Origin of the sequence: Micromonospora sp. WMMD1219 (genome assembly GCF_049315215.1) — a bacterium.
GTDB classification, from domain to species: domain Bacteria; phylum Actinomycetota; class Actinomycetes; order Mycobacteriales; family Micromonosporaceae; genus Micromonospora; species Micromonospora tulbaghiae.
Genome location: NZ_CP186057.1, coordinates 3,289,915 through 3,400,825, shown reverse-complemented (window position 1 = coordinate 3,400,825; position 110,911 = coordinate 3,289,915). Strand labels below are relative to the sequence as shown.

The following is a 110,911-nucleotide window of genomic DNA, read 5'->3' as shown; positions in this document are numbered from 1 at the left end:
GCTGGTCAACCTGATGAACACCACGCCCGACGGTGACTACCAGACCTACAAGGCGGAGTCCGGGGCGTACGTGCGGGAGCACTTCTTCGGCCGCGACCCGCGGACCCGCAAGATGGTCGAGGGTCTGACCGACGACGAGATCTGGAACCTCAAGCGGGGTGGCCACGACTACCGCAAGCTCTACGCGGCCTACAAGGCGGCCACGGAGCACACCGGCCAGCCCACGGTGATCCTCGCCAAGACGATCAAGGGCTGGACGCTCGGCTCGCACTTCGAGGGCCGCAACGCCACGCACCAGATGAAGAAGCTGACGCTGGAGGACCTGAAGCTCTTCCGCGACCGCCTCTACCTGGACATTCCGGACAAGTCTCTGGAGGAGAACCCGTACCTCCCGCCGTACTACACCCCGGGTGAGAAGTCGGACGAGATCACGTACCTGAAGGACCGGCGTCAGCAGCTCGGCGGCTACCTGCCGACGCGCAGCACCGCGCGCAAGACGCTGGCCATCCCGGGCACCGAGCGGTTCTCCGACGTCAAGCGCGGGTCGGGCAAGCAGAAGGTCGCCACCACGATGGCCTTCGTCCGCCTGCTCAAGGACATCATGAAGGACAAGGAGTTCGGCAAGCGCTGGGTGCCGATCATCCCGGACGAGGCCCGCACCTTCGGTATGGACTCGCTCTTCCCGACCCAGAAGATCTACTCGCCGCACGGCCAGCGCTACACCTCGGTGGACCGGGAGCTGTTCCTGTCCTACAAGGAGTCGACCACCGGCCAGATCCTGCACGAGGGGATCAACGAGGCCGGGTCGGTGGCCTCGTTCACGGCGGCGGGCACGGCGTACGCCACCCACGGCGAGCCGATGATCCCGCTGTACATCTTCTACTCGATGTTCGGCTTCCAGCGCACCGGCGACGGGTTCTGGGCGGCGGCGGACCAGATGGCGCGGGGCTTCGTGCTCGGCGCGACCGCCGGCCGGACCACGCTCAACGGTGAGGGCCTCCAGCACGAGGACGGCCACTCGCTGCTGCTCGCCGCCACCAACCCGGCGGTGGTCGCGTACGACGCGGCGTTCGCATACGAGCTGGCGCACATCGTGGAGAACGGCCTGCACCGGATGTACGGGGAGGCGCAGGAGAACATCTTCTACTACCTCACCGTCTACAACGAGCCGATCTTCCAGCCGGCCGAGCCGGAGGGGGTGGACGTCGAGGGCATCGTCAACGGCATCTACCGCTACTCCCCCGCGCCGCAGGTCGGCGACGACGCGCCGAAGGCGAACATCCTCGCCTCCGGCACCGGCATGCAGTGGGCGCTCAAGGCCCAGCAGCTGCTCGCCGAGGACTGGGGCGTCTCCGCCGACGTGTGGTCGGTGACGTCCTGGACGGAGCTGCGCCGCGACGCGGTCCAGTGCGAGGAGCACAACCTGCTCAACCCGGGCGAGGAGCCGCGGGTGCCGTACATCGCGCGGAAGCTGGCCGACGCCGACGGGCCGAAGGTCGCGGTCAGCGACTGGATGCGCGCGGTACCGGACCTGATCGCCCGCTGGGTACCCGGCGACTACACCTCGCTCGGCACGGACGGCTTCGGCATGTCGGACACCCGGCACGCGCTGCGCCGCCACTTCCACGTGGACGCCGAGTCGGTCGCGGTCGCGACGCTGCGCCAGCTCGCGCTGCGCGGCGTGGTGCCGGCCCACGTGCCGGCCGACGCCGCCCGCAAGTACGCGCTGGACGACGTCAACGCCGCCCCGGTCGGCGAGACCGGCGGCGACAGCTAGTACCCGTCACGCGAGAAGGGCCCGGCGCCAGGCGCGCCGGGCCCTTCTCGTCCCCCGATGCGACGACGGCCCGGCGTCCCTGGCGGGAACGCCGGGCCGTCACCATCGCGGGCGACGCCGGGACGGGCTCGGTCAGCCGACGGCGGCCAGGTCGGTCAGCCGGGCCAGCGAGTCCTCCAGGTCGGCGCCGACCCGGCGCAGGCCGAGCCGGAGCAGGGCCGCCTTGACGGGTCCGGCGGGCCACCGCACGACGATCAGGCGTACGACGGTGCCGCCGTCCTCCTCGTCCGGGGTCAGCTGGACGTAGATCTCGGTGCGTGCCTCGGCGCGGGCGCCGGCGCCCTTCGCGCGTTCGCGCCAGCCGATCAGGGTCGGCTCCTGGAAGGCGATCACCTCGGCCTCGTGCGCGGCGCCGCGTCCAGCCTGGACGAGTTGCCGCCGCCCGAATCCCTCCCCGGACAGGACCTCGGCCGCGCGGACTCCCGCCAGCCAGGCCGGCAGCTGCTCGGCGCGCTGCACGACATCCCAGACCACATCTACCGGCGCCGCCACGTGCGCGCTTCGTTCCACGAGGATCATGAGTATCTTTCCCCCACTTAAATCACATCCGCGATATTCGGCACTCTATGTGTAAATCGGACTTAAGCGGACGGGTTCGGAAAAGACACGCCGAACCGCCTTGCGCTACCCAGTCATCTCGGCCTATGGCGCAGCGGTCCGCGGAGCCCTAGAGTCGCGAGCACGCTTCACGTTCTGGAGGGTGACTTGACGACCGCGCCGATGCCCGAGTTCCCCGCCGGCTTCCGCTGGGGGGTCTCCACCTCCGCGTACCAGATCGAGGGTGCGACCACAGTCGACGGCCGCGGCCCGTCCATCTGGGACACGTTCGCCCACGACCCGGGCCGGATCGCCGACGGCAGCACCGGCGACCATGCGTGCGACCACTACCACAGGTACGCCGAGGACACCGCCCTGCTGGCCGGGCTGGGGGTGTCCGCGTACCGGTTCTCGATCGCCTGGCCCCGGATCCAGCCGGCCGGAACCGGCCCGGCCAACGCCGCCGGGCTGGACTTCTACGACCGGCTGGTGGACGGCCTGCTCGACGCCGGCGTGGATCCGGTCGCCACGCTGTTCCACTGGGACCTGCCGCAGGCGCTGGAGGACGCCGGCGGCTGGCTGAACCGGGACACCGCCGCCCGCTTCGCCGAGTACGCCGACCTGACCGCGGCCCGCCTCGGCGACCGGGTGAAGCTCTGGATCACGCTCAACGAGCCGTTCATCCACATGAGCCTCGGCCACGGCACGGGCGAGCACGCCCCCGCCCGCACGCTGCTGTTCGACGCCTTTCCGGTGGCCCACCACCAGCTCCTCGGGCACGGCCTCGCGGTCGCCGCGCTGCGCGCCCGCACCACGTCCCCGGTGGCGATCGCCAACAACTACTCCCCGGTGCGCCTGGCCGGCGACACCGACGCGGACCGGGCCGCCGCCGCGGCGTACGACGCGCTGCACAACCGGCTGTTCACCGAGCCGCTGCTCGGACGCGGCTACCCGGACGCGCTCGGCCCCGAACCGGGCGTGGTGCGCGACGGCGATCTGGACGTCATCGCCGCGCCGATCGACGTCCTCGGCGTCAACTACTACAACCCGACGGGCATCCGGGCGCCGGAGGCGGACTCGCCGCTGCCGTTCGAGATCGTGCCGCTGGACGGCTACCCGCGCACCGCGTTCGACTGGCCGGTGGCCCCGGACGGGCTGCGCGAACTGCTGCTCCAGCTGCACGAGCGGTACGGCGGCGCGCTGCCGCCGATCCAGGTCACCGAGAGCGGCTGCGCGTACGACGACGCGCCGGACGCCGACGGCCGGGTGCACGACCCGGAGCGGATCGGGTACCTGGACGGGCACATCCGCGCGGTGCACCAGGCGATGGCCGAGGGCGTGCCGGTCACCGGGTACTTCGTCTGGTCGCTGCTGGACAACTGGGAGTGGGCCGAGGGCTTCACCAAGCGGTTCGGCCTGGTGCACGTCGACTTCGACACGCAGCGGCGCACGCCGAAGTCGTCGTACACATGGTTCCGGGACCTGGTCCGGCGATGACCACCGTCAACCCGACGCCGGCCTCGCTGCCGGCGGCGCTCGCCGAGCCGACCGTCCCGGTGCGGCGCGGCTGGATCGCGCTGATCTTCGCGGCCAACCTGGGCGTCTGGATGGCGTTCTTCACCCCGATCCAGGTGCTGCTGCCGCAGCAGGTGGAACGGATCGCCCCGGCCGACAAGGAGGCCATGCTGGCGGTGGTCACCGGCATCGGCGCGCTCGCCGCGGTGCTGGCGAACCCGCTCGCCGGGGCGCTGTCCGACCGCACCTCGCTGCGGCTGGCCAACCGGCACTTCGGCCGCCGGCACGTGTGGACCGCGCTCGGTGCGGTGGTCGGCGCGCTCGCCCTGGTGCTGCTGGCCCGGCAGAACACCATCGCCGGGGTGGCGGTGGCCTGGGTGGCCGCGCAGGTCTGCTTCAACGCGATGCTCGCCAGCCTCACCGCCGCCATCCCGGACCGGGTGCCGGTGGCGCAGCGCGGCGGCGTGTCCGGCTGGGTGGGCATCCCGCAGGCGCTGGGCCTGGTGCTCGGCGCGGTGCTGGTCACCGCCGTGGTCACCGGCAACACCGCCGGCTACGCCGCGATCGCGCTCGCCGTGCTGCTGCTGTCGCTGCCGTTCGCGCTGCTGACCCAGGACGACCACCTGCCCCGGGAGCACCGCTCCCCACTGCGGCTGCGCTCGCTGTTCGCCTCGATGTGGATCAGCCCGCGCCGCCACCCCGACTTCGCCTGGGCATGGTTCACCCGGTTCCTGGTGCAGACCGGCAACGCGCTGGGCACGCTCTACCTGCTCTACTTCCTCACCGACGGGGTGCGGGTGGCCGACCCCGAGGGCTCCCTGCTGGTGCTGATCCTGCTCTACACGGTCGGCATGATGCTCACCGCCGTGGTGGCCGGACGGATGTCCGACCGCTCCGGCCGGCGCAAGGTCTTCGTGATCGCCTCCGGGCTGATCATGGCGGTGGCGGCGGTGCTGCTCGCGGTGGCGCCGACCTGGCCCATGGCGATCGTCGCGGCGCTGCTGCTCGGCGCCGGGTACGGCGTCTACCTGTCGGTGGACGCCGCGCTGATCACCCAGGTGCTGCCCGCGGCCACCGACCGGGCCAAGGACCTCGGCGTGATCAACATCGCCAACTCGGCGCCGCAGGTGCTCGGGCCGGCGCTGTCCGCGCCGATCGTCGTGCACCTCGGCGGCTACCCGGCGCTGTACGCGGTCACCGCGGCGGTCACCCTGCTCGGCAGCGCCCTGGTCGTGAAGATCAAATCGGTGCCCTGACCCGGCCCCCTGCCGGAAACCCGTCGCGGTCCGCCGTAGGCTGGGGGGCGTGACGGTACGTGTACGCTTCGCCCCTTCCCCGACCGGTATGTTCCACGTCGGCGGCGCCCGCTCGGCGCTGCAGAACTGGATCTTCGCCAAGCAGCAGGGCGGGGTGTTCGTGCTGCGCATCGAGGACACCGACGCGGCACGTAACCGGCCCGAGTGGACCGAGGGCATCCTCTCCGCGCTCGACTGGATCGGCATCGCCCGGGGCAGCTACGAGGGCCCGTACTTCCAGTCCTCGTACGCGGGCGAGCACCGGGCCGCCGCGCAGCGGCTGTACGAGGGCGGCCGGGCCTACTACTGCGACTGCACCCGCGAGGACGTGCAGGCGCGTACCGGCCCGCAGCAGCGCGGCTACGACGGTTTCTGTCGCGACCGCGGCCTGGAGCCGGGTGAGGGCCGCGCACTGCGCTTCCGTACGCCGGACGAGGGCGAGACCGTGGTGGTCGACCTGGTGCGCGGCGAGCCGACGTTCGAGAACAAGCTGATCGAGGACTTCGTCATCGCCCGCGGTGACGGCTCCCCGGTGTTCCTGCTGGCGAACGTGGTCGACGACATGTCGATGGGGATCACCCACGTGATCCGCGCCGAGGAGCACCTGCCGAACACCCCGAAGCAGCAGCTGCTGTGGGACGCACTGGGCGTCAAGCCGCCGGTCTGGGCGCACGTGCCGGTGGTGGTGAACGAGAAGCGGCAGAAGCTGTCCAAGCGGCGGGACAAGGTCGCGCTGGAGGCGTACCGGGACGAGGGCTACCTCGCCGACGCGATGCGCAACTACCTGATGCTGCTGGGCTGGGCTCCGTCGGGCGACCGGGAGATCGTGCCCTGGTCGGTGATCGAGGAGGAGTTCCGGCTGGACGAGGTCAACCCGTCCCCGGCGTTCTTCGACGAGAAGAAGCTGCGCGCGTTCAACGGCGACTACATCCGGGCGCTGCCGGTGGCGGACTTCGTCGAGGCGTGCCGGCCGTGGCTCACCGGCACCGGGACCATCGCCCCGCCGCCGTGGCAGCCCGACGAGTTCGACCCGGCCGCGTTCGCGGCGGTGGCCCCGCTGGCGCAGACCCGGATCGCGGTGCTCAGCGAGATCGTGCCGAACGTCGACTTCCTGTTCCTGGCCGACCCGCTGATCGACGAGGCGGCCTGGGCGAAGGCGATGAAGGAGGGCGCCGCCGACCTGCTGGACGCCGCGATCGTCGCGTTCGAGGCGCTGGAGTCCTGGGACGCCGAGTCGCTCAAGGCCACGCTGGAGGCGGTCGGCGCGGAGCGCGGGCTGAAGCTGGGCAAGGCGCAGGCGCCGGTACGCGTCGCGGTCACCGGGCGCACCGTCGGCCTGCCGCTGTTCGAGTCGCTGGAGGTGCTCGGCCGCGACCGTACGCTGACCCGGCTGCGCGCCGCCCGCGTACGCCTGGTCTGAGCGGTCAGCGGCGGGCGGCCCGGCGGCGCAGCAGCAGTCCGCCGCCGAGCGCGGCCAGCACCACCACGGCCCCGGCCGCCCACAGCCAGCCCGTACCCCCGTCGTCGTCCGCCCCGACGGCGGCCGGGGTCGGGCTCGGCGCCGCGCTGGTGGGCAGAGCGGTGGAAGGCGCGGGGGCGGCGCTGGTGGGCGGTGCGCTCGCCGACGGCGACTCCGCCGGGGTGCCGGTGGTCAGCGTGAACCGGATCTCCCCCTTGACCGGATGGCCGTCGTCGGAGGCCAGCCGGTAGGTCACGATGTAGAGGCCGGCCGCGCCCGGCCGGAACGGCACCGTCACGCGCTTGCCGGCGAAGGTCGGCGCGCCGCCGGTCGCGGCCACGTTGTCCGGGCCGGTGACGGTGACCTCGGTGGTGTCCTCCTTCGGCGTGGCGAGGAACCGCAGCTCGATCCGCTCCGGTGCGGCGGCCAGCCGGGCCCCGTCGCGCGGATCGCTGCCGGTCAGCGAGTTGTGCGCGGCGGCCGGCGTGGCCGGCAGCAGCGCGGACGCCGCGACCACCCCGAGCACCACCGCCCAGGTACGCGCCACACGGGCGACCCTGCCCCCCATGGTTCCCTCCGTCCGGGTAGGATCCGGCCGATGATCATCGACCGTTCATTGGTCGGTCTCAGCTCGCAGATAGTTCCAAATACTCTTCCACCAGCTGCAACCGAGCGCCGTTCTGCGGAGTCTTGTGGTGGACACCGGTCCAGTGTGACCTGCAGCGGAAGCCAGCCATCGAACGGGGCGAGGAGGCGGCGATGATCCGAAGGGTGAGACGGCTGCTGGTCGCCGTGACCGGGGGCGTGGCGGCCCTGGCGTGCGCGCTGGCCCTGACCGGCACGGCGGCGGCCCAGGCGGCGCCCAAGCCGAAGCCGGCACCGACCGGCGTCGACATCAGCGGTGAGCGGCTGGACCCGCCGCTGAAGCTGCGCACCGACACCAGCCCCAACGAGGTCAACCTGGTGATCGACCAGGTCAGGTGGCTGGGCACGACCGGCCAGCTGCGCGGCCCGGCCGCGAAGGATCTCGGTCCGAAGTACACGGTGGTGGTGCTCGCCGCCGCCGGTCCGCAGCGCACCTACGACCTGTTCCCGCTGGCCAAGGGCGGTCCCCGGATCTACCGGCCGGGCAAGCAGCCGGACCTGAGCAGCACCCGGGCCGGCTGGTTCTTCGGGCGGCTCAACATGCCCGAGACGCTGCGCTCGGTCGGCGTGCCGATGCCGGCCCAGTTCGACACGCTCGCCGGCGGCATCGGCGGCGGCGAGCGGGTGCTTCCGGAGGAGGCGCTCGACCCGGTGCAGAACATCGACACCGCGCTCGGCGAACTCCAGCGGCTGCTGCTGCTCAACGTGGGCATCGTGCTGGTCATCACCGCCGGGCTGGCCGGCATCGCGCTGCTGGTCCGCCGCCGCACCCGCTGAGCCGCGTCGGGCGGCGCGTCAGCACCAGCGGCGCGGCGGGCGCTCCCGGCGGACGGTGCGGTTGCGCGGGCGTACCGCGCCGTGACGGTGGGCGCCCGCCCAGCCCGCCAGACCGCTGCGGCAACTCCGGTCGACCGGTTCCTCGTCGGCCGGGTGCGCCGGCTCCGCCGCCGCCCGCTGCCGGGGCACACCCGGCTCGTCCTCGGCGCGCTCCGGCACCCGGCCGGCCGGCTGCTCGCCCTGCTGGTTCAGGCACGGCCGGCGCGGGTGTGTGGCAGTCGCCGGCTGGTCGTGGCCGCGCCGGCAGGCCTCACCCTGGGCGCAACCGTGCTCGGCCTCCCCCTGCGCCATCCCGGCCCCCCTCACGCGTCGCCCTCGCCCGCCCGGCCGGAGTCTGGCCCGGCGTGCCCTGACACCGTACTGGCCCGCCCGAACAAGATCGTCAGCGCGTACCGGTGGAGATCGTCGCGCGGCGGCGACCGCGTCACCTCGAAGTGGATCCGCTGGTCACGCCGTGTCAGGCTGGTGCGGTGAGCGAACCGGGCGGAACGGAGACGTCGGCGACGCTGCGCCGCATCGAACGGGCGGCGGGCGGGCTGGCCACCGCCAGCGTGGCCCGGATGGACGAGACGCTGCCGTGGTTCCGTGAGCTGCCCGCCGACCAGCGCTCCTGGGTCATGCTCGTCGCCCAGGCCGGCGTGCGCTCGCTGGTGCAGTGGCTGCGCCAGGGCGGCGGCGCGACCGACCGCACCCAGGAGGTGTCGGACGAGGTCTTCGCCGCCGCGCCGCAGGCGCTGGCCCGCTCGATCAGCCTCCAGCAGACGGTGGCGCTGATCAAGGTGACCATCGACGTGGTCGAGGAGCAGGTGTCGGAGCTGGCCGTGCCGGGCGAGGAGCAGTCGCTGCGCGAGGCGGTGCTGCGCTTCTCCCGGGAGATCGCGTTCGCCGCCGCGCGGGTCTACGCCCGGGCCGCCGAGAGCCGCGGCTCCTGGGACGCCCGGTTGCAGGCGCTGCTGGTCGACGCGCTGCTGCGGGGCGACTCCCCGGACGTGCTGGCCAGCCGGGCCGCCGCGCTGGGCTGGACGGACGCGCCGCCGGTGGCGGTGGCGGTGGGCCGCTCCCCCGGTGGCGAGGTGGCCGCCGTGCTGCACACCGTCTACCGGCAGGCCCGGCGCATCGGCGTCGAGGTGATCGGCGGCGTGCACGGCGACCGCCTGGTCATCGTGCTGGGCGGGGCGGCCGATCCGGTGGCGGCCACGGAGAAGCTGCGTACCGCCTTCGGCGAGGGACCGGTGGTGGTCGGCCCCGCGGTGCCCAGCCTGGACGAGGCCACCGAGTCGGCGCGGGCGGCACTGGCCGGGTTCCGGGCCGCGCCGGCCTGGCCGACCGCGCCGTGCCCGGTCGCCGCCGACGAGCTGCTCCCGGAACGCGCGCTGGCCGGCGACACCGAGGCCCGCCGCCGGTTGCGCCACGACGTGTACGCGGCGCTGGCCCGCTCCGGCGGCGAGCTGCTGGAGACGCTCGACGCGTTCTTCGCCGCCGGCGGCACGCTGGAGAGCGCGGCGCGGGCGCTGTTCGTGCACCCGAACACCGTGCGCTACCGGCTGAAGCGGATCGCCGAGGTGACCGGCTTCTCGCCGCTGGCCCCCCGCGACGCGTTCGCGTTGCAGGTCGCGCTGACGGTGGGACGCCTCGACCCGGTGGTCCCGACGGCCTCCGACCGGCGATGACCGACGACGATCTTTGTAGGTTTCCTCTAAAGGTTCTAGTGCGGTTTCGTGCCGTACGTTACAGCGCGGCACGCCGGTATCCGTCAGAGTCGTACACGTGCTCGCCGTACTCTCTCCCGGACAGGGTTCCCAGAAGCCCGGCTTCCTCGCGCCGTGGCTCGACCTCCCCGGCGCCGAGGCGCGTCTGCGCTGGTGGTCGGCGCTGGCCGGGGTGGATCTGATCCACCTGGGCACCCGGGCGGACGCGGACGAGATCAAGGACACCGCCCGTACCCAGCCGCTGCTGGTCGCCGCCGCGCTGCTCGCCGCCGAGCACCTGCCCATGCACGACGTCGGGCTGGTGGCCGGGCACAGCGTCGGTGAGCTGGGCGCCGCCGCGCTGGCCGGGGTGCTGCCGGCCGAGTCCGCCGTGACGCTCGCCGGCGTACGCGGGCGGGAGATGGCCGCCGCCTGCGCGCTGGAGCCGACCGGGATGGCCGCCGTGCTCGGCGGTGACCCGGACGAGGTGATCGCCGCGCTCACGGCGCACGGGCTGCACCCGGCCAACCGCAACGGGGCCGGTCAGATCGTGGCCGCCGGCGCGGTCGACGCGCTGGACAAGCTGGCCGCCGAGCCGCCGGCCCGGACCCGGGTCATCCGGCTCCAGGTGGCGGGCGCGTTCCACACGCCGTACATGGCGCCCGCCGAGACCGCCCTCGCCGCGGTGGCCGCCGGTGTCCCGGCCTCCGCCCCGGCCCGGATCCTGCTGTCCAACCTCGACGGCACACCGGCCGGGCACGGCCCGGAGACGGTACGGCGGCTGGTCCGGCAGGTGACCGCGCCGGTCCGCTGGGACCTGTGCATGCGGACGCTGGCCGACCTCGGCGTCACCGGCGTGATCGAGTTGCCGCCGGCCGGCACCCTCGCCGGGCTGGTCAAGCGGGAGCTCAAGGGCGAGGGCGCACCCGAGATCGTCACCCTGAACACCCCGGCCGACCTGCCCGCCGCGCGCCGCCTGATCGCCCGGCACGGCGGCCCCGCCGCCCGCCCGGCCGCGCCGTCGTTCCGGGTGGTCGTCTCCCCCGCCGCGGGCCGCCTCGACCGGTCCGCCGCACCGGCCGAGGGCGCCGAGGTACGCGCCGGACAGGTCCTCGGCCACGTCGCCACCGGCCGGGGGCCGGTCGAGGTGACCGCGCACGACAACGGGCCGCTCGTCGAGTGGCTCGCACACCACGACGACCCGGTCGCACCGGGCCAGCCCCTCGTCCGCATCGGAGGAACGCACTAAATGGCCGGCAGCCGGATCGTCGCGATGGGGCACTACCAGCCCTCCCGCGTCGTCACGAACGACGAGATCGCCCAGATGGTCGACACGAACGACGAGTGGATCCGGGACCGGGTCGGCATCGTCACCCGGCGGATCGCGGGCGACGAGACGGTGGCCGACATGGCCACCGCCGCCGCCGGCAAGGCGCTCGCCAACTCCGGCCTCACCGCCGCCGACATCGACCTGGTCGTGGTGGCCACCTGCTCGTCGGTGGACCGCAGCCCCAACGTGGCCTGCCGGGTCGCGGCCAAGCTGGGCATCAACGCGCCCGGGGCCTTCGACCTCAACACCGCCTGCTCCGGTTTCGCGTACGCGCTGGGCACCGTGGACCACGCGATCCGGGCCGGCGCGGCGCGCAACGCGATCGTCGTCGGCGCGGAGAAGCTCTCCGACTTCACCGACTGGACCGACCGCTCGACCTGCATCATCTTCGCCGACGGTGCCGGGGCCGCGGTGGTCACCGCGACCGCCGACGACGAGCCGGCCGGAATCGGGCCGGTGGTCTGGGGTTCCGCGCCGGAGAAGAGCGACGCGGTCCGGATCGAGGGCTGGCAGCCGTACATCACGCAGGAGGGGCAGTCGGTGTTCCGCTGGGCCACCACCGCGATCGCCCCGCTCGCGCTGCAGGCCTGCGAGCGCGCCGGGGTGGACCCGTCGGAGCTGGCCGCGTTCGTGCCGCACCAGGCCAACGCCCGGATCATCGACGGCATCGCCAAGCGGCTGAACATCCCGGACGCGATCATCGCCAAGGACATCGTCGAGTCCGGCAACACGTCGGCGGCGAGCATCCCGCTGGCCCTGTCGAAGCTGGTCGAGCGGCGCGAGGTGCCCTCGGGCGCCCCGGTGCTGCTGTTCGGCTTCGGCGGCGGCCTGACCTACGCCGGTCAGGTCGTGCGCTGCCCCTGAGACCCCCTCGGGCGCGAACGCGCCGAGGTGTGTGACCGGCGACGCCGGTGACACGTGACCCCCGATGAGAGGAACCAACCGCAATGACCCGTGACGAGATCACCGCCGGCCTCGCCGAGATCCTCGAAGAGGTTGCCGGGGTGAACCCGGACGACGTGGCCGAGGGGAAGTCCTTCACCGACGACCTCGACGTCGACTCGCTCTCCATGGTCGAGGTCGTGGTGGCGGCCGAGGAGAAGTTCGGCGTCAAGATCCCGGACAACGAGGTGCAGAACCTCAAGACCGTCGGGGACGCGGTCAGCTACATCGAGGCGCAGTCCTGATCATGAGTCGTCCCGACGTCGTCGTCACCGGGCTCGGCGCGACGACCCCGCTCGGCGGGGACGTCGCGTCGACCTGGGACGCCATGCTCGCCGGCCGCTCCGGGGTGAGTGCGCTCACCCAGGAGTGGGCCGCGCAACTGCCCGTCCGGATCGCCGCCGAGCTGGCGGTCGACCCGTCCGAGGTGCTGGACCGGGTGAAGCTGCGCCGGCTGGACCGCTCGGAGGCGATCGCCATCATCGCCGCCAAGCAGGCGTGGGCCGACGCCGGTCTGGACGAGGCCGGGCCGGACCCGGAGCGGCTGGCGGTCAGCGTCGGCTCGGGCATCGGCGGCGCCACCACCCTGCTCGCCCAGGACGACATCCTGGAGGCCTCCGGACCGCGGCGGGTCTCCCCGCACACCATCCCGATGCTGATGCCGAACGGCCCGGCCGCCTGGGTCGGCCTGGAGCTGGGCGCCAAGGCCGGCGTGCACACGGTGGCCAGCGCCTGCGCGACCGGCGCGGAGGCGATCGCGCTGGGACTGGACATCATCCGCGCCGGCCGGGCCGACGTGGTGGTGGCCGGCGGCACCGAGGCGGTCATCCACCCGCTGCCGATCGCCGGCTTCAGCTCGATGCGGGCCATGTCGACCCGCAACGACGAGCCGGAGCGGGCCTCCCGGCCGTGGGACTCCGGCCGCGACGGCTTCGTGCTCGGTGAGGGCGCGGGCGTGGTGATCCTGGAGCGCGCCGACCACGCCGCCGCCCGGGGCGCCCGGGTGTACGCGCGCCTGGCCGGCGCGGGCATCACCTCGGACGCGTACGACATCGTGCAGCCGCACGCCGAGGGTGAGGGCGCCATCCGCGCCATCGCCCGGGCGGTCGCCGACGCGGACGTGGCCCGTACCGACATCGTGCACGTCAACGCGCACGCCACCTCTACCCCGGTCGGGGACATGCTGGAGATCGGCGCGCTGCGTCAGGCGGTCGGCGACCACCCGGTGCTCACCGCCACGAAGTCGATGACCGGGCACCTGCTCGGCGCGGCCGGCGCGCTGGAGTCGATCGCCACCATCCTGGCCATCCGGGACGGCGTCATCCCGCCGACGATCAACCTGGACGACCCGGACGAGGGCCTGACCCTGGACGTGGCCGCGCACAAGGCGCGTCACATGGAGATCCCGGCGGCGCTGAACAACGCGTTCGGCTTCGGCGGGCACAACGTGGCGCTGGTCTTCACCCGCCCCTGAGCGGACGCGCGGAAGGGCCCCTTCTCCGTTCGAGAAGGGGCCCTTCCTTGCATCTCAGCCGCGGTTGCGGGGGTGCTGCCGGGCGGTCCGCTCGTTGCCCCGCCGGTAGTTGCCGGTCCACCGGGCCATGGCCAGCTGCGGGTCGTCCTCGACCTCGGCCAGGAACTGCGCGGCCCGGCCGCCGCGCAACGTGGCGGCGACCCGGCCGTGATGCGTGACGACCACCGTGCCGTCGGCGCGCTCGACGTAGCGGAAACCCTGTGCTGCCTCTCCCATGCGCGCCACCCTGCCAGCCGGGACCGCCCGGACGCACCCGGGTTTCGGCGCGGCCGGGCGAGCGGCCGGGTCAGGTGCGGCAGGTGGTGGCCGGCAGGCCGGAGACCGGCACCGGGGAGCGCCCGGCCGGGCGGGCCTTGCCGGCGAGCACCGCCGCGAGCCCGGTCATCGACGCGCGGGTGGACGAGTAGGTCGCCATCAGCGTCGGGGACTTCGCCCCGGACAGCACGTACGGCGTGTCCATGGCCACCGTCACGGCGGCGTCGGCGCGCAGGTCCTTCGCACCGTCGCCGTACCCGACCAGGTGCACCACAGTCCCGCCGGAGGGCACCACCTTGACCCCGGCCTTGGTGAGCGCCTCGGTCAGCAGCTTGCGGGTGCGCTCCCGGCCGCCGGAGGAGGTGACGCTCACCGGTCCGCTCACCGCGCCGCCGCACTTGCCGCGCAGCACCGTCACGGCGGCGGTGGCCAGGTCGTCGGCGGCCTTGCGGTGTGCGGCGCCGTCGAGCGTGGACAGCGCGGGCGCGTCCCGCCCGGCCAGCCGGAACTTCATGGTCAGCACCCGGGTGACCGCCTCGACCAGGCGGGCGCGGGGCAGCGAGCCGTCCTTGAGCGCGGCGCGCAGCCCGTCGTACGCCTGCTTGACGTTCGGGGTCATCAGGATGAGGTCGTTGCCGGCGTTGAGCGCGCGCACCGCGGCCTCGCCCGGCGACCACTTCTTCGCCGGGGCCATGTTCATCCCGTCGGTGATCACCACGCCCTGGAAGCCCATCTGGCCGCGCAGCACGTCGGTGAGCAGCTTGCGGGAGAACGTCGCGGGGGTGCCCGGGTCGACGGCCTTGACGTCCAGGTGGGCCGACATCACCGCCATGGCCCCGGCCCCGATCCCGGCCCGGAACGGCGGGAACGCGAGGCGGTCCAGTTCGGCGCGGGACTGCTTGATCACCGGCAGTTCGGTGTGCGAGTCCTCGGCGCTCAGGCCGTGCCCGGGGAAGTGCTTCACCGCGGCGCCGACGCCCTCCGCCTGAAGGCCGCGTACCGCCCCGGCCACCTGCGGGGACGCGGTCGCCGGGTCGGCGCCGAAGGACCGGGAGCCGATCACGGTGCTGCGGGCCGCCAGCACGTCGGCGACCGGGGCGAAGTCGAGGTTGATGCCCATCGCGGCCAGCTCGGCCCCGGCGGCACGCCAGGCGGCCTCGGTCAGCGCCGGGTTCCCGGCGGCGCCGGCGGCGAGCGGGCTGGGCAGCAGCGTCACCCCGTCGGTGATCCGGGTGACCACGCCGTACTCCTGGTCGGTGCCGATCAGGAAGGGCGCGGCGCCGGCGGGCAGCTTGCCGGCGGCGGCGCGCAGCCCGTCGGTGAGCGCGCGGACCTGCTTCGGGTTGTCCACGTTCGTGGTGGCCTGGTTGCCCGAGGTGGGGTCGTCGGCGCTGAAGCCGACCAGGATCACGCCGCCGAGCCGGTACTTCGCCACCATCTCGGCGGGGGTGTCGACCCCGGCGAGCGCCCGGTTCCCGGCCGCCGACCCGGCCGAGACCTCGGTGGCCGAGCTGCCGTACGCGTACGGCATCAGCACCTGCCCGACCAGGTCCTCGTCGCTCAGCGTGCCGACGAGCGCGGCCGCCCGGGCGGCCGGATCGGCGGCCGGCGACTCACTCGGCGCGGGCGCGGCCGACGGCGGCGCCGGGCTCGTCGGCGCAGGCCGGGGCCGGTCCGGCCCGTCCGAGCACCCGGAGACGAGCAGCGCGGTCAGTGCGGCGAGCGCGACGGCGGAGCGCCGCGGGGAAATCGACACGCGGCCCACCGTATCGGGGCAACTCGGCCCCCGTCACCCGACCCGGGTGAGCAGCGTCACCGGCGCGCCGTCTCCGGCGTACCGGTAGGGCTCCAGCTCGGCGTCCCAGGCGGTGCCGAGCGCCTTGTCCAGGGCGTGGGCCAGTGCCTCCGGGCTGCGTGCGGCGGCCATCAGGCTGCGGAGCCGGTCCTCGCCGAGCTGGATGTCGCCGGCCGCGCCGACCGCGGCGCGGAACAGGCCGCGGCCCGGTACGTACATGAAGCGCTCGCCGTCGACGCCGGGACTGGGTTCCTCGGTGACCTCGAAACGGATCATGGGCCACTGCCGGAGGGCAGCGGCCAGCTCCGCGCCGGTCCCCGGGCTGCCGGTCCAGCCGCACTCGGCGCGACGGGCGCCCGGATCGGCGGGCTGCGCCGTCCAGTGCAGGTTGACCGGCGCGGCGAGGACGCGCGCGATCGCCCACTCGACGTGCGAGCACACGGCGAGCGGGGTCGAGTGGACGTATACGACGCCACGCGTTGGCACGGTGACCTCCCGGTGAGCCGAGGTGCGTCTTCCCCTACGACCTCGTCGTACCGAGTGGTACCTGGCACACATGATGACCCGTGTGACTGGTGGTGCGCCAGCGAATCGGAAAATTCGCCGGTCCGCCGGGGCGGGAAATACCCGGGTGGTGGACCCGGTTATGCCCTCTGACGCCGCGACGACCAGCCAGGTGTCGTGGTCGTGTACAGTTCTCTGGGCGGTTCTCTGTGCCGCCGTACATCTTCGCGGGCCGGCGCCCACCCGGGCGTCACTCGCACAGCCCCCGGACGGCCTTCCGTCCCCACCGTACGTCTGCAAGGAGTACCTCCGTGGCGAGCAACACCTCTAAGACCGCGCGCGCGTCCGTCCGGGCCGGCCAGGCTGGCCAGGGTGGCGCCCTCAGCGTGCTGGGCGAGTTCAAGTACCTGATCCCGCTCAACGGCGGCAAGCACGCCTACGTGCGCAACCTGACCAACGGCAAGACCGCGCACCTGCGCACCGACTCCGACGCCTTCGTCGAGGAGATCCGGGTGCTGGCCGCCGCCGGCCACGCCGCCAAGATCCGCGCCGAGATCAACGGCCTGGCCGCGTCCTACCCGGACCACGGCTGGGACGCCACCGAGAAGCGCCTGGTCGAGGCCGGCGTCTTCGAGGGCTGAGCACCCTCACCCGCACCACCGCGACCGCCCGCCGGGATCACCCCGGCGGGCGGTTTCGCGTCTCCTCCCGCGGCAGCAGCGTGACCTCGCCCGTGGCCAGGTCGTAGAGCGCGCCCTCCACCGCCAGCTCGCCGGCCTCCACCGGCCCGGCCAGGCGGTCGTCGGCGCGCAACGCGGCCACGGTGCGCCGGACGTGGCGGCGGATCGCCAGCGGGTGCGCGTCCGGGTCGTCCACCCCGACGTCGGTGACCGCCGGGGCGATCCGGTCCACCACGTACGCCAGGTCCCCGCCGGGGCGGCGCCCGGTGCGCAGCGCCTCGACCGTCGAGCCGACCGCGCCGCAGCGCTCGTGGCCCAGCACCATCACCAGGCGTACGCCGAGCTGCTCCACCACGTACTCGATCGAGCCCCGCACGGCCCGGTCCAGCACGTGCCCGCCGGTGCGGATCACGCAGATCGAACCGAACGTCTGGTCGAAGATCGCCTCCAACGGCACGCGGGAGTCGATGCAGCCCAGCACCACCGCGTACGGCTGCTGGTCGCCGGAGGCCACCGCCGCGGCGGCGGTGACGTCGTGCCCGTGCACCGGCTGCCCGCTGACGAAGCGCCGGTTGCCGGCGAGCAGCTCGGCCAGCGCGGCGCGGGGAGTGCGGGCGGTGGACGGCATGCCTCCCAGCCTGGTCACCGATCCGACGCCGTGGGGCCGGACCGGAATCTTCTCTCCGGGCCGGTTGCCGTGGTCTCATGGCGGGTAACGCCGGTGTCACCGCCGGGTCATCCGGTGGACACACACCGGTGGGCCCGGGAGGTGGACGATGCCGGACCTGGAACTGCGGCTCCCCGACGACGTACGCCTGCACGTCAGCGTCACCGGGCCGGTCGACGCCGAGGTCACCGCCGTCCTGCTGCACGGCTGGACGCTGGACGGGCGCAGCTGGCACCGCCAGGTCACGGAGCTGCGGCAGCGCTTCGGCGGTCGGGTCCGGGTGGTCACCTACGACGCGCGCGGGCACGGCCGGTCGAGCTGCCTGGCGCTGCGCGACGCCACCCTCGCCCAGCTCGGTGACGACCTCGCGGCGGTGGTCGACGAGATCGTCCCGGCCGGTCCGGTCGTCCTGGTCGGGCACTCGATGGGCGGCATGACCGTGATGGAGTACGCCCACCGCCACCCCGACCGGTTCGCCGCCCGTACCGCGGGCCTGGTCTTCGTCTCCACCACCGCCGAGGGGCACACGCACACCGCGTACGGTCTCTCCCCCCGGATCACCCGGCTGATCCGCCTGGCCGAGACCACGGGCGCCGGGGTGCTGGCCCGCTGCGGCGGCTGGCGGCCCCCGCACGCGCTGCTGCGCGCGCTGCGCCCGAGCATCCGCTGGATGCTGTTCGGCGACCGCTGCGACCCGGCGGACATCCGGCTGGTCACCTCGGCGGTGGCCCGGGCCACGCTGCGCTCGATCGGCGGTTTCCGCGCCTCGATCGGCGCCCAGCACCGGCTGGAGACACTCGCCGCGCTCGGCGGGCTGCCGGCCGCCGCGCTGGTCGGGGACCGGGACCGGCTCACCCCGCCGCCCTGCGCCGAGTCGATCGCGGCGGCGCTGCCCACCACGGAGCTGACCGTCTGCCCGGGCGCCGGGCACATGCTCATGATGGAGCGCCCCGACGCGGTGAACGCCGCCCTCTCCGGCGTGCTGGACCGGGTGCTGGCGGCCCGCCCCGCGACTCGCCTCTGAGCGTTCCCCACCTCCGGGCGGCACCGACGTACGCCACGTGCGCGGCATGCCCCGGCGTGCCGGTTGCCGGCGGCCCGTACCCTCATTCAGCCCGTCGTGCCCTCCGAACACAGGAGCATCCGCGTTGACCGACCAGACCACGCTGGACCGGGAGATCGCCGCCGAGCAGCGCCACCTCGACCGGGTGTACGCCCGGCTGGCCGAACTGCGCCGGTCCGCGGCCGAGGCCGAGCGGGAGGGCTACCGGCTGGCCCGGGTCGGCAACTTCGGCGCGCTGGTCGAGCGGGACGCGATGGTCTTCCACGCCGCCCAGCGCCGGCACGTGCTGGACGCCGAGCACGAGGGACTGGTGTTCGGCCGGCTGGACCTGCGGACCGGGCAGGTGCTGCACGTCGGCCGCCTCGGTGTGCGGGGCGTGGACGCGGAGACGCTGGTGGTGGACTGGCGGGCGCCCGCCGCCGCCGCTTTCTACCAGGCCACGCCCGCCGAGCCGCGCGGCGTGGTGCGCCGGCGCACGATCCAGTCCGCCTCGGAGAAGGTCACCCGGATCGAGGACGACCTGCTGGACCCGGAGGCCGCGCCGCCGGACATGGCGGTGGTCGGTGACGGGGCGCTGCTGGCCACGCTGTCCCGGGCCACCGGCCGGGGCATGCGGGACATCGTCGCCACCATCCAGCGCGAGCAGGACGAGGCGATCCGCTCCCCCGGCAACGGCGTCACGATCGTCTCCGGCGGCCCGGGCACCGGCAAGACGGCGGTGGCGCTGCACCGGGCCGCGTACCTGCTCTACTCCGACCGGGCCCGGTACGCCGGCGGCGGCATCCTGGTGGTCGGCCCGTCCGGCGTGTTCGTCGAGTACATCGCCTCGGTGCTGCCCTCGCTGGGCGAGGAGACCGCCACGCTGCACTCGCTCGGCTCGCTGTTCCCCGGCCTGTCCGCGTCCCGGACCGACCCGCCGGACGTGGCGGCGGTGAAGGGGTCGCTGCGGATGCGCCGGGTGCTGGAACGCGCGGTACGCGACGCGGTGCCGGACTCCCCCGCCGAGCTGCGCCTGCTCTACCGGGGCGAGCTGCTGCGCCTGGAGCGCCCCGCGCTGGACGCGATCCGGGACCGGACGCTGGCCCGGGGCGCGCGCCGCAACGAGGTGCGCCGGGCGGCGTTCGACGCGGTGCTCGCCGCGCTCTACGCGCAGGCCCGCACGCTGCGTGTGGGCCGGTTGCCGGAGCAGCCCGCGTTCGAGGACGAGATCATCGAGCGGCCGGAGTTCCGCGAGTTCCTCAAGGCGTGGTGGCCCCGGCTGCACCCGCGGCACGTGCTGGACTGGCTGGCCCGCCCGGACCGGCTGCGCCGCTACGCCGGGGGGATCCTGTCCTCGGCGGAGATCCGGTTGCTCGGCGACGCGTACCGGAGCCTCGCGACCGAGGGGCTGACGGTGGCCGACATCGCGCTGCTGGACGAGCTGGACGCGCTGCTCGGCAAGCCGGTGCAGCGGGCCCGGCCCAAGCGCGACCCGTACCAGCTCGCCGGTGGCGTGCGCGAGCTGAGCACGTACGCCGACCGGCAGCGCGCCGCCCGCGCGGCGGCGCGGGAGCGTCCGGACGACTACCGCGACTACGCGCACGTGGTGGTGGACGAGTCGCAGGACGTCTCGCCGATGCAGTGGCGGATGGTCGGCCGGCGCGGGCGGCTGGCGTCCTGGACGGTGGTCGGTGACCCGGCGCAGACCGCCTGGACCGGCGACCCGCAGGAGCTGGACCGGGCCCGTGACCAGGCGCTGGGCCGGCGCAAGCGGCACCGCTACGAGCTGACCACCAACTACCGCAACTCGGCGGAGATCTTCGCGGTGGCGGCGGCGGAGATCCGCCGCCTCTACCCGGACCTGCCGCTGCCCGCCGCGGTGCGGTCCACGGGTGTGCCGCCGGTCGAGCGCACGGTGCCCGCCGCCGACCTGCCGGCGGCCACCGTCGAGGCGGCCGAGGCGCTGCTCGCGCAGGTGGAGGGCACCGTCGGCGTGATCACGCCGGTGCCGCGCCGGGACGAGGTGGCGGGCTGGCTGGGCGGGCTCGGCGCGGGCCGCCTCCAGGTCGTCACCAGCCTTCAGGCCAAGGGCATGGAGTACGACGGCGTGGTGCTGGTGGCGCCGGGTGAGATCCGGGCCGATCCCGGCTCGGGCGTCCGCACGCTCTACGTGGCGCTGTCCCGGGCGACCCAGCGCCTCACCACACTCGACCCGGTGGGGTGACCGGCCCCGCCGCCACCCACAGTTCACTTGCATACATAGCGATGTGAACATACATTGGGCCGGGCCGGTACGCGGCAGGGAGGGTGTTGGCGTGGGCGCAGGTCATGACCACAGCGGTGCGGTGGCCAACGCGGCACACCGCCACCGGGGCCGCCTCTGGGCCGCGTTCGCGCTGCTCGCCGCCCTGATGGTGGTCGAGGCGGTGGCCGCCTTCACCACCGGCTCGCTGGCGCTGCTCTCCGACGCCGGGCACATGTTCACCGACGTCCTCGGCATCGGCATGGCCCTCGCGGCGATCACCGCCACCCGCCGGGCCGGCACCGACCCGCAGCGCACGTTCGGGCTCTACCGGCTGGAGGTGCTCGCCGCCCTCGCCAACGCCGTGCTGCTCGGCGCCGTCGCCATCTACGTCCTGGTCGAGGCGGTACGCCGCTTCGGCGAGCCGCCGGAGGTGCTGGCCGGCCCGATGCTGGTGGTGGCGGTGCTCGGCCTGCTCGCCAACATCGTCGCGTTCGCGCTGCTGCGCGCCGGGTCGAAGGAGAGCATCAACCTGCGCGGGGCGTACCTGGAGGTGCTCGGCGACCTGCTCGGCTCGCTCGGCGTGATCGCCGCCGCCCTGGTCATCGCGGTGACCGACTGGTGGTGGGCGGACCCGCTGGTCGCCGTCGGGATCGGCCTGTTCATCCTGCCGCGTACCTGGCGGCTCGGCCGGGCCGCGCTGCGCATCCTGGTGCAGGCCGCGCCGGAACACCTCCAGGTGACCGCCGTGCACGACCGGCTGGCCGCCGTACCCGGCGTGGCCGAGGTGCACGACCTGCACGTCTGGACGCTCACCTCGGGCATGGAGGTGGCCTCGGCGCACCTGACCACCGACCCGGGCGTGGACCCGGCCGGCGTGCTGGCCGCCGCGCGGGCCGCCCTGCACGAGGACTTCTCCATCGATCACGCCACGTTGCAGGTCGAACCCGGAGCGTCGGCTGGAGTGTGCGGACAGACCGAGTGGTGATTAGGACACACTTAAATCACTGTGGCTAATGTAGTCTTATGCCGGTTTTGCCCCGCCTAGTGGCACTGCTCCACGGAGCCGTGCCCGGGCAGCGCCGGTAGTCTCGGTCGCGGCCGCACCCGCGGGCGCCACCGGCCCCGGTGGGGCGGCCGTCGCCTAATCGTCCGCAGGGACGAGCCGGGGAACCACGTACGTGGGGTGCATCCGCGTCAGCGGTAGGGATCTTCCGTCCCGAACCCGTCAGCTAACCCGGTCGGCGCTGACGGAAGGACGTGTGAATGCCCCCAGTGGCACCTGTACGACGGACGGCCGCCCGGTTGGCGGCCCTGCTCGTCGCGACGCTGACCCTCGGCGTCGCGACCGTTCCGGCCTCCCCCGCCTCGGCGGCGCCAGCGACCGGCCTGCTCGCCGCCGCGCCCGGCGACGACGAGGGCGGCACGCCCGAACTGCGCGCCCAGCTCGACGCGGCCAGCAAGGGCTGGCTGGAGGCGAAGGCCGCGCTCAACCGGTCGGTGAACCGGCAGAAGCAACTCAACGAACAACTCAAGACGGTCGGCGCCGAACTGGCCGTCCGGGACGCCAAGGTCGGCGAGATCGCCGCCGTGGCGTACCGCAACGGCCGCCTGGGCACCGCCGGGGCGCTGCTCGGCAGCAGCAGCCCGGAGGGCTTCATGGACCGGGCCGCCGCGCTGGAGCAGGTCGCCGCGCACGAGGACCGTACGCTGCGCGACCTGATCGCGACCCGTGACGAGGCCACCCGCACCCGCACCGAGCTCGACGGCGAGATCCGCGAGCAGCGCAAGCAGGTGGCGGTGATGGGCAAGCGCAAGGAGCAGGCCGAGCGTGCCCTCGAGGTGGCGAACGACCGGGCCTCGCGCAGCAGCAGCGGCGGTGGCAGCGTCCAGGGCACCTCCAGCAAGAACGCGAAGCCCGCGCCGCGCAACTCGGACGGCTCCTGGCCGTCGGAGTCGTGCAGCGTCAACGACCCGACCCCGGCGAACGGCTGCATCACCCCACGCACGCTGCACGCGCTGCAACAGGCCAAGGCGGCGGGCTTCACCCGGTACGTCTCCTGCCACCGGCCCAGCGGCTCGGGTGAGCACCCGAAGGGGCGCGCCTGCGACTTCGCCGCGCAGAAGAGCGGCTTCGGCGGCGTGGCCACCGGCGGCGACCGGACGTACGGCAACAACCTGGCCGCGTACTTCGTGCGCAACGCCGACCCGCTCGCCGTGCTCTACGTGATCTGGTTCAAGCAGATCTGGCTGCCCAGCAGCGGGTGGAAGTCGTACAGCGGCGGCAACGGCGACCCGTCCAGCGACCACACCAACCACGTGCACCTGTCGGTGTACTGAGCGCACCCTGGAGGGCGGCCGGATCAGGTCGGCCGGCCCTCCAGGGTCGCTCCGAGACGCGCCGCCAGGCCCAGGTGAGCCGCCCGGGCCTGGCGGAACGCGTACCCGAACAGCGGTGCCGGTGCGGTGAGCGTGATCTCCACGTCGATGCGTACCGTGCCGTCGGGCTCGTCGCGCAGGCGGGTGTGGTTGCGGACCGTCGTGGCGGGCTGCTGCCGCGCCACGGTGACGACCTCGTCCTCGCCGGCGATCAACACGTCCGCCTGGTACGTGACCGGGAAGTGCAGCGGGCCGAGTTGCAGCCGGTCGGTGATCGCGTAGCTGGCCAGCGCGCCCGGCCGGGCCGGCAGCTTCCGGACCCGGACGATCAGCGGATGCAGCTCGCCCTGGCGACTCAGGTCACCCAGTAGCGCCACCGCCTCGGCCCGGGTGCACCGGGCCTGCACGGTGTAGCTGAAGCTGTCGCTGCTCTGCAAGCGGGCCCCCTCGCCGTCGTGCGTCGCGACGATCGTCCCGTACCGACGCCGGACTGGCAACGGGTAGAAGGTCCCCTGGCAGCAGGGGGTGTGAACGGCGCTCAGGCGCCGGGCAGCACCTCGGGGGTGTCGTCGGCGAACCACGGCTCGGGCGCGCCGAACAGGCCGAGCAGGCCGGTCACCCAGAGCTGCCGGTGCACGAACCGGCTCGGCTCGGTGACCACCAGCTTGACGCCGCTGACCTCGCAGGTCTGGAAGCCCGCGACCATGGCGCTGATGCCGACCGAGTCGATGAACGTGACGAGCCGCATGTTCAGCTCGATCCGCGAGGGGCGGCCCTTCGCGAGCACTTCGGCGATCGCTTCCCGCACCTCGTACGCGGTGTCGACGTCGATCTCCCCACGGGGCGCGATCTGGACGACACCACCCGGCCGCACCGACTTCACGATCGACAGGCTCACGCGAGCACCTCCACTCGCCCATGACGGGCGCCTCATCAGTACGCGGGCCGCGACCGAGCGTATTCCTCCGACGGCCCGGTCGCCACCCCCCGGGATGAGCAATTCGCGAACTGGGCACACCTGGGCGTACCCAATCCGGACCTCCGGGTTCCAGTTTCCCCTTCAAGGTGGGCCGCGGCCAACCCTGCGGCCGGGCGGGCCCGGCCGATCCGCCGACCAGGGTAGCGGGCGCACGCACGTCCCGTGGGCACCGGTCCCGGCGCGTTCGGGTGGTTCGTCCCGTTCGCTGCCCGGGCCGCCCGTGACCCGGGCATGGTTTGCCGGGCGTGCCGGTGGGGCACTGCCCGAGACAGTGAACCCGCCGGATGGACACCGGAGTCCGAAGTGGCCGCCGGCCTTCGGCACCCGAGGAGGTAGAACTATGTTCGGATCCAACCTGCTGGACCGCCGGGGCAAGGCCGAGCGGGTCGCCGACCAGGCGTGGCAGCACCTGCTCTCCGCCGTCGGTTCCGCCGGTGACAGCGTGCGCGACGCCACCCGTACCGCCCGCCGCAGCTCCTCCGGCCTGGCCGACGACGCCACCGACCTGGTCGGCTCCGCCGCCGAGGAGGCACGTCGCCGGGCCGGTCTCGCGTTCGACGCGCTCGCCGGCCGCCGGCCCGCGCTGCCCTGGACGCTGCTGATCGCGGCGGCGCTCGCCGGCGCGGCGATCGGCTGGGCCGCCGGGACCGCGGCGCGCGCCGCCGGCAGCCGGGACCGCGCCGCGGACGAGATCGAGTTCGTGGATGTGGACCGGCCGAACTCCCCGGCCGGCCTGGACGGCTGACCCGCCGAGTACGACGCGACGACGGCCGCTCCCGGGGCTCCCGGGAGCGGCCGTCGTGCTGCCTCACCCGGACCGGGCGAGGGCGGCTCACCCGGGACACGCGCAGGATCGCGGGTGCGGGACCACGTGCCCGCGCCGCGATCGACGGGAGGGAGAGCCGGATGGCCACCGACACGGTCACGCGTACCGACCGGGACATCCAGACCGCCGTGCTCGACGAGCTGACCTGGGAGCCGCGGGTCGGCCCGGACGAGATCGGGGTGACCGTCACCGAGGGCGTGGTGACGCTCACCGGCCGGGTGGACAGCTACGCCAAGAAGTGGGCCGCCGAGCGGGCCGCGCACCGGGTCACCCGGGTCCGCGCGGTCGCCAACGACCTCGCCGTCCGGATCGACACCGCGGCCGGACGGGAGGACCCGGAGATCGCCGTCGCGGCCGTACGGGCGCTGGAGTGGGACGCGTTCGTGCCGATCGAGGCGTTGCAGGTGACGGTGGCCGACGGCTGGGTCACGCTGCACGGCGAGGTCGAGTGGGAGTACCAGCGGCGGGCCGCCGAACGGTCGGTCGCCCGGCTCACCGGCGTACGCGGGGTGAGCAACGGCATCGCCGTGCGCCCGGCGGTGCACGCCGACGGCCGCGACCTGGCCGAGCGGATCGTGGACGCGCTGGCCCGCAACCGCGCCACCGAGACCGAGGAGGTCGACGTGCGGGTGCACGGCGACACGGTGCTGCTGGACGGGCAGGTCCACTCGGCCGGCGAGCGCGAGGAGATCGAGCGGGTGGTGTGGAACGCCCCCGGCATCCGGGAGGTGCACAACCACCTCGTCGTGCGCTGACCGGAACCACCCCGCCCGGGTGAGCCCGCCTCACCCGGGTCGCGGCCATGGTGGGAGGCATGAGTGATCCGAACGGGCTGATCACACCCGGGCAGGCCGCGCCCGGGTTCACGCTGCCGGCGGCGCCGGACGGGCGCGAGGTGGGCCCCGGGCAGTTCCGGGGCCGTCCCGTGGTGCTCGCCTTCTACCCGGCGGACTGGTCACCGGTCTGCGGCGAGCAGATGACCCTGTACCAGGCCGCCCTGCCCGAGCTGGAGCGGTACGACGCGGTGCTGCTGGGCATCTCGGTGGACAGCGTCGACTCGCACCGGGCCTTCGCCGAGAGCCGGGGCATCCGGTTCCCGCTGCTCGCCGACTTCGAGCCCAAGGGTGAGGTGTCGCGCCGGTACGGCGCGTACGCGCCGAACGGGCAGTCGGACCGGGCACTCGTGGTGGTCGGCCCGGACGGCCGGGTGGCGTGGAGCCACCTTTCCCCGCCCGAGGTGAACCCGGGCGTGGACGGGATCCTCGACGCGCTCGAGAGCCTGGACTCGGATCGGCGGGTGAGTGCCGGATGACCACGCCCCTTCAGGTCACCACCGCACGACTGCGGATCCCGGTGACCGAACGCGACCATGTCCGCGGGCCGCTGGACGCGCCGGTCACGATCGTCGAGTACGGCGACTTCCAGTGCCGGTTCTGCGGTGCCGCGTACCCGAACCTGACCGAGGTGCTGCGCCAGCGGGCCGACACGGTGCGGCTGGCGTACCGGCACTTCCCGATCACCAACGTCCACCCGTACGCGGAGAGCGCCGCGGAGACCGCCGAGGCCGCCGCCGCCCGGGGCCGGTTCTGGGAGATGTACGACTGGCTCTACCAGCACCAGGACCAGCTCGACCCGGTGCACCTGTCGCTGGGCGTCGAGCAGATCGGCCTGTCGCCGGAGGAGATCGCCGGGGAGGTCGGCCGGCAGGAGTACGCCGACCGGGTCCGGCAGGACTTCGTCGGCGGCATCCGCAGCGGCGTCAACGGCACCCCGACGTTGTTCGTCAACGACGTCCGCCACGACGGCGGCTACGACCTGGCCGAACTGCTGGCCGTGGTGGACGCCGCCACCGACGACGGCTGAGCAACGATCAGATCAACCGCAGCTCGCGCGCCCGCCGGACGGCGTCCCGCCGGCGGGTCGCGTCGAGCTTGCGGTAGATGTTGCGCACGTGCGTCTTCACCGTGTTGACCGACAGCGACAGCTCGGCGGCGATCTCCACGTTGGACAGGATGCTCTGCAGGTAGCGCAGGATGGTCAGCTCCCGCTCGGTGAGCGGCTCGTCGAGCGTCCGGGCCGGACCGTCGGCCGACGCGGCCGCCGGTTGCGCGTCCACGCCCCGGACCAGCTCGCTCACCGTCGCCCAGTACGCGGTGCCGGAGTCCAGCCGCGCGGCGAGCAGGTCCCGTACCTCGGGGTCGGCCCGGGTGAAGACGCGCCGGAAGCCGTCCGGTTCGGCCAGCGCCAGCACCTCCTCCAGCAGCCGGCCGGCCCGCCGGGCGTCACCGGACGCGCCGGCGAGCGCCGCGTCGAGCAGCCCGGCGCCCAGCCGCACCGGCAGCGGCCAGTCCGCCGCGCCGGGCGCGGTCCAGTCGGGCAGCGCCCGCTCGGCGGCCCGGGCGTCCCCGGCGCGCAGCCGCAGCCGCGCGGCCGCCGTCGCCGGCGCCGGCCCGTCGCCCGCCGCGTCGAGCAGTGCCCGGGCGCCGTCGACGTCGCCGACGACGGCGCGTACCTGTGCCTCGTCGGCGGCGAGCCACTCGCCCAGCTCCGGGCCGGGCGCGGCGGTCCGCGCCTCGGCGAGCGTGCGCAGCGCGCCGCCCGGGTCGCCGCCGTCGGCCAGCAGCCCGGCCCGGCACAGCGCGGTGAGCGCGGCGCCGCCCGGCTCCGCGCCGGCCGGCCCGGCGAGCGCCAGGTGGGCCGTGGCCTCCGCCGGCCGGTCCCGCTGCCAGTCCACGAGCGCCAGCGCCAGGTACGCGTAGCCGCAGTCCGACCGGGACGACCAGCCCTGGCAGGGCGGCATCGCCAGCGCCTCCCGGGCCAGCTCCTCGGCGGCCCGCAGCGCGCCCCGGGCCGCCTCCAGCACGGCCGAGCGGCTGACGCAGAGCAGCTCGGTACGCGGCCGCCCCGCCCGCCGTGCCGCCTCCCGGGCGGTGGCGAACCGGTCCCGGGCGGTGGGCAGCTCCCCCTCGGCCAGCGCGGCCAGCCCGTGCGCGGCGCCGGCCACCGCGCGCACGTCGTCCCGCTCGGCGGTCCCGGCGCGCGGATCGCCGGCCTCACCGGCCACGGCACCGTCGGCGTCCGGGCCGCTCGGGGACTCGTCCCCCGCGATGGTGGACAGCAGCCGGTCGGCGGCCCGGCGTACCTCCTCGTGGTCGCCGCCGAGCCGGGCGAGGCTCAGCTCCACGGCGGCGGCCAGCCGGCCGAACCGGTCGCGGCGCGGCGCGGGCAGGTCGGCGGCGTCGGCCAGCGCGCGCCGCAGCTGCACGTCGGCGGCGGCCCGGTCCCCGGCGTACGCCCGCTCGCCGGCCGCGGCCAGCGCCAGCTCCGGATCACGGCGGACCGCCTCGGCCGGCGGCTCGGGTGGGGCCGGTACGGCGGCCGGTTCGTCCGGCGCCAGCTCGGGCCAGCGGGTCACGAGCAGCTCGGTGGCGTCGGCCCACTCACCGGCGAGAAGCGCGTGCCGCAGCGCCTCGGCCGGACGGTCGTGGCCGGCGTACCAGCCGGCGGCGCGCCGGTGCAGCTCGCGCACCTCGTCGGCGGGCAGCCGGTCCAGTTCGTCGCGCAGCACGTCGGCCAGCAGCGGGTGCGGCCGGTACCACTGCGGGTTGCCGCCGTCCTGGTGCAGGAAACCGCCCTCCCGGGCCGCCTCGGCGAGCAGGTGCCCGGCGTCGGGCCGCCCGGTCAGCGCGGCGGCCAGGTCGGCGTGGACCGCGACGGCCACCGCCACCCGGCGCAGGACGTCGCGGGTCGCCGGTTCCAGCGGGGCGAGCACCTCGTCCCGCAGGTACGCGGCGACGTCCGGCTGGTCACCGGCGAACCGGTCCACGGCGCGCGCCGGGTCGGCGCCGTCCCCGAGCGCGAGCGCGGCGAAGCGCAGCCCGGCCGGCCAGCCGGTGGTGCGCTCGGCCAGCCGGGCCACGGCCGGGGCGGGCACCGACACGCCGTGCGCGACGAGCAGGTCGGCCACCTCGTCGGCGGTGAACGCCAGGTCGTCGGCGCCGATCACGGTCAGCTCGCCGGCCAGCCGCCAGCGGTGCAGCGCCAGCGGTGGTTCGCTGCGGGCGCCGGCCACCAGCCGCAGCCGGCCGTCGGTGTGCCGGAGCAGGAACTCCAGCCCGGTCAGGGCGGCCGGATCGGTGACCCGGTGCAGGTCGTCCAGGACCAGCAGCACGTGTCGTTCCCGTGCGGCGAGCGCGGCGGCGAGCGTTTCGAGCTGCTCGGGCCGGGGCGGTCCGTCCGGCACCGGTGGCGGCCCGTCGTCCGGGTCGTCGGCGGCGGCGGTACGCAGGGCCGCCGCGAGGTAGCCCCAGAGCCGCCGGGTGGTCTCCCCCGCGGCCACCGTCAGCCAGGCCGGCGCCGGCCCCTCCCGCTCCCCCTGCGCCCAGGTCGACAGCAGCGTCGTCTTGCCCCAGCCGGCCGGCGCACAGACGAGCGTCAACGGGCCCGACGCGCCCTGTTCCAGCCGGTCAAGCAGCCGGGGACGCAGCAGGACCGGCTCGGGCGGCACGGGCGGCGTCAACCGGGACGCCAGCAACGGCGGGCCACCCGGCAGCGCACCACCGGCGACATCGGGTGAATCGAGGCCGGTGGTGAGCAGATCGGGCGTACCGGTGATGTCGCTTGTGCCGCTCCGTGCGGTGACGACCTGGTCTGCCTCCTCCGGCATGCGTCCCTCCCCCCGTCGGTGCGGGCAGCGGTTACCCGCACCGCGCTGGTTCACCCCTTCCGGGCGAACCCCGCTCACCCGGGCGCCGCGCACCCTGTAGGCACGCGGGGCGGCCGGCCGGAGCGCCGGCCGCCCGGGGACCAGCGGGAGGTCGGGTGGCGCGGAGCAGACGGCTGGGGGCCGGCGCGCTGGCGCTGGCGGGGGCACGGGTGCTGGCTCCGGCGGGCGCACGGGTGCTGGCCCGCCGCCGCCCGCGGCGGGCCGGTACGGATCCGCGGCCGGGCCGGTGGCAGGTGGTGACGGTGGCCGCGGCGCCCGAACAGGTGCTCCCGGCGGGGCGGTGGCCCGAGCCGCTGCGCCGCCTCGACGGCGCGGTCGAGGTGTGGGCCCGACCGGCCCCCGGCGGGCGCGGCACCGAACTGGCGATCCGCCCGCTGGGCGGGGAGTGCACGCTCCCGGGATTCGCCGCGCACCTGGTCGGCGACGACCCGGGCCGGTTCCTGCGGCAGGTGCTGCGGCAGACCAAGCAGCTCCTGGAGACCGGCGAGGTGCTGCGGGCGGACCGTTCGCCGCTGGACCGGCCGGGGACGCCGACGTGAGGGCGCTGTGCTGGGCCGGGGCCGGCCTCGTGGAGGTGCGCCGTGTCCCGGACCCGGAGCTGCGCAACGCCCAGGACATGATCGTCCGGGTCCGGCGCAGCACCACGTGCGGCGCGGACCTGCCGCTGCTGGGCGGGCGGGTGCCCGAGGCGTCCGCCGGGGAGGTGCTCGGACGTGAGTTCCTCGGCGACGTGGTCGAGGTCGGTCCGGAGGTACGCCGGCACCGGGTCGCCGACCGGGTGGTGGTCGGCGCGGCGGTGGCCTGCGGGGCGTGCTGGTTCTGCCGGCAGGGGCTGCCGGCCTGCTGTGACAACGGCACGAGCGGCGTGACCGCCGAGCCGGAGTGGGGGCAGCCGTCCGCCGGGGGTTACGGCCGCCCGGCCCGGCTGGGCGGCTTCGCCGGTGGTCACGCCGAGTACGTGCGGGTGCCGTACGCCGACGTGGGCGCGTTCGCCGTACCGGAGTCGGTGAGCGACGAGCGGGCGGTGTTCGCCGCCGACGCCGCACCGGCCGGCTGGTACGGCGCCGAGCTGGGCGAGGTCGCCCCCGGCGACGTGGTGGCGGTGTGGGGTGCGGGCGCGGTCGGCCAGCTCACCGCCGGCGCGGCGGTGGCCCGGGGCGCGGACCGGGTGGTGGTCGTCGACGACCGGGACGACCGGCTGCGGATGGTCACCGGGCACGACGGCGTGGAGGCGCTCAACCACAGGTACGTGGACGTGCTCGCCGAGCTGCGCGAACGCAGCGGCGGCCGCGGGCCGGACGTGTGCGTCGACGCCTCCGGGGTGCCGGCCGCGCCGGTGCGGTGGCCGGCGGCCGAGCCGGACGGCGGGGCGGCGCTGCGCGAGGCGGTGCACGCCTGCCGCAAGGGCGGCGTGGTGGTGGTGCTCGACGCCCGGCCCGGATTCGTGGACCGGTTCCCGCTCGGCGCGCTCGCGGACAAGGGGCTCGCGGTCCGCGCCGCCCGGCGCCGGGGCAGTGCCGCGATCCCGGCGCTGCTGGAGCGGATGGCCCGCGACGAGCTGGTCACCGAGCATCTGGCCACCCACCGGATGCCGCTGGAGCGCGGCGCCGAGGGGTACGCGTTGTTCCGGGACAGGGCCGACGGCTGCGTCCGGGTGGTCTTCACACCGTGAAGGTGAGCGCCGTGGATGGCACACTCGGCGGATGCGCGCAGACCGTCCGTACGACCTCGTCCTGTTCGGCGCCACCGGCTTCACCGGCGGGCTGACCGCCGAGTACCTGGCCCGGCACGCGCCGGACCGGCTGCGCTGGGCCCTCGCCGGGCGCAACCCGGACAAGCTGGCCGCGGTGCGGGACCGGCTGGCCGCCATCGACCCGGCCCTGGCCGACCTGCCGCTGCTCACCGCCGACGTGACCGACCCGGCGTCGCTGCGCGCGGTGGCCGAGTGCGCCCGGGTGGTGGCCACGACCGTCGGCCCGTACGTGCACCACGGCGAGCCGCTGGTGGCCGCCTGCGCCGCGGCCGGCACCGACTACCTCGACATCACCGGTGAGCCGGAGTTCGTCGACCGGATGTACGTGCGGCACCACGCCGAGGCGGTGCGCACCGGGGCACGCCTGGTGCACGCCTGCGGCTTCGACTCGATCCCGCACGACCTGGGCGTCTGGTACACGGTCAAGCAACTGCCGGCCGACGGGCCGATCGCCGTGGACGGGTACGTCCGGGCCGGCGGCCGGTTCTCCGCCGGGACGTACCACTCGGCGCTCACCGCGTTCTCCCGTACCGGTGAGATGAGCCGCGCGGCGCGGGCCCGCCGGGCGATGGAGCCCGGCCCGGACGGACGCCGGGTTCGCGCGGTGCCGGGCAAGGTCGGCCGGGTACGCGAGTTCGGCCAGTGGGCGGTGCCGCTGCCCACCATCGACCCGCAGGTGGTCCGCCGGTCCGCGGCGGCCCGCCCGGAGTACGGCCCGGACTTCCGCTACCGGCACTTCGCGGCGATGAAGCGGCTGCCCACGGTGCTGGTCGCGGGCGTCGGGCTGGCCGGCGTGGTGGGGCTGGTGAAGGTGGCGCCGACGCGGCGCTGGCTGCTCGGGCGGCTCGCCTCCGGGCAGGGGCCGACCGCCGAGCAGCGGGCCAAGTCGTGGTTCCGGGTGCGGTTCGTGGGCACCGGCGGCGGCCGGCGGGTGGTGACCGAGGTGGCCGGCGGCGACCCGGGTTACGACGAGACGGCCAAGATGCTCGCCGAGTCGGCGCTCTGCCTCGCCTTCGACGACCTGCCGGAGACCGCCGGGCAGGTCACCCCCGTCGCCGCGATGGGCGACGCGCTGCTGGAGCGGCTGGTACGCGCCGGCATCACGTTCCGCACCCTGCCGGCGTGAGGTTGACCCTCGACCCGCTTGAGGTCACAGGATGACGGCCGTGGAGAGCGAGCTTCGCAGCATCGGCGAACTGGCCCGGGCCAGCGGGTTGACGGTCAGCGCACTGCGGTTCTACGACCGTTCCGGCGTGCTGGCCCCGGCCCGGGTGGACCCGGTCACCGGCTACCGCTGGTACACCGAGGAGCAGGTGGACCCGGCCCGCCTGGTGGCCGGGCTGCGCCGGGTGGGGATGCCGCTGGCCGGCATCGCCGAGGCGCTGCGGCACCGGCACCGGCCGGCCGAGGTGCACCGGCTGCTGGACGCGCACCTGCGCCGCCTGGAGGACGGCCTGGCCGACGCCCGTCGCGAACTCTCCCGGATCCGCAGCCTGATCGACCCGGAGGAGACCATCGTGACCACCCGCCTCGTGCTGTCCCGCACCGACCTCGCCGCCGCCGTGGACGCCGTACGCTTCGCCGTCGGCGCCGACCCCGACCTGCCGGTCCTGTCCGGCGTGCTGGTGGAGGTCGAGCCGGACGGGGTCCGGCTGGTCGCCACCGACCGGCACCGGCTGGCGGTGGCCCGCGTCACCGGCACCGTCGACGGCCCGCCGGTGAGCGCGCTGCTGCCGGTGGCACCGGTGGACGAACTCCGCGCGCTGCTGGACGCCGAAGGTGCGGAGACCGCCGAGGTGGTCGTCGCCGCCGACCGGGTGACGGTCACGGTGGCGGGCCGCCCGGTGACCGCCGAACCGCTGCCGTACGACTTCCCTGACTACCGGCGGCTGCTGCGGGCGCAGCTCGGCGACGTGCCCGCGTACCGGATCCCGTTCGACGGCGCGGCGCTGCGCGCGGCGCTCACCGCCGACGGCGTCCCGGTCTGCCACCGCGCGCACGAGGGCGTCGAGCACGAGGTGGTGGCGCTCGGTCTGGACGGCCGGGGCGAGCTGCGCCTGGTCGACCCGAACGCAGTGGTCGGCGCGGGCGGCGCGGCGGGCGCGGGCGGCGCCAGTGGCGCCGACGGCGCGGCGGGCGCGGGTGGCGCGGGTGGCCCGGATGCGCTTCGGGTGGCGGTGAACCGGGAGTACCTGCTGGACGCGCTGGGGTCCGGCGACGGACAGCTCGTGCTGGAGCTGGACGGTCCGATCGCCCCGCTGGCCGTGCGGCGGGCCGACGACGCGGACGCCTTCTCGGTCCTGATGCCGGTACGCCTCTGACGCTCCGGTCTCCGGCCCGCGCTCGCCGGTCCCGGCCCCGCACCGCACCGCACTGCGGCAGGAATCAGTGACCGTGCGTGACCACACCGCCGCCCCCCACCCTTCACCCCTCGCGCACTTTGCTCTGCAGCCATCCGCGCAACGCTGACGCTCCGTCGAACGCCGCGTCGGTGGCTGCAGAGCAAAGTCGCCGGAGGGGCATGTCGGCCGGAGAGCGGATCCGCGAGATTGACCAGGTCAGCGGACCGGTGAGCGGCAATGGGCTGGCACGGGCATCGGAGCACCATCACGGAATGTGAACACGCTCTGGCGGCGGCTCAACCACCACGCACCGTCACCGGAAAGGGCCTTGCTGCGGCGGGCTGCGCGGGCCGGGCCGGGGCGGCGAGGGCGCGACGGTAGCATCTGGAGGTCCCACCTGACTGCCTGGACGGAGGCGTACGAGCAGCATGCTCGACATGGAGTTGATCCGGAAGGATCGCGAGGCGGTGGCGACCGCGCTGGCGAAGCGTCTGGATCCCGCCGAGGTCACCCGGGCGCTGGACGACATCCAGCGGCTCGACCAGGAGCGACGCGCCCTGATCACGGAGATCGACGCCGAGCGGCAGCGCCGCAAGGCCGAGGCGCGCGCGTACGCGGAGGCGAAACGGTCCGGCGGCACGCCGCAGCCGGTCGCCCCGGAGGCCGAGCGCAAGCAGCTCGCGGAGCTGGAGTCCCAGCTCGACGAGGTGCAGTCCCGGCTCCGCTCGGCGATGAGCGAGCTGCCGAACCTGCCCGCCGACGACGTGGTCGCCGGGGGCAAGGAGGCCAACCGGGTGGTGCGCACGTTCGGCGAGGCACCGGCCATCGAGAAGGTACGCGACCACGTGGAGCTGAGCCGTGCGCTCGGCCTGGTCGACCACGAGCGGGGCGTGAAGCTCGGCGGCTCGGGCTTCTGGATGTACACCGGCCTCGGCGCCCGGCTGGAGTGGGCGCTGGTGAACTGGCTGATCGAGCAGAACATCCAGGCCGGCTACGAGTTCCTGCTCCCGCCGCACCTGCTGCTGGAGAGCGCCGGTTTCGCCGCCGGGCAGTTCCCGAAGTTCCACGACGACGTCTACCACATCGACAAGCAGTCGTCCTCGCGCGGCCAGTTCCTGCTGCCCACCGCGGAGACGGCGATCCTCGGCGCGTACCAGGACGAGATCCTGGAGACGCCGAAGCTGCCGTTGAAGGCGTTCGCGTACACGCCGTGCTATCGGCGCGAGGCGGCCGGTTCGCACTCCGACGAGCGCGGCACCGTACGCGGCCACCAGTTCAACAAGGTGGAGATCTTCCAGTTCACGCTGCCGGAGCAGGCGGGCGAGGCGCTGGAGGCGATGGTCGGGCACGTCGAGGGCCTGGTCGACAAGCTCGGTCTGCACTTCCAGACCAGCCTGCTCGCCGCCGGTGACGCCAGCGCCTCGATGAAGAAGACGCTCGACGTCGAGGTGTGGATGCCGAGCACCGGCAAGTACAAGGAGGTGTCGTCGGTCTCCTGGGCCGGTGACTACCAGGCCCGCCGGGCGGCCATCCGCTACCGCGAGCCGGGCGCGAAGCAGACCCGCTTCGTGCACACGCTCAACGGCTCGGCGCTCGCCACCAGCCGGCTGTTCCCGGCCATCCTGGAGCAGCACCAGCAGCCCGACGGCTCGGTGGTGGTCCCGGAGGTCCTCCGCGACAAGCTGGGCACCGACCGCCTCACCCCGCGCTGACCCGCTCCCCCGCCTCCGCCTCTCCCCCGCGAGGGTGGGAGCGGGAGCGGGGGCGGGGGTGGGTGAGGGCGGCGAGGAGGAGCGCGGCCAGGAGGGCCGCGAGGACGGCGGGGCCCAGCGTGTCGACGGCGTTCACCACGGTCTGCTGAATGTCGGCGGCGGTGCGGATGACCGGGTCGGTGAAGGCGTCGTAGCGGCCCTGGGCGAGACGTACCTCGTACCAGCCGTACCAGGCGACGTAGCCGCCCGCGACCAGCAGCACCACGCCGCTCAGCCGCGGCACCCACGCGCCGGCGCCGCGCAACCGGGCCACGACCCGGCCGCGCAGCAGCGCCACGGCGAGCGCGGCCACCCCGACCACGAGCGCCATCCCCAGCGCGTACGCGCCGAACAGCGCCAGCCCGCGCAACGGCGACCCGGCCCGCAGGCTGGTCACCACGATCGCCAGGAACGGCGCGATCGCGCAGGTCAGCGACGTGAGGGCGTACGCCGCGCCGAACAGCGCCATGGACGGCCAGGTGCGGGTGAGCCGGGGCGCGACGCGTAACGGGCGTGGCGCGGGCAGCCGCCGGCCGGCGAGCAGCCAGCACCCGGCCAACGCCAGCAGCACGCCGAGCGTCACCGTCAGCCACGGCAGCCGCGGCCGCAGCCAGTCCGCCGCCGGTGCCAGGGCCAGCCCGAACGCGCCGAACACCAGCACGTACCCGAGGGTCAGCCCGGCCGTCGCGGTGAGCGCGCGGCGGACCGCGCCGCGCCCGCCGTCGGGGCCGGCGACGAGCAACGAGAGGTACGCGGGCAGCATCGCGAAGCCGCACGGGTTGACCGCGCCGAGCATGCCGGCGGTGAGCGCGAGCAGCAGCGCGCCGGTCATCCCCGGGCCAGCGTCTCGACCTGCCGGGTCAGTGCCTCGCCGTCCAGGAATCCCTGGTGGACGACCCGGCCGGTGCGGTCCAGGACGACGAATGTGCTTTGCTCGGCCACCTTGAACCGGCGCCACAGCACGCCCGCCCGGTCGTCGATCTGTGTCGTGCCGCCCAGGTCGAACTCGGTGACGAACGACGTCATGGCCTTCTGCTCGCCGAGCCCGGCGACGCCGACGACGGGAACCGTGTCGCGGTAGGCCGGGGCGATCTCGGCCACCGTCCACGCCTGGCTGGCGCAGGTGGCGCACCAGGGCGCCCAGAACCACAGCACGACCGGCCGCCCGGCCAGGGCGGCGGCGTCGAACGCCGTACCGTCGAGGGTCTTGCCGGTGAACGACAGCGCGGCCGGCACCGTGGCCGGTGACGCGGACGCCGGCGCGGATGCCGGCCCGGACGGGGACGCGGCGGCCGGGGGCGCCGGTGCGACCGCTCCGGCCCGGTCCCCGGGCTCGGGCCCGGCGGCGCAGGCGGTCGCGGCGGCGAGCGTGGCGGCCAGCACGGCGGCGGCTGTCACACGAGCGGCGGTACGCATCGGCGGCTCCTGGTTCTACTCGGCCCGGACCAGGCGGAGCGCGAGTTCGGGACAGACCTTGACCGCCTTGAGCGCGCCCTCGCGCAGCCACGTCGGCACCGGGGTGGGCGGGAACGCCGGGTATCCGTTGCCGTCGAGCCGGATGAAGTCCGGCACCACGTGCGCGCACAGCCCGTGCCCGTCGCAGCGCGACCAGTCCAGGGTGAGCTTCTGCGGGTTGCCGTCGGGCGCGCCGGGCAGGCCCATCATGCCCTTCACCCGCTTGCCGCAGCCCTCGCCGGTGGCGTGCAGCCGCAGGTCGTCGGCGAAGACCTCCATCGCAGACAGTGCGAACCGGGCGGTGCCGTCCGGATGGCTGCACGCGCCGCGGCCCTTGACGTCGCCGGCCGCGGCGCGGACCAGCTCGACCGGTGCGCTGCCGGAGACCGCGAGGTCGACCGAGCGGGCCAGGTCGGGCAGGCCCATCTTGCACGGGCCGCACTGCCCCGCGGACTCGCCCGCCAGGTACCGCACCACCTGCGCGGCCTCGCCGAGCGGGCAGGTGTCGGCGCCGAGCGGCACGATGATGCCGGCGCCGAGCGTGCCGCCCACGGCGGTGAGCCCCTTGCGGGACACCTCGGCCCGCTCGGCAGCCGCCGCGGTGATCCACTTGCCGTGGTAGCCGCCCATCAGGATGCCCGGGCCGGGCGGCACCTCGCACAGGTCGAGGATCTCGCGCAGCGGGGTGCCGGCGGCGCACTCCACCACGGCGGGGCGCTTCGCCGACCCGGTGACGGTGAGCAGCACGGTGCCCGGCTCGTCGTCGGTGCCGAGCGCGGCGTACTCGTACGGGCCGATCCGGGCAGCGACGGCGAGCTGGGAGTACGTCTCGGCGTTGGACAGCAGCGTGGGCAGCCCGCCGACGCCGGAGTCGCTGGACCGCTTCTTCGTGCCGGGCGGGATGTGCGGCAGTCCGTTGATGCCGTTGACCAGCGCGCCGCCCTCACCGGAGATGAACCGGTGCGGCACGGTGACGATCGTGGTGGGCACCGGCATCCGCCGTTCCTGCAACGCCTCGGTCAGCGAGGGCCGGCCCACGTCGTCGTCGGCCACCCCGATCACGATCTCCTCGGCGTCGAGCGCGAACGCGGCGAGCGCGGCGCCGTCCAGGATGAGGTGCGGGGCGCGGGTGAGCAGCACCTTGTCCTTCCAGCTCGCCGGCTCGCCCTCGGTGGCGTTGACGACCACCACGGCACCGAGGTCCTGCCGCTCGCAGGACTCCAGCACCGCGCGCAGCTTGCGGGCGAACGGGAAGCCCGCGCCGCCCTTGCCCTTGAGGTCGATGGCCTCGGCGAGCCGCAGCAGCGCCGCCGGTTCCATCGGGCCGATCGGGCCGTGCACCTCCTCGTGGGCCAGCAGGTCGAGCCGGCCGAACTCGGCGAACCCGGCGGTCAGGCGGGGTTCGCCGACACAGGCGACCGGCGGGACCGTCGTGCGCTTCACCGGGCCTCACCCCGCAGCCCGGCCCAGTACGCGCCGTCGACCGCGTCCGCGTCGGCCCGCTTGCGACGGCTGGACCGGCTCTCCTTGCCCGCGCGCATCGCCCGGCGGGAGGCGAGGTCGACGAGCGTCGGGGTGTCGTCGACGAACGCCTCGTCAGCGGCGTAGCGGGCCGGCGGGCGCCAGTAGTCCGGCTCCTCCGGCACGTCCTCCTCGTCCCGGTAGCGGCGGCCGGATCCGCTGAGCGGTTCGGCCGAGAGGGGGGTGCCGGAGATGGGGCCGGCCGAGATCGGCTCACCGGAGACCGGGCGGGTCTCCCAACGGCGCGGGCTGTCCCACGGCTCCTCCGGCTCGTCGGTCGCGCGCGGCGGCGCGGAGTAGCGGGCCACCTCGGCCGCGGTGGCGTACCGGCCGCTGTCCGGGGGTGCGGAGTGGCGACCGCCGGTGTCCGGCGGCGCCGAGTGCCGGCCGCCGCTCTCCGGAGGCGCCGAGTACCGTGCGACCAGGTCCTCGTCGTCGCGGGACCGGCGGCTCACCCGCTCCTCGGTCCGGGAGCGGCGGGTCACGCGTTCCTCGTCGTCGCGGCGACGGCGGCGGGGCCGCTCGCCGTCGGTCCGGCGGGCCGGCGCCGTCTCCTCGTCCCGGGCCCGGACGACGGGCTCGCGCTCCTCGTCGCGCCGCCGGGCGGCGGCCGCGCGGACCGGCTCGCGCAGCGATCCGGGTTCCGGCACCACGGGTACGGCGAACCGCTCCGGATCGCGCCGCCGGGCGGTGCCGGCCGGTGCGGTCCAGGTGGCGGTCGCCTCGGCCCAGCGGCCCCGGCCGGCGCCCTTGTCCTCCTTGTCGGCGGCCTTCTTGCGGGTGAGCGCGGCGAACACGCCGGTACGCTCCTCGCCCTTGCCGGCCATCGCCTTGTTGAGCGCGACCGCCTGGTGCTGCTCGCGGCTGCGCTTGCCGAGGTGGACCGAGACGCGCACCAGCAGCGCCATCACCACGAGCACCACGCAGGCGAGGTAGCTCAGCACCACCCAGGCGGCGGCCGGACGGCCGGCGTTGAGGCCGTGCACCAGCGCGAACGGCCAGGACACGTACGCCATCGAGTGCAGCGCGCGCCAGAACCACTTCGGGCCGACCCCGGCGAACCGGACCCGGATGATGCCGGTCCAGAGCACGCCCACCATCAGCAGCGCGGCGACGGTGCCCAGTCCGACGTAGAGGCCGCTGCCGCTGAGGAACGGCACCACGGCGTCGGTCGGCCCGGCCCGGCCGATCGCGACCTTGGTGATGACGTGGAAGACCAGCCCGGCCACGCCGAGCACGCCGGTGGCCCGGTGCGCCGACTGGAGCAGCACGCGGTGCCGGATGAGCAGCACCAGGCGGTCGGTGGCGAGCAGGCCCAGCATCACTGTGATGCTGAGCGAGACCAGGGCGACCACCCCGGCGAAGAACTCGGTGAAGAAGAATCCGTACGAGTACATGACGCCGCCGGCACCGGCCAGCTCCACACCCGCCCACGCGAGGCCGAGCGCGGAGGCGGTCAGTGCCACCATCGCGGACTTCGACATCGTCCGGGCACCACGGCTGGTGCTGGTGGTCCGGACGGTCGTCGCCTTCTCGTTCTGCTGTGCCCGGGCCATCTGCTCCTCGATCGTCTCGCGGCGGCGCCCCCACCGGCCGACCCTGCTCCCCACTCAGGTACGGAGGGACGGCGCGGACGGATCACCTCCGGTGGCGAATTTCTCGGTCGGATTCTCGAACCGTCCAGCCCGGACGCGCGTGTAGCGCCTGACGCAACGACGGATGCCCATGCGTTGACAGGCTTTGCAACAGGCTCGTAACCTTGCCGCAAAATTTCAGGCTGGTTTGCAAGAAGCCGGCACTGAAACAGGCTCCACTCCCCCGCATCCCCCGCACCCCGCAGGAGTCCTGATGCATCGACGCCGATGCCGCGCCGCCGCGCTCGCCCTGGGCCTGGCCGCGAGCCTGCTCGTCCCCGTCACCGCGGCGGCACCCCCGGCCGCCGCCGCCACCCCGGGCGCCAAGAAGGTGATCGTCCAGCTCTTCGAGTGGAACTGGACCTCGGTGGCCGCCGAGTGCACCAGCACGTTGGGCCCGAAGGGCTACGGCTACGTGCAGGTGTCCCCGCCGCAGGAGCACGTCAACAGCAGCCCGTGGTGGGTGTCGTACCAGCCGGTCAGCTACCGGATCGAGTCCCGCAAGGGCACCCGCGCGCAGTTCCAGTCCATGGTGAACACGTGCCACGCCGCGGGCGTCAAGGTGATCGTCGACGCCGTGGTCAACCACATGTCCGGGCAGGACAACGGCGGCACCGGCTGGGCCGGCTCGTCGTACGGCCACTACAACTACCCGGGCGTCTACTCGGCGCAGGACTTCCACTACTGCGGCCGCAACGGCAACAACGACATCGCCAACTACAACGACCGGTACGAGGTGCAGAACTGCGAGCTGGTCAACCTCGCCGACCTCAAGACCGAGTCGGAGTACGTGCGCGGCCGGCTGGCCGCGTACCTCAACGACCTGCTCTCGCTCGGCGTCGACGGCTTCCGGCTGGACGGCAGCAAGCACATGCCGGCGGCCGACATCGCCGCGATCAAGGCCAAGCTGTCCCGCAGCGCGTACCTGGTGCAGGAGGTCATCTACGGCGCCGGTGAGCCGATCCAGCCGACCGAGTACACCGGCAACGGCGACGTGCACGAGTTCCGGTACGGCAAGGACCTGGCCCGGATGTTCAACAACGAGCGCCTGGCGTACCTGAAGAACTTCGGCGAGTCCTGGGGCTACCTGTCGAGCGCGAAGGCGGTGGTCTTCACCGACAACCACGACACCCAGCGCGAGGGTGGCGTGCTGACCTACCGCAACCGGGGCACGTACGCGCTCGCCAACGCGTTCATGCTGGCCTGGCCGTACGGCACGCCGGCGGTGATGTCGAGCTTCACGTACAGCGGCCGGGACCAGGGCCCGCCCGCCGACGGCAGCAACCGGATCACCAACGTGACCTGCTACTCGGGCTGGGAGTGCGAGCACCGCTGGCCGGTCATCGCCAACATGGTCGGCTTCCGCAACGCCACCGAGGGCGCCGGGGTCTCCAACTGGTACGACAACGGCTACCAGCACATCGCGTTCAGCCGTACCGGCAAGGGCTACCTGACGATCAACGACGAGGACAGCGCGGTGAACGGGCGGTCGTACTACACCGGGCTGCCGGCGGGCCGCTACTGCGACGTCGTCCACGGCACGTTCAGCAACGGCTCGTGCAGCGGGCCGGTGATCACCGTGGACTCGTCCGGCTGGTTCGCCGCGAACGTCCCCGCGCACGACGCGATCGCCATCCACATCGGCGCGAAGCTGAGCTGAGCCACCCGGCGAAGCTGAGCTGAGCCACCCGCGCCGCGAAGCCCCCGTACCCGTAGTACCGGGTACGGGGGCTTCCGGTCGGTTACAGTCTGTTTCGTGCTGTTCGACCGGTTCGCCACACGCCGGCCTCCCGGCTGGCTGATCGCCGCGCTCGCCGTACCGTTGCTGCTCGTCACCGCGCTGCTGGTCGGCCGCGCGCTCACCGCCACGCCCGCGCGCCAGGCGGCGCCGCCCGCCGCCGCGCCCCCGGCCACGACCGCCGCGCCGAGCCCGTCGCCGGTCGAGTCGGTGCCGCCGGCCGCGCCGCCGCCGGACGACCTGCCGGTGGTCACCTACGACCCGGCGCCGCGCGGCTTCCCACCCGACCCGGACCCGGCCGACACCCGCCCGCTGAGCGAAGGGCTGCGCCCGAACCGGAACGTGGCCGCGTACGACGCACCGGGCGGCCGTCCGCTGGCGTTCCTCGCGCCGACCATCAGCGGCGTACGGCTGACGGTGCCGATCGTCGACCGGCGCTCCGGCTGGACGGCGGTGCTGCTGCCGTCGGCCAACCGCACCATCGCCTGGCTGCCGTCCGGCGGCTGGACCACTGTGGTGCTGCGCGACCAGATCGTGGTGGAGCGGCGCACCCACCGCCTCACCTGGAGCCGGGACGGGCGCGCGATGCGCACCTGGCCGGTCAGCCTCGGCATGTCCGGGCAGCTCACCCCGCTGGGCCGTACGTTCGTGCTGGGCCGCACCCCGCCCCCGGAGGCCGTCTACGGCGGCGTCGACATCTTCGCCCTCGGCGCGATCCCCGACGACCCGGACGCGGTGCCGACCGGCCTGCGCGGCGCCCACATCGGACTGCACAGCTGGTACAACGACGACACGCTCGGCAAGAACGTCACCAACGGCTGCATCCGGCTGACCCGCAGCGCCCAGCGCCTGCTCCTGACCGAGGTGGAGCCGGGCACCGCCTTCGTGGTGGTCGACCGCCTGCCCTGACCGGGCTCAGCCCAGCAGCCAGCCGTCGGCCTGGATCGGCTCAGGCCGTCGCGCCGCCGTCGACCGCGATCGACGCACCGGTGATGTGCCGTCCGCCGGCGCCCACCAGGTGACTGACGGTCGCCGCCACGTCTTCCGGTTCCGCGTACCGGCCGAGGGCGATGTGCGACCGCTGCCCGTCCGCGCCCGCGCTGTCCGCCGGGTTCATGTCGGTGTCGGTCGAGCCGGGCAGGATCAGGTTGACGGTGATCCCACGCGGACCGAGTTCGCGGGCGAGCGCCCGGGTCAGCCCGTTCACGGCGCTCTTGGTCATCGCATACGCGCTCACCCCGGGAGCCGGGACACGACTGGCGAAGCTGCTGCCGATGTTGACGATCCGCCCACCCGCACCCATGTGGCGCACCGCCGCCTGGGTGGCGAGGTAGACCCCGCGCACGTTCACCGCGATCGCCCGGTCCAGGGCGTCGAGGCTGACCGACTCGATCGGCCCGCCCGCGAACACCCCGGCGTTGTTGACCAGGATGTCCAACCGCCCCAACTCGGCGACGGTCCGCTCCACGGCGCCGACCACGGCCGTCGCGTCGGTACTGTCCGCATTGATCGCCAGGCCGGTCCGGCCGTACGCCTCGATCTCGGCCACCACGGACTTCGCGCTTTCCTCCGCGGTGCGGTAGGTGAACGCGACGTGGATGCCGTCCTCGGCCAGCCGGCGCACGACGGCGGCGCCGATCCCACGGCTCCCGCCCGTCACCAGGGCGACCCTGTCGGCAAGTCTGACCGTCATGCCGTCATCCTGACAGTCGACTCAGGACAGCGATCATCCGGGTCACCGGCCGTTCCCCGACTGTTCGATCAGACAGGATTGCCGGCACCCAGGCCGGGTACGCGCGGGCCAGCCGGCGGCGAAACGGGGAGGCGGACATGAGCGCACCGACGGGACGGGTCGACACGATCGTGCTCATCCACGGGCTCTGGATGACCTCACGAAGTTGGGAGCACTGGGCGCAGCGGTACGCCGCGCGCGGCTTCCAGGTGCTCACGCCCGCCTGGCCCGGCATGGACCGCGAGGTGGAGGAACTGCGGGCCGACCCGGCGCCGATCGCCGCGCAGCGCATCGCCGACATCGCCGACCACTACGAGGCGATCATCAGGGGCCTGCCGCGTCCGCCGATCGTCATGGGCCACTCGTTCGGCGGCCTGGTCGCCCAGTTGCTGCTGGACCGGCGCCTCGGCGCCGCAGTGGTCGCCGTGCACCCCGCGCCGGTACGGGGCGTGCTCAAGCTGCCGCCCGCCACGCTACGTTCCGGGTACTCCATCCTGCACAACCCGGCCAACCGGCACCGGGCCGTGCCGTTCACGCCGGAGGACTTCCGGTACGCCTTCGGCAACACCATCAGCCAGGAGCAGTCCGACGCCGCCTGGGAGCGCTACGCCGTACCGGGCGCCGGGCACGTGCTGTTCGAGGCCGCGTTCGCCAACCTGGACCCGAACTCGGCCACCGAGATCGACAAGAAGCGCAGCGACCGCGCCCCGCTGCTGATCACCGCGGGCGGCGAGGACCACGTGGTGCCGGCGACCCTCGCCAGCAGCATCGCCAACCTCTACCGGAGTTCGACGGCGCTCACCGGCTACCGGGAGTTCCCCGGCCGGTCGCACTTCGTCGGCGGCGAACCGGGCTGGGAGGAGGAGGCGGACTACGCGCTGGAGTGGGCGGTCGAGGCGGCGAACGAGTTCTCCCCGACGGTGGTCGCCGAGGCCCCTCGACGGCGCTGAGAGCGCCGGGTGCTCACCGCGGCCGGAACCGCCGGGAGCACTCACCGTCGTGCCCGGGTCGGAGCAGACACCGCTGTCCACCGGGCAGCAAGCGGTCGCAGAACACCCAGTGGCGGACGTTCTGGTCGTCCTCCGCCGAGACTGTGGTGCCGCCCGGCTCGGTCTGTGGCAGAACGTGGGTCCAGTGCGCCACCACCCGGGCCAGCCGCTGAGCGGAGAGCAGGTCGTTGACGACGACCGGCAGATGGATCACCCAGCGCTCGGTCACCTGTCGTACCCCCGTTCGTTTCGGGCCTGGGCCTGCTCCGACTGCCAGCGGCGCAGCGCGTTCTTGATCCGGTCCGTCTCCCGGCGGCTCTGCGCCAGCGCGTCGTAGACGGCGGCCAGGTCACCGGCGACGCGGTCGAGGAACTCCCGCACCTCCTGCGGGTCGAGCCCGCGCCGGCCCAGCGGGGTCGTCCGGAAGTTCCGCTCGCGGACCTGCCAGGGACGCAGCGGGTGGTAAGCCGACGAGCGGTAGCAGGTCGATCCGAGGACCGACCGCCGGCGACGCCGGACATGCCGGAGGAAGACGCGCATGACAGAACCTGCCCCTCACCGTCGAGATCGAACCGTGGAAGGGGTGGGCCCACCGGCCCGCCCCGCACCGGCGGACCCACCCCGGCACCTGCCACCGCAGCCATCGACTGGCAGTACGTCAGCAGGGCACAACACGTGGCCCAGGTCGACAAGCTCGGTAACCCAGCCGATCCGGCCACTCACTCATCGTGCAGTGAACCGCACCCTTTATGCAACTCCCGATTCGGGAGAGTGTCGTTGCGAAGCTCGTCCGGTTCCGCCACACTGACCGGCATGACTGGAAGCCCGACCGTCCGACGTCGACGCCTGGCCGCTGCCCTCCGCCGCCTCCGTGAGCAGACCGGCATGACCGCCGACCAGGCCGCGAAGGAGGTGGGGATCTCGAAGTCGGCGATCAGCCGCATCGAGAACGCCCAGGTGTCCGTCATGCCACCGGTCGCCCGTGGACTCCTTGAGCTGTACGGCGTGGAGGGCGACGAGGTGGACGCGCTCGTCCAGGTCGCCCGCGACGCCCGCAAGCGCGGCTGGTGGCAGGCGTACGACGATGTGCTGCCGGACTGGTTCGAGGTCTACGTCGGGCTGGAAGCCGAGGCGTCCGAGATCCGCGCGTTCCAGCCACAACTGATTCCGGGTCTACTCCAGACCGCCGACTACGCCCGCGCGGTCATCCGCGCCGAGCACCCGGACGCCCCGAACGACGAGGTGGACCGGCGGGTGGAGTTGCGCATGCGCCGACAGGACACCGAGACTCCGCCGAAGCTCTGGGTGGTGCTGGACGAGGCAGCACTACGGCGGCCGGTCGGCGGTGCGGAGCTGTTCGCGGCGCAGTTGCGGCGACTGGCCGAGGAGGCGGACCGACCCGGCCGCACCATCCAGATCCTGACGTTCGGCGCGGGCGAGTACGGGTCGATGGGCAGCGCCTTCAGCGTGCTGACCTTCCCCGAGCCGGCCGATCCGGGGGTCGTCTACGTCGAGACCCGCGCGGGTAGCCTCTATCTCGAAGGCCAACAGGTCAGGGAGTACAGCCGCGTCTTCGAGCACCTGGTCGCCACGGCGGCCGGCGCCCGGGAGTCGCGCGACCTCATCCTGGGGGCGATCGACGAGCTGTGAGAGGACGGCGCGGGTGGAAGAGGCCAACCAGGCGACGGTGACCTGGCGCAAGAGCACCCGCAGCAACGGCTCCGGCGACTGCGTCGAAGTCGCCGACGGCCTGCCCGGCGTGGTCGGGCTACGCGACAGCAAGGACCCCACGGGCCCGGCCCTCGCTTTCGACCGGGCAGCCTGGTCGACCTTCATCGCGAGCGTCAAGCAGCGGTCGTTCCGCCGCTGACGTCCTGATGGCTCTGCCCTGGTGCCCTGTGAGATGCCACCTGGCCCTGGTGTGCGGGTGGATCCGCCGGGTATGACGGGAACATGAGGGCGAGTTTCCGTCTGGGCCGGATCGCGGGCGTACCGGTCGGCGTCAACTGGAGTGTCCTGGTCATCTTCGTGCTGATCGCGTGGGCGCTGTCGGCGAGCCTGTTCCCATCCTCGTACCCCGGTCACTCCCCTGTCGCCTACGTCGCGGCCGGCCTGGCCGCCGCCGTGGTCTTCTTCCTCGGCCTGCTCGCCCACGAGGTGGCGCACGCGGTGGTCGCCAAGCGCAACGGCATCGAGGTCGAGGGCATCACGCTGTGGCTGTTCGGCGGCGTCGCCGAGCTGAAGGGCGAGGCGAAGAACCCCGGCGCCGAGCTGCGGATCGCCGGGGTCGGGCCGCTGGTCAGCCTGATCATCGGGCTGGTCTTCGCCGCGATCGCGGTGGCGGTGGCCGTGACCTACGGCGACGGGCTGCTGCTGGGCGCGCTGTCCTGGCTCGCGGGCATCAACGTGCTGCTGGCGATCTTCAACGTGCTCCCCGCCGCCCCGCTGGACGGCGGGCGGCTGCTGCGCGCGGCGGTCTGGAAGTTCACCGGCGACCGGACCAAGGCATCGGTGGTGGCGGCCCGTGCGGGCTGGGTGCTCGGCATCGTGCTGATCGGGCTGGGGCTGTGGCGGTTCTTCACCGGCGCCGGGTTCGGCGGGCTGTGGCTGGCGCTGATCGGCTGGTTCCTGCTCGGTGCCGCCGGCCAGGAGGAACGCGCCGCCCGGATGGGCGACGCGCTGCGCGGAATCCGGGTGGGCGACGTGATGACGCCGCAGCCGCAGACCGCGTCCGGCGACCTCACCGTGGCCGACTTCGTCGACCACTACCTCTTCGCGTACCGGCACTCCGCGCTCCCACTGACCGTCGACGGCAGGCCGGTCGGCCTGGTCACGCTCGATCGGGTACGCGGCATCGCGGCGGACCGCCGCGCGTCGACCACGCTGGCCGAGGTGTCCTGCCGGGCGGACGAACTGGTGCTCGCCCGCCCGGAGGAGCAGCTCACCGACCTGCTGCCCCGGCTCAACGAGTGCACCGACGGCCGGGCGCTCGTGGTGGTCGGCGACCAGTTGGTCGGCATCGTCTCGCCCAGCGACATCAGCCGGGCGGTGCAGCGCGGCAGCCTGCGCCAGCAGGTGCCGGCCGGGCGCTGAGTCAGCCCCGGGGGAAGTAGCGGTCCATCTCGGCGGTGCGGAACTTCCCCTTCGGGTCGAACTCGCGCAGCAGCGCGGCGAAGTCGGCGTGCCGGGGGTACGCGGCGGCGGGATCGCTCTCGAACAGCTTCCCCCAGTGCGGGCGCGGCGCGAACGGGGCCAGCCGCTCCTCCACCTCGGCCAGCACCGGCGCCACCGCCACCGGGTCGCCGATCCAGGTGAAGTGCAGCGCCAGCGAGTCGCGCCGGTAGTTCGGGCTCAGCCACAGCTCGTCGGCGGCGATCGTCCGCAGCTCACAGATCTGGAGTACGGCGGCGATCCGGTCGGCGACCGGGTCGAGCGCGGTGAGCGCCGCCGCCGCGTCGTCCCGGGCCACGTGCCACTCGGACTGCAACTCGTCGCCGCTGCTCGGGGTGAAGCCGAGCCGGAAGTGCGGCAGCCGCTCGTGCCACGGCCCCGGCTCGCCGAGCTGCGCGGTGCAGTGCTCCGGCGACATGCCGGGCACCGGGTGCCGGGGCGAGTCGGCGGCCACCGTGTCCAGCCAGTCGGCGGGCGGCGGCGCCTGGTCGGCGTACTGCTTCACCCACACCTGGTCGAAGCGCTCCGAACGCCACGAGGTGAAGACGCTGACGCTGTACGCGGCGTCGAGCGCCTCGTCCAGCGCCGCGCGGGGCAGGCCGAGCCGGACGTGCTGGCGCACCGCGTACGTGGGCACCACGTCGAGCGTGAGCCGGGTGACCACACCCAGCGCGCCCAGGTTGACCACCAGCCCGGCGAACCGCGGGTCGGCCCGGTCGACGGTGATCAGGTCGCCGTCGGCGGTGACCAGTTCCAGCGCGGCGACGGCGGCGGCCAGGTTGCGGTTCCGCGCGCCGGAGCCGTGGGTGGCGGTGGCGACCGAGCCGGCCACCGAGATGTGCGGCAGCGAGGCGAGGTTCGCCAGCGCGTACCTCTGAGCCTGGAGCGCGGTGGCCAGGTCGCCGTAGCGCAGGCCGGCCGCGACGGTGACCGCGCCGCGATCGGGGTCGAGCGCGACGGTGGGCGGCAGGCCGTCCAGCGCGACCTGGACGCCGGTGGTGTCGCCGAGCCGGTTGAACGAGTGACCGGTGCCGACGGCCCGGACCAGGTCGGCCTCCGCGACCAGCCGGCGCAGCTCGTCGGTCGAGGTCGGCCGCGATCGGGTACGCGCCGACCAGCTGACGTTTCCGGCCCAGTTGGTGTCCGTCATGCGCTGCATCATGCGCCATCATGCGCCGGCAGGGTTGCCCCGGCCACTCGGCGGGAATCCTGGCGGAATGAGCAGCTACCGCGACCCGAGCCTCCGCGGCGACGTGTACCCGTCGGAGGAGGAGATCGACCCGACCGGCGTGGACCCCGACCTCACCGGCACCGCGCCGTCCGCGGCGGGTACGGCACCCGCCGCTGCGGGGGCGGCTTCCGCCGAGCAGATGCCGCCTGCCGCGGCCGGGGTGGGGCCCGTGGCGACCGCGCCGGTGCCGGGGCCTACGCCGGAGCCCGAGCCGGCTCCGGTGCCCCACCCGGGGCCGCCGCCGCGTCAGGGGGCGGCCAGGTCGATCGTGACCCGGCACCTGGACGGTTCCGTCGAGGTGGTGACCGACCTCGACGGCGACGGCGTGGCCGACGTGGTGCAGGTCGACCTGGACGGCGACGGTGTGCCCGACGTGACGCTCCTGGACAGCGACCGCGACGGCCGCCTGGACACGGTTCGCCGCGCAACCCCACGCTGACGCGCACCGTTGATCATGCAGTTACGGCCCCGACAAGAGCCGTAAATCCGGCACCGAAAGGGCCGCAACTGCAAGATCGCGGGGTTGGCGGGAGCGCCTCCCGTAACGCGAGATTGCCGTTCCGCAAGGTGGGACCGATGGAGATCTTGGTACGAAAGGGCCCCTATAGGGGCCGTTTGGTACCAAGATCTCGACGGGAGGCGGGAGGCGGGACGGGCGGCGGGCCGGGTCAGAGCTGGGGCATCACCTCGGCGGCCACCAGCTCCAGGTGGTCCAGGTCGCTCAGGTCGAGCACCTGGAGGTAGACGCGCGAGCTGCCCGCCTCGGCGTAGCGGCCGATCGTGTCGACCACCTCGGCGGGCGTGCCGGCGGCGCCGTTCGCGCGCAGCTCGCCGGGCTCGCGGCCGATCGCCTCGGCGCGGCGCTTCACCTCGGCCTCGTTGCGGCCGCAGCAGAGCACGAGCGCGTTGGACCAGGTCATCGTGGACGGGTCGCGGTCGATCTCGGCGCAGGCGTCGCGTACCCGCCCGAACTGCGCCACGGTGTCCTCGACCGAGGCGAACGGCAGGTTGAACTCGTCGGCGTACCGGGCGGCCAGGCGGGGCGTGCGCTTCGGTCCCATGCCGCCGAGCAGGATCGGCGGGCGGGGGCGCTGCACCGGCTTGGGCAGCGCGGGCGAGTCGCTGACCGGGTAGTACGTGCCGGGGAAGTCGAACGTGGAGCCGGCCGGGGTGGACCAGAGCCCGGTGATGACGGCGAGCTGCTCCTCCAGCCGGTCGAACCGCTCCCCCAGCGCCGGGAACGGGATGCCGTACGCGGTGTGCTCCTCGGCGTACCAGCCGGTGCCGATGCCCAGCTCGACCCGGCCGCCGCTCATCTGGTCGACCTGCGCCACGGTGATCGCCAGCGGGCCGGGCAGCCGGAACGTGGCGGCGGTCATCAGCGTGCCGAGCCGGATCCGGGTGGTGTCGCGGGCCAGGCCGGCGAGCGTGGTCCACGCGTCGGTCGGGCCGGGGTCGCCGCTCACCGAACCCATCTTGAGGTAGTGGTCGGAGCGGAAGAACGCGGCGAAGCCGGTCTCCTCCGCGCGGCGGGCCACGGCGAGGAGCTGGTCGTATGTGGCCCCCTGCTGGGGCTCGGTGAAGATCCGCAGTTCCATCCTCCGAGCATATGGAGCCCGCCGGGCCGGGGCAGCGCGGCCTGTCATTCCTTGCCAGGCATATAACCGATGAGGCATATTGCGAGGGTGACCGTCGACGCCTTCACCGTGCTGGCCGAGCCCTCCCGCCGCCGCATCCTGGACCGGCTGCGCCGGGCGGAGAGCAGCGTGGGCGAGCTGGTGGACGCGCTGGGCATGAGCCAGCCGGCGGTCTCCAAGCACCTGCGGGTGCTCCGCGACGCCGGCCTGGTCACCTGCCGTACGGCCGCGCAGCGGCGGATCTACCGGGTCGACGTGGCACCGCTACGAGCAGTGGACGACTGGCTCGGGCCGTACCGGTCGATGTGGACCGCGCACCTCGACGCCCTGGAACGCCATCTCGACAGTCAGGAGTGACCGATGGACCGCGACACGTTCCGTCCCGGCCCGCTCGCCCGGGTGAAGCTGACACCCGAGAACGAACTGGTCTTCGTCCGCGACCTGCGGCACCCGCCGGAGAAGGTGTGGACCGCGCTCACCGACCCGGATCAGCTCGCCGCGTGGGCGCCGTTCCTGGCCGACCGCGACCTGGGCCGTCCTGGTGACGCCGTGCTCAGCACCGTCGACGGCGACCAGACCCACCCGGCGCCCGCTCGGGTGCTGCGCGCGGACCGGCCGCACCTGCTGGAGTACGCGTGGGGCGACGACCTGCTCCGCTGGGAGCTGACCGCGACCGGCGACGGCACCACGCTCACGCTGCGGCACCGGGTCGGCCGGCCCGACCTCGCCCCGATGACTGCCGCCGGCTGGCACCTCTGCCTCGACGTCGCCGCGCACCTGCTCGACGGCGACCCGGTCGGCCCGATCCGGGGCGCGGAGGCGAAGGACTTCAGCTGGGCGGAACTGCGCGACGCGTACGCCGAACGCCTGAACCGCGGCTGACGACTGCAGTCACGCGGTCCGGCGGCGCAGCCACCCGGCGGCGCCGCCGACCAGCGTCGTCCCGATGGTCGTGCCGATGGCCACCAGCGCCGCCCCCACCGCCCACAGGCCGGTGTCGTCGGTCGAGGCGGCGTGCACCGCCCATGGGACGGTGAACGCCACTGTCATCACCGTGGCCACCAGCCAGATGTTCAGCCACCAGCCGCCGACCGCGGCCAGCGCGGCCAGGCTCAGCACCGCGGCGGCGACCTGCCAGACCGCGTACGGCCCGCTCATGTCGCCGGTCTGCGGGTCCACGGTCCAGCCGGACTCCCAGCTCAGCCAGGCCACCCAGGCACCGGCCGTGGCCAGCGCCAGGAGCAGACCGCCGAGCAGCGTACGTCTCATCGTCACGCCTTCGATCCTGCCCGGCCGGCGGCCTGGGCGAATGAGCACGCGTACTCGATTCCGCCGCCGCGCACACGGCGGTGTGCGCGGCGTGTGCGCCCGGTGCCAGCGACCCCGGCCATCGTCGGCGTCATGAGTTACGCATTCGAGGCAGAGGGCCTGGTCAAGCGGTTCGGTACGACGACCGCGCTGGCCGGGATCGACCTCGCCGCACGCCGGGGGACCGTGCTGGGGGTGCTGGGGCCCAACGGCGCCGGCAAGACCACAGCGGTGCGGATCCTCGCCACACTGTTGCGCCCGGACGAGGGGCGCGCCACCGTCGGCGGCCACGACGTGGTCACCGACGCCGCCCGGGTACGCCGGCTGATCGGGCTGACCGGCCAGTACGCCTCGGTCGACGAGGACCTGACCGGCACGCAGAACCTGGTGCTGATCGGCCGGCTGCTCGACCTGAACCGCCGCGAGGCGCGGGCGCGGGCGGCGGAGCTGCTCGCCTGGTTCGGCCTGACCGACGCGGCCGGGCGCCCGGCCAAGACGTACTCCGGTGGCATGCGCCGCCGCCTCGACCTGGCCGCGAGCCTGGTCGGTCGGCCGGAGGTGATCTACCTGGACGAGCCGACGACCGGCCTGGACCCGGCCAAGCGGGAGGAGATGTGGGGCGTGGTCCGCTCCCTGGTCGACGACGGGTCGACGGTGCTGCTGACCACGCAGTACCTGGACGAGGCCGACGCGCTCGCCGACGAGATCTCGGTGATCGACCACGGCCGGGTGATCGCGCACGGTACGCCCGGCGAGCTGAAGCGGATCGCCGGCAGTCAGACGATCGTCGTCCGGCCGACCGATCCGGGCCGGATCGGCGCGGTCGCCGAGATCCTGCGTGCCGGCACCGGGGCGGATCCGGAGCTGCCCCGGCCGGGCCTGCTCACCGTGCCGGTGGACAGCGACGCCACGTTCACCACTGTGGTCCGCCGGCTCGACGACGCCGGCATCGGGGTGGTGGAGCTGGCGCTGCGGCTGCCCAGCCTCGACGAGGTGTTCTTCACGTTGACCGGCCACGGCGCCGAGGAGCCCACGGAGGTGGCGGCATGACCACGACCACTCGTACGGCGGCGGCGACGCCGTCCCGGGCCGGCACCGCCCACGCCGCCGGCCGTCCGTTCGGCATGGCCCGGCACAGTCTCGCGCTCGCCGGGCGCAGCCTGATCAAGACGATCCGGACCCCGGAGCAACTGCTGGACGTCACGCTCCAGCCGATCGTCTTCGTGCTGATCTTCGTCTACCTGCTCGGCGGCGCGGTCGCCGGCTCGCAGCACGAGTACCTCCAGTTCCTGCTGCCCGCGATCATGGTGCAGACCGTGCTGTTCGCGTCCATCGCGACAGGCGTCAGCCTCAACACCGACGTCGAGAAGGGCGTCTTCGACAGGTTCCGCAGCCTGCCGATCGCCCGGTCCGCGCCGCTCGTCGGCTCGGTGGTCGGCGACCTGGTCCGGTTCGTGGTCTCCATCGTGGTGCTGCTGGGATTCGGGTACGCGCTCGGCTTCCGGATCGGCACCGACCCGCTGTCCGCGCTCGCCGCCTGCCTGCTGACCATCGCGTTCGCGTTCGCGGTGAGCTGGATCGGCGTCCTGCTCGGGGTGCTGATGCGCAGCCCGGGCGCGGTGCAGGGCACGGCGTTCCTGCTGCTGTTCCCGCTGACCTTCGGCACCAACATGATGGTGCCGACGGACACGCTGCCCGGCTGGTTGCAGTGGTGGGTGGGGGTCAACCCGGTGGCCGACGTGATGGAGGCGGCCCGGGGCCTGATGGTCGGCGGCCCGGTGGCCGGGCCGGTGACCCGGTCGCTGCTCTGGACCGTGGCGATCATCGCGGTCTTCGCGCCGCTCGCGGTCCGCGCCTACCGCCGCCGGGCGTGACCCGTCCGCGCCGCGCCTGACCGCGCGGCACGCCGGTCACCGAGCCGGGTCGCCGCCCACGAACGCGAGGGCGTCGGCCCGGCTCAGGCCGTTACCCCGGGCGTACGCGGCGGCGTAGCCCTCCTCGCCCAGCTCGGCGCGCAGCCGCTCGGCGAGCCGCTGCGCGTCCGGGTTGGACCGGTCGGGCCGGCCGCGCAGCGAGTCCGAGACGCCGAGCATTTCGGCGGCCCGCTCGTACCGGCCCTCCGCAGCGGCCAGCGCCACCCAGCCGACAGTGACGATTGCGACCACCGGCATGTCCCGGGCGGCGAGGGCCCGCGTGGTCGCCTCGTCGAGGTGCCGGCGCGCACCCGGCAGGTCGCCGCGGGCCAGCGCCAGATGGCCCATCTCGGCCAGCAGCAGGCCACGGAACTGCGGGGCGACGAGCGGCGTCTCGGCCTGCCGGCGCATCGCCTCGGCGAGACACTCCTCGGCTTCGTCCAGCGAGCCGTCGGAGCGGGCGATGCTGCCGAGCATCATCAGCCCGAACGCGCCGTCCCGACCGTCCCGGTCGGTCACGAAGCGGCGCAGTTCGGCCTTGGCGCCGGCCACGTCGCCGGAGCGGGCGCGGATGGCGGCGAGCCAGATCAGTTGGAAGCCCGGCTCGGAGGCCGGGTTGAGTTCCCGGGCCAGCCGCACCGACTCCTCCAGCGCCGCGGTCGCCGCGTCGAAGTCGCCGCGTTTGGTGAGCGCGTCCGCGTACTCGCTGAGCACGTGCGACAGGCTCATCCGCTCACCGACCGCGCGCAGCTCCGCGGCGGCGTCGGTGAGGTCGCGCAGCATGCCCTCGGCGTCGCCGTCGTTCTCCTTGAACTTGCCGCGTATCCCCAGCAGCGTGCCGTCGGTCCACGGGTCGGGGTGTCCGCGCGCCCGGTCGATCGCCGCGATCCCGGCCGCCGTGTCGTCGCCGAAGATCGACAGCATCGGCGCCAGCAGTCCCACGATCGGGTGCTTGGTCCCCTCCGCCGCCCGCAGGGTCGTGGTCAGCTCGGCGATCTGCTCCGGCGTCGGCCCCTGCTCGCCGCGTGCCAGCTCGGAACCGATCCGGATGGCGAGCACCACCGCCCGCTCCTCCGCCGGTGCCGGACCGGGCAGCGCCAGCGCCCGGGCCAGCACGTCACCGCCGATGCCACCGTCGTCGCCCCAGATCACCAGCGGCAACGCCAGCCCCGCGCCGATCCGCAGCGCGGTGTCGGCGTCACCGGCGTCGCAGGCGTAGTGCAGCGCGCCGACGACGTTCTCCCGTTCCGCCTCCAGCAGCCGCAGCCACGGCAGTTGACCGGCGGTCCGCAGGTGCGGCTCCGCGGTCCGGACCAGCTCCCGGAAGTACGCCGCGTGCGCGGCGCGCGCATCGGCCACCGCTCCGGCGGCGGCGAGCCGTTCCAGTCCGTACTCCCGGATGGTCTCCAGCATCCGGAACCGCCCGTCGCCGACCACCTGGAGCAGCGACTTGTCGACGAGCGCGTCGAGCAGCGCGGCGGCGGCCGGGCCGGCGACGCCGGCCGCCGACTCGGCGGTTACCGACGCCGGGAAGACCGCGAGCCGTTCCGCGAGCCGTCGCTCGTCGTCGGTGAGCAGCCCCCAGCTCCAGTCCACCACCGCCCGCAGCGTGCGGTGCCGGGGCAGCGCGGTGCGGCTGCCGCCGGTCAGCAGCCGGAACCGGTCGTCCAGCCCGGCCGCGACCTGCCGCGGCGACAGCGTCCGCAGCCGCGCCGCGGCGAGTTCGATGGCCAGCGGCAGGCCGTCGAGCCGCCGGCAGATCTCCACCACGGCCGCCACGTTGTCGCCGGTCACCGCGAACCCGGCGCGCACGGCGGCGGCTCGGTCGCGCAGCAACTCCACCGACGGGTACGCGAGCGCGTCGCCCGGCGTCGCGTCCGCCGGTGGCAGACGCAACGGCGGTACGGGCTCCAGCACCTCACCGACGATGCCCAGCGGCTCCCGGGAGGTGGCCAGCACGCGCAGTCCCGGGCAGTGCCCGAGCAGTTCCTCGGCGAGCCGGGCGGCGGCCTCGACGACGTGTTCGCAGTTGTCCAGCACGATCAGCGTCTCGTCGGTGGCGATCGTCTCCACCAGGCGGCCGAGCGTGTCGCGGGCCGGTGGGCGTACCGGTTCCAGCGTCCGGTCCCGGCGGCCGAGCGTGTCGAGCACGGCCCGGGGCACGTCCGCCGGGTCGGTGATCGGGGCCAGCTCGACCAGCCAGGCCCCGCCGGGTACGCCGTCCGCGAGCCGGCCCGCCGCGACGCTCGCCAGCCGTGTCTTGCCCGCTCCGCCCGGCCCGAGCAGGGTCACCAGCCGGTTGGCGGCGAGCAGCCCGGTGAGCCGGGCCAGGTCCTCGTCGCGCCCGACGAACGTGGTGAGCGCCGACCGCAGGTTGCCCCGCCGCGCGGGCGCCGGCTGCTGCGGGACCGCCTCGCCGCGCAGCAGTTCCAGGTGCGCGGCCCGCAGCTGCGGCGACGGGTCCACACCCAGCTCGTCGGCGAGCCGCTGCCGGATCCGCTCGTACGCGGCGAGCGCCTCGGCGGGCCGCCCGGCCGCGGCGAGCGTGCGCAGGTGCAGTTCGGCCAGCCGCTCCCGCAGCGGATGCGCGGCGGTCAGCTCCCCCAGCTCGGCGACGATCAGCTCGGGCCGCCCGGTCCGCAGCTCCGCCTCGATCCGGTCCTCCTGCGCGGTGAGCCGCAGCTCCGCCAGCCGCGCCACCGCTGCCGCCGCGTACGGCGCGTCGGCGACCTCGGCCAGCGCCGGCCCGCGCCACAGCGCGAGCGCGTCGCGCAACGCCGTCCGCGCCGTCGCCGCGTCCCCCTCGCGCAGCGCCGCCCGCCCCTGCCGGGTCAGCCGCTCGAACCGCCCGGCGTCGACGTCGTCCGGGTCGAGGTCGAGCCGGTAGCCGGCCGGGCTGCTGCGTACCGCGAGCCCGGGCACCGCCCGGCGCAGCCGGGACACGAGCGTCTGCACGGCGTTGGCGGTGTCGGTCGGCGGCTCGTCGCCCCAGAGCGCCTCGGCCAGCGCCGGTACGCTCACCGGCCGGCCCGGGTCCAGGGCGAGGCGGATCAGCAGGGCCCGCAGCCGCGCCCCGGCGACGTCGACCGGCCGATCGCCGTCGCGGACCTCAAGCGGCCCGAGGATCCCCACCCGCACCGTGCCACTCTCTCATCCCCCGTCGACCCGAAGGTGGCAAGATCGCGGGCGTGACGAGTGTGTCCCGCCCGCTGCCACGGCTCGTGCCGGCCGAGGCGTTCGCGGGCGTCCCCGCCGACCGGCTCCTGGCGGTGCTGGAGGCGGTCACGATGGTCCTCACGCTCCCCCACCGCGCCGCCGAGCGGGTGGACGCGCTCGTGGTGCCCACCGGCCAGGGCGAGGACTGGCGCCTCACCGAGGCGATCCGCGCCTGGGAAACCGGCCCGGCACTGCGGCACCTGCTGGTGGCGAACACCGATTCGGCCGAACGGACCTACCGTCCGCTCACGCTGGACCGGCTGCGCGGGCTCGGGCTGCGCCGGACCGACGGGGTCGTGCTCCAGGCCGAGCCGGTCACCGGCACCGGACGGCAGGCCGCGTGGATCGTGGAGCAGGTGCGGGCGCTGGGCGGCGGCAGCGTCGCGGTCGTTGTCTCGCCGTACCACCTGGTCCGGGTCTATCTCACCGTGCTGCGGGCCTGCGACGACGCCGGCCTGCGGATCCCGATGGTCCCGCTGCCCGTGGCTGTCGCACCGGACGCCCCGGTGCCGGAGACCGGCGTGGCCGGGTACGACCTGGTGGCCGGCGAGGTCAGCCGACTGCTCCGCTATCCCGGCCAGGGTTGGATCGCCACCCCGGAACGGCTGCGGGACTACCTGCGCTGGCTCTGGTCCGAGCACCGCCTTCTGCTCACCGGCGCCTGACGGTCGGCCCCTGACCTTCAGTCGGCGCCGAACACGTCGTCGAGCACAAGCCTTGCGCGGCCCGGCACCTCTTCCTCGGGAAAGATCTCAGCGCACAGATCGAGCACCTGCTCGGCACTCGTCAGCCCGAGATGATCAATCACGTGGAGCGGATGCGTCACCGCCAGGAGCGACATAGGCGCTCGCCTGTTCGTTGAGCCACCAGTGCGGAAGACCGAGTTCGTTCGCGACGGCTCGGGCCTCGTCGAGTACCACCCCGTGCGGCTGGAAGACCGCGTCGATGTCACGCGTCGACCGCCGCGCGTCGTAGGCCAAGGCCATCGCCGCACCGCCGAAGATGTAGAGGTCCGCGATCACCCCCCGCTTCGCGAGCCGGTCGCCCAACCTGCGGAAGGCGTCCTCGATCGCGGCGCGATCCAGAAGGGGATCTTCCGGCCTCATGCCACATCCAGCTCATGTGCGGAGACGTAGACGCCCCGGCGACGGAACGCCGCCGGGGCGTGAACGACCGCATCCACTCGAGCGGCTCTGGTGTTGAACGGGAACCAGAACCGCCGTAGCGACCGTGTCTCGACCCACCGCGGCGCGCCGCGCCCGTCCTTCGCGCTCAGATGCTCGACCAGCGCTGCAAGGAACACGTCCCAGTGCTCGTCTCCGGTGGGTGCCGGCTCCTCCTGCAACAACCGCATGCGGGTCTCGCGCGGCTCCCAGCGGAACTCCTCCAGGAACTCCGCCACCAACCGCCAACGCCGGCTGTCGTCCGCCTGGACGAGCAACGCGCCCAGCCGCGCCACCGTCAACGGCTCGTAGCTCGCAGCATGCTTCCCCACCCAGCCGACGCTAGTACACGCAAGGGACCACGGCGGAAACGGCGCGACGACGGCGAACCACCCAGAGGCATCGGGCCGAGCGTTCACGCGTCCGGGATTCGGACCGTGAGCACCCGGGTGAGGACGCGGAACCCGGCCGCGTCGTACATCCGGCGGGCCGGGTTGCCGTCGACCACTGACAGGCCGACGGACGGCAGGCCCGCCTCCCGCGCGCCGCGCAACGCGTGGACGAGCAGCGCCCGGCCGAACCCGCGGCGCTGTGCGCGGGGCGCGACGCCCAGATTCAGGATCCAGACGCAGTCGTCGTCGGTCCACGGCACCGGCCCGGCGCACAGCACGTGCCCGGCGCTGCGGCCGTCCGGGTCGACCAGCCGGGCCGAGGCGGGCACCAGGGGTGGCACCGGCTCGCCGGTGTCGAACATGGCCCGTACCTCCCGGGTGTCGCTGGGCTGCCAGCGGCCGTCCGGGTGGTCCGGGCCGTAGGCCGCGTCCAGCCCTGCGGCGAGGTCTTCGTCCCAGCCGGGTGCGCCGAGCGACCAGCCGTCCGGCAGCGCCACCGGTTCGGGCACGTCGGTCAGGTCGTGCCGCATGTCCGTGGCGGCCCGGCTCAGCTCCAGCCCGTCGGCCACCAGTGCCGCCGCCAGCGCCTCGTCCGGCGTCTCCAGCCGGTGCCCGGCGAGATCGCGCCGTACCTGCGCGACGAGCCGGGTGAGCGGCGCCTCGGGCAGCGCCCGGACGTCGGCCGCGACCGCCGTGCCGTCGTCGTCCCGCAGCCGCAGCCGGGACAGCGGGACGCCGTCGTCACCGAGCAGCAGCGAGTCGTCAGGGGCGTCGGGGTGCGGGCGTACCGGCATTCGCGGCAGCGTACCGGCCGCGCCCCGCTCCCGCGCCCCGCTCCCGCTTCCCCGTCGATCTTGGAGTTGTGGCGCCCGAATCACCCTCCTTCACAGCATTCGTTCACTGCCACAACTCCAAGATCGACGAGCAGGCCCGCGGCGAGGAGAGAGCGGGCCTAGGGTTTGGGGGGTGAGCAGGATCGATCGGGGCGAGCGGACCATCGGCGCCACTCCAGCGGCCGTCTATGACGCGCTCGTGGACCGGGGCGCCCTGGAGGCGTGGTTGCCGCCGGACGGGATGCGCGGGCGGATCGAACGGTGGGATCCGCGCCCGGGTGGCGGGTTCCGGATGGTGCTCACCTATCTCGACCCGACCGGCAACCCCGGCAAGACGTCGGACGCCACCGACGTGGTCGACGTCGGGTTCGCCGAACTCGTACCGGCGCACCGGGTCGTGCAGACCGCCGTGTTCCAGGCCGACGACCCCGCGTACGCGGGCACCATGACCATGACCTGGCACCTCGCGGCGGCCGGCGACGGCACCGAGGTGACGGTCACCGCCACCGGCGTGCCGCCGGGCATCGACCAAGCGGTGCACGAGGAGGGCATCGCGTCCTCGCTGGCGCACCTGGCCGCGTACCTCGAATCGGGCGGCTGACCACGACGGACGCCGGGATTGGCGGCGGGTTTTGCGGGTAGCCGCCGGTGGTGACCGGGCAGCGGGAGGGTCGCGGCGGCCGGCGGGGGTCGTCGCGGCGCGCCGGCCTGGACGCGGAACGGTTCGACGAGGCGTGGGAGCGCGTGAACGAGCGCGGCCGGGCCGCCGGGCGGGACCGGATGCAACAGCTGCGGATCAAGTCGGTACTCGCCGTGCAGGCCGGGCTGGCGGCGGCGCTGGCCTGGGCCGTCGCCCGCTGGCTCACCGGCATGCCGAGCCCGATCTTTGCCCCGGCCGCCGCGGTCGCGGTGATCACCTCGTCGTTCGGGCGGCGCCTCTCCAACACCGTCGAACTGCTCGCCGGGGTGACGCTCGGCATCATCGTGTCGGACCTGCTGATCGGGGCCGTCGGCGCCGGCGTGTGGCAGACCGGCGTCATCGTCGCGGCGTCCGTCCTGGTCGCGCTGGCATTGAGTACGCGGGGCGGGATCGTGGGCAACGCCAGCGGTACGGCGGTGCTGCTCGGCGCGCTCTCCTCCTCCCGGCACACGCTGGAGTTCCCCCGCTTCGTCGACGCGCTGATCGGCGGCGGCGTGGGACTGGTGGTGACGTTGCTGCTGGTGCCGATCAACCCGCTGCGGGTCGTGCGGCGGGTGGCAGCGCCGACGCTGCGGCAGCTCGCCGGCCAGCTCGCGGCGACCGCTGCCGCGCTGCGGCGACGGGACCACGACCTGGCCGACCAGGCGTTGAGCCGGTCGCAGGCGATCGGCGCGGACCTGGGCCGGTTCTGGGACGTCTTCGGCGGCGCGAAGGAGACGGTCGACCTCGCCCCGGCGCGCTGGCCGAGACGACGTTCGGTCCGGCACTACCAGCTCGGCGCGCCGGACGTGGACCAGGCGGTCTGGAACACCCGCGTGCTGGCGCGGCGGGCCGTCGTGCTGATCGAGGACGGGGAGCCGATCCCGGAGAGCCTGCCGGACGCCGTGGAGGCGCTCGGTGCGGCGGTGAACGCCGTACAGGAGGAGGTTCTCGCGGACCAGGGCCCGGAGGACGCCCGCCGCCACGCGCTGCGCGCGGTGGCTGCGGCGACGCGCGCGGAGCTGGCCGGGACCGGGCTGTCCGGCACGGTGATCGTGGGGCAGGTCCGGACCGCCGCGAGCGACATCCTCCAGGCGACCGGGATGGACCGGGAGGAGGCGCTGCGGCGCATCCGGGAGGTGGCCGCCACGCAGTCGTGACCCGGTTCAGCCGTCCCCGCGGACGCGCGCGTGCAGGTGCATGTCGTGCCGCCCGTCGTCGTGCACGGCCGCGCTGCGCTTGGTGCCCTCCAGCCGGTACCCGGCCTTGACCGCCACCCGGCACGACGCGACGTTGCCGGTCGAGTGGTCCAGCCAGAGCCGGTGCAGCCGGCCCTCGCCGAGTGCCCACGCGCTCAGCGCCCGCAACGCCCCGGAGGCCACTCCCGTGCCGCGGGCGGCCGGAACCACCCAGTACGCGCACCCGGCCTCGCCGTCGTCGAGGTTGAAGCCGCCCAGCACGATGCGGCCCACCACGTCGCTGTCACGCGTCACCGCCCAGCTCGCGCCCGTCGCCTGCCGCCACGCGCGGCGGAAGTGCGCGAACCACTGGCGCACCTGCTCCTCCGACGCCGGCCGGCGGGTGTGCCAGCGGCGGATCTCCGGGTCCCGGTACGCGGCCAGCACAGCCGGCGCGTCCTCGTCCTCCCAGGGGCGCAGGACCAAACCGTCGGCCGTGGACAGCGTGGGTTGCGGACCGGTGGTGAGCGTGCCGGCGGGAACGGCGGATGGCGTCGACAGCGGAAAGCTCATGCCCGACTCTCCATCGCCATCCGCCCTTGGTGTCAAGTGACCTGGTGTCGCTAGTGTGCGAGCCATGGCGGTGACCGCGGCGGGCGTCTTCCGGCGTACGCCACGGGAACGGGCCGACCAGCGACTCGCGTGGGAGCGCGCCGACCAGCCGTTCTTCGCCGCCGGGGCCTGCCACATCCTGGCCTGGGTGTGCCGGGACACCTACCCGGACCGGCCGATCAGCCTCGCGGGGTTGCGGTTCACGGGCCAGAGCCAGGTCTTCCACGTGTACGCGACCTGGGCGGGCTGGGCGTTCGACCATGCCGGGTGGAACCGGGAGGCGGACCTGCTCGCCGCCAACCGGGAGTTCGAGCGGCGTCCACTGGACCGGATCGCGATCGTCGACGACCTCGCCTCGTTCTGCCGGGTCCAGCATCACCGCATGCCGCACCGGTACTGGGGTGATCCGCTCCCCCGCGCCCGCGACTACGTGAACCGGCACGCCCCGCCGTGGGAGTGACGCCGTCCTCCGGCACCGTCCCAGGTGCAGGCTCGGCCCCGCCTACACTGCGCCGCGTGGACCAGGCCTCACCGCACACCGTCAGCTCGCTCGCGTACGACCTGCGGACGCTCGGCATCGTCCCGGGCGACGTCCTGCTGCTGCACTCGTCGTACCGGAGTCTCGGGTTCGTCGCCGGCGGCACCGAGGCGGTGGTGTGGGCGCTGCTCGACGCGCTCGGGCCGGAGGGCACCCTCGTCGTGCCGACGCACACGCCGGACAACACGGACCCGGCCGGGTGGCGGCATCCGCCCGTACCGGAGGCGTGGTGGCCAGTCATCCGCGAACAGACGCCCGGCTTCGACCCGGCCCGCACGCCGAGCCGGTGGATGGGCGCGGTCGCCGAGACGGTACGCACCTGGCCGGGCGCCCGCCGCAGCGACCACCCGCAGGTGTCCTTCGCCGCGCTCGGCGCGCACGCCGCCGACATCGTGGCGGGCCACCGACTCGACGACGCGCTGGGCGACCACTCCCCGCTGGGCGCGGTGTACCGGCTCGACGGCAAGGTGCTGCTGCTCGGCTGCGACCACAGCTCCAACACCTCGCTGCACCTGGCGGAATGGCGGCAGGCTTCGCCGCCGCGGGCGATGACGGGCTCGGCGGTACGGCTGCCGGACGGGACGTCCCGGTGGACCACGTGGACCGATGTCGTCACCGACGAGGACGACTTCCACTGGCTGGGCGCCGACTTCGAAGCGACAGGCGCCACGACGATCGGTCGCGTCGGCGGCGCGACGGCCCGGCTGACGCGCCAGCGCGCGCTGGTCGACTTCGCCACCGCCTGGATGGCCGCGAACCGCGAGCACTGACGTCCGCGCCGGGCCTGTCGTCGATCTTGGAGTTGTGGCGCCTCGGATGTCTCGCACGCGGCTTTTGTGAGGTGCCATAACTCCAAGGTCAACGTTGCGAAGGCACCGCACGTTCAGTCCGGCGGCTTGGGGGCGAAGGGGTTACGGCGGGGCTGGCGTAGTTCCCACTCCGCCGGGCAGAGGTGGGTCCACGCGGCTCCCGTCACCGATCGCCGGTCGGGCAGCTCATCGCCCCAGGCCGGCAGCCGGCTCTCGACCTGCCGGACGTAGCGCTCGTAGACGACAAGCTCGCGGTACTCCGGATCGTGCCGCCAGAGCGCGTACGGCTGCTCGCGCAACCAGTCGCACGCCGCGTCGCCTTCGGCGACCAGATCCGCGGTCGGCGGCATCACTGCCAGCGGCCTGTCGTTCTGCCGGTCGCCGTACTGCTCGAGGTGCACCAGGTATCCGCTCTCGTTCCGCGGGTGGGCCACGTGGACGCCGACGACGGTCACCGGCACGGCGAGCAGCGCGGTCCCGGCCAGCACCGACACCACCCACAGGCGTCTGTTCACGCGGCAACCATAGGCCGCTGTACATTTCTCCGCCGCCCCATAGCAGCGGCGAACCCCGCCTACGATCCTGCGCATGAACTCGCCGCACCTGCGCCTTCTCAGCTGCCTCGCCGTTCCGTTGCTGGCAGCCTGCGGCGCCGAACCGTCGGAGACAGTGGCGGAGGTGCCGCCGCCGGCGTACACCTGCTGCGAGGATCTGGACGTCGACAGGCCGTACCAACCGGGCCAGACCCTGACCGTGCAGTGGACCGTCGAGTCCCCGGACGAGCCCGGCTCCACCTCGCCACAGGTCGAGTTGACCGCACGGCTGATGGGCCCGTACGGCAAGGTGGACGACCTGAAGGCCGCTTCGGCGGCGCCCGGGCTGGTCACCTTCACGGCGACACCGGTCCGGCCGTCCGGTACTCCGGGCGAGCGTCCCGCCAGCACCATCGTGATCGGCTCCGATGCCAAGCCGGGCTTCTACGACCTGGTCACCTCAGTGATCGGCGACGGCAACACGACCGCCAGTGGTAGCAGCATCATCCAGGTCGCGCCCAAGCCCTGAGCACTCGTCTTCTACCACCGCTCGTCCGCCAGGTTCTTGCCGCACGGGCTGCGGACCGCCCGCCGGCAGGCCCCGGCGGCTACCGGCTTCCGGGAACGGGGATCTCCCGCGGCGGCCCCGGCTCGGCCCGGCACCAACCGCCTCGGAACTCGACTCCCGGGACACCCTCGATCAGGCGGCTGATGTCCACTACCGCCCCGAGCGAGTCGGCGATGCTGCCCCGCAGCTCTCCCACCGCCGATTCGAGGTCGTCGTCTTCCGCAGACCAGTCGATCTCCGCCTCTCGCAGCTCGGCGACTGCGTGATCGGCAAGAGCCTCAGCATCGGTCACCAGCACGTCGACCCTGCAATACAGGTGCAGGACAAGCGGCGCCGACGCGTGCCGGTTCTCCATCGGGCAAGCATGCCGACTCGGGTTGCGATTGGGAAGACAGGCGATGACGGTCAGCGAAGCCGATCTATCATCTGCCGGTGCTGCGCATACACCCCGCGTTTCTCGCTGTGCTCTCGACCTCGAATGGACGTGCAGAGGGGCGGTTCAGCGGCCTGGCTGGCCGAGTTCCACTCGCACCGCAGCCGAATGACCGGGACGGACGGCCTGCTGCTACAGCGAAGCACCTCTCGGCATCTCGTAGCGCTCCTCAGCCCTTCGTCGGCAAGTGACTGCCCCGGGCAGCCGGTCCAGCCAGTTGATGGTCGCCACTGCGTCCGCCATGTATCGTCACGCTCCCGCAAGATCGTGAGATGGGGTACGACGTGACGGTACGACGGTTCGGGCTCTGCGTGGCGATCGCTGCGATGCTGCTCACCGCCTCGGCGTGTGGCCGCGCCGACGAGATGCCGAGCACACCCACGGCGGTGGCGGCGAGCACCTCCACGGAGTCACCCATCCCGACACCCACGGCACCGACGGTCACACCGAGCCTCACACCCAAGCCGTCGCCGACCCCCCGGCCCTCGGGAACCCCACGGTCCTCCGGAACCCCCCGGTCCTCGACGGCCCCCGCGGCGGCGCCCACGAGCAGGAAGGCCACGCAAGTGGCTACCACCAGCAACAAGGCGGCCTGCACGACCGTCAGGGGTCCGCTGGAGAAGGCCATCGCCGGGCTGATCACCCTGGTCGGGGTCGCCTCCAGTTCAACAGTGGAGGCCGAGCTCGTCAACGCCCGGGCGGAGGCGTCCACCCGGTTGGTCAACCTCGAGGCGGTGGCGAACGGGGTGGCCGGTGAGCAGTCGGATCGCACGCTGCGGAGCAACTTCAGGGCGCTCGCCGTGGCCGCAGGCCTGAAGGGCGTCGAAGTCCGCTCGATCAAGCCCAAGCTCGAATATGCGGAAGCGATCGTGAAGATGGCGAGCGACACGGGCGACCTGGAGAGCGCGGTCGACAAGCTCGAGCCGACCTGCGGCAGGTACTGGTAGCGCGGCTGAGCAGGGCGTTTCGCGTGGTGGGGCGGCAGGGCTGGCGGACTCACTGCGTCGCGGCCCACAGAACTCATCGCATTGATCTAGGGTGCTGCGATGACCGCTGAGCCCGTGACGACGGTGCTGTTCGACTTCGCCTGGACTCTGTTCGCCAGGGACTCGGAGCGCTGGGTGGGCAACGCGGCGGCATCGATCGACCGGACCTTGGCTGCCGGCGAGCCGCACCGCATTGCCGGCGACTTCGCGAAACTGTTGCTGGAGACGGCCACGGATCCGGCCCACATTGCCCGAGATCTGGATCCGCGAGTCTGGGATCGGGCGATCCGCGCCGTGCTGGAGCAGATTCCTGGGGTGGACCAGGCGCTGGCATCGGTCTTGCACGAAACACACGCCGAAGCGATCGAGCCGTACGCCGACACCGTCGCCACCCTGTCCGCATTGCGTGACAGCGGTATTCGCATCGGCGTCGTCAGCAACGTCGGCTGGGACATCCGCAAATGCTTCGCGCGGCACGGACTCGACGGCCATGTCGATGCGTTCGTATTGTCCTACGAGGTCGGCTTCGTCAAACCGGACCCTCGCATCTGGGGCGCCGCCCTCAAAGCCCTCCATGCCACACCGGGCCAGACCCTGATGGTCGGTGATCATCCCGCCGGCGACAGCGGATCGGTTTCCGCCGGCATACCAGCGCTGATCCTGCCGATGGTGGATTCGCCCGCGCAGAAACGCGGCTTCGAACACGTGCTCAGGCTTGCCCAGGTTCCGTCCTAGGAGTTCTGTCGCCGGGGCTCACGTGAAGCTTCTTGTGCCGACGACGGCGTGCCGCTCATACAGCTCTCCATGAACAGACGCCGGCCTTCCTTCACCAAGGCGACTTTTTCGTCGTAGTTCCCGACGTGGGGCGCGTCGTGGCCGTTGAGTCCACCGTAGATATTCTCGTAGGAGTCGGAACACTCTTCCGCGTCGCCGGGAGATCCCGATGGCCGGCTCTTCTCCACGGCATGCAGCTCGGCCCCACGCTGAGCCATCGTGCGTAGGTACTCCATCTGCTCGTCATGTGACGCATCGCTGGTGCAGCCGGCGAGAAGCGTTGCGAGGGCCAGGGCGGCTACGGCGTAGCGCTTCTCCATGGGCGCGGAGTGCATCAACCGCCCTTGATGTCCGAAGGGGAGTACCTGTGTACCTGGCCAGGAGTCGAACCTGCGGCCTTGGGATCAGAAAAAGACGCACCAACGCCGGTCGGTGCCGCTCCCCCGCTTCCTGGTCGAGCGTCGGACCGGACCTCGACGCGATCGGCCCCCGACCGCCGGCAGCAGGGACGACCAGGGGAAACGTTTGGTGGGGCGGGCGGGGTTCGAACCCGCGACCGAGGGATTATGAGTCCCCTGCTCTAACCGGCTGAGCTACCGCCCCGTGACCGCGCCGGATCGTAACCCGCCGATCGTTGCGCGGACCACCACCTACCGGGCGGAAACACGGCCGCGACAGCACGATGGGCAACGCGAGGATAACAACGCGCTACCCGCCGATGGCTCACCCGCGCCGCAAGTCCGCGAGGACCGCGCCGACCGCTCGCCATCCGCTGGCAAGCGCGCCCTGGATGGACGGGCTGTCGCGGTGGTCCCCGGCCACGTACAGGCCGTCGCCGAGCGCCACCGGCTTGCGCAGCCGGCCCTGGGGCGGCGGTGCGGCGGGCAGCGCGTCCGGCACGGCGACTGTGGTGAGGTGGGTCCAGTCGGCGGTGGGGCGGCCGTAGAGGCGGTCCAGTTCGCGCCGGATCACCGGTTCGGGTGGGGCCTGCGGGCCGACCACGGAGGTGGCGATCAGGTGCTCGCCGTCCGGCGCGTACGTGGGTGCGGCCCGGCTCACCACCACCGTGTTGGCGATCATTTCGCGCCGGTCGCCGTCGAGCAGCAGGATCGGCTCGTCCAGCGGCGCCGTGTCGGTGCGGTGGTAGTAGGTCGTGTACGCGTGCATGCGTACCCGTGGCAGCCCCGGCAACAGCGTGGTCGCCGCGGGCGGGTCGACAGCGACCACGACGGCGCGGCAGGTGATCTCGCCGGACGGGGTGCGGACCCGGCCGGGCGCGACCTCGGTGACCGGGGTGTTCAGCTCGATCAGCTCGGCGGGCAGCGGCGCGGCGAGCGCCCTCGGCAGCGCCTGCATGCCGTCGGCCGGCAGGCCGATGCGGCCGCGGGCGAAGGAGCGCATGACGACCGCGAGCACGTGGCTGGAGGTGGCCAGTTCGCGGTCGAGCAGCACGCCGGACAGGAACGGCCGGAGCAGTTCCTCGATGATCGCGTCGGAGAGCCCGGCCCGGCGCAGCGCCTTCTCGGCGCTGGTCTCGGGCGTGTCGAGCAGCCGCCCGACCGGCACCGTGGCGTAGCCGGCGGCGAGCGCGGCGAACCGCAACCTGTCGGTCAGCGACCCGATGCCCGAGGTGAGTGTGCCGGGTGCGCCGGTGGGTTCGCGCAGCGGATTGACCAGGCGTTCCAGCCGGTCGCCACGACGGACCAGCACGCCGGAGGTGAACCAGCCCATCGTGAGAGTGCCGACGTCGACCAGGCCGGTGAGCCGCGGGTACGCGGTGTTGAGCACCTGGAAGCCCCGGTCGAGCAGGAACCCGTCGACCCGGTCGGTGGCGACCCGCCCGCCGAGCCGGTCGCCCGCCTCCAGCAGCCGCCACGGCACGCCCGCGCGGTGCAGCCGCCGCGCGGCGGCGAGACCGGCCAGGCCGCCGCCGACGACCACCACGTCCGTGTCAGGCACTGTCCACCCCCGCCCCGGCCCGGTCGCCCTCGCGGTGCGACCGCGACAACCGGCCCGGCCACCAGACCTTCGGCCCGATGTCGTACGCGAGCGCGGGCACCAGCAACGAGCGGACCACGACGGTGTCCAGCAGTACGCCGACGGCGACCGCCACGCCCAGCTCGACGAGCACCACGAGCGGCAGTACGGCGAGCGCGGAGAACGTGGCGGCGAGCACGATGCCGGCGGAAGTGATCACGCCACCGGTGACGGCCAGTCCGGCGAGCACACCGGCGCGGGTGCCGCGGCGGACCGACTCCTCGCGGACCCGGCTCATCAGGAAGATGTTGTAGTCGATGCCGAGCGCGACCAGGAAGACGAACGCGAACAGCGGGAAGGAATGGTCGACGCCGGGGAAGTCGAAGACGTACCGGAACAGCAGCGCGCACAGGCCCAGCGTGGCCAGGAACGACAGCACCACGGTGGCGATCAGCAGCACCGGTGCGACGAGGGCGCGCAGCAGCAGGGCCAGGATGACCGCGATGACCAGCAGCACCACCGGGATGATGACGTCGCGGTCGCGTACCGAGGCGTCGGCGGTGTCCACGTTGATCGCGGTGAAGCCGCCGACCACCGCGTCGGCGCCGGGTACCCGGTGCACCGCCTCGCGCAGGTCGCGGATGGTCCGCTCGGCGCCGTTGCTGTCCGGCGGGTCGGCGAGCGTGACGTCGAGCTGGACCCGCCCGCCGACCACCTTGGGGGGCGCGTCCGGGTCGGGCGGCGCGTTCTCGCCCCGCTGGCCGAGCGGCAGCACCGAGGCGACGCCCGGCACGCCCTGCGCCACCTGGGCGACCTGCCGCGCGGTGGCCTGGGCGGTGAAGATGGTGGCGGGGCTGCCGGTGCCGGCCGGGAAGTGCCTGTCGATGACCTCCTGCCCGGCGACCGAGTCGGTGCGCTGGGTGAACAGCTGGGACTGGCCGAGCGTGGTGGCGCCGAGCTGGGTCACCCCGATCGCGAGGGCGGCGAGCACCACGGCGGTGACGACCCAGACGGTACGCGCGCGGCGCGCCACGAAGCCGGCGATCCGCCCCCAGATGCCGTGTTCGGTGCGCGGGTCGGCCTGGTCGTACCGGGGTCGCCGGGGCCAGAACGCCCAGCGGCCGCCGAGGACCAGCAGCGCGGGCAGGAACGTGAGCATGACCAGCAGCGTGGCGGCGATGCCGACGGCGCTGACCGGGCCGAGCGCCCGGTTGGAGTTGAGGCTGGACAGCAGCAGGCAGAGCAGGCTGACGATGACCGTGGCGCCGGAGGCGACGATGGCCGGGGCGGCGCCCTTCCAGGCGGTCCGCATGGCGTCCCAGGGTCGCTCGTGCCGGTGCAGCTCCTCCCGGTAGCGGGCGATGAGCAGCAGCGCGTAGTCGGTGCCGGCGCCGAAGACGAGCACGGTGAGGATGCCCTGCGCCTGCCCGTTGAGCTTGACGATGTCGTGGTCGGCGAGCAGGTAGACGAAGACGGCGGCGAGCGAGTACGACATCCCGGCGGCCAGCAGCGGGAAGATCCAGAGGATCGGGCTGCGGTAGACGACGAGCAGGATGACCAGCACCACTGTGAGCGTGACCAGCAGCAGCGGCCCGTCGATCGCGCTGAACACCTCGATCAGGTCGCCGAGCAGCCCGGCCGGTCCGGCCACGTCGACTGTGAGCCCGTCGCGGTCCGGGCCGGCGATGTCGCGCAGGCGTTCCACCACGGACCGGATCTGTTCGCCCTCGGCGCTGTCGATCGGCACGATCACCTGGGCGGCCTGCTTGTCCTGGCTGACGACCGGTGGCGGGAGCGGGCCGACCACGCCCGGCACCTCGGCGAAGCGGGCCGCGTCGGCCCGGATCCGCTGCTGGTCGGCGGGGGTGAGGCCGCCGGGCCGTTCGTAGACCACGAGTGCCGGGGTGGTCTCCCGGTCGACGAATCCGGCGGCCAGGTCCTGCGCCCGGGTGGCCTCGGCGTCGGCCGGCAGGAAGGAGGCGTTGTCGTTGGTGGAGACCTCGCCGAGCTTGCCGGAGTAGGGGCCGGCGATGCCGCCGACGATCAGCCAGCCGAGCACCACCGCCACCGCGATCAGCGTCGCGGTCCAGCGGCTGCGTCCTGCGGCCATCTCCACCGTCCTCGAATCGACGCATCAATCGACGCAGCGGGAGTCTAAGTCGACGCCGACCATCCTGCCGGGCGAACGAGGACTCGCGGGTGGAAACCGGGCAGCCGGGCGTCGCAGAGGGCGCGGGAACGACGAACGCCCGCCGGCGATGCCGACGGGCGTGACGTGGAGCGAAGCTCCCCCGATTGGACTCGAACCAATAACCTGCCGGTTAACAGCCGGCTGCTCTGCCAATTGAGCTACAGGGGACCGTGCACCGCTCGGTTCGGATCTCTCCGCTCCGTGCGACGGGGACAAGAGTACAGGACATCGGGGGGTGGTGCGCCAGGGGGTTGTCGGAGGAGGACCTGACCGGCGGACGCGCCAGAATTACGGACAAATCGTCATCTCGGCACAGGGAGGTATGAGCGGAGAGCAGGATGGGTAGTTAGCCGTCGACAGAGAACGCAGGCGCGAGACGGTCATTCCGCCGAGCTGGCGGAGACCGGCGAGAGCGTCAGGTACGGAAGGAGCCGCCATGCGCGGAAAGATCATGTTTCTTGGCGGGCTGGCTGCGGGATTCGTCCTGGGCGCCCGTGCCGGCCGGGAGAAGTACGAGGAGCTGGTGGTCCGCGGGCGCAAGGTGCTCGACCACCCGACCGTCCAGGAGGCGGCCGGGGTCGCGCAGGCCCAGGCGACCCGGCTCTACTCGGAGGGCAAGGACAAGCTGGGGCAGACCAAGATCGGTGAGAAGCTCGCCACCGGCAACGGCGGCAAGCAGGGCATGACCGACGCCGACAAGCCGTTCGCCGGTACGCCGGCCGCGGTCGGCAGCCGCAGCGCCAACGGCACGGGCTCGACCGGCTCGACCAGCTCCACCGGGTCGACCACGACCGGCACGAGCAGCAAGCCGTCCACCGGCAACACGCTCTGACGCAAGCGGACAGCGGGCCGGTCACCTCCGGGTGACCGGCCCGCTCCCGTGTGCGCGGGCACGGATGTGGCACATTCTCGGTGGGGAGGTGACCACATGCCGATGGTCGGACCGGAGACGGCGGATCAGGCGCGGCTGCTGCGCCTGCTGCGCGACGACGGCCCACGCTCCCGGGTCGAGCTGGCCGACCTCCTCGGCCTGCCCCGGGCCCGGTTCGCCGCCGAGGTGGACCGGCTGACCACGCTCGGCCTGGTGGAGAGCGCCGGGCCGGCCGCGTCGCGGGGTGGCCGTCGGTCGTCGCTGCTGCGCGTCGGCGCGCAGGTCCGGTTCGGCGCGGTGCTCGTCGGCGACGGTCTCCTGCGGGTCGCGCTCACCGACGGCGAACTGAACCCGCTCGCCCGGCACGACGAGCCGGTGGACGTCCGGCTCGGCCCGGACGTCGTGGTCGGGCGCATCGTCGAACTGCTCGGCAAGCTGCGCGTCGAGGCAGGACTGTCCTCGCTCACCGGCGTCGGCGTCGCGCTGCCCGCGCCGGTCGAGGTCCGCGACGGCTCGCCGGTCTCCGCGCCGGCCCTGCCCGGCTGGCACCGCTTCCCGGTACGCGACACGCTCGCCGCGGAGCTGGGCTGCCCGGTGCAGGTGGACAACGACGCCAACGCGATGGCCCTCGGCGAACGGCACGCCGGGACCGGCCGTCCGTTCGACGACTTCCTCTACGTCAAGCTGGGCGAGGCGATCGGCTGCGGGCTGGTGCTCGCCGGCTCGCTCTACCGGGGCGCGGCCAGCGGGGCCGGCGACATCGGCCATTTCCAGCTCACCGAGGACGGGCCGCTGTGCGGCTGCGGCAACAACGGGTGCGTCGAGGCGTACTGCGGGGATGTCGCACTGGTGCGGGAGGCGGTGAGCGCCGCGCGGGCCGGGCGCTCGGCGGCGCTGGCGGACCGGCTGGCCGCGGCCGGGACGCTGTCGGTGGCCGACGTGGCGGCGGCGGCCACCGAGGGCGACGCGGCGGCGCAGACGCTCGTGCGCGACGCCGCCCGCCGGCTCGGACGGGTGCTGGTCGGGCTGGTCAGCTTCGTCAACCCGGCCATCGTGATCATCGGCGGCGCGCCGGCCGGGATCGGGCCGGTCCTGCTCGCCGAGATCCGGGGCGTGGTCTACCGGCGGTCCACGCCGCTGGCGACCGGCAGCATGCCGATCGTCCTGTCCGACCTGGGCGACACCGCGGGCCTGATCGGCGCGGCCCACCTGGTCAGCACCCAGACCTACGCCGCCCGCTAGCCCACCCCGCCTCCCACCTCGGCGATCTTGCAGTTTCGGCCTGCGGGATGTCGGTTACACCCCTTTTGGGAGGGCCACAACTGCAAGATCGCGGGGGCGGGAAGGGGCGAGGGCGAGGGCGAGGGTGGGTCAGTCGCGGGTGCTGAAGGCGGCGTCGAAGGCGGCGCTGGGGGCGTCGAAGGCCAGGCGGCGGACGAACTGGAGCGCCTCCGGCGCGCCGACCAGGCGGTCCATGCCGGCGTCCTCCCACTCGACCGAGATCGGGCCGTCGTAGCCGATCGCGTTGAGCGCCCGGAAGCAGTCCTCCCACGGCACGTCGCCGTGACCGGTGGAGACGAAGTCCCAGCCGCGCCGCATGTCGGCCCAGGGCAGGTGGGAGGAGAGCCGGCCGCGCCGCCCGTCCCCGGTACGGACCTTCGCGTCCTTGCAGTCCACGTGGTAGATCCGGTCGGCGAAGTCGAAGATGAAGTTCACCGGGTCCAGCTCCTGCCAGACGAAGTGCGACGGATCCCAGTTGAGCCCGAACGCCTCCCGGTGCCCGATCGCCTCCAGCGTGCGCTTCGTGGTCCAGTAGTCGTAGGCGATCTCGCTGGGGTGCACCTCGTGCGCGAACCGCACGCCCACCTCGTCGAACACGTCCAGGATCGGGTTCCACCGGTCGGCGAAGTCCTGGTAGCCGCGCTCGATCATGGCCGGCGGCACCGGCGGGAACATCGCCACCGTGTGCCAGATGGACGAGCCGGTGAAGCCGACGACGGTGTTCACGCCGAGTTTCGCCGCCGCCCGCGCGGTGTCCTTGATCTCCTCGGCGGCCCGCTGCCGCACGCCCTCCGGCTCGCCGGCGCCCCAGATCCGGGCCGGCAGGATGTCCTGGTGCCGCTCGTCGATCGGGTGGTCGCAGACGGCCTGCCCGACCAGGTGGTTGGAGACGGCGAACACCTGGAGGTTGTGCTTGGCGAGGGTGGCCCGCTTGCGCTCCACGTACGAGTCGTCGGCGAGCGCCTTGTCCACCTCGAAGTGGTCGCCCCAGCAGGCGATCTCCAGCCCGTCGTAGCCCCACTCGGCGGCGAGCCGGCAGACCTCGTCGAACGGCAGATCGGCCCACTGGCCGGTGAAGAGCGTGATGGGTCGCGCCATTGTCCTTCTCCCCTGTGGTGATGGGGGATTCCGTCGCGGACCGGGGCGAGGACGACCGGAGGCGGCGGCGCGTGGGAACCGGTGGACGCCGGAGCGTCTGCTCCCGGGCGGGCTGCGCCTCCCGCCGGGTCACCGGCCACCTCGCGGTCGCCGCCTCCACTCTATGGCCTCCGTCAGGGCAGGGTCCAGCGCTGGTTCGCCGCGCCGGTGCACGTCCACAGGTGCACCGCCGTGCCGTCGGCCGAGTTGTTGCCGGACACGTCCAGGCACTTGCCCGACTGCGGGTTGCGTACCGTCCCGTCGGCCTGCGCGGACCAGTTCTGCGCGCCCGTGCCGTTGCACGTGTAGAGCTGGATCTTCGTGCCGTCCGCGCTGCCACCGCCGGACACGTCCAGGCACTTGCCGAGCGCCTTCACCGGCCCGTTCGGCGTCACCGTCCACGACTGCGCCGTCGAGCCGTTGCAGGTGTAGAGCTGGATCTGGGTGCCGTCCGCCGACGATCCGCTGCGCACGTCCAGGCACTTGCCGGCCAGGCCCTTGACCGGGCCCGCACCGCCGGTGCCGGTCGAGCGGACCAGCGTGAAGTCGTCGACGTCGAACAGCCCGGAGCCGCTGCCGGTGAACGTCAGGTGCACCGTCTGCGTACCGGACGGCACGCCGGTGAGCGCGGTGCTCACATCGGCGAACGTGGTCCAGCCACCGGTGTTCGGCACCGCCACCTGGCCGAGCACCGGGCCGGTCGGCGAGCCGGTCCGCACCTGGAGCGTGCCGCCCGGGCCACCGGACACCACCCGGGCGCGCAGCGACGTCACACCGGTCAGGTCCAGCCCCGGGTACGCGGCCCAGTCGCCCGGGTCCACGTACCCCAGGGTCTGGCCGCCGTTGGCGCCGGCCTTGGGGTACGCGCTGACGCCGCTGGCCGAACCGAACGCCTCGGCCTGGACGGTGGTGTTGCCGGTCGGCGGCGGCGTGCCGCCGAGTTCCTTGATCCGGATGTTGCGGAACGACGCGTCGTCGCCGGTGCCGTGGTTCTGGATGCCGACGTGCCCGGCGAGTGACCGCACCGGGTCGGTGTTGGTGAAGTCGTTGACGCGTACGCCGTTGAGGAAGACCTGAAGGCGCTCTCCCTCGACCAGGATCTCGTAGGTGTTCCACTCCCCCGCCGGGTTGAGCGCCGCGTCCCGGGCCGCCAGGTCGGCGGACTTGAAGCCGTAGATCGCGCCGGTGGTGCGGTCGGCCGCGTCGGTGGGGTCGATCTGGATCTCGTAGCCGTTGTTCACCGCCGAGTTCGGGTCGCTCGACGGCGGGAAGCCGACGAACACGCCGGAGTTGTCGTCACCGGCCAGCCGCCAGTCCAGCTTGAGCGAGTAGTTGGTGAACTGCTTGGCGCTGTACCAGTAGAGGCCCATGCCGCCGACCGAGGTGAGCGTGGCGTCGGCGTTGGTGAAGCTGCCCGGCCCGGCCTGCGACCAGCCGGTGGTGCCGCCGTTGTAGAGCGCGGTGTAGCCGGTCTCCGGCCGGCAGTCGGCCTTCGTGCGCCCGGCGGCGTAGCGGATGCCGCCGAGCAGGTGCGACCGGAACGCCGCGTCGGAGTACGACGCCTGGGTGTGGCCGCCGCCGGTGTAGAAGGACCGGCCGCCGCTGTACGTCTTGCACCAGGCGTGCGGGTGGTCGCCGCCCATCGAGCCACCGGAGTACGTGGACTCGTCCAGGCTGGCCAGCACGTGCGCGGTGGAGCGGGCGTTGGTGCGGTAGTCGTACCACTCGTCGGTGCGGTTCCACCGCTGCGGCAGGTGCGCGGTGGCGGCATGCGCCCGGTCCTCCACCTTCACGACGGCCGGCTGGATGGCCGGGTGGGAGGCGAACCAGGCGCCGACCAGGTTGCCGTAGAACGGCCAGTCGTACTCGGTGTCGGCGGCGGAGTGCACGCCGACGTACCCGCCGCCGGCGCCGATGTACGCCTCGAACGCCGACTGCTGGGTGGCGTTCAGGACGTCCCCCGTGGTGTTGAGGAAGATCACCGCCTCGAAGCGGGCCAGGTTGGCGGTGGTGAACTGGGCGGCGTCCTCGGTCGCGGTGACTGTGAAGTTGTTCGCCGCGCCCAGCTCGCGCACCGCCTGCGTGCCGACCGCGATGGAGTCGTGGCGGAAGCCGGCGGTCTTGGAGAAGACGAGCACGTCGTAGGGGGCGTCGGCGGCGGCGGCCGGGCCCGCGGGGACGGTGCAGGCGATGGTGGCGAGGACGGCGGTCACCGCCCCCAGTGCGGTACGCACGAGTTTCATCTGGTTCTCCTTCATCCTCACGGCAGGGTCCAGCGCTGGTTCGCCGCGCCGGTGCAGGTCCACAGGTGCACCGCCGTGCCGTCGGCGGAGTTGTTGCCGGACACGTCCAGGCACTTGCCCGACTGCGGGTTGCGCAGCGTCCCGTCGGCCTGCGCGGACCAGTTCTGCGCGCCCGTGCCGTTGCACGTGTAGAGCTGGATCTTCGTGCCGTCCGCGCTGGCGCCGCCGGACACGTCCAGGCACTTGCCGAGCGCCTTCACTGTGGCGTTCGGCGTCACGGTCCACGACTGCGCCGTCGTGCCGTTGCAGGTGTAGAGCTGGATCTGGGTGCCGTCGGCGGTGGCGGCGTTGCGGACGTCCAGGCACTTGCCGGCCAGGCCCTTCACCGGGCCGGTGCGGACGGCCGACGTGGTGAGCGTGAACGCGTCCAGGTCGTAGAGCGCCCCGGTGCCGCCGGCGAACGTCAGGTAGAGCGTGGTGGTGCCGGCCGGCGGACCGGTGATCGTGCCGGTGACTGTGGTGAACGTGTCCCAGGCGCCGGTGACCGGGACGGTGGCCGAGCCGAGCACGGTGCCGGTGGCCGAGCCGGCCCGTACCTGGAGCGTGCCGCCGGCCCCGGCGGACGAGACCCGGGCGGTGAACCCGGTGGCGTCGGCCAGCAGGTACGGCTGGAACGCGATCCAGTCCCCGTTGTGGATGTCGCCGACGGTCTTGCCGCCCTCGGCGGTGGCCTTGTCGAACGTGTTGATCCCGGACGACGTCCTGAAGTGCTCGGCCTGCCGGTGCCGGGGCTGGAGCGTGTGCTGGGTGTGGGTGGTGAGGCCGCCGGAGTCGGTGTACTCGGCGTCGAAGACGGCGAAGATGTTCGCCGCGTCGTCGTGCTCACCGTCGACGGGCACGGCGATCGAGCCGGTGCAGCCGGTCGCCGAGGTGATTTGGTGGCCGTGCTGGTCGTGGCCGAGCACGTAGGTCATCTTGACCTTCGTGCAGTCGATCGTGGCGTCCTCCGGATCGGTGACGGTGATCCGGAACGGCACCGTGTCGCCGAAGGAGAACAGCTTGCCGTTGCCGGGCGTCTCGATCACCACCGTCGGCGCGGTGTTGCCCACGGTGACCGTCACACTGGCGGTGCCGGTGGCGCCCTGCGGGTCGCGCACAGTGAGCGTGGCGGTGTACCTGCCGTTCGCGGTGTAGGTGTGCGAGGGGTTCGCCGCGGTGGAGGTGCCGCCGTCGCCGAACGTCCAGGCGTACGTCAGCGCGCCGCCCTCCGGGTCGGACGAGCCGGCCGAGGAGAACGTCACGGTGAGCGGCGCGGCGCCGGAGGTCCGGTCGGCGGCGGCGCGGGCCACCGGGGCGCGGTTGGCGCCGCCCAGGTAGTCGAATCGGTACAGCGCCGAGTTGGCGTCGCCGTTGAAGTAGCCGGTGCCGTAGTCGAGCACGTAGTACGCGCCGTCCGGGCCGAACGCCGAGTCCATCACCTGCTTGCCGGTCCACGGGAAGCTGTCGATGGTGCCGGGTGAGCCGTCCGCGTTGACGTGGATCGGCTTGATCCAGCCCCGGCCGAACTCGGTGGCGAAGAACTGCCCGTCGAAGGACTGCGGGAACTTCGTGGTGGACGGGTTCGCCGCGTCGTACCGGTAGACCGGGCCGCCCATCGGCGACTCGGAGCCGCCGCCGAACTCGGGCGGGCTGCCGGCGTCACCGGCGTAGCGGATCCAGGACGGCTTCGCCGCAGGCAGCGTGGCCAGGCCGGTGTTGCGGAACGAGTTGTTCGTCGGGCCGCCGGTGCAGTTGAACTTCGGGCCGGCGGTGCCGGTGGCGAAGTCCCACTCGGCGTACGTCTCGGCGGCCGTGTTGGTGCCGGTGCAGTACGGCCAGCCGTAGTTGCCGGGCCCGGTGACCCGGTTGAACTCGACCTGCCCGGACGGGCCGCGGGCGGTGGTGGTGCCGGCGTCCGGCCCGTAGTCGCCCACGTAGACGACGCCGGTGGCCTTGTCGACGCTGATCCGGAACGGGTTGCGGAAGCCCATCGCGTAGATCTCCGGGCGGGTCCGCGCGGTGCCGGGGGCGAAGAGGTTGCCGGCCGGGATCGAGTACGTGCCGTTGGCGTTCACCTTGATCCGCAGGATCTTGCCCCGCAGGTCGTTGGTGTTGCCGGCGCTGCGCTGCGCGTCGTACCCGGGGTTGCGGTTGGTGCGCTCGTCGATCGGCGCGTAGCCGGCGGAGTCGAACGGGTTGGTGTCGTCGCCGGTGGACAGGTAGAGGTTGCCGGCGGCGTCGAAGTCGATGTCGCCGCCGACGTGGCAGCACAGCCCCCGGTCGGCCGGTACGTCGAGCACGTCGACCTTGCTGGCCTGGTTGAGCGTGAAGTCGGCGTTGAGCGTGAACCGGGACAGCCGGTTGACGCCCTGCCAGGCGGAGAAGTCGCTGCCGGTGGCGGGGGCGTCCCCGGCCGGGGTGGACAGCGGCGGGGCGTAGTAGAGGTAGATGTGCCGGTTGGAGGCGAAGCCGGGGTCGACGCCGACGCCCTGGAGCCCTTCCTCGTCGTGGGTGTAGACCGGCAGCGTGCCGACGACTGTGGTGGCGCCGGCCGCGTCGGTGCGGCGCAGCGTGCCGTTGCGGGCGGTGTGCAGGACCGACCGGTCGGGCAGCACCGCGAGCGACATCGGTTCGCCGGTCTCGGCGACACCGCGGGCGAGTTCGACCTGCTGGAAGTCGCTCGCCGGGATCGGGTGGGCGGACGCCGGGACGGACGCCGCGGCCACTGTGACGGTGCCGGCGGTGGCCGCGAGCAGCAGCGCTGCGGCAGCGGCGATCGGTCGCCGGGCACGGGGGTGGTGGGGGTGGCTGGACATGCTGTGCTGTCCCTTCCTGACGCGCGCAGCCAGGACCGGGCGCGCGTCGCGCCGGATGCCGAGCAGGGGGATGCTGCGCCGGCCCGCCGGGAGGTCGGCGGGCCGCGACCTCCGGTCAGGACCGGAGGTCACCTCGCCGAGGCGGGCGGTGCGGGGCGATCTGGTGCGGGGCGATCACCTCGGCGAAACAGCGTTGTGCTGTGCACGACATTAAGACCTTTCGATCAGCCTGTCCATAGCTTCTGATCGATCGGCTTGGACTTTCGCCGCTCAGCGACAAAAGTGGGTGTCATTCGTGGCGGTCGACCGCCCGCTGCGCGAGCGCCGCCAGCACCCGTCGCGCCGGCTGCGCCAGCGGCAGCGCGTCCAGTGCGACCAGTGCGGCGTCGGCCCGGGTGCGGATCATCCGCTCCACCGCCTCCCGGGCGCCGGATTCCTCGACGATGCCTCGCACCTCGGCCGCGCCCGCCTGGTCGAGGCCGGGATCGCCGACCAGCTCCCCCAGCCGGGCCGCGCCGGCCGGGGAGGTGGACGCCCGGGCCAGCGCCAGCAGCACCGTGGGCTTGCCCTCCCGCAGGTCGTCCAGGTTGGACTTGCCGGTCACGGACGGGTCGCCGAAGACGCCGAGCAGGTCGTCGCGGAGCTGGAACGCGTCACCGAGCGGGTCGCCGAACCCGGCCAGCGCGGCCACCTCCTCCGGCGAGGCGCCGGCGAGCGCGGCGCCGATCTGCACCGGACGGGTCACCGTGTAGCGGGCCGTCTTCAGCCGTACCACGGTGAGCGCGCTCGCCACAGTGCCGTCCCCGGCCGCCCCGACCACGTCCAGGTACTCCCCCGCGATCACCTCCGAGCGCATCCGGGACAGCAGCATCTGCCCCCGGCGCAGCCGCTCGGGCGGCAACCCGCACCCGTGGAACATCTCGGCCGACCAGGTGGCGCACAGGTCGCCGCAGAGCACCGCCGCCTGCCGGCCGTACGCCGCCGAGTCGCCCTGCCAGCCGCAGCGGGCGTGCAGGTCGGCGAAGAACCGGTGCAGCGTCGGCGCGCCCCGGCGGCGGTCGCTGCGGTCCACGATGTCGTCGTGGATCAGCGCGAACGCGTGGAACAACTCCAGCGACGCCGCGGCGACCACGATCGCCGGGGCGTCCGGGCCGCCGAACCCCCGCCAGCCCCAGTAGCAGAACAGTGGGCGCATCCGCTTGCCGCCGGCCAGGACGAACCAGCGTAGAGCGGTGTGGACGGCCCCCGTACCGTCGTCCGGCCGACCCGGCTCTCTCGCGTCCAGGAACGCGGCGAGCGCGGCGTCGAAGCGGCCCCGCAGCAGGGCCGGGTCGGTCGGTGCGACGGTTACGGTCATGGTGCCTCCCAGGCCAGTCCGGCGACTTCGAGCAGCAACGCCTTCACATCAGTGGCCTCCACCCGGGGCCGGATCGCGGCCCGGTCGGAGCAGAGCAGCACCGGGCCGTCCGCCGGGTCGGCGGGCAGGCGCCCGTGTGAACCACGCACCGCCCGCGCGCCCGCGTCCAGCCCCACCACGTTCATGAGGTAGCGCAGCCCGAGCTTCTTGCGGGCCAGCGCCACCGCCGCCCGGCGCTTCGCCGCGCCCGGCGCGGCCGGGTCGAAGAACAGCTCCGCCGGGTCGTAGCCGGGCTTGCGGTGGATCTCGACCAGCCGGGCGAAGTCGGGCGCCCGCGCGTCGTCGAGCCAGTAGTAGTACGTGAACCAGGCGTCCGGCTCGGCCACCAGCACCAGCTCACCCGAGCGCGGGTGGTCCAGGCCGTACCCGGCCTGTCCGGCGGCGTCCAGCACCTCGGCCACGCCCGGCAGCGCGGCGCAGAGCTTCGCCACGGCCGGCACGTCCGCCGGTTCCCTGACGTAGACGTGCGCCACCTGGTGGTCGGCCACCGCGAACGCCCGCGACGTCCACGGGTCGAGGTATTCCATCCCGGCCTGGGTGTAGACCCGCAACAGCCCTTCGGCGCGCAGCATCCGGTTCACGTCCACCGGGCGGGACACGTCGGTGATGCCGTACTCGGACAACGCCACCACTGTGGCTCCCTGCTCCCGCGCGGCGTCGAGCAGCGGACCGAGCACGGCGTCCAGCTCGGCCGCCGCGGCGGCGGCCTCCGGACCGGACGGGCCGAAGCGTTGCAGGTCGTAGTCCAGGTGCGGCAGGTAGACCAGGGTCAGGTCGGGGGCGTGGTCGGTGAGGATGCGCTGCGCCGCCCGGCTGATCCACGCAGAGGACGACAGCCCGGCGCCCGGACCCCAGTAGCTGAACAGCGGGAACGTGCCGAGCGCGTCGGTGAGCGTGTCCCGCAGCTCGGGCGGGTCGGTCCAGCAGTCCGGCTCCTTGCGGCCGTCGGCGTGGTAGACCGGGCGCGGCGTGACCGTCCAGTCCACGTCCGCGCCCATCGCGTACCACCAGCAGACGTTCGCGACCCGGTAGCCCGGCTCGACACGACGGGCCGCCTGCCACACCTTCTCGCCGCCGACGAGCCCGTTGTGCTGCCGCCACAGCAGCACCTCGCCCAGGTCGCGGAAGTACCAGCCGTTGCCCACCACGCCGTGCCCGGCGGGCAGCTCGCCGGTGAGGAACGTGGACTGCGCCGAGCAGGTCACCGCCGGTAGCACGGTGCCCAGCTCGGCGGCGAACCCGGCCTCGGCCACCGCGCGCAGCCGCGGCATGTGCGCCAGCAGACGCGGCGTCAGCCCGACCACGTCGAGCACCACCAGCCGCCGGCTCACGAGGGCACGCCTTCCGCCGCCCGCGGACCCGGAGCGCCCACCCCGCCGCCGTCGGCCAGGCCGAGCGCGGTCAGCTCGTCGCGGGCGAACGCCAGCTCGGCGGCGATGCCGGCGGCCAGCTCCGCGTCGCCGCGCGGCCGCCGCGCCTCCGGCAGCACCCCCCAGGTGTACGTCTCGACGTCGAGGTGGTCGCAGCCGGCGACCGGACCGGCGAACAACGCGGCGAGCGCCTCGCGCAGCACCGGGACCGTGGAGCGCAGCGGCGGCTCGGGCGGGGCGTGCAACGGCACGTGGTAGTGCACCCGCCACGCCCCGGGCAGCCGCGCGTCGAGTGCGGCGTCGAGGTCGTCGGCCGCGTACGCCGGATCGGCCGGATCGGCGGCGCCGCACACTCCGGCGGCCCGGGTCTGGTGCAGGAACCTCGGTTCGACGAAACGGCGCAGCGCCTCGCTCGCCCCGGCCGGGTCGGGCGCCTCGATCGCGGCCGACACCTGGACCTTGACCACCGGCAGCCCGGCGGCACGCAGCCCGGCCAGGGCATCCGCCGGCCGCTCCCAGGCACACGCCAGGTGCGCGAGATCCAGGCAGATCCCGAGCCGGTCGGTATCCATGTCTGAGAATACCTCGCGTGCTTGTCCCGTCGACTCCACCAGACAGCCCGGTTCCGGTTCGAAGCCCACCCGGATCACCCGGCCGGTCTCCCGCTGCACCGCGGCCAGGCCCTCGGCCAGCGCGTCCAGCCGGCGCCGGGCGGTGGCGGCCCGCCCGGCGTCCCACGGGGTGCGCCAGGCCAGCGGCAGCGTCGAGACCGAACCCCGGACGGCGTCGTCGGGCAGCAGATCGGCCAGTACCCGGGCCAGGTCCAGCGTGTACGCCGACCGCTGCGGCGTGGTCCAGTCCGGGTGGTACACCGCGCCCTTCACCACCGGGGCCTGGAACGCGGCGTACGGGAAGCCGTTGAGCGTGACCACCTCCAGCCCGCGTACGGTCAGCTCGTGGCGCAGCCGGCGGCGGGCCGCCGGGTCGGCGGCGAGCGCGGCGGCCACCGGCGCGGCCAGCCAGAGCCCGAGCCCGAGCAGGTCGACGCCGAGCGCCCGGCGCACCGCGACCGCGTACGTGTCGAGCTGGGCGACGACGCCCGGCAGGTCCTCGGCCGGGTGCACGTTCGTGCAGTAGCCGAGGTGGACGGTCGTGCCGTCGGCGTGACGCAGCCGCATCACGCGCCTCCCCGCAGGATCGAGTTGCCGGCGAACGTGGCCGACGAGTCCTCCAGGTCGGTCAGGTCGAGCCGGCCGGACTGGCTGTAGAACTCCACCGGGTTGCGCCACAGCACCCGGTCCACCTCGTCGGCGTCGAACCCGGCCAGCAGCATCGCCTCCCCGGTGGCCCGGGTCAGCAGCGGGTCCGACCGACCCCAGTCGGCGGCGGAGTTCACCAGCATCCGCTCGGTGCCGTACCGCTTCAGCAGCTCCACCATGCGCGGCGGCGACATCTTCGTCTCCGGGTAGATGGAGAAGCCCAGCCAGCAGCCGGTGTCCCGGACCAGCTCCACTGTCACCTCGTTGAGGTGGTCGACCAGCACCCGCCCGGGCGGGATGCCCGACTCGGTGACCACCGCGAGCGTCCGCTCGACGCCGCGCGCCTTGTCCCGGTGCGGCGTGTGCACCAGCGCGGGCAGGTCGTGCGCGACGGCCAGGGCGAGCTGCCCGGCCAGCGCGGCGTCCTCGGCCGGCGTCATCGCGTCGTACCCGATCTCGCCGACCGCCACCACGCCGTCCTTGTCCAGGTAGCGGGGCAGCAGGTCGAGCACCGGCCGGCAGCGCGGGTCGTTCGCCTCCTTCGGGTTCAGCGCCACTGTGGCGTGGTGCCGGATGCCGAACTGGCCGGCCCGGAACGGCTCCCACCCGATCAGCGAGTCGAAGTAGTCCACGAAGCTGTCCACGCTGGTGCGCGGCTGGCCCAGCCAGAACGCCGGCTCGACCACCGCGCGGACCCCGGCGGCGGCCATCCGCTCGTAGTCGTCCGTGGTGCGGGACGTCATGTGGATGTGCGGGTCGAAGATGCGCATGTCACGCCTCCGTGGTGGGGATGGTCAGCCGGCGCAGCAGGTCGGTCGCGTCGGCGGGCATGTCGCGGCCGGCGGCGTGCCGCTCGGCGGCGAACGCGGCGAGCATCCGGGCCAGCTCGCCGTCGGCGCGGTCGGCCAGGCCGTCGACCACCGCCAGCGGCACGCCGGTGAACACGCACTTGAGCACCGCCTGCCGCCAGGTCGCCTGCTCCAGGTGCCGGGCGTACGGGCCGAGCGCGGCGGCGACCAGCCGGGTGTCGTTGGTGCGGATCGCGTCGTGCAGCAGCGGCACGCACTCCGCGCCGATCGGCAGCAACGGCAGCGCGCGCAGCACGGCGCGTTTCTCGGCGGCGTCGCCCTGCCGGTACAGGGTCTCCGCGGCGACGGCGTGGCCGTTCGGCAGCGCGGTCAGCAGCAGCGCCCGCGCCGCGTCGTCGGCCGTCCAGCCGGGCAGGTCGGGCAGCGGCCCGCGACCGCACCGCCGAGCGGCGGCGGCGAAGAACCGCTCGACGGCCGTGGGTTCGGTCGCGACGCGGCGCAGCGCCGCGTCCAGCCACTGCGGATCGGGTACGCCCCGAAGCGCGGCGCGCAGTCGGTCGGGTGTCATGCCGTCTCCCCTCTGCCGGGTGGAAGGTGGTGGGTCACCGCCCCTCGCCGCGCGAGGCGGCGGTGCGCAGGAAGTCCAGTGAGCGGGCGGCGACGGCCGGGGCGGCGTGCGAGTGCCGGGGCAGTTCCACGGCCACCAGCCCGCGGTAGCCGGCGTCGGCCAGGGCACGCAGCACCGGCGGGAAGTCGATCTCGCCGGTGCCGAACTCCAGGTGCTCGTGCACACCCCGGCGCATGTCGTCGATCTGCACGTTGACCAGGTGCTCGGCGACCTCGGACACGCACTGTGGCACCGGCAGCGGCTCCAGGCAGCGGCAGTGGCCGATGTCGAGCGTGATGCCGAAGCCGGGCGGCGCGCCGAGCGCCTCGCGCAGCCACCACCACCCGGCGATGTCCTCGACGAGCATGCCCGGCTCCGGCTCGAAACCCAGCGGCACGCCCGCCTCCGCCGCCTCGGCGCAGACGACCGCGCAGCCCGCCACCAGGCGGTCGGCCGCGACATCGGGTGGTACGCCGGGCGGGCGTACGCCGGCCCAGAAGGAGACCGCCTCCGCGCCCAGGTCGGCGCCGATCCGGACGGCCCGGCGCAGGAACTCCACCCGCCGTGCCGGGTCGTCGTGCAGCAGTGTCGGCGCGTGCTTGTGCCGCGGGTCGAGCAGGTACCGGGCGCCGGTCTCGACCACCACTGCGAGCCCGAGCGCGTCCAGCCGGCGCCGTACGGCGGCGACCCGGCGGGCCAGGCCGGGGGCGAACGGGTCCAGGTGGTCGTGGTCGAGGGTGAGCGCGACGCCCACGTACCCGAGGTCGGCGATCACCGCCAGCGCGTCGCCGAGCCGGTGGTTGGCGAAGCCGTTGGTGCCGTACCCGAAGCGCAGCGCGCCCGGTCCGGACAGTGGGCCGGCGGCGGCCCGGGTGGGCGCGGCGGTCATGTCGGTGAGATCAGTCGGGCCAGGCGGCGGCCGAGCGGGGCGGCGCCGGCCACGGCGAGGCCGAGCATCCGGGCTCCGGCGCGGGCGGTCAGCGCGCCCTGCAACGCGGGCAGCCCGGTGATCCCGGCGCCGACGGCGGCGCGGACCCGGGCCGGTGACGGGTCGGCGAGCACCCGCGCCTGGGCCCGGCCGTAGCGGGTGGCGTATCCGGCCGCGAGGACCGCCGGCACGAGGTCACCGAGCCGAAGGAAGGGCCCCCTCTTAACGCATCCGGTAGAGGAGGGGGCCCCGCTTAACACGGTCGGCCGGGCCGGGGTGGTGAGCGCGATCAGCGCGGTGCCGGCGAGCGTGAGGCCGGGCAGCCACCGGTCCGCGCCGGTCACCTCGCGGCGGGACAGCGCGGTCACGGTCCAGGTGTGCGCGGCGACTGTGAGCGCGGCCGGGAGCGCCCGGACCACCCGCCCGCCGGACGCGCCGAGCAGCACGTCCAGCCCTCGGCAGGCGGCCATCACCGCCGGCCCGGCGGCGGTGTTCTTCGCGCGCAGGTCGTACCCCCAGATCGTGGCCGCGAGTGGAAGGGCGGCCGCTGCCGCGCGGCGGCCCCCGGCGGCGGTGGCTACCGCGAGCCCGGCGGCGGTCAGGCCGGACGCGACGCCGAGCGCGACGGCCGGGCGCACCCGGCCGGACGGGATCGGCCGCTCCGGCCGCTCGACCGCGTCCAGGCGCCGGTCGGCCCAGTCGTTCGCGGCCATCCCGGCCCAGTAGAGCAGCACCGACGCGCCGGCCAGGGCCGGTGTGCGCGGGCCGAGCGCACCGGCGGCCGCCGCGCCGGAGAGCACATCCCCCGGTACGGAGAGCGCGGCGGGCGCCCGGACCAGTTCGGCCAGGTCGGCCAGGCGGGTCACGGCGTCACCCGGGCGTGCAGGCCGGCGACGAAGTCCCGCAGCACCGTCCACTGGTCGCCGAGCGCGTGGCCGGTCGCGCCGAGCGGATCCTTGAAGAAGAACGCCAGCTCGGTCAGCGGGCCGTGGTGGCCGGCGGCGTGCGCGGCGGCGGTGAGCCGGGCCAGGTCCAGCACGAGCGGCGCGGCCAGCGCGGAGTCGCAGCCGTGCCAGGTGAACTCCATCCGCATGCCGGTGCCCAGGAAACCGGCGAACGTGACCAGGTCCCAGGCCGTCTTGAAGTCGCCCAGTTCCTCGACGTACTCGATCCGGGTGTGGCCCTGCGGCAGGTAGCCGAGCGTCTCGGCGAGCACCCGCTGCTTGCTGCCCACCTTCGCGGCGTTGGCGGCCGGGTCGGCGAGCGTGGCGCCGTCGCCGCCACCGAGCAGGTTCGTGCCGGACCAGGAGCGCACGGCCAGGTGCCGCATCGCGAACATCGGCGCGAGCACCGACTTGAGCAACGTCTCGCCGGTCTTGCCGTCGTGCCCGGCGTACGGCAGCGCGTGTTCGGCGGCGAGCGCGGCCAGGGCCGGCAGCCGGGCACCGGTCGACGGGGTGAAGTCCACGTACGGGCAGCCTGCGGTGAACGCCGCGTACGCGTATCCGGAGCTGGGCGGCAGCACGTCGGCCGGGCCGGTCAGCGCGTCCCGCAGCGCGGCCAGGTCGTGGTGCGCCGGGTGCGGGACGGGCGCCGGCTCGGTGGCGGCGACGTTGACCACCACCACCCGGTCCAGCTCGTGCCGGTCCCGGAACCCGGTCAGGTCACGGACCACAGTGGCGATCCGCTCGCCCTGGTCGCCCTCGGTCGGTGCGGGACGCAGGGCCGCCTCGACGGCGGCCAGGTCCGGTGCCACGGCGTCGGCCAGCCGGGCGGGCAGCACCCCGGCGGCGGCCAGCGCCTCGGCGCGTTTGGTGAGCGGGGTGGCGACCACGTCGTGGCCGCCGAAGACGAGATCGGCGAAGCCCGGCAGGGCGGGCCCGCGCAGGTCGGGCAGCTCGGTCACGCAGCCGGTCGGCGCGGTGAGCCCGGCCCGCAGGGCCAGCCCGCCGACCACGGCGGTGGTGGCGACCGAGCCGCGCGCACCCACCAGCCAGACACCCGTACGCATTCGCGCTACCTCCCCAGGTAAGGCCGGTCCGCCGGTGCGGCCGGGGAATCCCGGTCCGGCCGCACCGGAGGGCCGTACTGGTCGTGCCGGCGGACACCGGCGGCACGCTCCCCGGAGCCGACCTCGTCCCCGCCGCGGGGCGCAACCGCGGCGGGCCCTCGCCGGCCGGCGCCGGTGAGTGTCGGCGGACCCCGCAGGGGCCGCCTCGGGTCAGGCGGAAGCTTCGGCCAGGGCGGGCTCCACCTCCGTCCAGGCGGCCCGCTCGGCCGAGCGGGTCACCGCGTCGAGCACGAGCTGGACCTGAAGCGCGTCGGCGAACGACGGTGCCGGGTCGGCGCCGGTGGCGACCGCCTCGACGAAGTCGCGCGCCTGGTGCGTGAAGGAGTGCTCGTAGCCGATGATGTGGCCGGGCGGCCACCACGCACCCAGGTACGGGTGGTCCGGCTCGGTCACCAGGATCCGGCTGAAGCCCTGCTCGGCGGCCGGCCGGGTGGCGTCCAGGAACTCCAGTTCGTTGAGGCGTTCCAGGTCGAACACGACGCTGCCGCGCGAGCCGTTGATCTCGACCCGCAGGGCGTTCTTGCGGCCGGTGGCGAACCGGGTCGCCTCGTACGTGGCCAGCGCTCCCCCGTCGAGCCTGGCCACGAACACCGCCGCGTCGTCCACAGTCACCTGACCCGTCGCGCTGCCGTTGCCGTCGGCCTGCGCCGCGAGGCCGCTCGACCCGGTGACGAGCGGCCGCTGCCGCACGAACGTCTCGGTCAGCGCGCTGACGCCGCTGACGAGCTGACCCGTGACGTACTGGGTCAGGTCGATGATGTGCGCGCCGATGTCACCGAGCGCGCCGGAGCCCGCCCTGTCCTTCTGCAACCGCCACACCAGCGGGAACTGCGGGTCGACGATCCAGTCCTGGAGGTAGGTCGCCCGGACGTGCCGGATCTCGCCGATCCGCCCGTCGGCCACCAACTGCCGCATCAGGGCGACAGCGGGCACCCGCCGGTAGTTGAAGCCGCACATCGCGCGTACCCCGGACTCGCGGGCCCGGGCCGCGGCCTCGGTCATCTCCCGGGCCTCGGCGACGCTGTTCGCGAGCGGCTTCTCGCACAGCACGTGCTTGCCCGCGGCGAGCGCGGCGAGTGCGATCTCGCGGTGGCTGTCCCCCGGCGTGCAGATGTCGACCACGTCGATCTCGTCGGACTCGACGAGCCGCCGCCAGTCGGTGGTGTAGCCGTCCCAGCCGAGCCGGTCGGCGGCCTCGGCCACCTTCGGTTCGTCCCGGCCGCAGACGAGCGCCATCCGCACCCGCGCCGGCAGGTCGAACACCCGGTTCACGGTGCGCCACGCCTGGGAGTGCGCGGCGCCCATGAACGCGTAGCCGACCATGCCGACGCGCAGGATGCTGTCGTGACTGGACAAGGTGGGTCTCCCCCCGTGTGTCAGAACCCGAGCTTCAGGTAGTCGCTCGCGTTCTCCTTGGTGATCGTCTCGGAGGCGAGCACGATCTCCTTCGGTACCTGGAGTTCGACCAGGTCGGACATGCCCTTGCCCTGGCCGATCAGGCGGGCCAGGGAGATGGCCGAGGAGGCCATCGAAGGGCTGTAGGTGACTGTGGCCTTGAGGACGGTGTTGTCGGCGGTGATGTCCTCCATGGCCTTCTTGGAGCCGGCGCCGCCGACCATGATGAATTCCTTGCGGTTGGCCTGGTTGACCGCCGCGAGCACGCCGATGCCCTGGTCGTCGTCGTGGTTCCAGACCGCGTCGATCTTCGGCAGCGCCTGGAACAGACCCGTGGCGGCCTGCTGCCCGGAGTCGACAGTGAACTCCGCCGGCCGCCGGTTGGCGACCTTGAACCCGTACGAGGCGAGCGTGTCGGCGAACCCCTTGGACCGTTCCTGGGTCAGCTCCAGCGACTCGATGCCGGGGATCTCGCCGATCACCGGGTTGCTCACGCCCTTGGCCTTGAGCTGCTCGGCGATGTAGGTGGCGGCGGCCACCCCCATGCCGTAGTTGTCGCCCTTGATCTGCAGCCGGTAGGCGCGCGCGTCCGGGAAGGCCCGGTCCAGGTTGACCACCGGGATGCCGGCCTTCATCGCCTCCAGGCCGAACGCGTTGAGTTCCTTGCCGTCGTGCGGCAGCAGCACGATCACGTCGGGCTTCTGCGAGATCAGCGTGGACAGCGCCGCCCGCTGGGCCGCCGCGTCCGCGCCGGCCTCGACCGACTTCAGCTCCACGTCCTGGTACGCCCCGGCCTGCGCCTTGGCGTTGTTGGTGATGGCGGCGATCCAGCCGTGGTCGGCGGCCGGGGCGGAGAAGCCGATGCTCACCTTCTTGCCCGGCTCGGTGTTGGCGCCGGAACCGGCCGCCTTGGTCTGCGCCTCGGTCGGGTTCTGCTCGTTGCTGGTGCAGCCGGCGAGCAGCACCCCGGCGGAGACGGCGGCCCCGCCGAAGAGCAGCCGGCGGCGGGACAGGTCATGGCGCGGTGTTCTCATGACGCCTCCTGGGATGAGGTGGTGGGTGGTTTCGGGTGTGGCGGGCCGGACCACAGTCGGTACGACGGCGGCCGGGATGTGCGCGGTGGGGTCAGGTGGTGGTGGCCCGATTGCGGGCGAGGAACTGGGTGAGGCTGCCGAACTGCACCTGCTGGACCAGGACGGCGGCGACGATGATGCCGCCCTTGACCATGTTCTGGGCCTCGGCGGAGAGGTTGTTGATGGCGAACAGGTTGGTGATCGTGGAGAAGATGATCACCCCGAGCAGGGAGCCGATGATCGTGCCCCGCCCGCCGCTGAGCAGCGTGCCGCCGATGATCGCGGCGGCGATCGCGTCCAGCTCGTAGAGGTTGGCCATCGCCGCCTGCGCGGAGGTGGCCTGCGCGGTCAGCATGACCGCGGCGATGCCGCAGCACAGACCGGACAGCGCGTAGAGCATCACGGTGTGCCGGCGGACGTTGATGCCGGCCAGCCGGGCCGCCTCCGGGTTGCCGCCGACCGCCACCGTACGGCGGCCGAACGTGGTCCGGTTCAACAGCACCCAGCCGGCCGCCACCACCGCCACCAGGATGTAGACCAGCAGCGGGATGCCGAGCACGTTCGTGCTGGCGATGCCGTTGATGAACGTGTTGCCCGACACCTGGGTCTGCTTGTCGGAGATCTCCGCCGCCAGCCCTCGGGCGGCGACGAGCATGGCGAGCGTGGCGATGAACGGCACCAGCCGCCCGTACGAGACGAGCAGCCCGTTCACCACGCCGACGGCGAGCCCGACGGTGAGCGCCGTGAAGATCATGCCGCCCGCGCCGTAGCTCTGCGTGGCGACAGTGGTGCACCAGACCCCGGCGAGCGCGACGATCGCGCCGACTGACAGGTCGATGCCACCGCCGATGATCACGAAGGTCATGCCGACGGTGACCACGCCGACCACCGAGGCGAGCTTGAGGATGGTGAGCGTGTTGCCCCACACCCAGTTCGGGTCACCGTAGAGGTCGGGGCGGGTCAGGATGCCGATGACCACGAGCACGACCAGCGTGGCGAGCAGGCCGAGGTTGCGCTTGACGCCCTCCCCGCCGTCGCCGCGCCACCAGGAGAGCTTCGCCGGCGCGCCGACCTTGGCGGTCTCCGCCCGCTCCACCGGCGGCGACTGCGCGGGCAGCGAGGATTCTCTGACATCGCTCATGCCGGTGCGCCTTCCATGAGGGACCCCGCCATGACGAGGTCGAGCACGGTGTTCTCGTCCAGTTCGCCGGCCGGGGCCTCGCGGACCACCCGGCCCTCCCGCATCACCAGCACCCGGTCGGCCAGGCCCAGCACCTCGGGCACCTCGCTGGAGACCAGCAGCACCCCGACGCCACGGGCGGCCAGATCGCGGATCACCTGGTACAGCTCGGCGCGGGCGCCCACGTCCACGCCCCGGGTCGGCTCGTCGAGCAGCAGCAGCCGGGTGTCCCCGAGCAGCCACCGTCCGACCACCACCTTCTGCTGGTTGCCGCCGGACAGCGTGCGCACCGGCCGCCGTACGTCCCGGGGCCGCAGCTCCAGCGACGCGGCGATCCGGTCGGCCTCGGCGCGTTCCCGTCCGGCGTCCGTGAACCCGAGGCGGGCGTACCGGCTGAACGTGGCGAGCGTGACGTTGCGGTAGATCGGCTCGCCCAGCAGCAGCGCCTGGCTCTTGCGCTCCTCCGGCGCCATGCCCATCCCGGCCCGTACCGCCGCGCCCACACTGCCGGGCCGCAACGCGCGGCCGTCCACCCGGACCGTCCCGGCGTGCGCCCGGCGCGCGCCGAAGATGGTCTCCAGCAGCTCCGAGCGGCCGGAACCGACCAGCCCGGCGATGCCGACGATCTCCCCCGCCCGGACCCCGAGCGAGACGTCGGCGAACTCGCCGTGCCGGGTCAGCCCCTCCACCCGCAGCAGTTCCGCGCCACCCCCGTGGTCGGCCGGGCGCTGCGGGAAGACGTACTCGATGGTCCGCCCGGTCATCCGGGCGACCAGGTCGCGGGTCGGTGTCTCGCGGGCCGGCAGGCTCGCCGCCGTGGTCCGGCCGTCCTTGAGTACGGTGACCCGGTCGCCGATCTCGCGGATCTCCTCCAGCCGATGCGAGATGTAGATGACCGCGATGCCCTGCGCGGTGAGTTCCCGGATGATCCGGAACAGGTTCGCCACCTCGTCGTGGGCCAGCACCGCGCTCGGCTCGTCCATGATGATCAGCCGGGCCTCGTGGGACAGCGCCCGGGCCATGCTGACGATCTGCTTGCCAGCCGCGGGCAGGTGCCGCACCAGCCGTCCCGGCGGGATCTCCGGGTGACCGAGCCGGGCCAGGATCTGCCGCGTACGCCGGGCCATGTGCCCGCGCCGGACGAAGCCGAACCGGCGCGGCTCGTGACCCAGGAACGCGTTCTCCGCCACCGACAGGTCGTCGACCAGGTCGAGTTCCTGGTAGATGGTGGCGATGCCGGCGCGCATGGCGGCCTGTGGATCGGCGAACGACGCCGCCTCGCCGCGCCAGACGACCTCGCCGGAGTCCGGCCGGTGCACCCCGGCCAGCACCTTGATGAGCGTGGACTTGCCGGCGCCGTTCTGCCCCAGCAGGCAGTGCACCTCGCCGGCCCGCACCTCCAGTTGCACGCCGTCGAGCGCCCGTACCCCCGGGAACGTCTTGACCACGTCGGTGAGGCGCAGGACCACCTCGCCCGCGACGGCGTCGGCGGGCGCCTCGACCAGTGGTTCTCCGATCTCGCTCACGCTGCACCGCCCTTCGTTCGCGACTGCGGGGCTCGCAGGACCGGCTCGCTCCTCGCGCTCGCCGAGCCCGCCCTCGTTCGCGACTGCGGGGCTCGCAGGACCGGCTCACTCCTCGCGCTCACCGAGCCCGCCCTCGTTCGCGACTGCGGGGCTCGCAGGACCGGCTCACTCCTCGCGCTCACGCTGCCTCCCCGAACGCGAGGTCACTCGCCAGCACGGCGGCGCCGGCGACGCCGGCGCGCGGGCCCAGCTCGGACAGGACGACCGGCAGGTTGCCGGTGGCCAGCGGCAGCGAGCGGCGGTAGACCACGCTGCGGATCTCGGCGAGCAGGATGTGGCCGAGCTGGGCGAGCCCGCCGCCGATGACGATCATCGAGGGGTTGGTGAAGCTGACCAGCCCGGCCAGCACGCTGCCGACCCGCCGGCCACCGTCGCGGATGAGCTGGATGCAGGTGACGTCCCCCTCGATCGCCCCCTGCGCCACGTCCAGCGCGGTCACCACACCCCGGGCCGCCAGCCGCTCGGCCAGCGCCGGGGACACCTCGGTGCGGGCCGCGACTGTCGCCTCCCGGGCCAACGCGGCGCCGCTGAACACGGCCTCCAGGCAGCCGACGTTGCCGCAGCTGCACATCGGACCGTTCGGGTCGACCTGGATGTGGCCGATGTCCCCGGCGCAGCCGTCGGTGCCCCGGTAGACCTCGCCGTGCAGGTAGATGCCGCAGCCGATGCCGGTGCCGATCTTGATGAACAGGAAGTCGTCGACGGAGTGGGCCACGCCGCCGTGCCGCTCCCCGATCGCCATGATGTTGACGTCGTTGTCGACCACGGCCGGGCAGCCGTGCTCGCGGGTGAGCAGCTCGCGGACCGGGAACCGGTCCCACCCCGGCATGATCGGCGGGGAGACCGGCACGCCGTCGCGGAAGCTCACCGGCCCCGGAACGCCGATGCCCACCGCGTCGAGCCGCTCGTACGCGCCGTCCACCTTGGCCTTGTGCAGCAGCTCGTTCACCCGCTGGAGCGTCACCTTCGGGCCGGAGCGGATGTCGGCGACCTCGGTGTAGGCGGCCACCGTCTCCAGCCGGCCGTTGACCACCTCCACGTCGATCGAGCTGGCGCCCAGGTCGACGGCGGCGAACCGCAGGTGCGGGCTCAGCTCGACGAGTGTGGAACGCCGGCCGCCACGGGAGGCGGCGAGCCCGGCCTCGGCGACGTACCCGAGGGAGACGAGGCGTTCCAGCTCGGCGAGCAGGCGCGGGCGGGGCATCTGGAGCCGGTCGCCGAGTTCGGCGCGGGACACCGCGCCCTCGTCCCGGAGCAGCCGCAGAAGCCGTACGTGCAGGGGGTCGACCGTCCGCACCGGCAGTCACCTCCGCATCGGAAGTCCGTCACATCGACGACGGCGATGTGTGTTGTGTCCGACACAGTAGGAGCCTTCCGGGCCGCATGTCCATAGCTTCGGCACGCCTGATGCAAACTTTTGTCCATACGAACAAAAGCGAGTTGCGGATCATGAAAACGCGCCGCCCCGCCCGGGGTTCTTCCGGGCGTGGCGGCGCGTTCTCGGTGCGTTCTCGGGATCGGAGGCGCTCCCGGGTCAGCGGGAGGGCGCGCGGCCCTTCTTGCGCAGCTTGCGGTCGTCGCGCAGCTCGACGTAGGGCTCCTCGTCGGCCGGGTGCCCGGCGGCGATGGCGCGGCTGCGCTCCAACTCGGCGTCGAACTCCGCGCCCAGCAGGATGGCGACGTTGCTCAGCCACAGCCACACCAGGAAGATGATCACGCCGGCCACCGCGCCGTACGTCTTGTTGTACGAGCCGAAATTGCTGACGTAGAGCGCGAACAGGCCGGACACCACCAGCCAGAGCACCACCGCGAGCACGCCACCGGGGCTGACCCAGCGGAAACCGCCGTGCCGGGCGTTCGGCGAGGCCCAGTAGAGGATCGCGAACATCAGGCTCACCAGCACCAGCAGCACCGGCCACTTGGCGATGTTCCACACGGTCACGGCGGTCTCGCCGAGCCCGATCGCGTTTCCGGCCTGCTCGGCCAGCCCACCGGTGAACACCACGATCACGGCGCTGATCAGCAGCATCACGCCGATGACCGCGGTCACGCCGAGGCGTACCGGCAGCGTCTTCCAGATCGGCCGTCCCTCCGGCACGTCGTAGATGCTGTTCGAGGCGCGCATGAACGCGGCGACGTAGCCGGAGGCCGACCAGAACGCCGCCACCAGACCGATGATCGCCGCGATGCTCGCCAGCCCGCCGGACTGGCCGGCCTGGTCGATCGCGCTCTCGATGATGCGGCGGATGTTCTCCTCCGGCACCGCCTGCCCGACGGTGTCCCGTACCCCCTCGGTGGCCCGGTCGCCGAGCAGGCCGAGGACCGAGATCAGCACCAGTACGCCCGGGAAGATGGAGAGCACCCCGTAGTAGGTGAGCGCCGCGGCCCAGTCGGTGAGGCTGTCGTCCTGGAACTCCCGGACGGTCCGCTTGAGGGTCGCCATCCAGCCGGTGGCCGACAGGTCGGCCGGGCTGTCCGGCCCGTCGTCCGGCCCCACCGGCCCGGTGCGCTTCCGCCCGCCGGGCCGGTCCTGCCCAGCGGGGACGTCGTCGCGCGCAGCGGGGGCGTCGTCGCGGGTGTCGTCGTGGACGTCGTGGGCGTCGTCGCGGGCGGCCATGGCACCTCCTCGTCGTCATGTCGTCCCGCACGACATGCCCTGACGAGGGCAGCGATAACCACCGCACCCGCAAACCGACCACTCGGCCGCCGCCGGCCGGTTCCCGCCCACTTCCCGGCTCTCACATTCCCCGGCCGTGCCCTGCCGCCGCCTTCCGCCCGCACTCACCGGTGTCGCCGCTGCCCGCGCTCCGCTGCCCGCGCCCTGCCGCCCGCCTCTCCGTCGGCACCTTCCACCCCTCGCCGCCTTTGCTCTGCAGCCACGCGCGCGACGGACACGCTCCGTAACCAGGTGCGCCGATGGATGCAGAGCAAAGGAGGCGAGGGCAGCGCTCCCGTCGGGCACCACCGCCCTCCCGCCCGAGAACTCGGCGAGCCGTCGTTCGCCGCGACCGCGATCGTCGACATCTCGACGACCGTCACGACGAGTGGAACTCCATGGGTGTCAAACAGGGCCGGAGGCACCCATGGTGTTCCACTCATCAAGTAATCGCCCACCGACGGCCCAGGGGGCAGGCGCGCGAGCGAGGCGTGCCAATAGGCGGCGCGCCGAAGTGGCGACGCGGGCGCGCCCCGATGCCACCACCTCGGCGAAGTAACGTCGACCGTGGAAATGCGAGACGGCGGACACGCTGCCCGGACATTTCCCGCCCGGGACGAGCGTGGCGGTACGAGCGCGCGCAACCCGGCGCGAGCCGGTGCGACGAGCGCCGCGCGCGCGAGCCGGCGCGGAATACACACCCGCCTCAGTGGACACGTTGCGTGACGACAAGCATCCCGGGCGCGCCCATCTTCATCGTTGTAAGCGATATCGCGAGAGAGCCGAGCGAGACCACCTCCCGACATCGCGAAACAGTTTCAAGAAATATGTGACACGAGTGAGCGAACCTCCATTCCGTCACTCATTGCAATCACGATCGGCAATGTTCCCAACCTGCGCGCTATTCGCGTATCGTGCCCCCTCGTGCCGCCCGTTCGCCCCTCCGACGCGACTCCCCCCAAACCCCGGCCGCCGTCCGGCGGACGACCGGGGTCCGACGTGGACGCCGAGGTGGTGTCGCTGCCGCCGGACGAGGGAAGCGTCGGCGGACCCGAGTGGGCCGACGACGGGCCGGGCGAGACGCTCCACCACAGCCGAGCCGACCACCACCCGGCAGACGAGCTCCGCACTCCGGCCGAGCAACGCACCCGCGGCGAGGCCCGGACCCCGGACGACAGCGAGACCCACGCCCCGGGCGAGACCGAGAGCCACAGGGAGCCGACCCCGGAACAGGCCCACCAGGACGCCCGCGAACTGGCCGCCCGGTTCGAGGAGGAGAAGCCGGGGCGGGTGCTCGCCGGACCGGTCGGTGTCCTCTTCACCGGCATCACCGTCGCGGTCGGGCTGCTGACGCTCTGGCAGGTGTTCTTCCCGCTGGCTCAGGGCAGCAAGTACTACCTGATCTTCTTCCTGGCCGGCGTACTGCCGGTGGTGTTCCTCGCGTATCCCTCGGGGGTGCGGCTGCGGCGCGCCGGGGCCGACGCGGACGACCGGCGCGGGCCCACGCCGGTGGACTGGCTGCTGGCCCTCGCGGCGCTCGTGGTCTGCCTCTACCCGGTGCTGCCGGTCACCATCGGCGCCGGTGGCGGCGGATACGACGCCTTCCTCGACCGGCAGGGCCTGCTGGATCCGCTGGACGTGGCGTTCGGCACCGGGCTGCTGCTCCTGCTGCTGGAGGCCTGCCGGCGTACCACCGGTTGGATCCTGCCGGCGGTCTGCGTGCTGTTCCTGGGGTACGGCTACTACGGCGGGCTGCTGCCGCAGGCCTGGCCGGTGGCGCACGCGGGACTCGACTTCGGGCAGCTCGTCGACGCGTTCTACAACTCCGACAGCGGCTTCTACGGCACCCCGCTGGACGTGGCCGCCTCGTACATCGTGCTGTTCACGATCTACGGCGCCGTGCTCGACCTGTCCGGCGCGGGCCGGTTCTTCGTGGAGCTGTCCGCCGCCGCGTTCCGCCGCTCCCGGACGGCCGCCGGGCGCACCGCCGTCGCCTCGGGTTTCCTGCTCGGCACCGTCTCCGGCTCCGGCGCCGCCACCACCGTCAGCATCGGCGCGGTGACCTGGCCGATCCTGCGCCGCGCCGGCTACCCGGCCGAGAGGGCGGGCGGCATGCTCGCCGCCGCAGGTGTGGGGGCGATCCTGTCGCCGCCGACGCTCGGCGCCGCCGCGTTCATCATCGCCGAGTACCTGGGCGTGTCGTACCTCCAGGTGCTCGGCTGGGCCACGGTGCCGACGATCCTCTACTACCTGGGCATCCTGCTCTCCGTCGAGATCGACGCCCGGCGCTCCGGCGTGCGGCCGGTGGTCATCGACACCGGCTCGGCGTGGCGGCTGCTGGCCCGCTTCGGCTACCACTTCCTCTCGCTCTTCGTGATCATCGTGGTGCTGGCGCTCGGCGCGTCGGCGATGCGCGCGGTGGTCATCGCCACCGCGATCGCGGCCGTGCTGTCCTTCCTGGACCGCCGGCACCGCCTCACGCCGGCCCGGCTGGTGGCGGCGCTGCGCGACGGCGTACGCGGGGTGCTCGCGGTGAGCGCCGTCTGCGCCGCGGCCGGCATCATCACCGCCACCACCACGAAGACCGGTCTCGGGCCGCAGGCCGCCGCGCTGCTGATCGACGGCGCGCAGGCGGTCAGCTCGGAGCCGGCCGTGGTGCTGGCGCTGACCGCGGTGCTCGCCGCCGTCGCGCTGAGCCTGCTCGGTCTCGCGGTGCCGGTCACCGCCTCGTTCGTCATCGGCTGGGTGATCATCGGCCCGGCGCTGCTCAACCTGGGCGTCGAGGCGCCCGCCGCGGCCATGTTCGTCTTCTACTTCGCGGTGCTGTCCGAGGTCTCGCCGCCGACCGCGCTGGCCGCGGTCGCCGCCGCCGCGGTCACCGGCGGCCGGCTGGTACCGACCATGTGGCAGACCCTGCGGTACGCGCTGCCGGCGTACCTGATCCCGCTGGCCTTCGTGATCACGCCGACCGGTCTCGGGCTGCTCGGCATCGGCGGGCCCGGGCGGATCGTCACGGCCGCCCTGGTGTCGGCGCTGGGCGTGGCGGTGCTGGCGGTCGCGGCCGGCGGCTGGCTGCCCGGTGTGGGCCCGGCCGGCGTGCCGGAGCGGATCGTCGGCGCGATCGCCGGGCTGGTGCTGCTCTGGCTGGAACCGCTGCCCATGGCGATCGGCGCGGCGCTCGCCGCGCTCACGGTCGCGGGCGTGTACGTCCGACGTGGCGCCGCCGGGCACGCCGGCCGCCCGGCGGTCGAAGAATCCGTGGACCTTGGGGAGGAGAGAGAGTGGGACGGATCGACGCGAGGATAGTGGCGGGTGTCGGGGCACTCGTCCTGGTCGCCGCCGGTGCCGCCGGCTGCGGGGGCCGTCAGGACGGCGCGGCGAAGGACGACGCCGCCCGCGAGGTCAGCTGCAAGGTCACCAAGGACACCCGGGTCGGCATCGCCACCGGCAACGCCACGGGCGTCTACTACGTGGTCGGCAACGCGCTCGCCGGTGAGCTGAGCAAGACCACCGACGGGAAGCTCACCGGGACGGCCGCCGAGACCGGCGCCTCGGTGCAGAACGTTGAGCAGCTCGTCGCCGGCCAGTACGACGTGGCGTTCTCGCTGTTCGACACCGCTGTCAACGCGGTGCAGGGCAAGGGGAGCTTCACCGCGCCGCAGCCGGTCAAGGCGCTTGCCCGGATCTACGACAACTACACGCAGGTGGTGGTCCGCGCCGACGCGGGGATCACGTCGGTGGCCGACATGAAGGGCAAGAAGATCTCCACCGGCTCGCCCAAGTCCGGTACCGAGGTCATCGCCAACCGGCTGCTCACCGCCGCCGGGCTGGACCCGGCCAAGGACATCCAGGCGCAGCGGCTGGACCTCACCAAGACCGTCGACGGCATGAAGGACGGCAGCATCGACGGCTTCTTCTGGTCCGGCGGCGTGCCGACCGGCGGGGTCACCGACCTGTTCACCACGTCCGGCGACAAGGTGAAGTTCGTCGACATCAGCCCCCTGCTGCCGAAGATGGCCGAGCTGAACCCGGCGTACCAGGCGGGCACGATCGGCAAGGACGTCTACCGGACCCCGGCCGACGTGCCCACCATCGTGGTGCCGAACGTGCTGCTGGTGCGCGACAACCTCGACGCCGACGTGGCCTGCGCGATCACCCGGACGGTCTTCGACTCCAAGGATGCCCTGGCCCAGGCGAACTCGGCGGCGAAGGGCATCGAGCTGGGCAACGCCCGCAAGACCGATCCGGTGCCGCTGCACCGGGGCGCGGAGCGGGCGCTGAGCGACCTCGGCGCGAGCTGACCCGAACGGGCCGGGCCCGGACGCGCGTCCGGGCCCGGCCCACCGACCCGACCCGGAGACCTCCGTGCCGCTGCCCCACCCGGCCCGCGTACGCCGGCATCACCGCTCCGCGGACCGCACCGGACGCCTCCGCTCGGTCCGCGTCCAACTGCTGGCGCCGATCCTGGTGGCCACCGCCGGCCTGGTCGTGCTGGGGGCGGCGCAGACCGACGCCGCGCTCGACGCGTCCGCCGACGCCGACCGGGCCCGCGTGCTGGCCGGCACCGCCACCGCGACCGTACGGCTGGTGCACGAGCTGGAGCGCGAACTGGGCGAGACGGCCGCGTTGCGCCAGCGCGGCGGTACGTCCGGCCGCCCGCTCGTGGACGCGCAGCGCCGCCGGGTGGACACGGCGGTGGACCGCTACCGCTCGGCGCAGGGTGACGCGCGCCGGGCCGCGCCGAATCTGGCCGGGGTGCTGGACGACGCGCGGGGGCGCCTGGAGCAGCTCGCGCCGACCCGGGACCTGGCGCTGGCCGGTGAGCGCGGCGACCCGGCGTACGTGTCGCTGGTGGAGTCGCTGCTCGCGGTGGCGGACGCGCTGCCGAGCCAGCTCCGCGACGCCGAGCTGGCCAACCAGGCGCGCGAGGTGGCCGCGGTGGCCGCCCAGGAGCACCTGTCCGCGCTGGAGCGCGACCTGCTGCGGGCGGTGTTCGTCCGGGGTGGACTGCAGAGTGGCGAACTGGCCCGGCTGGGCCGGCTGCGGGGTGCCCGGGAGCAGCGGCAGGCCGAGTTCCTGCGGATCGCCTCCGCACCGGCGAACAGGGCCTGGTACCGGCTGGTCGACGGCACCGACGTGACCACTGCCCGCCGGATACGTGACGCCGTGCTCGACTCCGACGGCGCGCCGGGCACGGTGAAGACCGACGGTGACGCCTGGTACGTGGCGCAGAGCGGCGCGATCCGCCGGTACAACCTGCTCGGCCGGGACCTGTCCGACGGGCTGGACCGGGACGCGGCTGACCTGGCCGGGGCGGCCCGGCTGCGTGCGGTGCTCACCGCCGGGGCGACGAGCACAGTCGCGCTCGGCTCGCTCGTCACCGCCGTGCTGCTGGCGGTCCGCACCAGCCGCCGGTTGCGCCGGCTGCGGGTGGCCGCGCTCACCATGGCCAACCGGGAACTGCCGGAGCGGATCACCGCGATCGCGGCGGGCGAGCGGACCCCGGCGGAGGGCCCGGCGACCCGGATGACCGACGGGATCCGCCGGGGCCGGGACGAGGTGGCGCAGGTCGCCGAGGCGTTCGACACGGTGAACCGGGCCGCGTTGCGGCTGGCCGGGCAGCAGGCCGAGTTGCGGCTGGACGTGACCCGGATGGCGGAGGCGTTGGCCCGGCGCATCCGTACGCTCATCACCCGGCAGCTGCGGCTGCTCGACGACTTCGAGCGCGAGGAGACCGACCCGGACGCGCTGGCCCGTCTGTTCGCGCTGGACCACCTCGCCGCCCGGTTGCGCCGCAACGGCGAGAACCTGCTGGTGCTGGCCGGTGGTGAGCCCGGCCGCGGGCACGAGGGCGCGTTGCTGCTGGACGACGTGGTCCGGGCGGCGGCGTCCGAGATCGAGGACTACCCGCGGGTGGAGATCGACGTGCCGACCGCGGCGGTGCACGGCACGGCGGCCGGCAATCTGGTGCACCTGCTGGCGGAGCTGCTGGAGAACGCGACCGTCTACTCGCCACCCGAGGCCCGGGTGCTCGTCGACGGCCGGCGCACCGTCGACGGGCTGATGTTGCGTGTCCACGACCAGGGCATCGGCGTCAGCGAGAGCCGGCTGGCCGAGATCAACGAGCGGCTGGCCGCGCCGGCCATGCTGTCCAGCGCCGCGGCGGGCAGCATGGGCCTGCACGTGGTGGCCCATCTGGCCGCCCGGCACGGGATCCGGGTGCAGTTGCACAACCCGGGCACCGGCACTGTGGCGCAGGTCGACGTACCGGAATCGGTGCTGACCCGGGTCGAGTCGGTGGCGTCGCGGCCGACGGCGGAGCGGCGACCGCGCGCCGCGGCCTGGTTCAAGTCCGGGCCCGCCGGACGGCCGGCGGCCGGCAGTCGCAGCCTCGTCACCAGCGCCACGACCGTCGGCCCGGTGCGCGGCGTCGCCGCCGTCCGCACGCCCGGAGGCGCGTTGCTGGCGCCGAGCACGGCGCGGATCCGGCCGGTGAGTGTGCCGCCGACGCCCGTCCCGACCACCGCCGCCGGGCTGCCCCGGCGGCAGGTGGGCGGCCACCTGCCCGGGCCGATGCCGGACGCCGCCGCGCCGCCGCCGGCCACCGACCTGCTGGACCCCGAAGTGGTACGTGCCCGGCTGTCCGCCCTCGCCGAGGGGGTGGCCAGCGCGACCCGCCGTGCCCCGAACACCACCACACCCAACGGGAGAAGATCATGACCTCACCGTCCTCCGCCAGCCTGGACTGGCTGCTGGCGAACTTCGCCGAGCAGGTGCCGGACGTCTCGCACGCGCTCGCGGTCTCCGAGGACGGGTTGCGGCTGGCGTCCTCGCCGGACCTCGCCCCTGACCAGGTCGACCAGCTCGCGGCGGTGATCAGCGGGCTGGCGAGCCTGACCGTGGGCGCGGCCCGGCTGATGTCGGCGGGCCGGGTACGCCAGCAGATCGTCGACATGGACGGCGGGGTGATGCTGGTGATGGCGGTGGGTGAGCGGGCGCTGCTCGGCGTGCTCGCCGCGCCCGGCTGCGACCTGGGCCAGATCGGCTACGAGACGGCGACGCTGGTGCAGCGGGTGGCGGAGGCGCTGGAACCGGCGGTCCGACGGTGACCGGCCGCCCGCTGCGGCTGCTGGCCGCGCTGATGACGGCGGTGCTGGTGGCCGGCTGCGCGGCCGAGGACGCCACCCCTGAGGCGTGGCACGGCGGGCGGATCTTCCTGGCCACCGGCAACACCACCGGCGTCTACTACCAGCTCGGCGGCGGGTACGCCGACCTGATCACCCGCCACCTGCCCGGGTACGAGGCGCGGGCGGAGCCGACCGGTGCGTCGGTGGAGAACATCACCCGGGTGGCGAGCGGCGACATGGAGATCGCGTTCAGCCTGGCCGACACGGCCGCGGACGCGGTCGACGGGCGCGGGGCGTTCGACAAGCAGCCGCAGCCGGTGCGGGCGCTGGCCCGGGTCTACAGCAACTACACGCACGTGATCGTCCGCGCCGACGGCAAGATCGGCAGCTTCGCCGACCTGCGCGGCAAGCGCATCTCCACCGGTTCGCCGAAGTCCGGCACCGACATCATCGCCGGGCGTCTGCTCACCGCCGGTGGCATCGACCCGAACCGGGACATCCAGCGGTTCAACCTGTCGCTGCCGGAGACGGTCAAGCGGATGCGCGCCAAGGGCCTGGACGCCATGTTCTTCTCCGGCGGTCTGCCCACACCGGGCGTCAAGGACCTGCTCTCCTCCGCGCCCGGCACGTTCCGGCTGCTGCCGCTCGACGAGCTGATCGAGCCGTTGAGCGCCCGCTTCGGCGCGGTCTACACCACGGCGACACTGCCGAAGGAGGTCTACGGCACGCCCGCGCCGACGCCGACGATCACCGTGGCGAACGTGATCCTGGTGGCGGCGGACATGCCCGAGCAGCTCGCGTACGACCTGACCCGGGTGCTGTTCACCTGGCAGGGCGAGCTGATCCAGGTGCACCCGGAGGCGGCGAACTTCAACCGGTCCAGCGCCGCGGCGACCCGGCCGATCCCGCTGCACCCGGGCGCGCAGCGGTTCTACCGCACCGGCTGAGCGCGGGACTGTGCCGCCTCGGTTCGAGCCCGGGCGGCGCCGCGCCCGCTACGGCGTCCAGTCGCGCCGCAGCAGGCCGTAGATCACCAGGTCGGTGAAGCCGTCGCCGTCGTACTCGCGGTCCCGCTGGGTGCCCTCGTGGACGAACCCGCACCTCTCGGCGGTGCGCCGCATGGCCGTGTTGCCGGCGAGCGTCTCGATCTCCAGCCGGCGCAGGTTGCGGTTGCGGAACCCGTACCGGCAGAGCAGCCGGATCACCTCGGTCCCGTAGCCCTGGCCGCGCGCCTCCGGCAGCAGCGTGATGCCGAGGTGGGCGTACCCGTTGAAGGCGTTGATGCCCCAGAGCACGCCGGTGCCGAGGAACGTGCCGTCGGCGACGGTCTCGGCCAGCAGCGACACCGGAGCGGCGGCCTCCGGCTGCTCGGCGGCTCGCTTCTCCAGCCGGGCCCGGACCTGCCCGACGTGGTGCGGCAGGAACGGCTCGTCGTCGGTGACCAGGTGCAGCTCCGGGTCGCCGTGCAGCCGGAACATGTCCGGCGCGTCGTCGGGGGTGGGCGTACGCAGACGGACCCGGTCGGTGGCGAACATGCCGCGACGCTAACAGCCGGTCCGCAGCCACTCGACCGGATTATCCGGCCGCCGCCGGGCGCCCCACATGCCTAAACTAAAGACTTAGCTAACCCAGGAGGTCGCGCCATGTCGGCTGAGGCTGTGCACTACAACATGCATGACGCCAAGACCCACCTGTCGCGCATCATCGAGCGGGTGGAACGCGGCGAAGAGATCATCATCGACCGGGCGGGCACCCCTGTGGCGAAGGTCGTACCGCTGGTGCGCCGGACCGACCGCACGGCGATCGGCTCCCTCGCGGGGCAGGTGGACCTCTCGGGTGACTGGGACTCGCCACAGACCAACGCCGAGATCGCCGCCGACTTCGGGATCGGCGCATGACCCTGCTGCTGGACACCCACGTCGCACTCTGGGCCATCACCGGCGACGCCACCCTCGGCGTCGAGTTCCTCGACCGGCTACGCCACGACCCCGATGTCTTCCTCTCCCCGGTCAGCCTCTGGGAGATCACCATCAAGCAGCAGGCGGGAAAGCTCTCCGGTCCTCCCGACCTCGCGGAACGGGTGCGGGACATGGGGTTCCGTGAACTGCCGGTGACCCACGACCACGCCATCACCGCAGGCCGCCTGCCGCCGCATCACCGGGATCCCTTTGACCGGATGCTGGTGGCGCAGGCGATCACGGAGAACCTGACCCTGGCCACCCGCGACGCCTCCATCCCGCTCTACGAGGTCGACGTCCTCAAGGTGTAGACCTCAGGCGGGGGCGGTGGCGGCGCGCGCCGCCGCAACCAGCCGGGCGGTCTCGGCGGTCACCGCCTCGTCGTCGGCCGGCGTCCCCGGGTCGTAGCGGACCGTCCAGGTCAGACCGTCGACCCCGGACACCCGCCGGGCCGCGATCCGCCCGGAGCCGCCGGGCACCTCGTGGTGCGAGGTGTACGCCACCGAGCCGGTGACCCGGGCCCGGACCTGGTGCGGCAGGTCACCCGGGTCGACGAGCAGGTACGTCTCGGGGAGGCCGTCCGCGACCACCAGGTAGCCGTCGTGCTCGGCGACCGGCTCGGCCGGGGTGACAGTCAGCTCCCGGCCGGACCACACCGCCTTGAGGATGTCGTGCCAGCCGAGACGGTCCACCCGGCCGGGCAGCCAGAGCCCGCGGTTGCTGGCGACCAGCACGCCGTCGTTGCCGCCCTCGCCGGTGCCGGCCGCGGCCCAGGCGAGAACACGCTCGTCGGTGGCCAGCGGCGGCCGGTCGGCTGACGGCAGTTTCGGCCGGCGGTTGAACAGACCCATCACAAACCTCCGGCGGCCTGCTCGCGCAGTGCCCGTGCGTGCTGTTCCAGCGAGAGCAGTTCCCCGAACAGGGCGAAGTACTCGTCCTTGTTGCTCACCGGGTTGATCCGCTGGATCTTCGACTTCAGGTCACGGATGCGGCCGGTGACCGAACTCCACTGGAGCCGGGCCATGGTGATCGAGACGTACCTCGGGTCGGGCTCACCGTCGATGCGCAACGGCTCCACCGCCAGCTCACCGACCAGCGCCTGCCCGGCCAGGTCGTCGCAGGCGTCGCGGACCCGCTCGATCCACACCGCGCCGCCGGTCGCGCCGGACGCGCCGCCGGCGGCGGCCACGGCGGCGCGTACCGCCACGTGCACCGGGTGCTGGTAGTCGGTCGCCTCGACCGCGTCGAACATCGGGCCGGCCAGGACCGGCTCCTGCAGCGCCAGCTTCAGCGCCTCCCGCTCCACCATGGAGCGCGGGCTGTCCACAGCCGGCGCGGCCGGGCCGGAGCGGGCGGGTGCGGCGGGCGCGCCACCGGCCTGCGGCCCGTGCGCGGCGGCCAGCACCGCACGCTGCACCGGCTCGATCTCCATGCCGAGGTCACCGGCGAGCTTGCGCACGTACTCCGGGCGCTTCTCCCGGTCCTTGATCTTCGCCACCAGCGGCGCGGCGCGGCGCATCGCCTCGACGCGGCCGTCGACGGTGTCCAGGTCGAACCGGTTGATCACGTGCCGGAGCGCGAAGTCCACCAGCGGCTCGCGGCGGGCCACCAGGTCGCGTACGGCCAGGTCGCCCTTTGCCAGGCGCAGCTCGCACGGGTCCATGTTGTCGGGGCTGACCGCGATGAAGGTACGCCCGACGAAGCGCTGGTCGTCCTCGAAGGCGCGCAGCGCGGCCTTCTGGCCGGCGGCGTCGCCGTCGAAGGTGAAGATGATCTCGCCGGCCCGCTCGTCGCTGTCGAACAGCACCCGGCGCAGCACCGAGATGTGGTCACCGCCGAACGCGGTGCCGCAGGTCGCGACCGCCGTCGGCACGTCGGCGAGGTGGCAGGCCATCACGTCGGTGTAGCCCTCGACCACCACCACCTTGCCCTGCTTGGCGATCTCCCGCTTGGCCTGGTCGATGCCGTAGAGCACGTGCGACTTCTTGTAGAGCGGCGTCTCGGGGGTGTTGAGGTATTTCGGGCCGTCGTCGTCGTCGAAGAGCTTGCGGGCGCCGAAGCCGATCACGTCGCCGGTGATGTCCCGGATCGGCCACATCAGGCGGCGGCGGAACCGGTCGATCAGCGAGCCGGAGCGGGCCGGGCGGGACAGGCCGGCGGTGACCAGCTCGTCGTGGGTGAAGCCCTGCTGGCGCAGGTGCTTGGTGAGCAGGTCCCACCCGTCGGGGGCGAAGCCGCAGCCGTACCGCTCGGCGGCGGCCCGGTCGAAGCCGCGCCCGGCGAGGAACTCGCGGGCCGGGCGGGCGCCGGCGGTGGTGAGCTGGGCCCGGTAGAACTCGACGGCGGCGGCGTGCGCGGCCACCAGGCGCTGCCGCTGCCCCTGCTGCGGCCGGGTACGCGGCGCGGACCGGTCGTCCTCGACGTAGCGCAACTGGATGCCGGCGCGGGCCGCCAGCCGTTCGACCGACTCGACGAAGCTGAGGTGCTCGGCGTCCATCAGGAACTTGATCGCGTCGCCGCCGACGCCACAGCCGAAGCAGTAGAACACGTTGCGGGCGGGCGAGACGTTGAACGACGGGCTCTTCTCGTCGTGGAACGGGCACAGCCCCTTGAGGTTGCCGCCGCCCGCCGACTTGAGCGTCACCACCTCGGAGATGACGTCCGCGATGGCGGTGCGCTCGCGGACCAGCGCGATGTCCTCGTCCCGGATCCGCCCCGCCATGACCGCCACCCCCTCGGCGTACATCCTGCCCTGCCGGACCGACGTTCCGGCGGCCGGGGGGACGGGCGTGTGGCCGACCACGCCCGTCCCCGCCGGCTCAGGCCGAGCGGGCCGCCGCGGGGTCGCCGATGCGCGGGAACGGCTCGATCGAGAAGACCACCTCGACCGGCACCTCGAAGTACGCGGCGATGCGCAGGGCCAGGTGCAGGCTGGGCCGGAACTCGCCGCGCTCCAGGTAACCGACGGTCTGGTAGTGCACACCGAGCGCGTCGGCCAGTTGCCGCCGGGAGATGCCCCGTTCGGCGCGCAGCACCGCGATGCGGTTGTGCACGGTCTCGCTCATCGACGCCCTCTCATCCGACCCGCTGCATGGCCCGCTCCCGCCGGGCCGCGACCCGCGAGCCGGACTCCCGGCGGGCCATCCGGCGCAGCACCACCGGGGCCAGCACGAGCCCGAGCACCGCCCAGGCGCCGAGCACGCCGACCGTCTCCAGGTGCCGCCAGGAGCCGCCGAGTTCGACAGCCGCCAGGTCGCCCGGGAGCAGCGCCGAGCGCATGCCCAAGCCTAGCCAGTAGAGCGGGAAGACCTGGGCGACGCCCTGGAGCCAGCCGGGCAGGCCGTTGATCGGGTAGAAGATGCCGGACAGCGCGATGAGACCGAAGATCGGCATCACCACCAGGCCCATGTTGCGCGGGTTCTCCACCAGCGAGCCGATCACCGCGCCCAGCGGCAGCGTCGCCACCAGCCCGAGCGGCACCACCCAGGCCAGCGTGAGCCAGGCGCCGGGGTCACCGAGCCGCAGCCCGTCGAGGAAGAACAGCCCGGGCGTGAGCTGGATGACCACGCCGATCAGCGCGACCGCCGACACCAGGACGATCTTGCCGACCAGGTAGCCGAGCATGCCGTCCGGAATGGCCTTGGCGCGCAGCAGCGTGCCGTCCTCCCGGTCGATGACGAGTTGGTTGGCCAGCCCGAGCAGACCACCGAAGAGCAGGCCCATGCCGAGCGCGCTGGGCAGCGTACGGGCGCCGAGCGAGAAGTCGGTGCCCGGCACGGTCGAGCCGCGCATCCAGAACACGGCGATCAGCAGCACGACCGTGGGGAAGAAGTAGGTCCAGAGATCCTGGCCGTTGGTGAACGTGGCGCGCAGCTCGATCACGCCGCGCCGCAGCCCGGCCCGCAGCGCGTTGGTGGTCGGGTTCATCGGTTCGCCTCCTGCTGCCACACCCGCTCGGCCCGGCCGGTACGGATGCCGGTCTCCTCCTCGTGCACCAGCGCCAGGTACGCGTCCTCCAGGCTGGCCCGGCGCACCTCCAGCTCGCGTACCCGGTCGCCGTGCTCGCGGAGCAGGTCGCGCAGGAACGCGGTGGCGTCGGCGGTGGCGTGCACGTACCGCTCGCCGTCGCGGGTCCAGCGCACCTCGGCGTCCCCAGCGACGCGCCGGGCGAGCTGGTCGGGCGAGCCCTCGGCGATGATCCGGCCACCGGCCAGGATGAGGATGCGGTCGGCCAGCTTCTCCGCCTCGGCCAGGTCGTGCGTGGTCAGCACGATGGTGGTCTCGTCCAGGTCGGCGAGGCGGTGCACCAGCTCGTGGAACTCGCGCCGGGCGGCCGGGTCGAAGCCGACTGTGGGCTCGTCCAGGAACAGCAGTTCCGGCCGGCCGACGATGCCGACCGCGACGTCGAGCCGGCGGCGCTGACCACCGGAGAGCCGGGCCACGCGGCTGCCGGCGTGCGCGGTCAGCCCCACCGTCGCCAGCAGTTCGTCGACCGGCCACGGGCGCGGGATCCGGTCGGTCGCGTACGGCGCGTAGAAGTCGCCGAGGTGGGCCAGCAGCTCCCGCACCCGCCACTTGCCGTGGTCGCGCCAGGACTGGAGCACCACGCCCAGCCGCGCGCGCCACCGCTCGTCGCCGCGCGCCGGGTCGGCGCCGAGCACCCGGACCGTGCCGGCCGAGGGCACCCGGAAGCCTTCGAGGATCTCGATGGTGGTGGTCTTGCCCGCGCCGTTGGGCCCGAGCAGCGCCACCACCTCGCCCCGCCGGGCGGTCAGGTCGACGCCGTGCAGCACGTCGACGGCGCCGTAGCGCATACGCAGATCCCGCACGTCGAGGACGAGATCCTCGTCGGGAGGTCGGGGGGACGCGACGGGCCCCGGGAGTTCGACCGCAGTCATGCCTCGGAATGTAGCACCTCTACTACATTCCGGGGTACACCCACTCACCACGGGACGCGCGGTGGGAGTCGTCAGGACACGACGGCGGCGGCCTCCTCGGCCTCCACGGCGGCGTTCCAGGCCGGCTTGGTGGACCGCCAGCCCTCGTCGTCCATGCCGCGCCGCCAGTAACCGGAGATGGACAGGTCGCCCCGGGGCACGCCGCGCTCGACGCGCAGCAGCCGCCGCAGCTCCTTCATAGCGCCGGCCTCGCCGTGCACGAACGCATGCACCCGGCCGGGCGGGAACTCCAGCGCCCGGACCGCCTCGACCAGCGGCTCGCCGTACGGACGCCCGTCCCGGTGCAGCCAGCACACCTCGACCTCGCCCGCGCTGGTCAGGGGCAGCTCGTCGGCCGGGCCGCCGACCTCGACGTACACCTTGGCGGCCGCGCCCGCCGGCAGCCGTTCCAGGGCGGCGGCGATGGCCGGCAGCGCGCTCTCGTCACCCGCCAGCAGGTGCCAGTCGGCGGCCGGGTCCGGCGCGTACGCGCCGCCCGGCCCGGCGAACAACACCCGGTCGCCCGGACGCAGCGCCGCCGCCCACGGACCGGCCAGACCCTCGTCGCCGTGGTGCACCACGTCCACTGTCATCTCACCGGCCGCGGCGTCCCAGGCCCGGACCGTGTACGCGCGCAGGCGCGGCCACTGCTCCGCCGGGAACTCCCGCTTGATGGTGGCCAGGTCGACCGGGTACGGGTAGGTCACCCCGGCCGGCGGGAAGACGAACTTCACGTAGTGGTCGGTGTACGCGCCCACCGGCAGCCCGGCCAGCTCGGCGCCGCCCAGGACCAGGCGGATCAGGTGTGGGGTGGGCCGCGTGGTCCGGACGACCGTGGCGGCGGTGAGCTTCTTCGGGCGATCCGTCATGCTGCTTAGGCTAGCCTAAGCTCCGCCGGGGTGATCCGGTCAGCTTGGCGACACCAGCCGGGCGTGCCAGGCCAGCGCGGCCGGATCGGTGAGCGAGGCGACCTGGTCGATCACCACGCGCAGCCGCGCGGCGTCGTCCGCCGCGTCCCGCCACAGCGGCGCGAACACCGGGTCGAGCGCGTCGGGCGCCCGGTCCAGCAGCACCGCGACCAGCCCGGTCAGGACGTCGCGCTGCCGGGCGTAGCGGCCCTCGGCGCCGGGACGGCGCATCACGTACCGCAGCGCGATGCCCTTGAGCAGCGCGCACTGCGCCCGGATCCGGCGCGGCACCTCCAGGTCGGCGGCGTAGCGGCGGTGCGGGCCCGGACCGTGGCGCTGCTCGGTGGCGGCCACCACGCCGGCCACGAACCGGCCGGTGAGCACGCTGGTGGTTGCCTTCAACGCGGCGAGGGCGCGGTGGCTGCCGTCGTACGCGGCCAGCGGCGCGAGCACCGGATCGGCAAGCAGGTCG

The 110,911-nt window shown here is 73.6% G+C and carries 108 protein-coding genes, 2 tRNA genes and 1 riboswitch (2 of these 111 running past the window's edge); of the genes, 52 read left to right on the top strand and 58 right to left on the bottom strand.

The window, feature by feature from the left end:
• Positions 1-1,777 carry the 3' portion of a pyruvate dehydrogenase (acetyl-transferring), homodimeric type gene (gene aceE, locus ACN27C_RS16475; RefSeq protein WP_358172438.1) on the top strand. It extends 968 nt beyond the left edge of the window, so the window shows 1,777 of its 2,745 coding nt (coding positions 969-2,745); the start codon falls outside the window, past its left edge; its stop codon occupies positions 1,775-1,777.
• 132 nt (positions 1,778-1,909) lie between these two features.
• Here aceE and ACN27C_RS16470 read toward each other — a convergent pair whose 3' ends face one another.
• Entirely contained in the window at positions 1,910-2,356 is a 447-nt protein-coding gene (locus ACN27C_RS16470) for an SRPBCC family protein (protein ID WP_120568628.1), read from the bottom strand.
• Between the two features lie 201 nt (positions 2,357-2,557).
• Between ACN27C_RS16470 and ACN27C_RS16465 the strand changes: the two genes are divergently transcribed.
• From ACN27C_RS16465 to gltX, 3 genes are read left to right on the top strand one after another with little or no spacing between them, the layout of a single operon-like run.
• A complete protein-coding gene (locus ACN27C_RS16465; RefSeq protein ID WP_422751543.1) occupies positions 2,558-3,871 on the top strand; it encodes a GH1 family beta-glucosidase in 1,314 nt (437 codons plus the stop codon).
• The gene (locus ACN27C_RS16460; RefSeq protein WP_422751542.1) at positions 3,868-5,145 is read left to right on the top strand and encodes an MFS transporter; all 1,278 of its coding nucleotides are present in this window, start codon (positions 3,868-3,870) and stop codon (positions 5,143-5,145) included. The genes ACN27C_RS16465 and ACN27C_RS16460 overlap by 4 nt, the downstream gene beginning before the upstream one ends.
• 49 nt (positions 5,146-5,194) lie before the next feature.
• Positions 5,195-6,604 (top strand): glutamate--tRNA ligase, encoded by a 1,410-nt coding sequence (gltX, locus tag ACN27C_RS16455; protein ID WP_308212770.1) that lies wholly within the window; start codon positions 5,195-5,197, stop codon positions 6,602-6,604.
• A gap of 4 nt (positions 6,605-6,608) precedes the next feature.
• Here gltX and ACN27C_RS16450 read toward each other — a convergent pair whose 3' ends face one another.
• Complete coding sequence (locus ACN27C_RS16450; protein WP_121686653.1) at positions 6,609-7,211, bottom strand: copper resistance CopC family protein; 603 nt, start codon at positions 7,209-7,211, stop codon at positions 6,609-6,611.
• Positions 7,212-7,402: 191 nt separating this feature from the next.
• Between ACN27C_RS16450 and ACN27C_RS16445 the strand changes: the two genes are divergently transcribed.
• Positions 7,403-8,065 (top strand): hypothetical protein, encoded by a 663-nt coding sequence (locus ACN27C_RS16445; protein ID WP_422751541.1) that lies wholly within the window; start codon positions 7,403-7,405, stop codon positions 8,063-8,065.
• Positions 8,066-8,083: 18 nt separating this feature from the next.
• On the opposite strand, the gene ACN27C_RS16440 is transcribed toward ACN27C_RS16445, so the two are convergent.
• Positions 8,084-8,416 carry a hypothetical protein gene (locus tag ACN27C_RS16440; RefSeq protein WP_121686654.1) on the bottom strand — a complete coding sequence of 111 codons (333 nt, stop codon included), beginning with the start codon at positions 8,414-8,416 and terminating at the stop codon, positions 8,084-8,086.
• A 104-nt stretch (positions 8,417-8,520) separates the two neighbouring features.
• Between ACN27C_RS16440 and ACN27C_RS16435 the strand changes: the two genes are divergently transcribed.
• From ACN27C_RS16435 to fabF, 5 genes are all read left to right on the top strand, one after another.
• Positions 8,521-9,795, top strand: coding sequence for a PucR family transcriptional regulator (locus ACN27C_RS16435; protein WP_305034171.1), 1,275 nt, complete (start codon positions 8,521-8,523; stop codon positions 9,793-9,795).
• A gap of 97 nt (positions 9,796-9,892) precedes the next feature.
• Positions 9,893-11,062: an acyltransferase domain-containing protein gene (locus ACN27C_RS16430; RefSeq protein WP_422751540.1), complete on the top strand. Its 1,170-nt coding sequence runs from the start codon at positions 9,893-9,895 to the stop codon at positions 11,060-11,062.
• Complete coding sequence (locus ACN27C_RS16425) at positions 11,063-12,007, top strand: beta-ketoacyl-ACP synthase III (protein WP_120568620.1); 945 nt, start codon at positions 11,063-11,065, stop codon at positions 12,005-12,007.
• Positions 12,008-12,090: 83 nt separating this feature from the next.
• Positions 12,091-12,330 (top strand): acyl carrier protein, encoded by a 240-nt coding sequence (locus tag ACN27C_RS16420; protein ID WP_007072348.1) that lies wholly within the window; start codon positions 12,091-12,093, stop codon positions 12,328-12,330.
• 2 nt (positions 12,331-12,332) lie between these two features.
• Positions 12,333-13,559: a beta-ketoacyl-ACP synthase II gene (gene fabF / locus ACN27C_RS16415; protein ID WP_121686656.1), complete on the top strand. Its 1,227-nt coding sequence runs from the start codon at positions 12,333-12,335 to the stop codon at positions 13,557-13,559.
• A gap of 54 nt (positions 13,560-13,613) precedes the next feature.
• Here fabF and ACN27C_RS16410 read toward each other — a convergent pair whose 3' ends face one another.
• The 3 genes from ACN27C_RS16410 to ACN27C_RS16400 form a co-directional block, all read right to left on the bottom strand.
• Positions 13,614-13,835: a hypothetical protein gene (locus tag ACN27C_RS16410; RefSeq protein ID WP_120568618.1), complete on the bottom strand. Its 222-nt coding sequence runs from the start codon at positions 13,833-13,835 to the stop codon at positions 13,614-13,616.
• A 70-nt stretch (positions 13,836-13,905) separates the two neighbouring features.
• Complete coding sequence (locus ACN27C_RS16405; RefSeq protein ID WP_358172424.1) at positions 13,906-15,630, bottom strand: glycoside hydrolase family 3 protein; 1,725 nt, start codon at positions 15,628-15,630, stop codon at positions 13,906-13,908.
• Positions 15,631-15,663: 33 nt separating this feature from the next.
• Complete coding sequence (locus ACN27C_RS16400) at positions 15,664-16,155, bottom strand: DUF3145 domain-containing protein (RefSeq protein WP_013287841.1); 492 nt, start codon at positions 16,153-16,155, stop codon at positions 15,664-15,666.
• A 329-nt stretch (positions 16,156-16,484) separates the two neighbouring features.
• Here ACN27C_RS16400 and ACN27C_RS16395 point away from each other — a divergent pair, with 329 nt between their 5' ends.
• Positions 16,485-16,814 (top strand): hypothetical protein, encoded by a 330-nt coding sequence (locus ACN27C_RS16395; protein WP_013287842.1) that lies wholly within the window; start codon positions 16,485-16,487, stop codon positions 16,812-16,814.
• Between the two features lie 37 nt (positions 16,815-16,851).
• Here ACN27C_RS16395 and ACN27C_RS16390 read toward each other — a convergent pair whose 3' ends face one another.
• Entirely contained in the window at positions 16,852-17,481 is a 630-nt protein-coding gene (locus ACN27C_RS16390) for a carbonic anhydrase (RefSeq protein ID WP_120568616.1), read from the bottom strand.
• A 148-nt stretch (positions 17,482-17,629) separates the two neighbouring features.
• On the opposite strand from ACN27C_RS16390, the gene ACN27C_RS16385 reads away from it, so the two are divergent.
• From ACN27C_RS16385 to ACN27C_RS16370, 4 genes are all read left to right on the top strand, one after another.
• A complete protein-coding gene (locus ACN27C_RS16385; protein WP_422751539.1) occupies positions 17,630-18,544 on the top strand; it encodes an alpha/beta fold hydrolase in 915 nt (304 codons plus the stop codon).
• Positions 18,545-18,668: 124 nt separating this feature from the next.
• Positions 18,669-20,786, top strand: a complete 2,118-nt coding sequence (locus ACN27C_RS16380) for a HelD family protein (RefSeq protein WP_121686658.1) — start codon at positions 18,669-18,671, stop codon at positions 20,784-20,786.
• A gap of 91 nt (positions 20,787-20,877) precedes the next feature.
• The gene (locus ACN27C_RS16375) at positions 20,878-21,792 is read left to right on the top strand and encodes a cation diffusion facilitator family transporter (protein ID WP_120568613.1); all 915 of its coding nucleotides are present in this window, start codon (positions 20,878-20,880) and stop codon (positions 21,790-21,792) included.
• A 143-nt stretch (positions 21,793-21,935) separates the two neighbouring features.
• A riboswitch (cyclic di-AMP (ydaO/yuaA leader) is annotated at positions 21,936-22,066 on the top strand.
• A 4-nt stretch (positions 22,067-22,070) separates the two neighbouring features.
• A complete protein-coding gene (locus tag ACN27C_RS16370) occupies positions 22,071-23,144 on the top strand; it encodes a coiled-coil domain-containing protein (RefSeq protein WP_121686659.1) in 1,074 nt (357 codons plus the stop codon).
• A gap of 23 nt (positions 23,145-23,167) precedes the next feature.
• Here ACN27C_RS16370 and ACN27C_RS16365 read toward each other — a convergent pair whose 3' ends face one another.
• Both ACN27C_RS16365 and ACN27C_RS16360 read right to left on the bottom strand, forming a co-directional pair.
• Positions 23,168-23,620, bottom strand: coding sequence for an SRPBCC family protein (locus ACN27C_RS16365; RefSeq protein ID WP_358194342.1), 453 nt, complete (start codon positions 23,618-23,620; stop codon positions 23,168-23,170).
• Positions 23,621-23,721: 101 nt separating this feature from the next.
• Positions 23,722-24,081 (bottom strand): STAS domain-containing protein, encoded by a 360-nt coding sequence (locus tag ACN27C_RS16360; protein ID WP_013287849.1) that lies wholly within the window; start codon positions 24,079-24,081, stop codon positions 23,722-23,724.
• Positions 24,082-24,502: 421 nt separating this feature from the next.
• Between ACN27C_RS16360 and ACN27C_RS16355 the strand changes: the two genes are divergently transcribed.
• From ACN27C_RS16355 to ACN27C_RS16340, 4 genes are all read left to right on the top strand, one after another.
• Positions 24,503-24,907 carry a hypothetical protein gene (locus tag ACN27C_RS16355; RefSeq protein WP_120568610.1) on the top strand — a complete coding sequence of 135 codons (405 nt, stop codon included), beginning with the start codon at positions 24,503-24,505 and terminating at the stop codon, positions 24,905-24,907.
• 161 nt (positions 24,908-25,068) lie between these two features.
• Complete coding sequence (locus ACN27C_RS16350) at positions 25,069-25,743, top strand: BON domain-containing protein (RefSeq protein ID WP_421498646.1); 675 nt, start codon at positions 25,069-25,071, stop codon at positions 25,741-25,743.
• 59 nt (positions 25,744-25,802) lie between these two features.
• On the top strand, positions 25,803-26,300 hold the full coding sequence (locus tag ACN27C_RS16345; RefSeq protein ID WP_252452467.1) for a redoxin domain-containing protein: 498 nt from the start codon (positions 25,803-25,805) through the stop codon (positions 26,298-26,300).
• Positions 26,297-26,851, top strand: coding sequence for a DsbA family protein (locus ACN27C_RS16340; protein WP_422751538.1), 555 nt, complete (start codon positions 26,297-26,299; stop codon positions 26,849-26,851). The genes ACN27C_RS16345 and ACN27C_RS16340 overlap by 4 nt, the downstream gene beginning before the upstream one ends.
• A gap of 7 nt (positions 26,852-26,858) precedes the next feature.
• On the opposite strand, the gene ACN27C_RS16335 is transcribed toward ACN27C_RS16340, so the two are convergent.
• Positions 26,859-29,654, bottom strand: a complete 2,796-nt coding sequence (locus tag ACN27C_RS16335; protein ID WP_422751537.1) for a LuxR C-terminal-related transcriptional regulator — start codon at positions 29,652-29,654, stop codon at positions 26,859-26,861.
• Positions 29,655-29,809: 155 nt separating this feature from the next.
• On the opposite strand from ACN27C_RS16335, the gene ACN27C_RS16330 reads away from it, so the two are divergent.
• The 5 genes from ACN27C_RS16330 to serS all read left to right on the top strand — a co-directional run bounded on the left by ACN27C_RS16330 (position 29,810) and on the right by serS (position 35,521).
• A complete protein-coding gene (locus ACN27C_RS16330; RefSeq protein WP_422751536.1) occupies positions 29,810-30,253 on the top strand; it encodes a hypothetical protein in 444 nt (147 codons plus the stop codon).
• Positions 30,250-31,386: an alcohol dehydrogenase catalytic domain-containing protein gene (locus ACN27C_RS16325; protein WP_364803748.1), complete on the top strand. Its 1,137-nt coding sequence runs from the start codon at positions 30,250-30,252 to the stop codon at positions 31,384-31,386. Before ACN27C_RS16330 ends, ACN27C_RS16325 begins: the two co-directional genes overlap by 4 nt.
• A 31-nt stretch (positions 31,387-31,417) precedes the next feature.
• Complete coding sequence (locus ACN27C_RS16320; RefSeq protein ID WP_121684263.1) at positions 31,418-32,593, top strand: saccharopine dehydrogenase family protein; 1,176 nt, start codon at positions 31,418-31,420, stop codon at positions 32,591-32,593.
• A 31-nt stretch (positions 32,594-32,624) separates the two neighbouring features.
• Positions 32,625-33,788 carry a MerR family transcriptional regulator gene (locus ACN27C_RS16315; protein ID WP_422751535.1) on the top strand — a complete coding sequence of 388 codons (1,164 nt, stop codon included), beginning with the start codon at positions 32,625-32,627 and terminating at the stop codon, positions 33,786-33,788.
• A gap of 449 nt (positions 33,789-34,237) precedes the next feature.
• The gene (gene serS, locus ACN27C_RS16310) at positions 34,238-35,521 is read left to right on the top strand and encodes a serine--tRNA ligase (protein ID WP_252452479.1); all 1,284 of its coding nucleotides are present in this window, start codon (positions 34,238-34,240) and stop codon (positions 35,519-35,521) included.
• Here serS and ACN27C_RS16305 read toward each other — a convergent pair.
• From ACN27C_RS16305 to ACN27C_RS16290, 4 genes are read right to left on the bottom strand one after another with little or no spacing between them, the layout of a single operon-like run.
• Complete coding sequence (locus ACN27C_RS16305; RefSeq protein WP_244933232.1) at positions 35,508-36,392, bottom strand: cytochrome c biogenesis CcdA family protein; 885 nt, start codon at positions 36,390-36,392, stop codon at positions 35,508-35,510. The two genes, serS and ACN27C_RS16305, sit on opposite strands and share 14 nt — an antisense overlap.
• Positions 36,389-36,976 carry a redoxin family protein gene (locus tag ACN27C_RS16300; protein WP_422751534.1) on the bottom strand — a complete coding sequence of 196 codons (588 nt, stop codon included), beginning with the start codon at positions 36,974-36,976 and terminating at the stop codon, positions 36,389-36,391. Before ACN27C_RS16300 ends, ACN27C_RS16305 begins: the two co-directional genes overlap by 4 nt.
• Before the next feature lie 15 nt (positions 36,977-36,991).
• A complete protein-coding gene (locus ACN27C_RS16295; protein WP_120568599.1) occupies positions 36,992-38,458 on the bottom strand; it encodes an NADH-quinone oxidoreductase subunit NuoF family protein in 1,467 nt (488 codons plus the stop codon).
• A complete protein-coding gene (locus ACN27C_RS16290; protein ID WP_422751533.1) occupies positions 38,455-40,146 on the bottom strand; it encodes a ferric reductase-like transmembrane domain-containing protein in 1,692 nt (563 codons plus the stop codon). The genes ACN27C_RS16295 and ACN27C_RS16290 overlap by 4 nt, the downstream gene beginning before the upstream one ends.
• A 238-nt stretch (positions 40,147-40,384) precedes the next feature.
• On the opposite strand from ACN27C_RS16290, the gene ACN27C_RS16285 reads away from it, so the two are divergent.
• Both ACN27C_RS16285 and ACN27C_RS16280 read left to right on the top strand, forming a co-directional pair.
• The gene (locus ACN27C_RS16285; RefSeq protein WP_393157145.1) at positions 40,385-41,830 is read left to right on the top strand and encodes an alpha-amylase; all 1,446 of its coding nucleotides are present in this window, start codon (positions 40,385-40,387) and stop codon (positions 41,828-41,830) included.
• Positions 41,831-41,926: 96 nt separating this feature from the next.
• Positions 41,927-42,817 (top strand): L,D-transpeptidase, encoded by an 891-nt coding sequence (locus ACN27C_RS16280; protein WP_422751532.1) that lies wholly within the window; start codon positions 41,927-41,929, stop codon positions 42,815-42,817.
• Between the two features lie 40 nt (positions 42,818-42,857).
• On the opposite strand, the gene ACN27C_RS16275 is transcribed toward ACN27C_RS16280, so the two are convergent.
• The gene (locus ACN27C_RS16275) at positions 42,858-43,601 is read right to left on the bottom strand and encodes an SDR family NAD(P)-dependent oxidoreductase (RefSeq protein ID WP_252452495.1); all 744 of its coding nucleotides are present in this window, start codon (positions 43,599-43,601) and stop codon (positions 42,858-42,860) included.
• A 137-nt stretch (positions 43,602-43,738) separates the two neighbouring features.
• On the opposite strand from ACN27C_RS16275, the gene ACN27C_RS16270 reads away from it, so the two are divergent.
• Positions 43,739-44,590, top strand: a complete 852-nt coding sequence (locus ACN27C_RS16270) for an alpha/beta hydrolase (RefSeq protein WP_422751531.1) — start codon at positions 43,739-43,741, stop codon at positions 44,588-44,590.
• 13 nt (positions 44,591-44,603) lie between these two features.
• On the opposite strand, the gene ACN27C_RS16265 is transcribed toward ACN27C_RS16270, so the two are convergent.
• Together ACN27C_RS16265 and ACN27C_RS16260 are read right to left on the bottom strand one after the other, a co-directional pair.
• Entirely contained in the window at positions 44,604-44,858 is a 255-nt protein-coding gene (locus tag ACN27C_RS16265) for a hypothetical protein (RefSeq protein WP_013287870.1), read from the bottom strand.
• Positions 44,855-45,169 (bottom strand): DivIVA domain-containing protein, encoded by a 315-nt coding sequence (locus ACN27C_RS16260; RefSeq protein ID WP_422751530.1) that lies wholly within the window; start codon positions 45,167-45,169, stop codon positions 44,855-44,857. The genes ACN27C_RS16265 and ACN27C_RS16260 overlap by 4 nt, the downstream gene beginning before the upstream one ends.
• A 273-nt stretch (positions 45,170-45,442) precedes the next feature.
• Here ACN27C_RS16260 and ACN27C_RS16255 point away from each other — a divergent pair, with 273 nt between their 5' ends.
• The 3 genes from ACN27C_RS16255 to ACN27C_RS16245 all read left to right on the top strand — a co-directional run bounded on the left by ACN27C_RS16255 (position 45,443) and on the right by ACN27C_RS16245 (position 47,722).
• Complete coding sequence (locus ACN27C_RS16255; RefSeq protein WP_422751529.1) at positions 45,443-46,279, top strand: helix-turn-helix domain-containing protein; 837 nt, start codon at positions 45,443-45,445, stop codon at positions 46,277-46,279.
• Positions 46,280-46,292: 13 nt separating this feature from the next.
• Positions 46,293-46,499 carry a DUF397 domain-containing protein gene (locus ACN27C_RS16250; RefSeq protein ID WP_422751528.1) on the top strand — a complete coding sequence of 69 codons (207 nt, stop codon included), beginning with the start codon at positions 46,293-46,295 and terminating at the stop codon, positions 46,497-46,499.
• 83 nt (positions 46,500-46,582) lie between these two features.
• Positions 46,583-47,722: a site-2 protease family protein gene (locus tag ACN27C_RS16245; protein WP_422751527.1), complete on the top strand. Its 1,140-nt coding sequence runs from the start codon at positions 46,583-46,585 to the stop codon at positions 47,720-47,722.
• A gap of 1 nt (position 47,723) precedes the next feature.
• Here the strand turns inward: ACN27C_RS16245 and ACN27C_RS16240 are convergent, their stop codons facing one another.
• Entirely contained in the window at positions 47,724-48,950 is a 1,227-nt protein-coding gene (locus ACN27C_RS16240) for an FAD-binding protein (protein WP_422751526.1), read from the bottom strand.
• Positions 48,951-49,017: 67 nt separating this feature from the next.
• Here ACN27C_RS16240 and ACN27C_RS16235 point away from each other — a divergent pair, with 67 nt between their 5' ends.
• Complete coding sequence (locus tag ACN27C_RS16235) at positions 49,018-49,470, top strand: hypothetical protein (RefSeq protein ID WP_393378980.1); 453 nt, start codon at positions 49,018-49,020, stop codon at positions 49,468-49,470.
• A gap of 229 nt (positions 49,471-49,699) precedes the next feature.
• Here the strand turns inward: ACN27C_RS16235 and ACN27C_RS16230 are convergent, their stop codons facing one another.
• The gene (locus ACN27C_RS16230; protein ID WP_422751525.1) at positions 49,700-50,629 is read right to left on the bottom strand and encodes an LLM class F420-dependent oxidoreductase; all 930 of its coding nucleotides are present in this window, start codon (positions 50,627-50,629) and stop codon (positions 49,700-49,702) included.
• An 87-nt stretch (positions 50,630-50,716) separates the two neighbouring features.
• On the opposite strand from ACN27C_RS16230, the gene ACN27C_RS16225 reads away from it, so the two are divergent.
• Complete coding sequence (locus ACN27C_RS16225; protein ID WP_013475589.1) at positions 50,717-51,025, top strand: ArsR/SmtB family transcription factor; 309 nt, start codon at positions 50,717-50,719, stop codon at positions 51,023-51,025.
• A 3-nt stretch (positions 51,026-51,028) separates the two neighbouring features.
• Positions 51,029-51,550 (top strand): SRPBCC family protein, encoded by a 522-nt coding sequence (locus tag ACN27C_RS16220; protein WP_422751524.1) that lies wholly within the window; start codon positions 51,029-51,031, stop codon positions 51,548-51,550.
• Between the two features lie 9 nt (positions 51,551-51,559).
• Here the strand turns inward: ACN27C_RS16220 and ACN27C_RS16215 are convergent, their stop codons facing one another.
• The gene (locus ACN27C_RS16215) at positions 51,560-51,937 is read right to left on the bottom strand and encodes a hypothetical protein (protein WP_364815964.1); all 378 of its coding nucleotides are present in this window, start codon (positions 51,935-51,937) and stop codon (positions 51,560-51,562) included.
• Between the two features lie 132 nt (positions 51,938-52,069).
• On the opposite strand from ACN27C_RS16215, the gene ACN27C_RS16210 reads away from it, so the two are divergent.
• Both ACN27C_RS16210 and ACN27C_RS16205 read left to right on the top strand, forming a co-directional pair.
• A complete protein-coding gene (locus tag ACN27C_RS16210; RefSeq protein ID WP_350815757.1) occupies positions 52,070-53,026 on the top strand; it encodes an ATP-binding cassette domain-containing protein in 957 nt (318 codons plus the stop codon).
• A complete protein-coding gene (locus tag ACN27C_RS16205) occupies positions 53,023-53,850 on the top strand; it encodes an ABC transporter permease (protein ID WP_120568580.1) in 828 nt (275 codons plus the stop codon). Before ACN27C_RS16210 ends, ACN27C_RS16205 begins: the two co-directional genes overlap by 4 nt.
• Positions 53,851-53,886: 36 nt before the next feature.
• Here the strand turns inward: ACN27C_RS16205 and ACN27C_RS16200 are convergent, their stop codons facing one another.
• The gene (locus ACN27C_RS16200) at positions 53,887-57,027 is read right to left on the bottom strand and encodes a BTAD domain-containing putative transcriptional regulator (protein WP_393157129.1); all 3,141 of its coding nucleotides are present in this window, start codon (positions 57,025-57,027) and stop codon (positions 53,887-53,889) included.
• Between the two features lie 50 nt (positions 57,028-57,077).
• Between ACN27C_RS16200 and ACN27C_RS16195 the strand changes: the two genes are divergently transcribed.
• Positions 57,078-57,770 (top strand): hypothetical protein, encoded by a 693-nt coding sequence (locus tag ACN27C_RS16195; protein ID WP_393157128.1) that lies wholly within the window; start codon positions 57,078-57,080, stop codon positions 57,768-57,770.
• 17 nt (positions 57,771-57,787) lie between these two features.
• Here ACN27C_RS16195 and ACN27C_RS16190 read toward each other — a convergent pair whose 3' ends face one another.
• The 4 genes from ACN27C_RS16190 to ACN27C_RS16175 form a co-directional block, all read right to left on the bottom strand.
• Positions 57,788-57,913: a hypothetical protein gene (locus tag ACN27C_RS16190; RefSeq protein WP_358172374.1), complete on the bottom strand. Its 126-nt coding sequence runs from the start codon at positions 57,911-57,913 to the stop codon at positions 57,788-57,790.
• A complete protein-coding gene (locus tag ACN27C_RS16185) occupies positions 57,906-58,211 on the bottom strand; it encodes a hypothetical protein (RefSeq protein ID WP_422751523.1) in 306 nt (101 codons plus the stop codon). The genes ACN27C_RS16190 and ACN27C_RS16185 overlap by 8 nt, the downstream gene beginning before the upstream one ends.
• A complete protein-coding gene (locus tag ACN27C_RS16180) occupies positions 58,208-58,600 on the bottom strand; it encodes a hypothetical protein (RefSeq protein ID WP_091421509.1) in 393 nt (130 codons plus the stop codon). The genes ACN27C_RS16185 and ACN27C_RS16180 overlap by 4 nt, the downstream gene beginning before the upstream one ends.
• 83 nt (positions 58,601-58,683) lie before the next feature.
• Positions 58,684-59,454, bottom strand: a complete 771-nt coding sequence (locus tag ACN27C_RS16175; RefSeq protein WP_422751522.1) for a GNAT family N-acetyltransferase — start codon at positions 59,452-59,454, stop codon at positions 58,684-58,686.
• A 172-nt stretch (positions 59,455-59,626) separates the two neighbouring features.
• On the opposite strand from ACN27C_RS16175, the gene ACN27C_RS16170 reads away from it, so the two are divergent.
• Both ACN27C_RS16170 and ACN27C_RS16165 read left to right on the top strand, forming a co-directional pair.
• Positions 59,627-60,094 (top strand): SRPBCC family protein, encoded by a 468-nt coding sequence (locus tag ACN27C_RS16170; protein ID WP_422751521.1) that lies wholly within the window; start codon positions 59,627-59,629, stop codon positions 60,092-60,094.
• A 50-nt stretch (positions 60,095-60,144) separates the two neighbouring features.
• Positions 60,145-61,332 carry an FUSC family protein gene (locus tag ACN27C_RS16165; RefSeq protein ID WP_422751520.1) on the top strand — a complete coding sequence of 396 codons (1,188 nt, stop codon included), beginning with the start codon at positions 60,145-60,147 and terminating at the stop codon, positions 61,330-61,332.
• A gap of 6 nt (positions 61,333-61,338) precedes the next feature.
• Here the strand turns inward: ACN27C_RS16165 and ACN27C_RS16160 are convergent, their stop codons facing one another.
• A complete protein-coding gene (locus ACN27C_RS16160; RefSeq protein ID WP_422751519.1) occupies positions 61,339-61,923 on the bottom strand; it encodes a GNAT family N-acetyltransferase in 585 nt (194 codons plus the stop codon).
• Between the two features lie 64 nt (positions 61,924-61,987).
• On the opposite strand from ACN27C_RS16160, the gene ACN27C_RS16155 reads away from it, so the two are divergent.
• Complete coding sequence (locus ACN27C_RS16155) at positions 61,988-62,422, top strand: hypothetical protein (protein WP_422751518.1); 435 nt, start codon at positions 61,988-61,990, stop codon at positions 62,420-62,422.
• A 56-nt stretch (positions 62,423-62,478) separates the two neighbouring features.
• Positions 62,479-63,270: an aminoglycoside N(3)-acetyltransferase gene (locus ACN27C_RS16150; RefSeq protein ID WP_422751517.1), complete on the top strand. Its 792-nt coding sequence runs from the start codon at positions 62,479-62,481 to the stop codon at positions 63,268-63,270.
• Positions 63,271-63,383: 113 nt separating this feature from the next.
• On the opposite strand, the gene ACN27C_RS16145 is transcribed toward ACN27C_RS16150, so the two are convergent.
• The gene (locus ACN27C_RS16145) at positions 63,384-63,824 is read right to left on the bottom strand and encodes a hypothetical protein (protein ID WP_393157116.1); all 441 of its coding nucleotides are present in this window, start codon (positions 63,822-63,824) and stop codon (positions 63,384-63,386) included.
• 73 nt (positions 63,825-63,897) lie between these two features.
• Here ACN27C_RS16145 and ACN27C_RS16140 point away from each other — a divergent pair, with 73 nt between their 5' ends.
• Positions 63,898-64,371 carry a hypothetical protein gene (locus tag ACN27C_RS16140; RefSeq protein ID WP_422751515.1) on the top strand — a complete coding sequence of 158 codons (474 nt, stop codon included), beginning with the start codon at positions 63,898-63,900 and terminating at the stop codon, positions 64,369-64,371.
• A 79-nt stretch (positions 64,372-64,450) separates the two neighbouring features.
• On the opposite strand, the gene ACN27C_RS16135 is transcribed toward ACN27C_RS16140, so the two are convergent.
• Positions 64,451-64,765, bottom strand: coding sequence for a hypothetical protein (locus tag ACN27C_RS16135; protein ID WP_422751514.1), 315 nt, complete (start codon positions 64,763-64,765; stop codon positions 64,451-64,453).
• A gap of 644 nt (positions 64,766-65,409) precedes the next feature.
• Here ACN27C_RS16135 and ACN27C_RS16130 point away from each other — a divergent pair.
• Both ACN27C_RS16130 and ACN27C_RS16125 read left to right on the top strand, forming a co-directional pair.
• Positions 65,410-65,790: a hypothetical protein gene (locus tag ACN27C_RS16130; RefSeq protein WP_422751513.1), complete on the top strand. Its 381-nt coding sequence runs from the start codon at positions 65,410-65,412 to the stop codon at positions 65,788-65,790.
• A gap of 99 nt (positions 65,791-65,889) precedes the next feature.
• Positions 65,890-66,564, top strand: coding sequence for an HAD family hydrolase (locus tag ACN27C_RS16125; RefSeq protein ID WP_422751512.1), 675 nt, complete (start codon positions 65,890-65,892; stop codon positions 66,562-66,564).
• On the opposite strand, the gene ACN27C_RS16120 is transcribed toward ACN27C_RS16125, so the two are convergent.
• From ACN27C_RS16120 to ACN27C_RS16100, 5 genes are all read right to left on the bottom strand, one after another.
• A complete protein-coding gene (locus ACN27C_RS16120) occupies positions 66,561-66,923 on the bottom strand; it encodes a hypothetical protein (protein ID WP_358172351.1) in 363 nt (120 codons plus the stop codon). The genes ACN27C_RS16125 and ACN27C_RS16120 overlap by 4 nt on opposite strands.
• A gap of 206 nt (positions 66,924-67,129) precedes the next feature.
• A tRNA-Ile gene (locus ACN27C_RS16115) sits at positions 67,130-67,206 on the bottom strand.
• Positions 67,207-67,326: 120 nt separating this feature from the next.
• Positions 67,327-68,562, bottom strand: coding sequence for an NAD(P)/FAD-dependent oxidoreductase (locus ACN27C_RS16110; RefSeq protein WP_422751511.1), 1,236 nt, complete (start codon positions 68,560-68,562; stop codon positions 67,327-67,329).
• Positions 68,555-70,690, bottom strand: coding sequence for an MMPL family transporter (locus ACN27C_RS16105; RefSeq protein ID WP_422751510.1), 2,136 nt, complete (start codon positions 70,688-70,690; stop codon positions 68,555-68,557). The genes ACN27C_RS16110 and ACN27C_RS16105 overlap by 8 nt, the downstream gene beginning before the upstream one ends.
• A 176-nt stretch (positions 70,691-70,866) precedes the next feature.
• A tRNA-Asn gene (locus ACN27C_RS16100) sits at positions 70,867-70,939 on the bottom strand.
• Positions 70,940-71,207: 268 nt separating this feature from the next.
• On the opposite strand from ACN27C_RS16100, the gene ACN27C_RS16095 reads away from it, so the two are divergent.
• Together ACN27C_RS16095 and ACN27C_RS16090 are read left to right on the top strand one after the other, a co-directional pair.
• A complete protein-coding gene (locus ACN27C_RS16095) occupies positions 71,208-71,603 on the top strand; it encodes a hypothetical protein (RefSeq protein WP_120568566.1) in 396 nt (131 codons plus the stop codon).
• 96 nt (positions 71,604-71,699) lie between these two features.
• Entirely contained in the window at positions 71,700-72,884 is a 1,185-nt protein-coding gene (locus tag ACN27C_RS16090; protein WP_422751509.1) for an ROK family transcriptional regulator, read from the top strand.
• A 129-nt stretch (positions 72,885-73,013) separates the two neighbouring features.
• Here ACN27C_RS16090 and ACN27C_RS16085 read toward each other — a convergent pair whose 3' ends face one another.
• From ACN27C_RS16085 to ACN27C_RS16005, 17 genes are all read right to left on the bottom strand, one after another.
• Complete coding sequence (locus ACN27C_RS16085) at positions 73,014-74,021, bottom strand: sugar phosphate isomerase/epimerase family protein (RefSeq protein WP_422751508.1); 1,008 nt, start codon at positions 74,019-74,021, stop codon at positions 73,014-73,016.
• A gap of 173 nt (positions 74,022-74,194) precedes the next feature.
• Complete coding sequence (locus tag ACN27C_RS16080; RefSeq protein WP_422751507.1) at positions 74,195-76,303, bottom strand: ThuA domain-containing protein; 2,109 nt, start codon at positions 76,301-76,303, stop codon at positions 74,195-74,197.
• A gap of 17 nt (positions 76,304-76,320) precedes the next feature.
• Positions 76,321-79,158, bottom strand: a complete 2,838-nt coding sequence (locus ACN27C_RS16075) for an RICIN domain-containing protein (RefSeq protein ID WP_422751506.1) — start codon at positions 79,156-79,158, stop codon at positions 76,321-76,323.
• Positions 79,159-79,447: 289 nt separating this feature from the next.
• Positions 79,448-80,515 (bottom strand): polyprenyl synthetase family protein, encoded by a 1,068-nt coding sequence (locus tag ACN27C_RS16070; RefSeq protein ID WP_422751505.1) that lies wholly within the window; start codon positions 80,513-80,515, stop codon positions 79,448-79,450.
• Positions 80,512-81,906 carry an alkaline phosphatase family protein gene (locus ACN27C_RS16065; protein ID WP_422751504.1) on the bottom strand — a complete coding sequence of 465 codons (1,395 nt, stop codon included), beginning with the start codon at positions 81,904-81,906 and terminating at the stop codon, positions 80,512-80,514. The genes ACN27C_RS16070 and ACN27C_RS16065 overlap by 4 nt, the downstream gene beginning before the upstream one ends.
• A complete protein-coding gene (eboE, locus tag ACN27C_RS16060) occupies positions 81,903-83,123 on the bottom strand; it encodes a metabolite traffic protein EboE (protein ID WP_422751503.1) in 1,221 nt (406 codons plus the stop codon). The genes ACN27C_RS16065 and eboE overlap by 4 nt, the downstream gene beginning before the upstream one ends.
• On the bottom strand, positions 83,123-83,974 hold the full coding sequence (locus ACN27C_RS16055; RefSeq protein WP_422751502.1) for a TatD family hydrolase: 852 nt from the start codon (positions 83,972-83,974) through the stop codon (positions 83,123-83,125). The genes eboE and ACN27C_RS16055 overlap by 1 nt, the downstream gene beginning before the upstream one ends.
• Before the next feature lies 1 nt (position 83,975).
• Positions 83,976-84,581: an EboA domain-containing protein gene (locus ACN27C_RS16050; RefSeq protein ID WP_120568558.1), complete on the bottom strand. Its 606-nt coding sequence runs from the start codon at positions 84,579-84,581 to the stop codon at positions 83,976-83,978.
• A 34-nt stretch (positions 84,582-84,615) separates the two neighbouring features.
• On the bottom strand, positions 84,616-85,509 hold the full coding sequence (locus ACN27C_RS16045) for a sugar phosphate isomerase/epimerase family protein (protein ID WP_422751501.1): 894 nt from the start codon (positions 85,507-85,509) through the stop codon (positions 84,616-84,618).
• The gene (locus ACN27C_RS16040) at positions 85,506-86,414 is read right to left on the bottom strand and encodes an SCO3242 family prenyltransferase (RefSeq protein WP_422751500.1); all 909 of its coding nucleotides are present in this window, start codon (positions 86,412-86,414) and stop codon (positions 85,506-85,508) included. Before ACN27C_RS16040 ends, ACN27C_RS16045 begins: the two co-directional genes overlap by 4 nt.
• Positions 86,411-87,559, bottom strand: coding sequence for an inositol-3-phosphate synthase (locus ACN27C_RS16035; RefSeq protein WP_422751499.1), 1,149 nt, complete (start codon positions 87,557-87,559; stop codon positions 86,411-86,413). Before ACN27C_RS16035 ends, ACN27C_RS16040 begins: the two co-directional genes overlap by 4 nt.
• A 210-nt stretch (positions 87,560-87,769) precedes the next feature.
• Positions 87,770-88,942, bottom strand: coding sequence for a Gfo/Idh/MocA family protein (locus ACN27C_RS16030; protein ID WP_422751631.1), 1,173 nt, complete (start codon positions 88,940-88,942; stop codon positions 87,770-87,772).
• A 53-nt stretch (positions 88,943-88,995) separates the two neighbouring features.
• Entirely contained in the window at positions 88,996-90,048 is a 1,053-nt protein-coding gene (locus tag ACN27C_RS16025) for a substrate-binding domain-containing protein (RefSeq protein ID WP_252452592.1), read from the bottom strand.
• A 91-nt stretch (positions 90,049-90,139) separates the two neighbouring features.
• On the bottom strand, positions 90,140-91,228 hold the full coding sequence (locus tag ACN27C_RS16020; RefSeq protein WP_120568552.1) for an ABC transporter permease: 1,089 nt from the start codon (positions 91,226-91,228) through the stop codon (positions 90,140-90,142).
• The gene (locus ACN27C_RS16015; RefSeq protein WP_120568551.1) at positions 91,225-92,793 is read right to left on the bottom strand and encodes a sugar ABC transporter ATP-binding protein; all 1,569 of its coding nucleotides are present in this window, start codon (positions 92,791-92,793) and stop codon (positions 91,225-91,227) included. Before ACN27C_RS16015 ends, ACN27C_RS16020 begins: the two co-directional genes overlap by 4 nt.
• Positions 92,794-92,971: 178 nt before the next feature.
• Positions 92,972-94,150 carry an ROK family protein gene (locus tag ACN27C_RS16010; protein WP_252452598.1) on the bottom strand — a complete coding sequence of 393 codons (1,179 nt, stop codon included), beginning with the start codon at positions 94,148-94,150 and terminating at the stop codon, positions 92,972-92,974.
• A 237-nt stretch (positions 94,151-94,387) separates the two neighbouring features.
• Positions 94,388-95,470: a YihY/virulence factor BrkB family protein gene (locus ACN27C_RS16005; RefSeq protein ID WP_120568549.1), complete on the bottom strand. Its 1,083-nt coding sequence runs from the start codon at positions 95,468-95,470 to the stop codon at positions 94,388-94,390.
• A gap of 1,038 nt (positions 95,471-96,508) precedes the next feature.
• On the opposite strand from ACN27C_RS16005, the gene ACN27C_RS16000 reads away from it, so the two are divergent.
• From ACN27C_RS16000 to ACN27C_RS15980, 5 genes are all read left to right on the top strand, one after another.
• Positions 96,509-98,815, top strand: a complete 2,307-nt coding sequence (locus ACN27C_RS16000) for a TRAP transporter permease (protein WP_422751498.1) — start codon at positions 96,509-96,511, stop codon at positions 98,813-98,815.
• On the top strand, positions 98,791-99,810 hold the full coding sequence (locus ACN27C_RS15995; RefSeq protein ID WP_422751497.1) for a TAXI family TRAP transporter solute-binding subunit: 1,020 nt from the start codon (positions 98,791-98,793) through the stop codon (positions 99,808-99,810). The genes ACN27C_RS16000 and ACN27C_RS15995 overlap by 25 nt, the downstream gene beginning before the upstream one ends.
• Before the next feature lie 64 nt (positions 99,811-99,874).
• Positions 99,875-102,229 carry a nitrate- and nitrite sensing domain-containing protein gene (locus tag ACN27C_RS15990; RefSeq protein ID WP_358055477.1) on the top strand — a complete coding sequence of 785 codons (2,355 nt, stop codon included), beginning with the start codon at positions 99,875-99,877 and terminating at the stop codon, positions 102,227-102,229.
• The gene (locus ACN27C_RS15985) at positions 102,226-102,618 is read left to right on the top strand and encodes a roadblock/LC7 domain-containing protein (protein ID WP_422751496.1); all 393 of its coding nucleotides are present in this window, start codon (positions 102,226-102,228) and stop codon (positions 102,616-102,618) included. Before ACN27C_RS15990 ends, ACN27C_RS15985 begins: the two co-directional genes overlap by 4 nt.
• Complete coding sequence (locus tag ACN27C_RS15980; RefSeq protein ID WP_358172307.1) at positions 102,615-103,583, top strand: TAXI family TRAP transporter solute-binding subunit; 969 nt, start codon at positions 102,615-102,617, stop codon at positions 103,581-103,583. Before ACN27C_RS15985 ends, ACN27C_RS15980 begins: the two co-directional genes overlap by 4 nt.
• Before the next feature lie 48 nt (positions 103,584-103,631).
• On the opposite strand, the gene ACN27C_RS15975 is transcribed toward ACN27C_RS15980, so the two are convergent.
• Entirely contained in the window at positions 103,632-104,171 is a 540-nt protein-coding gene (locus tag ACN27C_RS15975; RefSeq protein ID WP_422751495.1) for a GNAT family N-acetyltransferase, read from the bottom strand.
• A gap of 108 nt (positions 104,172-104,279) precedes the next feature.
• On the opposite strand from ACN27C_RS15975, the gene ACN27C_RS15970 reads away from it, so the two are divergent.
• Together ACN27C_RS15970 and ACN27C_RS15965 are read left to right on the top strand one after the other, a co-directional pair.
• On the top strand, positions 104,280-104,534 hold the full coding sequence (locus ACN27C_RS15970) for a type II toxin-antitoxin system Phd/YefM family antitoxin (RefSeq protein WP_043329066.1): 255 nt from the start codon (positions 104,280-104,282) through the stop codon (positions 104,532-104,534).
• Positions 104,531-104,905 carry a type II toxin-antitoxin system VapC family toxin gene (locus ACN27C_RS15965; RefSeq protein ID WP_013287925.1) on the top strand — a complete coding sequence of 125 codons (375 nt, stop codon included), beginning with the start codon at positions 104,531-104,533 and terminating at the stop codon, positions 104,903-104,905. Before ACN27C_RS15970 ends, ACN27C_RS15965 begins: the two co-directional genes overlap by 4 nt.
• A gap of 3 nt (positions 104,906-104,908) precedes the next feature.
• Here ACN27C_RS15965 and ACN27C_RS15960 read toward each other — a convergent pair whose 3' ends face one another.
• The 7 genes from ACN27C_RS15960 to ACN27C_RS15930 form a co-directional block, all read right to left on the bottom strand.
• Positions 104,909-105,445: a hypothetical protein gene (locus ACN27C_RS15960; protein WP_422751494.1), complete on the bottom strand. Its 537-nt coding sequence runs from the start codon at positions 105,443-105,445 to the stop codon at positions 104,909-104,911.
• Positions 105,445-107,340: a DNA primase gene (gene dnaG / locus ACN27C_RS15955; RefSeq protein WP_121684103.1), complete on the bottom strand. Its 1,896-nt coding sequence runs from the start codon at positions 107,338-107,340 to the stop codon at positions 105,445-105,447. The genes ACN27C_RS15960 and dnaG overlap by 1 nt, the downstream gene beginning before the upstream one ends.
• A gap of 73 nt (positions 107,341-107,413) precedes the next feature.
• Positions 107,414-107,659 (bottom strand): helix-turn-helix transcriptional regulator, encoded by a 246-nt coding sequence (locus tag ACN27C_RS15950; protein WP_013287928.1) that lies wholly within the window; start codon positions 107,657-107,659, stop codon positions 107,414-107,416.
• A gap of 10 nt (positions 107,660-107,669) precedes the next feature.
• Positions 107,670-108,521 carry an ABC transporter permease gene (locus ACN27C_RS15945; protein WP_120568541.1) on the bottom strand — a complete coding sequence of 284 codons (852 nt, stop codon included), beginning with the start codon at positions 108,519-108,521 and terminating at the stop codon, positions 107,670-107,672.
• Positions 108,518-109,492 carry an ABC transporter ATP-binding protein gene (locus tag ACN27C_RS15940; protein ID WP_422751493.1) on the bottom strand — a complete coding sequence of 325 codons (975 nt, stop codon included), beginning with the start codon at positions 109,490-109,492 and terminating at the stop codon, positions 108,518-108,520. The genes ACN27C_RS15945 and ACN27C_RS15940 overlap by 4 nt, the downstream gene beginning before the upstream one ends.
• A gap of 71 nt (positions 109,493-109,563) precedes the next feature.
• Positions 109,564-110,400, bottom strand: a complete 837-nt coding sequence (locus ACN27C_RS15935) for a siderophore-interacting protein (protein ID WP_358172298.1) — start codon at positions 110,398-110,400, stop codon at positions 109,564-109,566.
• Positions 110,401-110,439: 39 nt separating this feature from the next.
• On the bottom strand, positions 110,440-110,911 hold the end of the coding sequence (locus ACN27C_RS15930) for a deoxyguanosinetriphosphate triphosphohydrolase (protein ID WP_358172296.1). Its footprint extends 755 nt past the window's final position; the window shows 472 of its 1,227 coding nt (coding positions 756-1,227); its start codon lies off the right edge, out of view; it ends in the stop codon at positions 110,440-110,442.

Bases quoted from the DNA above. Each gene is read 5' to 3' on its own strand.
- ACN27C_RS16335 (WP_422751537.1), bottom strand. From the start codon at position 29,654: ATGCCGGAGGAGGCAGACCAGGTCGTCACCGCACGGAGCGGCACAAGC.
- ACN27C_RS16220 (WP_422751524.1), top strand. From the start codon at position 51,029: ATGGACCGCGACACGTTCCGTCCCGGCCCGCTCGCCCGGGTGAAGCTG.
- ACN27C_RS16390 (WP_120568616.1), bottom strand. From the start codon at position 17,481: ATGCCGTCCACCGCCCGCACTCCCCGCGCCGCGCTGGCCGAGCTGCTC.
- ACN27C_RS16035 (WP_422751499.1), bottom strand. From the start codon at position 87,559: ATGCGTACGGGTGTCTGGCTGGTGGGTGCGCGCGGCTCGGTCGCCACC.
- ACN27C_RS16075 (WP_422751506.1), bottom strand. From the start codon at position 79,158: ATGTCCAGCCACCCCCACCACCCCCGTGCCCGGCGACCGATCGCCGCT.
- ACN27C_RS16020 (WP_120568552.1), bottom strand. From the start codon at position 91,228: ATGAGCGATGTCAGAGAATCCTCGCTGCCCGCGCAGTCGCCGCCGGTG.
- dnaG (WP_121684103.1), bottom strand. From the start codon at position 107,340: ATGTACGCCGAGGGGGTGGCGGTCATGGCGGGGCGGATCCGGGACGAG.
- ACN27C_RS16275 (WP_252452495.1), bottom strand. From the start codon at position 43,601: ATGACGGTCAGACTTGCCGACAGGGTCGCCCTGGTGACGGGCGGGAGC.
- ACN27C_RS16050 (WP_120568558.1), bottom strand. From the start codon at position 84,581: ATGACACCCGACCGACTGCGCGCCGCGCTTCGGGGCGTACCCGATCCG.
- ACN27C_RS16135 (WP_422751514.1), bottom strand. From the start codon at position 64,765: ATGGAGAACCGGCACGCGTCGGCGCCGCTTGTCCTGCACCTGTATTGC.
- ACN27C_RS16030 (WP_422751631.1), bottom strand. From the start codon at position 88,942: ATGGTCGGCTACGCGTTCATGGGCGCCGCGCACTCCCAGGCGTGGCGC.
- ACN27C_RS16300 (WP_422751534.1), bottom strand. From the start codon at position 36,976: ATGCGTACCGCCGCTCGTGTGACAGCCGCCGCCGTGCTGGCCGCCACG.
- ACN27C_RS16025 (WP_252452592.1), bottom strand. From the start codon at position 90,048: ATGAGAACACCGCGCCATGACCTGTCCCGCCGCCGGCTGCTCTTCGGC.
- ACN27C_RS15965 (WP_013287925.1), top strand. From the start codon at position 104,531: ATGACCCTGCTGCTGGACACCCACGTCGCACTCTGGGCCATCACCGGC.
- ACN27C_RS16320 (WP_121684263.1), top strand. From the start codon at position 31,418: ATGCGCGCAGACCGTCCGTACGACCTCGTCCTGTTCGGCGCCACCGGC.
- ACN27C_RS16070 (WP_422751505.1), bottom strand. From the start codon at position 80,515: ATGACCGTAACCGTCGCACCGACCGACCCGGCCCTGCTGCGGGGCCGC.
- ACN27C_RS16285 (WP_393157145.1), top strand. From the start codon at position 40,385: ATGCATCGACGCCGATGCCGCGCCGCCGCGCTCGCCCTGGGCCTGGCC.
- ACN27C_RS16240 (WP_422751526.1), bottom strand. From the start codon at position 48,950: ATGACGGACACCAACTGGGCCGGAAACGTCAGCTGGTCGGCGCGTACC.
- ACN27C_RS16045 (WP_422751501.1), bottom strand. From the start codon at position 85,509: ATGACCGCCGCGCCCACCCGGGCCGCCGCCGGCCCACTGTCCGGACCG.
- eboE (WP_422751503.1), bottom strand. From the start codon at position 83,123: ATGCGGCTGCGTCACGCCGACGGCACGACCGTCCACCTCGGCTACTGC.
- ACN27C_RS16440 (WP_121686654.1), bottom strand. From the start codon at position 8,416: ATGGCGCAGGGGGAGGCCGAGCACGGTTGCGCCCAGGGTGAGGCCTGC.
- ACN27C_RS16350 (WP_421498646.1), top strand. From the start codon at position 25,069: ATGGCCACCGACACGGTCACGCGTACCGACCGGGACATCCAGACCGCC.
- ACN27C_RS16230 (WP_422751525.1), bottom strand. From the start codon at position 50,629: ATGGAACTGCGGATCTTCACCGAGCCCCAGCAGGGGGCCACATACGAC.
- ACN27C_RS16205 (WP_120568580.1), top strand. From the start codon at position 53,023: ATGACCACGACCACTCGTACGGCGGCGGCGACGCCGTCCCGGGCCGGC.
- ACN27C_RS16080 (WP_422751507.1), bottom strand. From the start codon at position 76,303: ATGAAACTCGTGCGTACCGCACTGGGGGCGGTGACCGCCGTCCTCGCC.
- ACN27C_RS16215 (WP_364815964.1), bottom strand. From the start codon at position 51,937: ATGAGACGTACGCTGCTCGGCGGTCTGCTCCTGGCGCTGGCCACGGCC.
- ACN27C_RS16445 (WP_422751541.1), top strand. From the start codon at position 7,403: ATGATCCGAAGGGTGAGACGGCTGCTGGTCGCCGTGACCGGGGGCGTG.
- ACN27C_RS16470 (WP_120568628.1), bottom strand. From the start codon at position 2,356: ATGATCCTCGTGGAACGAAGCGCGCACGTGGCGGCGCCGGTAGATGTG.
- ACN27C_RS16385 (WP_422751539.1), top strand. From the start codon at position 17,630: ATGCCGGACCTGGAACTGCGGCTCCCCGACGACGTACGCCTGCACGTC.
- ACN27C_RS15970 (WP_043329066.1), top strand. From the start codon at position 104,280: ATGTCGGCTGAGGCTGTGCACTACAACATGCATGACGCCAAGACCCAC.
- ACN27C_RS16105 (WP_422751510.1), bottom strand. From the start codon at position 70,690: ATGGCCGCAGGACGCAGCCGCTGGACCGCGACGCTGATCGCGGTGGCG.
- ACN27C_RS16425 (WP_120568620.1), top strand. From the start codon at position 11,063: ATGGCCGGCAGCCGGATCGTCGCGATGGGGCACTACCAGCCCTCCCGC.
- ACN27C_RS16055 (WP_422751502.1), bottom strand. From the start codon at position 83,974: ATGCGCATCTTCGACCCGCACATCCACATGACGTCCCGCACCACGGAC.
- ACN27C_RS15940 (WP_422751493.1), bottom strand. From the start codon at position 109,492: ATGACTGCGGTCGAACTCCCGGGGCCCGTCGCGTCCCCCCGACCTCCC.
- ACN27C_RS15985 (WP_422751496.1), top strand. From the start codon at position 102,226: ATGACCTCACCGTCCTCCGCCAGCCTGGACTGGCTGCTGGCGAACTTC.
- ACN27C_RS16210 (WP_350815757.1), top strand. From the start codon at position 52,070: ATGAGTTACGCATTCGAGGCAGAGGGCCTGGTCAAGCGGTTCGGTACG.
- ACN27C_RS16270 (WP_422751531.1), top strand. From the start codon at position 43,739: ATGAGCGCACCGACGGGACGGGTCGACACGATCGTGCTCATCCACGGG.
- ACN27C_RS16420 (WP_007072348.1), top strand. From the start codon at position 12,091: ATGACCCGTGACGAGATCACCGCCGGCCTCGCCGAGATCCTCGAAGAG.
- ACN27C_RS16465 (WP_422751543.1), top strand. From the start codon at position 2,558: ATGCCCGAGTTCCCCGCCGGCTTCCGCTGGGGGGTCTCCACCTCCGCG.
- ACN27C_RS16260 (WP_422751530.1), bottom strand. From the start codon at position 45,169: ATGCGCGTCTTCCTCCGGCATGTCCGGCGTCGCCGGCGGTCGGTCCTC.
- ACN27C_RS16185 (WP_422751523.1), bottom strand. From the start codon at position 58,211: ATGAGGCCGGAAGATCCCCTTCTGGATCGCGCCGCGATCGAGGACGCC.
- ACN27C_RS16155 (WP_422751518.1), top strand. From the start codon at position 61,988: ATGGCGGTGACCGCGGCGGGCGTCTTCCGGCGTACGCCACGGGAACGG.
- ACN27C_RS15945 (WP_120568541.1), bottom strand. From the start codon at position 108,521: ATGAACCCGACCACCAACGCGCTGCGGGCCGGGCTGCGGCGCGGCGTG.
- ACN27C_RS16450 (WP_121686653.1), bottom strand. From the start codon at position 7,211: ATGGGGGGCAGGGTCGCCCGTGTGGCGCGTACCTGGGCGGTGGTGCTC.
- ACN27C_RS16085 (WP_422751508.1), bottom strand. From the start codon at position 74,021: ATGGCGCGACCCATCACGCTCTTCACCGGCCAGTGGGCCGATCTGCCG.
- ACN27C_RS16315 (WP_422751535.1), top strand. From the start codon at position 32,625: ATGACGGCCGTGGAGAGCGAGCTTCGCAGCATCGGCGAACTGGCCCGG.
- ACN27C_RS16460 (WP_422751542.1), top strand. From the start codon at position 3,868: ATGACCACCGTCAACCCGACGCCGGCCTCGCTGCCGGCGGCGCTCGCC.
- ACN27C_RS16005 (WP_120568549.1), bottom strand. From the start codon at position 95,470: ATGGCCGCCCGCGACGACGCCCACGACGTCCACGACGACACCCGCGAC.
- ACN27C_RS16235 (WP_393378980.1), top strand. From the start codon at position 49,018: ATGAGCAGCTACCGCGACCCGAGCCTCCGCGGCGACGTGTACCCGTCG.
- ACN27C_RS16305 (WP_244933232.1), bottom strand. From the start codon at position 36,392: ATGACCGGCGCGCTGCTGCTCGCGCTCACCGCCGGCATGCTCGGCGCG.
- ACN27C_RS15960 (WP_422751494.1), bottom strand. From the start codon at position 105,445: ATGGGTCTGTTCAACCGCCGGCCGAAACTGCCGTCAGCCGACCGGCCG.
- ACN27C_RS16140 (WP_422751515.1), top strand. From the start codon at position 63,898: ATGAACTCGCCGCACCTGCGCCTTCTCAGCTGCCTCGCCGTTCCGTTG.
- ACN27C_RS16340 (WP_422751538.1), top strand. From the start codon at position 26,297: ATGACCACGCCCCTTCAGGTCACCACCGCACGACTGCGGATCCCGGTG.
- ACN27C_RS16255 (WP_422751529.1), top strand. From the start codon at position 45,443: ATGACTGGAAGCCCGACCGTCCGACGTCGACGCCTGGCCGCTGCCCTC.
- ACN27C_RS15950 (WP_013287928.1), bottom strand. From the start codon at position 107,659: ATGAGCGAGACCGTGCACAACCGCATCGCGGTGCTGCGCGCCGAACGG.
- ACN27C_RS16355 (WP_120568610.1), top strand. From the start codon at position 24,503: ATGTTCGGATCCAACCTGCTGGACCGCCGGGGCAAGGCCGAGCGGGTC.
- ACN27C_RS16090 (WP_422751509.1), top strand. From the start codon at position 71,700: ATGCCGATGGTCGGACCGGAGACGGCGGATCAGGCGCGGCTGCTGCGC.
- ACN27C_RS16175 (WP_422751522.1), bottom strand. From the start codon at position 59,454: ATGCCGGTACGCCCGCACCCCGACGCCCCTGACGACTCGCTGCTGCTC.
- ACN27C_RS15975 (WP_422751495.1), bottom strand. From the start codon at position 104,171: ATGTTCGCCACCGACCGGGTCCGTCTGCGTACGCCCACCCCCGACGAC.
- serS (WP_252452479.1), top strand. From the start codon at position 34,238: ATGCTCGACATGGAGTTGATCCGGAAGGATCGCGAGGCGGTGGCGACC.
- ACN27C_RS16370 (WP_121686659.1), top strand. From the start codon at position 22,071: ATGCCCCCAGTGGCACCTGTACGACGGACGGCCGCCCGGTTGGCGGCC.
- ACN27C_RS16410 (WP_120568618.1), bottom strand. From the start codon at position 13,835: ATGGGAGAGGCAGCACAGGGTTTCCGCTACGTCGAGCGCGCCGACGGC.
- ACN27C_RS16245 (WP_422751527.1), top strand. From the start codon at position 46,583: ATGAGGGCGAGTTTCCGTCTGGGCCGGATCGCGGGCGTACCGGTCGGC.
- ACN27C_RS16095 (WP_120568566.1), top strand. From the start codon at position 71,208: ATGCGCGGAAAGATCATGTTTCTTGGCGGGCTGGCTGCGGGATTCGTC.
- ACN27C_RS15935 (WP_358172298.1), bottom strand. From the start codon at position 110,400: ATGACGGATCGCCCGAAGAAGCTCACCGCCGCCACGGTCGTCCGGACC.
- ACN27C_RS16160 (WP_422751519.1), bottom strand. From the start codon at position 61,923: ATGAGCTTTCCGCTGTCGACGCCATCCGCCGTTCCCGCCGGCACGCTC.
- ACN27C_RS16345 (WP_252452467.1), top strand. From the start codon at position 25,803: ATGAGTGATCCGAACGGGCTGATCACACCCGGGCAGGCCGCGCCCGGG.
- ACN27C_RS16125 (WP_422751512.1), top strand. From the start codon at position 65,890: ATGACCGCTGAGCCCGTGACGACGGTGCTGTTCGACTTCGCCTGGACT.
- ACN27C_RS16120 (WP_358172351.1), bottom strand. From the start codon at position 66,923: ATGGAGAAGCGCTACGCCGTAGCCGCCCTGGCCCTCGCAACGCTTCTC.
- fabF (WP_121686656.1), top strand. From the start codon at position 12,333: ATGAGTCGTCCCGACGTCGTCGTCACCGGGCTCGGCGCGACGACCCCG.